Raw genomic sequence first — 115,343 nt, 5'->3', positions numbered from 1 at the left:
CAGGGTCAACCAGCGAGCCGCCGCCCGTGCCGCTTCGCGGGCTTCGGGTGATGGGGTCGAGCGCATCAGAAGTCCACCAACAGGCAATGTTCATAGGCCTGGGCCATGTAGCGTTTCACGGTGCGTTCGGACACTTGCAGGCGTTCGGCGATCTCGCGATAACCCAGGCCTTCAAGTTGGCTCCAGAGAAAAGCCCGCCGCACCAGGGGCGGCAGGCCATCGAGCAGTTCGTCCAGGGCTTGCAGGGTTTCCAGCAGCAGCCAGCGTTGCTCTGGCGACGGTGCGCAGGCTTCAGGCAGGCTCGCCAGAGCGTCGAGATACGCCTGTTCCAGATTGCGCCGGGTGTAGAAGTTGCTCAGCAGGCGTTTGCCAACGGTCAGCAGATAAGCCCGGGGTTCTTGCAGGTCAGCCAAGGTCTGGGAACTGGAAAGCACCCGCAGGAAGGTATCCTGGCGCAGGTCCGCCGCATCCCAGGCATTGCCCATGCGCCGCCGCAGCCAGCCTTCCAGCCAGCTACCGTGGTCACGGTACAACGCATGGAGGGAATGCTCCGTCGGCGTAACTGCATCACACATGTCCAGAAGCCTGCGCAAAGTCTTAAATGAGACTGATTCTAATTAATGTTCGCGCGTTAATCCAAGCTCTTTGTACAAAGTGTGTCTAAACACGGGGATGGAATTGATAGAGGGCCCTGTGGGAGCGAGCTTGCTCGCGATGGCGGTGCGTCAGAAACATCGATGCTGACTGATACTCCGCTATCGCGAGCAAGCTTTGCTCCCACAGAGCTGATGGTGTACGACTGCGAGAGTCAGGCCGCCTCGCGAGCAACCTCGCTCCCACAGGCAGGTCTTTAGCGAGCAGTGCTATCAGTGGCTGGCGTGCAAGGTCTTCGGCACCTCAGGCATGGCCGATGAGTGATGGTTGATGATCTTCCACTGGCCATCGAGGCGCTCATAGAGGAAGGTGTAGCGCGCCTGGACCTCGCGCTTGGAACCGTCGGCCTGTGTGAGCGTGAAGGTATAGACACCACTGTCCATCGCCGCATCGGGGCCCAGATGGCGGATCTCCCGATAGTTGATTTGCCCCACCGGTTTGCCGGCCAGGAAATGCTCGAAATAATCCTGGATCTGCGCCGGTGTGTTGCGCACCTTGTTGGAAACAGTCGGTTGCAAAATCGCATCCGGGGCATAGAGGCCGGTCACGGCGGTGGCGCTACCGGTTTGCAGCGCGGCGTTCCAGCGGTCGAACAGTGCCGCGATCTCGCGGTCATTCACATTCTTGGGCTGCTCGGCCACTGTGCGATACACATAAGGCGTAGCCTCAAGCGCCTGGACAAGCGGCGCGGCCAGCAGGAATAAAGCAGCGATGGCGCAGGTTTTCATTTTCATCAACGTGGTCCTTTGGGTTTCAATGGGTCCACTTTGCCGGCCTTCCCTGCCTTCGCCATCGGCCAACCGGTGCCAATCGCCTATGCCGTTCGGCAGATAGGCTCGGTGCCGGTGACACGTTCTAATGACGCCATCGCGAACCGGACCGGTCCTCTTCCACGCTGGAGTTCCCCATGCAAAGCCCACCCCATGACCCCGGCAGTGCCCTGGCCATCCGCAGCCAATATCGCCAGTCGCAAAGTCGTGCCGCACGCCTGGGCCTGCTGCTGGGCACCGGCCATGAACTGACGCAGTTGCCCCTGTCGGCCATGCGCCAGCGTGCGCTGCAACGGGCGTGCGCGTTCATGGCCATGGACCATGGCCTGCTACTGGAGTGGGCGCCGGACCAGCCGTTGCGCACCCTCGCCAGCCACGGCAGCGCGGAACGACTCGAGCTGCTCGCCAACCTGGCCCAGCCACAAATGCCCGGCCCACAATGGCTGGAATCGCCCGGCAGCGCCCTGCCCCAGGTCTTGCGGGTACCGTTGCGTGCCTCCGACGGCGTAGAGTTCGGGGCGTTGTTGCTGGGCAACAGCGTGGCCCTCGGCGCGCCGGACAACGAAGACATCGAATCACTGCAATTGCTCGCGACGCTGTTGGCGGCACACCTGGAGAACAGCCGTCTGCTCGAAGCGCTCCAGGCCCGCGAACGGACCATGTCCGAGTTGGTCCACCGCTTGTTCAGCGCCCAGGAAGACGAACGCAAGCGCGTGGCCTACGACCTGCACGACGGCCTGGCGCAGAATCTCGCCGGTTTGCATCAGCGCTTGCAGGGCTTCGCCGGTCGCTGCCCGTCGCTACCGCCTGCACTGGCGAACGAGCTGCAAAGCATCCTCGACCTGGCCCAAGGCTGCGTCGGCGAAGGCCGGCAACTGATCAGCGGCCTGCGCCCCCACGTACTGGATGATTTCGGCCTGTACAAAGCCGTCGACAAGGAGGCCGATCGCCTGCGCGACGCCGGCCTGACGGTGAACTGGGCCGAACACAGCACCGCGCGCCTGCCGGGCAACACGGAGATCGCCCTGTTTCGCATTGCCCAGGAAGGCATCAACAACATTCTCAAGCACGCCCAGGCCAGCCATGTGCAGTTGGGGTTGGCGGTGGACGATGGCCACGCTTGCCTGCGAGTGGAGGACGATGGCCGTGGATTTGCCCTGGAACAGCCCATCGAGACCAACGGCAGCTGCCATCTGGGGCTGGCCGCCATGCAGGAGCGCGCGCACTTGCTGGACGGTCACCTGAGCTGTTGCAGCCAGCCCGGTGGCGGCACCCGACTGCTGGCCAGCGTGCCGCTACCGGCCCACGGAGGACAACCATGAACCGACCTTTGCGCCTGCTGCTGGCCGATGACCACGAAGTCACCCGCACCGGGTTTATCAGCATGCTCGCCGGCAACCCGGGATTCGAGGTCGTTGGCCAGGCCCGCGACGGCCAGGAAGCCCTCGACCTGTGCGAGCGGCTACAGCCGGACATCGCGATTCTCGACATCCGCATGCCCGTCCTCAACGGTTTGGGCGCGGCGCGGATCCTGCAGCAGCGCCAGCCCGGAATCAAAGTCGTGATCTTCACCATGGATGACAGCCCCGACCACCTCGAAGCCGCCATCGGTGCGGGCGCGGCCGGCTATCTGCTCAAGGACGCCAGCCGCGATGAAGTGCTCGACGCCCTCAAACGGGTCGCCCAGGGCGAAGAGGCGTTGAACAGTTCGGTCAGCGCGCGCCTGCTGCGCCGCATGACCGAACGCGGTGCGAATGGTGCCACTCAAGTCCAGGCCCTGACCGCCCGGGAACGCCAGGTCCTGGGGCTGGTGGCCGGCGGTTTCAGCAACCGTGAAATCGGCGAGAAGCTGGGCATCGCACCCGGCACGGCCAAGGCCCACGTAGAGCGTGTCATCGGCAAACTGGGCGCCGCCGACCGGACCCAGGCCGCCGTGCGCGGCGTTGCCCTGGGCCTGGTGGCGCAACCTGCCGGGCAATGGCCATGAGGTTTCTCGCCGCCCGCCGCTGGGCCGACCTGCCCTTGCGCGGCAAGGCCCTGGTGGTGATCTCCCTGCCCCTGGTGGTCCTGCTGCTGTCGCTGGTGCTGATCTATATCACCGAACGCCAGACCGCCCGGGCCGAAGAGGATGTGCGTCGGGTGCTGCTGGTCCAGGGTGATATCCAGACAGTCCATACCCTGCTGGCCGAGGCAGCGGCCAGCGTGCGCGGCTACCTGCTGACCCGCCGCGAAGATTTCCTGCCCAGCTACGAGCAGGCTACGCCACTGATCCACGCCGCGTTGCAGCGCCTGGACCACAACATTCGCGACGCCAGGATGCGCGAACACCTAAAGACCATCACTCCGCTGATCGCCGACAAACTCGACGGTTTGCTTGCGCTGCGCAATGGCAAGCGCGACGACCCCGAGGCCATCACCGCGATCCTGATCGAAAACAAACAGGTGCTGGACGTATTGCGCGAGCAGATCAGCGCCATGCGCATACGCGAGGACGCCCTGCTCGCCGACCGCAGCGCCGCCGCCTCGGCCACGCGCATGCGCCTGTTGTTCGCCACCTTGCTGGCGGCGGTGTGCGGGCTGCTGGGGGCGATTGTCGCGGTGCTGTTCCTGTCCAAGGGCATTGTCGCCCGGGTCCAGCAGGTGCAAGGCAACGCCCAGCGCCTGGCATTGGGCCAACCCTTGTTGCCACAACCGCCGGAGCAGGACGAAATCGGCCAACTCGGCACGCGCCTGGTGGAGGCCGGGCAGTTGCTCGCCGAACGCGAGCGGGCCCTGCGCGATAACGAGGAGCGCTTGCGGCTGATCATCGATGGCGTGAAGGACTACGGGATCTTCGCCCTGGATGCCCAAGGCTACGTCACCACCTGGAACGCTGGCGCGGAACGGATCAAGGGCTACACCGAGCAGGAAATCCTCGGCCGGCATTTTTCCCTGTTCTACCTGGCCGAAGAGTGCCCGGCGCACCCGGAGATGGCCCTGCGCGAAGCCACCCGCGACGGTCATTACATGGAAGAAGGCTGGCGTTGCCGCAAGGACGGCAGCCGCTTCTGGGCCAGCGTGGTCATCACTGCGCAATACGATGGCACCGGCGCCCTGCGCGGTTTCTCCAAGATCACCCGCGACATCACCGACCGACGCGCTGCCGAGATCGCCCTGCGCACCGCCCGGGAAGAAGCCGAAAGCGCCAGCCGAGCCAAGAGCGAGTTTCTCTCGCGCATGAGCCACGAACTGCGCACGCCACTGAACGCCATCCTCGGTTTCGCTCAATTGCTGGACATGGACTCCACCGCCGGCCAACGCCCTCAGGTCAGCCACATCCTGCGGGCCGGCCAGCACTTGCTGGCGTTGATCAACGAAGTGCTGGACATTGCCCGGATCGAGGCCGGGCGCCTGCCGCTGAACATCGAACCGATCGCCCTGTCGACGGTGCTGCACGAAGCCCTGACCTTGGTTTCACCGATGGCCGCCGACGCCGGGATCCACTTGGCCGAGCTGCCAGCGCTGCCTGACGACAGCGGCGTGCTCGCGGACCGCCAGCGCCTGGTGCAAGTGCTGCTCAACCTGCTGTCCAACGCCATCAAGTACAACCGGCCCGGCGGTGAGGTGCGCATCGAAGTCAGCGTCCAGGCCCATCAGGTAAGCATCGCCGTCAACGACACCGGCCATGGCATTGCCCCGGAACAGCTGGACCAACTGTTCAAGCCTTTCGAACGCCTGGGCGCCGATCCCCAGGTCGAAGGCACTGGCCTGGGGTTGTCATTGAGCAAGAGCCTGCTGGAAATGATGCAGGGCAACCTGCAGGTCCACAGCGAACCCGGACACGGCTGCTGTTTCACCCTGCAACTGCCCGGCACCCAGGTGGTTGGCGCGCATTTGCCACCCATAGCCGCCCTGGCGGTGACGCGTTCGCCTGTGGACTATCACGGCAAAGTCCTGTGCATCGAAGACAACCTGTCGAGCCTGGCGCTGATCGAAACCCTGATGCAACGCCGGCCTGGCATCCAGTTATTGTCGAGCATGCAAGGCCAGATGGGCCTGGACCTCGCTCGCCAGCACACCCCGCAACTGATCCTGCTGGACGTCAGCCTGCCGGACCTCGAAGGCCTGGAAGTCTTGCGGCGCCTGCGCCAATCCCCGGCCACTGCCGCCACGCCCGTGCTGATGATCACCGCCGATGCCAGCGACCTGACCCACCGCGCCCTGCGTGACGCCGGCGCCACGGCGATCCTGACCAAACCTATTCATATCCAGGCCTTCCTGGGCCACCTCGAGCACTATCTACCGGAGCCCGCATGAATCGCGACTTGCGCATTCTGATCGTCGACGATCAGCGCCCCAACCTGGACCTGATGGAACAACTGCTGGCCCGCGAAGGATTGCACAACGTGTTGAGCAGCACCGAACCGTTGCGCACGCTCGATCTGTTCAACAGCTTCGAGCCGGACCTGGTCATCCTCGACCTGCACATGCCGGCGTTCGACGGCTTTGCCGTGCTCGAACAACTCAACCGGCGGATCCCGGCCAATGACTACCTGCCGATCCTGGTGCTGACTGCCGACGCGACCCGAGACACGCGCCTGCGGGCCCTGGCCCTCGGCGCCCGGGATTTCATCAGCAAACCCCTGGACGCGCTGGAAACCATGCTGCGCATCTGGAACCTGCTGGAAACCCGTGCGCTCTATAAGGCGTTGCGCGAGTTGATTCCGTCCCAGCAGATCGAACTGTTGCGCCAGCGCCGTCCCGCCGCCGGCCCGTCTTGACCTGGCGGCCGTTCCATCAAGGCATTCGATGCATGAAAGTCACTGAACGAACATCGGCAACCGGCCTGCAGGCACACATTCGCGGCGAGCGCCTGGCGACGTCCGACGGCGTATCGGCCAAGGAGATCCTGGTCGAGATCTTTGTCCGTGAGCGCAGCGAAGCACACATCGTCGTGCCGGCGGTGGCCGAACCGTTGCTCGTCTGGGTGTTGTCCGGGGAAGCCATCGTCGAGGAGCGCGTTGCCAACGAGGCGTGGGAAACGAATACCGTGGTCACTGGAGATTTTTTCCTGACCACATCCCCGGTTCCTTATGAGATGCGCTGGCAAGTGACCAGCCGCGAGCCATTTGTGGTCATGCATCTGTACCTGGGGTTGGCGTTATTGGAGCGCGCCATTGCCGAAACCGGTGGCAGCCGCGCGATCCAGCTGCGGGAAGTCTCTGGCGGGCGGGATGAAGCACTTTCAGCCTTGCTTGAACAGATTCGGGCGGAATTGACCCGGCGCGGTGAAACCAGTGCCTTGCTGATCCAGGGCGTGGCGCAATGTGTGGCGGTGCACCTGGCGCGGCATTACCGGGATGCCAATGCCGACGACATGTCCGGACGTAACGCCCTGCCCGCTTTCAAGCTCAAGCGGGTGATCCAGTTGATGGAACAACACCTGGCCGCCCCCTTCAGCCTCGGTGACCTGGCCCAGGCCATCGGCATGAGCGAATACCACTTCAGCCGCTTGTTCAAGCGCGCCACCGGGCGTTCACCTTCGCAGTACTTCATCCAGCTGAGAATGGCCCGGGCCCGGCAACTGCTGCTGGAAACCGAGCGCAGCATCATCGATATCGGCCTGGAGGTTGGCTATGGCAGCGCCAGCCATTTCTCCCAGATCTTCCGCCGTGAAGTGGGCGTGGCGCCGAGTCATTACCGCAAGTAAAACCTTTCGGCTGGCTGATCGTGGCTGATCGTTCCCACGCTCTGCGTGGGAATGCATCCCGTGACGCTCTGCGTCACATCCAGAAGCGGAACGCGGAGCGTCCCTGGCGGCATTCCCACGCAGAGCGTGGGAACGATCGACACTGACTACTGCAGGCATGTTCTCATTTGATCCGGTAGTGAAAAGTATTGCGCACTGCCGGCACCGTCACTGCCTTGCCATCGATGATTCGCGGCTGATAACGAAACGTCTGGGCAGCGGCCAGGGACGGTCGGATGAACAATGGGTGGCAACCGTCGAGCACCTTGGGGTTATCGATCCGCCCGTCCGGCGTCACGCTGTATTCCACGGTGCAATCGCCTTCCAGGCCCTTGTCCAGGGCGCGTTGCGGATAGTCCGGGGCTTGCTTGCTCAGCGGTTGGTAGCTGCGGCTGTCGGCGACGGCCTGGCGCGCCTGCTCGGCTTGGCGTTGTTCGGCGAGTGCTTGTGCCTGCCGGACCTGCCGCTGTTGTTCGGCGGCCTGCTGCTCGGCGTCTTGCCTGCGTCGTTCGCTTTCCTGGCGCTCACGCTGCTGTTGGGCCTGTTGCTCGCGCTTTTGCTCCTCGACCCGTTTGCGGGCCAGGGCCGCCTGTTCCAGTTTCTGCGCCTGGACACGCGGGTCGACAACCGGCTGGGTGGGCGCGGGACGCGGCGCTTCTACCGGCGCCGAGGTCGGCTCGACCGATGGCGGTGCAACAGGCGCGACAGGAACCGGGACAAGGGCTTCGGGCGCTGGCGGCAGCATCACCAGTTGCGTGTGCAACACCCTGGGCGTCTCGGCAGCTGGCTTCTCCACGCTCCACCCCAGCACCAACAACGCCACCACACCCGCGTGCAGGGCCAGGGCGAGCCCCGCCGCCAGGCTGTTTTTCCAAAAGCGACGGCCCAGCGCAGGTACGCTCAAGGAGGGACTGTCCATGATCATCGCCGTCATTGCGGCGCCTCGGTCACCAGCCCCAGGTTGCTCACGCCGCCCTGTTGCAACGCGGCCATGGCTGCAACGACCCGACCGTAATCGGCATGCGCGTCGGCACGGATGTACACCTGGGTATCGCTGCGCTCGGCGACGACCTGCGCCACCTTGGCGCGCATCTGCTCCAGGTCCACGGCGCTGTCGGTCTGGTGGTGGGTGTCCAGCTCACCGCCCAGGTTCCAGTAGTAACCGCCCTCGGCCTTGACCGACAGGGTGAGGATTTGCTGGCGACGGTCGTTGGCCAGTGCTTCGCTGGCGACCTTGGGCAGTTCGATCTTCACCCCCTGGGTCAGCATCGGTGCGGTGACCATGAAAATCACCAGCAGCACCAACATCACGTCGATGTACGGCACCACGTTCATTTCGGCCTTGGGACCGTGCTTGCGTTGTGGCTTGACGAGCATCTGCCCTCTCCTTTCAAGCGGCCGAGGCCAGGTTCACCGGGGCACCGTGCAGCTTGCGGTGCAGACGCGCCTGCAGCTCGTTGCCAAAGGCGTAGTACCGGGTCAGCAGGGTCTGGCCGCGAGCGGCAAAACGGTTATAGGCAATGACCGCCGGGATTGCCGCGAACAGGCCGATGGCCGTGGCGATCAACGCTTCGGCAATGCCCGGCGCCACAGTGGAAAGGCTGGCCTGTTGCACTTGGGACAGGCCGATAAAGGCATTCATGATCCCCCAGACGGTGCCGAACAAACCGATGTAGGGGCTGACCGAACCGACGGTGGCGAGAAACTGCAGGCCTTTTTCCAGCTGTATTTCCTGTTCGCTGATCGCCACTTGCAGCGCGCGCTCGACACCTTCAAGCACCACTTGCGGCGTGCTTGAAGGTTGGTTGAGCTGAGTGAAGGCCAGCACACCCGCCTGGAAAATCGGCGTGACACCACCGTCGTCTTCGCGGACCTGTGCGTGTTCCCGATACAGGGGTAGCAGATCCTGGGTGCCGCGAAAGCGCTGCATGAAACCGTTGAGCTGGCGTTCGTTGCGTTGCAATACGGCGCTGCGCTGGATGATCAAATACCAGCTCAATAGCGAGGCCAGCAGCAACGTGAGCATGACCGCCTTGACCAGCAGACTCGCGTCACTGATCAGGCCCCAGATCGTCATGTGTTCCAGAGTGGCTTGCATGGTTGAAACTCCTGTCTGGCGGTTATTCGATGAAATGTTCGTGACCGGTTGATGACAGCGTCGCTCAAGGCAGGCGCAGCGCTTTCGCCACGTCGGCCCAGGGCACGAACTTGAAGTTCTGGGTCTGCTCGGGCATGCGCTTGCGGCCGTCCTGGACCACCAGCATGCCCTGGCTCCAAGGCCCGCCGAGGTTCACCGAGGTCACCTCCAGGCCATCGGTTTGCGACGCGCCATCGATGCCCGCGGCCGCGTTCAGACCGACCCGGAAGGCGCCGCGCACGGCATAGGGAGGCTCGGCATCGAGCACCAGGTAACTGTCGTTGCCCTGGCTGGAGATCACCAGGTAGTCGTGGCCGCTGGCCTGGTACAAGGCCATGCCCTCGACGTCAGCGTGCAACGACGGGCCAACCTTGATCACACTGTTCAAGGTCGCCGGTTGGTCGGCCCGGGCATCCACTGCCCAGACGCCGACGTCCTCTTCACCGAGAAACAAGCGTTGGCGCTGCTCGTCGGCGACACAACCTTCAGGCTGGCTGTCGACGCTGAACTGGCGCACCAACTGGCCTTCCACCACGCCGTCCGGCGCGCTCAGGCGGTACTGCACGAAGCGCCCGTCCTTGCCGTTGGCGAAGGCATACAGTTCGCCTTCAGCAGGCTGGAACAGGCAGATGCCGTAGATTTCCTTCAATGACGTCGCAATCTCACCGGCTTCGCGCAACTCGCCGCTGGTGCGGTCGATGCTGAACAGGCTCAAGCTGTTGCGATCTCGGTTGCTGGCCACGGCCAGATCGACGGTTTGCGTGCCCAGCTTGAAGTTCGCCCGCACATCGACGTTATTCAGGCGCCCGACCGCCAGTTCCTGCAGCAACTTGCCTTGCAGGTCATAGGCCAGCAGGCCTTGCTTCTTGTTGGTGCCCAGCACCCGGCTCAGCCCGGGCGTCGTCGGATGCACCCAGATCGCCGGGTCATCGGCGGCGTCGCCCTGGCGGGCCACCGGTTCGCTCTGGACGATGGCAGCCACAGTGGGCAGTACCGGCGGCAAAGGCGCTGGCGTGGGTTTCCAGCTGATTTCGCCTTGGTACAGGTGTCCGTTGTCATCGTCGCGCAGCAGCACTTCAATGCCATTTTTCGTCAGCCGCGCCGCGAGATTTTCCGGTTCCTTCAGGCCCGCCAACGGCAGATTGGCTTTGGCGCTCCAACTCTCGTCCTGTTGCTGGTACACATGCAGTTGCGCCGCTTCCGGGTCCAGCCCAAACAGGCCGCCCGGCAGCACGGCCATGGCCCCGGCGCTTTGCTGGAGGTCGCCAAACGGCGCACGCATCGCCACGGGTACCCGCACGGTCTCGGCCTCTGAGGATGCCGGATAGGCCCACCAACCCACCCGCTCCTCGTTGACGAACAATTGATTGGCGCTGTCCTGCACCTGGCAGGTCTTGGCGTCCGGCGGCAATGGCAAGCCGCGCACCCGTTGCGCGCTGTCGCTCAGGCGCTCGCCATTGCCTACCAACCATTGCTCGCCCTTGCCCTCCTCGCCGACCAGGAACACAAACAGGTTGCTCGCCTCGTCGCGATACAGGCACAGGCCGTTGACCGGGAAATCCCGCGTGGGCAGGTACAACGGCACGCCCCACTGACGGTTTTGTGGGTCGAGGCTGACCACCAGGGCTTGCTGACGCGTGCTGTCGAGGCTGGCGACCAACGCGTTCGCGCCTTGGGCACGGCTATCGAGACCTTCAAAGGTGCCCTCCAGGCGTGTCAGTTCGCGACCTTGGGCATCGAGCAAGAACAAACCTTCGCGGGCACTGGCCAGTCGCTCGGTCGTCGAAGTGCCAGGCAGGAATGCCAGGGCGTTGATCGACAGTTGCTCGGCTTGAGACCAGGGTTGCAGCTTTAGCTTGGGCGCTGGGTCAGCCGCCAGGGTGGCGGCTGATGCCAGGCTGATCGCCATCGCCAACAGGTAGCGCTTGGGTAAGAAAAACATCGTGTTCAACGGGAAAATCCTTGTCGTTCAGTCAGGCTCAAACGGGCTTGTTGCTCACTTCTATGGCCAGGGAACTCATCTGTGGGAGCAAAGTCCCCTTGCCAAAAGTGATCAGGCACGCGATTCAGAAATGGGTAAAGGTCAGCCCCAGCTTGTAGGTCGGGCCGTACTCTTCGTACTGGCCGTTGTAGGAGCGGTGGCCGGTGTAGACGAAATACGGCTCGTCGGTGAGGTTCTGGGCTTCCAGGCTCACTTGCAGGTTTTTGGTCAGCGAATAACGCGCGCTGAAGTCGACGAAGGTCTGGGCGTCGACGTGCAGGTCATGGTCGCGGTCGCTGATGGACGCCAGCTCGAACAGGTACGCGGACTTGTAGTTGGCCGACAGACGTAGGCTCAGCTTGTCGTTTTCCCAACCCAACATCAGGTTGCCGACCGTGTCCGACTGGTTCGGCAAGTCGATGCTGCGCTTGCGCTGGGTACCACTGGCTTGGTCGAAGCCTTCGATCTCGGCGTCCGAACGACTGAAGGTGGTGTTGGCGCCGAGCAGCAGGCCGTTCCAAGGTGCCGGCAGCCAGTCGAATTTTTGTGAATAGGCCAATTCCAGGCCATACAGCTTGGCGCTGTCGCCGTTGGCGTAGCTGTGGGCTTCTGAAAAATCGGTCCAGGCACCGGTGCCGGCCAGATCGGTGTTGTAGACGAAGTTCTTGATGTCCTTGTAGAACACGAAGGCCGAGACCGTGCCGGCGTGGCCCATGAAGTGCTCGATGCCCAGGTCCAGGTTGCTCGATTCCAGCGGCTTGAGCTCCGGGTTGCCGAACGTCGCCTCGTCATCGTCGATGACAAAACCAGGCGCCAATTGCCCGAAGGTCGGACGCACCACGGATTTGGTCCAGGCCGCACGCACCTGGGTGTTCTTGTCCAGCTGATAGCGCGCGTGCAGGCCCGGCAACCAGTGGTGATACTTGCGGCGGGTCTCAGTGTCGGTGAATACGCCGTCGGTGGCGCCGGTGCCCTTGGCTTCGAACTCGGTGCCTTCGTAGCGCATGCCGGCGATGAAGCGCCAGTCATCGATATCGACGGTGTTCATCAGGTATCCGGCGTTGATGTCCTCGCTCATCTTGAAGTCGTTGACTCGCGACTCCTGCTCGTCAAAAAACTCATCGCGATTCAGACCGCCGAGCAACTGCTTGATCGCGTCGGCGCTGATGCCCGGGCCGAAGCGGCCGAGGCGATAGTCCACGTTGCCTTTCTGGAACTGCCCAAGGTTCAACTGCTCGTCGGTAAACCCCAAGTCGTCGAAATCCTTGTAGACCCAGGCATTGAGGTCGTTGTCCTTGTTACGTCGGCTGACTTTGCCACCGAACTTGACCTGGGACGCATAGCCACGCAGGTCATAGTCCCGGGCCAGGTCCAGGCGCAGGTTTTTCTCGGTGTCGGTGGTCTTCTGTTCTTCCCAATCCACCTTGTCGAGGCTGAAGTTGGCCGGATCGTAGAACCCCGAGCCGATGATCGGCCGCGGTTTGTCGCTGTCGTAGAAGCCGCCGTTGAAACCGTCGATGCCTTCGAAAGTGGCGCCGGCGATGTGGCCGGGGCTGTCTTCGCTGGATTGGCTATAACCGCCCTGGCCACTCAGGGTCCAGAGCCCGAACATGCGTTCGCCACCGAGCACGTAGGATTGGATTTCCTGGGTTTCTTCACGTTGCTTGAGTTTGCGCTTGCCCTCGGCATCCCCCAGTTCACCGGCGGCTTGCGGGTCTTCGAAGGCAATGCTGGCGGCGTTGCGGGTTTCACTGTCCTTGTAGCGGCTGTACAGCGTGCGCAGGTAATAGCTGCTGAAGTCATCGGGCTTGTAGTCGAAGTTCAACCCGCCACCGGCACGCTCGCGACGGATGTCGTAGTCGCGCTGTTCGAACTCTTCGAGGCGCGAGCCTTGCTCGAAATCCCAGGCGCCGCCGGTTTCGACATTGTCCGAACCGAAGTCACGCTTCTGCCAGCTCAGCGCCGCAGCCACGCCGAAATTGTCGATGCCGTCGCCGAGGCTGAAACGATCACTGATGGCGCCGGAGAATTTCGGGCTGGTCTGGCTGGTGTTCTTGTCATAGCTGGCTTCGCTGCTGCCGGTGTAGAACAGGCCCTTGTGGTCGAAGGCCGAGAGGCTTTTGACGTCCACCGTACCGCCCAGGGAATTGGCGTCCATGTCCGGCGTCAGGGTCTTGATCACCGACAACGATTGCACCAGCTCCGAAGGCAGCACATCCAGGGCAACGGCCCGGCGTTCGCTCTCCGGGGCTGGCACCAGCGTACCGTTGATGGTCACGCTGTTGAGGTCCGGTCCCAGGCCGCGCACGCTGACAAACCGGCCTTCGCCCTGGTCGCGCTCGACGCTGACACCGGGCAGGCGCTGCACCGCTTCGGCGACGTTTTCATCCGGCAACTGCGCCACGCCGTCTGCATGCACCACGCTCTTGATGCTGTCGGCGCTGCGCTGTTCCTTGAGGGCCTGATCGATACTGGCCGCCTGGCCGACCACTTCAACGTGTTCAGTGGCCGCCTGCTCGGCGGCGCTCAGTCGCTCACTGGCAATGGCCATCGCCAATGCGGTGAACGTGAAACCGACGAGCCCGGCAGTGCTTGTGCGGTGATACATGGTGGTCCTCCCCAGGAATCCGGAAATCCGCCAGGCAATGGCCCGGCAACTGGGAGGGCACGCTAGGGGTGGGGAATGACGGTTCTGTGACAGGGTTTGGCTGCAGGGGCTGCAATCGGCTGATTTAGGGGAGCTGGAGAACCGGAATGAGCTGAAATGACCTATTTTACAGGTTCAGGGAATCTGAAGGGCGAAGGAATTTGGCGAAACGTCGCACCGCTGTGGGAGCAAAGCTTGCTCGCGATGCAGGCGCCTCGATTCCCTGAAAAACCGCGTCGTCTTCATCGCGAGCAAGCTTTGCTCCCACAAAATTCCCTCGCCACAATGAGATAGGTGGCGATGTCATGCATGAAAAGTTCAAACTAAGGATGAGCTGATTCGACCTCCCCCACCCCATCCCCCGCCGTCACCGCACTGTCACATCCATCTGCTGTGCTGGGTCGCATTCCGCTTCTGGCAAAGGATTCCGGCCATGTTCTCCGTGCTGCGCCCGCACCGCCTCAAACTCGCCCTGCTCCTGCTGGCGGCCAACCTCGGGTTGATCCTGCACTTGGCCAGCGGCGAACTCAAACCCGTCGCCGAATGGGTCTGGCTGGACATCCTCGGCGAAGGTGGCTCGGCGCTGCTGGCGCTGGTCTGGCTGGGGTTGGTGCTGAAAAGCCGCCCGGCCGGACGGGTCACCAACTACCTGATCCTGGGCCTGGGCTGCATCTTCTTTTCCTGGTGGATCGACAGCCTTGATGAATTCATCCGCCTGCCCGACAGCATCACCTGGGACCACTGGCTCGAATCCGGGCCGATGCCGGTGGGCATGATCCTGCTGACCCTCGGCATCTATCACTGGCACCGGGAGCAACTGGCGATCAACGGGCAGATGGAAAAACGTGAGCGGCTGTTCCGCGAGCATCGCCTGTTCGACAAACTCACGCCGTTGGGCGGCGCCGACTTTCTCAAGCACGAACTGTCCGCCAGCCTGGAAGACAGTCGACGCCGCCAGCAACCCTTGTCGTTGCTGGCCCTGGACCTGGACAACTTCACGGCCATCAACCAGCGTTTCGGCCACGGCGAAGGCGATGCGGTGCTCCAGGCCGTCAGCCAGTTGCTGGTATTGAACCTGCGACGCCAGGATCTGCTCTGCCGCCTGGCCGGCGATCGCTTCGTGGTGCTGCTGCCCGACACCGGCGAGAGCCAGGCCCGGCGCCTGGCCCTGGAACTGGAAATTGCGGTGCGCAGCCTGGCCCACAAGACCCGGCAACACAGCGAACGGTTGCAATTGGTCGCCAGCACGGCGGTGGTCATGGCGTTCGACGAATCCCCCGAGGCCTTGCTCAAACGCCTGAACCTGGCGCTGGCCCAGTCCCGGACCACATTGGCGAAAAGCGCATGACGCTCAAGACGTGCTGGTACGAAACCGACAGCCGCTTCATTCCGGGGCACTATCAGCCCGCCGCGCTGATCGACCTGGCGCTGTCGCGGGACATCGACAGCCATCGCCTGCTGCGCGGCACCGGGTTGTTTCACGACGATATCCTCGCCGGGCAGAGCCGTATCAGCCCGCAGCAGTTCCTCGGCCTGATCGACAATAGCCGGCGCCTGCTGGATGCCAGCGACAGTAGTTTCCTGTTTGGCCAGCGGCTGTTGCCGGGCCACTACGGGCCTGCGAGCCACGCCTTGCGCCACGCGCAGAATCTGCATCAGGCCCTGCAGACCCTGATCGACCAACAGGCGCTTCTCAGCCCGCTGGCCGCCCCGAGGCTGCTGTTGGACGAGCACTATGCCTATGTCCATTGGCTGGACAGCTGCGGCGCCGATGAACAATGGCGCTTCGTACTGGAGGCGAGCATGACCTCGATGGTGGCGATGAGCGCCTGGCTCAGCGGCGAACGCCTGCCCTGGCAGTGCAGCTTTCGCCACAGCGAACCGCGCTACATCGAGCAATATTGGGTGCATCTGGGTGAGCACACCCAGTTCGACCGCCCCCTGGACCTGATGCGCCTGCCCCGCCACTGCCTCGCCAAGCCCTGGCCCAACGTTTCCGCCACCGCCGGCCAGGTGGCGCGGATCGAAGCCCGGGAACAGCTCGATCAACTGGGTTTCGCTTCAAGCTTCCTGGATTGTATCTACGACTACCTGCACACTCATGTGCAGCAGACGCCCAGCCTGGAGCAGACCGCCCAGGCCTTCGCCATGAGCCCGGCAACCCTCAAGCGCAAGTTGCACAAGCACCACACCGGGTTCCAGCAACAGGTGGACCGGGTGCACACCCATGTGGCGTTGTATTTGTATCAGGTCAAGGGCTTCAGCAACGAGGAAGTGGCGCAGTACTTGCGCTTCAACGATACGGCGAACTTTCGGCGCTCATTCAAGCGCTGGACCGGCAGCACGCCGAATCTGATCCGGCAATTGCTGATGTTGGGCTGAACTGTGGGAGCAAGCCTTGCTCCCACAGATAAATTCCCTGCGGGCTCAGTGCCCGCGGATGTAATGCTCCAACTGCCGGATCAAATCCGCCTGCTCGACAATCGCCTCTTTCACCAGGTCACCAATGGACAGCAGGCCGATCAACTGCCCGTTATCCAGCACTGGCAGGTGCCGCAAGTGGCTGTCGGTCATGACTTCCATGCAGCGGTCGATGCTCTGCTGGCTGTCGGCGGTGACCACTGGCGCGCTCATGATGGTGCGCACCGTCGTCCCCACCGATGAGCGCCCCTTGAGCACCATCTTGCGCGCGTAGTCCCGCTCGCTGAACACACCCACCACCTGGCCGTCCTCGATCACCGGCAGCGCGCCGACATTTTTTTCGGCCATGATCTGCAGCGCTTCGAGCACCGTCTGCTCCGGTGCGATGCTGTGGACCTGCTGGTTTTGCACGCTCTTGAGTCTTACCAGTTGGGCGGCGGTTTTCATTACTAATCCCCAGGTTGCGAATCAAACAATAATTCGAGCTAAACCATCCCCTCGCCACAAATGGGTAAGCTGGTCAGTCTTCGCCAATCTCCACCACATCGCCATTGAGCCGCACCGGCCATACCCGCAGGCTTTGCTCCGGGTACTCCAGGCAGTGGCCGTCTTCCAGGCGGAAATGCTGCTTGTACATCGGCGAGGCAATCACCAGGTCACCCTTTATGCTGCCCAACAAACCGCGGCCGATAACATTCGCACCCGACTTGGGGTCGCGATTGTCGATGGCGTACAGCGGCTTGTCCTGATGCTCGGGCAGGTACAGCAACGCCACTTGGCTGCCGTCGTGCCAGGCGACCACACCCGAGTTGGGCACCAGGTCCTCGCGGCTGCACAGGGCACGCCATTGCAAGGGTTCTTGAGCGACATCACGGACAGGAATACGAACGACGTTTGACTGGCTCATCAGAGCACCTCCTCGGTAACGGGAATCAGGTGGAGTTCGTGGGCGTGGACCGGCCGACGCTGGCCGCGCTCCCTGACGAAGTGAACATCCGGATCGCCGCGCCCGTCGTTGACGAAGGTGCGGAAACGCTTGAGTTTTTCCGGATCCTTGAGGGCATTGGCCCATTCGCATTCGTAGCGGTCGACCACCAGTTGCATCTGCGCTTCGAGCTCGGCGCCCAGGCCCAGGCTGTCGTGGATGATCACGTCCTTGAGGTAGTCCAGGCCGCCTTCCAGGCTTTCGCGCCAGACCGAGGTCCGTTGCAGCTTGTCGGCAGTACGGATGTAGAACATCAGGAAGCGGTCGATGTAGCGGATCAGCGTGGCGTCATCCAGGTCGGTTGCGAACAGCTCGGCGTGACGCGGGCGCATGCCGCCGTTGCCAGCCACGTAGAGGTTCCAGCCCTTCTCGGTGGCGATCACGCCGACGTCCTTGCTCTGGGCCTCGGCGCACTCGCGGGTGCAACCCGACACCGCGAACTTGAGCTTGTGCGGCGAGCGCAGGCCTTTGTAGCGATCCTCGATGGTCAGGGCCATCTGCACGCTGTCCTGCACGCCGTAGCGGCACCAGGTGCTGCCCACGCAGGATTTCACTGTGCGCGTGGATTTGCCGTAGGCATGCCCGGTTTCGAAACCGGCTTCGATCAGCTCGGCCCAGATGTCCGGCAACTGGTGCAACTGGGCGCCGAACAGGTCGATGCGCTGGCCGCCAGTGATCTTGGTGTAGAGGTCGTATTTCTTGGCGACCACGCCGATGGCGATCAGCTTGTCGGCGGTGATTTCCCCACCGGCGATACGCGGTACCACCGAGTAGGTGCCGTTTTTCTGCATGTTCGCCATGAACGTGTCGTTGGTGTCCTGCAACGGCACCAGGGACGGGTCCATGATCGGCTGGTTCCAGCACGACGCCAGGATCGAGCCCACCGCCGGCTTGCACAGGTCGCAGCCGGTGTGGCCACGACCGTGCTTGGCCAGCAGTTCGTCGAAACTGATGATGCCTTCCACCCGCACCAGCGCATACAACTCCTGGCGGGTGTAGGCGAAATGTTCGCACAGGCTCTTGTCGACGCTGACGCCGCGGGCAGTCAACTCATGCTCGAACACTTGCTTGACCAGGGCCGCGCAACCACCACACCCGGTACCGGCCTTGGTGTCACATTTGAGCTGGCCCAGATCAGTGCAGCCACCATCGATGGCCGAGCAGATCGAGCCCTTGGTGACATTGTGGCACGAGCAGATGGTGGCGGTTTCGGGCAGCGCCGCAGGGCCCAGGGTCGGGGCGCCTTCGGACGAGGGCAGGATCAGGCTGGCAGCGTCCTTGGGCAAGGCGATGCCGTTCTGCATGTATTGCAGCAAGGTGTCGTAGTAGCTGTTATCGCCCACCAGCACCGCGCCGATCACGCGCTTGCCGTCGGCGGCCACCACCAGTCGCCGGTAGCTGGCGCTGGTTTCGTCGATGAATTGGAAGCTGCGCGACCCCGGGGTGTTGCCATGGGCATCGCCGATGGAGCCAACGTCCACACCCAGCAACTTGAGCTTGGTCGACATGTCGGCCCCGGTGAAGGCTTCCGCGCTTTCGCCGCACAGCCGGGCCGCGACGTTGCGGGCCATCTGGTAGCCCGGGGCGACCAGGCCGAAAATGCTGCCGTTCCAGGCCGCGCATTCGCCGATGGCGTAGATGTCCGGGTCGCTGCTCTGGCAATGATCGTCGATCACCACGCCACCGCGCGGACCGATCTGCAGGTCGCTTTGGCGAGCCAGGGCATCCTGGGCACGGATGCCGGCGGAAAACACGATGAGGTCGGTTTCCAGAAAATCGTCGTCGCCGAAGTTCATCCGATAACGGTATTGCTCACCGACGCTGATGGACTGGGTGCCCTTGGACAGGTGCACGCCGACGCCCAGCTTCTCGATACGGGCCTTGAGGGCCAAGCCGCCCTGGGGATCCAATTGCACCGGCATCAGTCGGGGGGCGAATTCCACCACGTGGGCTTCCAGGCCCAGGGTCTTGAGGGCGTTGGCCGCTTCCAGGCCCAGCAGACCGCCACCGACCACCACGCCCCGACGGGCATTGCTGGCGGCGGCGCGGATCGCGTCCAAGTCCTCCAGGGTGCGATAGACCAGGCACGAATCGCCTTCGGCACCTTCAATCGGTGGCACGAACGGGTAGGAACCGGTGGCGAGCACCAGCTTGTCGTAGTGAAGGCGATCATGGGCGGTCACCACCTGATGCGCATCACGGTCGATTTCCAGTACCGGCACACCCAGGTGCAACGTGACGCCGGGGGTCTGGTACAACGACGCTTCGCCAAGGGCCAGGGACTCGGCATCGCGGCCCGAGAAGTACTCGGACAGGTGCACACGGTCGTAGGCACGCATCGGCTCTTCGCTGAACACATGCACACGGTAATGATTGAGGGCACCGCGCTCGATCAGTTGCTCGACGCAGTGATGGCCGACCATGCCATTGCCGATCACGATCAGCGTTTGCAGCTTGTTCAGAGAAGCAACGTTGGAATTCATAAAAAGCACCCGGCAAAAGCCCATCACGATTTTGAAAGCAAAAAAAAAGACGCCTGAAACCTTGCGGTTCCAGGCGTCTTTGCCTGTTCTGTGCGGTATCGGCCCGGCGACTGCGCCCTGACCTACCGTTGTCCCCCGGCCTGCTGGCACTCGATCTTCGTTGACCGACGGGGTTGCCCACTCGACTGTATTCGCGGTGGGCCTGGATAGCCTCTTGCAGCGAGCGTGCCAAACCTCGTCCAGCCCCTATTCACGGTCGCGCATGCACCGCTAATCCCCTGTGAGAGCGGGCCTGCCCGCAAAGACGCGGATTCAGTCACTGCAAGCCGAACGGCGCCCGCCACCGCTGCGCAAGCACCGCCAACTGCCTTGCGATGGTGCGATCACCCCGCCTGCGGCTTCATAAAAGTGCAGCCTGCCCTCAAGAGGAGCTTGCTCTCGATATCAGTCGGTCAGTTGGCAAAGAGGCTGAATATGCCGCCGTCATCGCGAGCAAGCTCGCTCCCACAGGGGTAAGTGGTGGTCGTGGGGTTGGGGGCGGTACAAATTTCCTGTGGGAGCGAGCTTGCTCGCGATAGCGGTAGTTCAGCTTGAAGGGGTGTCGACGGTCCTGTTCACCATCGCAACGATACTGACCAGCAGCTCTTCCTTCGCCTCGCCAGCGCTGATTTCCCCGGTGGCAGCGGCATTGGACAGTGCCTCCGCAGCCCCCAGCATCGCTCGCAAACCGGCCTGGGTGATGCCTTTCGTGCCGGCGAACGGTTCCAGCACGGCGCGGCACTTGTCGAGGAAAATCCCCTCGTATTCGCGCTTGATGCGTTCCAGCTCCGGCGTGCTGGTCAATGCCGCGATCACCCCGGGAATCTCCCGGCCTTGCAACAGCACGCATTCGACGTAGGAAGAAGCAATCACCGCCGCCCGGCTTTGCAGGGTCGCGTCGCTGGCGTCCAGGGCCGCGTCCATCAACGCGGTCTGGCGGGCGTCGAAATCCTGGTACAGCGCCGCCAGCAACCCGGACCGGGTGATGAAGTGGTCGTAGACGATGGGCTTGGTCACCCCCGCCTGATCTGCCAGCCGCGCCAGCGTCAGGGCGTCGCTGCCCTCCTCCCGCACCAGTCGCCAGGCGACATCCAGCAATTGTCGCTGCCGGTCATGCCGGGATAAACGACGACGAGGTGAAGACTGCGGATTTTCATCAGTGCTTGACATGCTAACTTTACCAACCGTAACTTACTAACCGTAACTTAACCCAGCATACCTGTCTTCCAGACTGCGTGACCAGAAGGAGTTTCGCCATGCATGCATTGATCGTTGTGGCTCACCACGACCCTCGTTCCCTCACCCACAGCCTGGCCGGAAAAATCGCCGAGGGCATCACCCGCGCCAACCCCGCCGATACGTTCGAGATCGCCGACCTGGCCGCCGAAGGCTTCGATCCGCGTTTCAGTTTCGCCGACCACGCCGTTCACCACCGCGAAGCCTTGCCGCCCGCGGATGTGCTGGCCGAACAAGCCAGGATCGATCGTGCCGATACGTTGGTGCTGGTCTATCCGATTTACTGGTGGTCCATGCCGGCGCTGCTCAAGGGCTGGATCGACCGGGTGTTTTCCAACGGCTGGGCATTCGATTTCAGCCTCGACAAGCCGTTTGTCCAACAACTGCAGCACTTGCGGGTGCACCTGGTGGCGGTCGGTGGCGCCGATGCCGACAGCTTCCAGCGCCACGGCTATGGCGAGGCGATGACCACGCAGATCGACCATGGCATTTTCGATTACTGCGGCGCCCGCGTGGTGAGTTCCCAACGTTTGCTCGAATCGGAAACCGCCGATCCGCACCAGCATTTGCAGGCCGCTAGCGTTATCGGCCAGCGGCTGTTCACGACGCTCGACGAGACCACACACGCCGCCACCGCCTGCGCTTGACCTCAGAGTGCCCGCCCCTGGGCAGCAGACAATGTCGCGTCACGAGCATAGATATCCGGGATGTACAACGGCTGGCCCTGGCTGTCCGCTTGTGCTGTCCAGTACCCCAGCAGGATCGGCACGGGCCGGGCCAACCGGAACTCATGGGTCGTCTCGCTGGCCAGCAGTGTATCGGTGCGTGCGCGTTCGGCCGGGCTTACCAGCAAGTCGCGCAAGTGCATCACTTGCTCGATCCGCACGCAGCCTGAACTGAAGGCTCGCGGACCTTTGCTGAACAGCGCCTGGCTCGGGGTGTCATGCAGGTACACCGAGAACGGATTGGGAAAGCGGATCGCCATTTTGCCCAACGGATTCTTCGGGCCTGGATCCTGGCGCAGCATGAGGTTGCCCGGGTGCTCCCAGTCGATATCCTCTGCCATCAACGGCAGGCCTTCACTGTCGAGGATCCGCAAGTTATGACGGGCGAGAAACTCCGGATCACGGCGGATCTCGGGCAGTTTGTCTTCGCGCATGATGGTGGGGGGGATGGTCCAGGTCGGGTTGAGCGTCAGTCGGGTGACGTGGGACTTGAGCAACGGTGTCTGCCGTTGCGCACGGCCCACCTGGGTGCGGGTTTGCCAGATTGGCTCGCCGCCTCGATAAACCGTCAACTGGGCCGCCGCCACGTTGACCAGGACGCTGTCGTTCTCCACGTCCTGGGCCAGCCAGCGCATGCGTTCCAGATTGATGCGCAACTGCTCGCGACGCATGGCCGGGCTGATGTTCAGCTCGGTCACGGTCCACGGCCCCACCACCCCATCGGCCTGCAGCGAATGCTGGAGCTGGAAGCTCTTCATCGCCTCCACCAGCGTGGGACTGTAGTGCTCGTCTGTCACCAACGGTGGTGTACTCAAGTAACCTTCGTTGAACAGTCGCTGGGCCAGGGCGGGTACGCGGGCGTCCTGCTTGTCCGGTTGCAGCAGCGGCCCGCCGGGCACGGGTTGCCAGTCGGATAAAGGCTGTTGCCGCAGCCGGGCATAAAGCCCGCGCAGGTTGCGATAAAGGTCAAGGTTCGGCCGGGCCTGTTCAAAGGCACTGGCGACGTTCTGCAGGCCTACCCCGGCGATGGCCAGAACCACGGCCTGGTGATCCTGTGGCGGCGGGTTGGCCTTCCATACCGGTTCCAGACGCTCTTGGGGCAAATAGCCGAAACGCAGGTCATGCAAGGCTTTCAGGTAGCGTTGGCTGATGGCGATGTCGACACAATGAGCACCCTGGTCTGCCCCCTGGGCCGGTAGGTTATAGCGGGTTGGATCCAGGCCGTCGTCGGCCAGTTGTTGCAACTGGACCTGCAACGCCCTCCGTCGTTCGTCGTCCGCCCAGGCTTCCTGGCCTGCGTTTTGCTGATAGAACGCCTGCAAGTCGAGCAACGCCTGAAAGTCGACACTTGCCGCTACTTTTGGACACGCGACCGCCAATTGCGCCAGTGTCGTCTGCACGAGAGCCGGATCGCTGTCTTCGGCTGTCGCGACCAATGGCGCAGTGAGCAATAAAAGGCTCAGGTAACATGCGGACTTTTTGAACAACTGCTTTACTCCACTCCATGGCCGTCTCGCTGACGGTAAATTTTGCGACAGGTACGACCCGCCATCATGCAAACAAACGAAATCGGACGGGATGCCGCGAACGAACACCACGCTGGAAACGCTTCGCCTGTACAGGGCTTTTTGCGCCGATTCTGTCTGGTCATGCTGGGCCTGGGCGTGATTTGCAGCCCGGCACTGGCCGAAAAGAAGACGAATTCGCAAACGCTCTACAACAGCCTCGCCCACGCAGCGCCGGAACTCAATCCCCTGGCGCTCAAAAGTGCCTTGAGCGCCATGCAATGCGCAGTCGCCAATGGCGCCAGCCAAGCCCGCCACCTGGCGGTCATCGACTACTCGCAACCCTCCACGGCCCGTCGCCTGTGGATCTTCGACCTGCGTCAGCAGAAGCTGGTATTGCGCGACCTGGTGGCCCACGGGCAAAAATCCGGGGAAAACTTCGCGACGCAATTCTCCAATCGCCTGGGCAGCTACCAATCCAGCCTGGGTCTGTTTCGCACCCAGGAAAGCTACCAGGGCACCCACGGCTATTCGCTGCGCATGGACGGCCTGGAGCCCGGTTTCAATGACCAGGCCCGTGATCGGGCAATCGTGATCCATGCCGCCGATTACGTGAACCCGTTGTGGAGCGTGCGCCAGGGACGCATCGGGCGCAGCCAGGGCTGCCCTGCCGTACGTCCCCAGGTAGCGCGCCAGGTGATCGACAAGCTCAAGGGCGGTCAATTCATGTTTTCCTGGTACCCGGACCCCAGTTGGCTCAAGCGTTCGGCGTACCTCAACTGCCAGCCGCAACAGGTTGCCAGCATTCTTGGCAGCAGTGGCAGTTAAGGTGGCAGGGATTGCGCCGGGGTAGCCTGCGGTTAAAATGCCGGCCTTTCAAATCCCTGGCGTTGCCTGAATGAATTGCGTAGCCCTTCAAACCCTTCACGCCCATTTGCTGACAGCCCTGGAGTCGGCGCCAGAAGAAACCCGGCGCCTGTTCCATGGCCGCGGTCGCTGCTGGCCGGGCCTGGAGCAAATCACTGTCGACTGGTTGCAAGGGTTGGTGCTGGTCTCGCTGTTCAAGGAGCCGGAACCCACGCACCTGGACGATTTGATCGCGACACTGCTGGCGCTCACTGCGTCGCCGGCCTGGCAACACAGCAAGGCCCATACGCTGGCGGTACAGCACCGCTACCTGCCGCAAAGCCTCACCCAATGGCTGGTGGGCGAGCCCATTGACGAATGGACCCTGACCGAAGGTGGCCTGCGTTACCGGATCGACCTGGGCAAGAAGCAGAACAACGGCCTGTTCCTCGACATGCGCTATGGCCGCGACTGGGTCCGGGCCAACGCCGAGGGCAAACGGGTACTGAACCTGTTCGCCTACACCTGTGGCTTCTCGGTGGCGGCAATCGCCGGCGGCGCCCGGCATGTGGTCAATCTGGACATGTCCCGTGCGGCCCTGAGCCGAGGTCGCGACAACCATCGACTGAACGGCCACGACCTGAGCCAGGTGAGTTTCCTCGGCCACGACTTGTTCAAGTCCTGGGGCAAGGTGATCAACAGTGGCCCGTACGACCTGGTGATCATCGATCCGCCGACCTTCCAGAAAGGCAGCTTCCTGCTGACCAAGGACTATCAACGGGTATTGCGCCGCCTGCCGGAACTGCTGACGGCCCACGGCACAGTCCTGGCCTGCAGCAACGACCCGGCCACCGGCGCGGATTTCCTCATCGACGGCGTTACCCAGCAAGCGCCGGGGCTGGTCTTCGAGAAACGCCTGGAAAATCCGCCGGAATTTCCCGACATCGATCTGGAGTGTGGCCTCAAGGCCCTGGTCTTCAAGACGACGCCTGGCCACTGACCTGCGACGCCACCAGGCCCACAGCACCTGTGTAGGAGCTGTGTAGGAGCTGTCGAGTGAAACGAGGCTGCGATCTTTCCCCAGACACCTGAGTCCCAAGCGAAAGATCAAAAGATCACAGCCTCCGGCAGCTCCTACAACGTTCCCGACGTCCACCAGGCGCTGACCAGCTCAGTCGTTATCCGACGCACCAGCGCCTCGACCTCCCGGCTCTTGAGCGAGCGATAGATCGCCATGGTACGTCGCAACTGATCTTCGGTGAGCGTCACCGGCTGGCCCGCAGTCCAATTCACATCCGCGACGGCCTCGAGTCCTGTGCGGCGCCAGACAGTACGGTCGCCCTGCGTGAAGGACTCCAGTGGGCTGGGCAGGTCGGCATCCGGTCGCGCCAGGTTATCCAGCAGCACCCGGGGCCAACGGGATGGATTCACTGGTTCACTGAACGCATCCACCAAATCGTCATCGACCGTTTCCCAGACCGCCAACCCTTCGGACCAGTCGCGAGACATCAACCCCAGGTAGGGACGCCAGGTCATTTCTCCGGTACGGGGGGATTGATCATTGTTGTTGAAAGTGTCCTGCGCGTCGCAGAGCCAGTCGATGAACGCCGCCCGCGTCATATGCGCCTGGCGCTGCTCGATGTTCGGATAACGCTCCGCCAGCATGTGGTTCCAAAAGGCGTAGTGCTCGATAAGGAAGCCTCCAAAAGGTACACCCTGCCGTTCGAGGCGAGCACGCTGGAGTGCTTCGAACATCGTGAAATGCAGTTCCAGCTCAGCAAGGTCTGGCTGTTGCCGGTCCAGACTGCGCGCTTGCAGCCGCACGCGCAGTTGCCCCAGTTGCTGATCGAAATCCGCGATCAAGTCCGGCAAGGGCGCATGAGCGTTCTGGTAGCCGATATAGTGCTGCAAAATAGCCGCCGCCCTCTGGCGATCGCCAAAGCTCAGCCCGAGAGACGAACGGGCATCGGCTTCCTGCATAGCGCCGGAGAACCAATCGATGAACCGTCGGTTTCCGGCGTTATCGCGGGCAACTTCCAAGGCCCGCTGAAGGCTGGGGGAGATATACAGCCAATCGTCGATGGTGTAGCGAAAAGCCTCGGGCACCATTGCGCGAAGGGCCTGGATTTGTGCGCTTGGCAACGGATTATCCTCCAGCCACAGCCCAACGGGATCTTCCCTCGGCCACTGGACCAGGGCAGGCAGCAGGTCATCCTGGATGTTGGCGATACGGTTTTCCCTGAGGTCGAGAATGAGCATGTCGGATGAAGGTCTCGATAACACCGTCAAAACCAGTGCCGGCACTCGATCAAGCCCGGTACTGGAAAGCTCCAGTTCCTGCAGGTTCACAAGCTCCGACAAATCCGGCAGGTCCCGGCAGTTGTTACCGCTCAGGCGCAGTTCCTCCAGGCCGACGGCCGTGCGCAGGAACGCACTGCCCTGCTGATCCAGGCGCAGACCACAGCGCGCCAGGTCCAATGTACGCAACCCGGGTAACGCGGTGATGGCCTGCAGCTCCTGGCGGGTGAAATGCAAGTTGTCAGCCCATACCAGCTCACGCAGGGAGATCAATCCGTCCAGGCGGTCGATAGCGGCGACCATGGCTGCACTGGCCCCCGCCTCCCCGCCGCTGCTGATTCCAGACAGGTGCAGCGTCCGTAAATGAAGCGCAGAACCGGCACCGAGCAGGGGCGCAAAGACATCCTCGTCCATCATGAGCGGATTGTTGCTCAGTGACAGCTCTATCAGCCCGGGCAGCTCGCCCGCGGCCATGGGCACCGCGGTGAGGTTGTTGCCTTGCAGGTGCAGCGTGTCCATGTTGGGGAACAGCCGCAGGAACGTCGAAGGGTCCTCGCTCAGGCCCATGTTCACCAGAAACAACTCTTCTATATGTTCAAAACTCGTGCTGATCGGCGGCAGACGACCGATGTTGTACCCCACCAGCCGCAATGCCAGCTCACTGCCCTCTTGACCTGGATCCGGTGCGCGTCGCCAGGCGCGGCGAATTTCCGCGGCTACGGCCCGGCGCAGCGAGAGCCGTGTCTCGGTGTCGAGGCTGTTCTCGGCCGGATGATGAGCGCCCTCATGGACCTCCCACTGACGCAGCTCATGATCCAGTGCGGTCCATTGGTTTTCCAGTTGGGCGACCAGGTTCTCCAGGCTCAGGCGCTGGCGACTGGCTTGTCTGGCCAGGGTCTCTTGAAGCCGCGCCAGTTCACTCCCGGCATAGCTTGGATAGAGTCGCTCAAGACGCGCTTCCAGGCTTCCACTCCAAACCTGCAAGGGAAGCCGTCCACGCCCGCTGAACGGATAACCCAAGCGCCCGTTCAGCCATTGCGGACGGGCGCCACGGGTGCCCAAGGGTTTTATCAGCAAATAGGGACGCAGGCCTGGCCGATCGTCAAGGGCTTGTGCGAGCAACCAGGTCCGCAGGGTGTCGCCCTGCCAGATGTTCAAGCCCAGCGCCCGGCGAGCGTCGTCCGGCAGCGCTCTGAGCAACGCCGCTTCCAGGTCCAGGGCATCGGCCAGTTCATGCCCCTCTTCGTCAAAGGAGCGGTACAGTTCGCCTTCCTGGCGGATGATTTTCAACGGCCCGGTTTCCCCCACCTCCAGCGGATTCGCAAGCTCGCGCAGAAACAGGCGCAGGCGCACCCGGCCTTGCAATTGGGGAGCGCTACCCACCAGCCCCATGATGATGCGATCCCGATCAACGCTGCTCTCACCGCGTTCCAGGGCACGCAAGGCACGGCTCAGGCGCAGCTCGCGCAGGGCTTCGGCGCATTGACTGCCCAAGCCTTCTCCCACCCGGCCCTCAGTCAGGCGCACGCGGTCCTGGCCGATGGCCTGGCTGGCAAGCTCGTTGGCCATGGATTGTGGCAAGCCCGGAAAAGCCCGGACCAGTGGGACGGCCAGGGGATCTAGCCCGATGGTACGGAGCATGGCGTCGATCACCCGCCGTGTATTGCGCTGCAGATGCCTGGCCCAGTGCCCGGCCAACAGCCGACTGCGCTCCACGGGCGGCAAGCCGAGACTGCCTTGGCCCAGCAGCGAGGTCTGTTCAGCCGTGCTCAGGCCAGCCAGGACACGCTCGGCCCACGCGTCGTGTTCCAGGTCCGCTTTGCGTAGATAGAGCGAGCGCGTGTCGGCCAGGTCACCAATGGGATGAAGGGCCACGCCGTCGTGGTAGCGCAACGTCAGGTCGCTTGGCCAACCCGGCAACTCCACAATCGTCTGGACGATGCGAAAGTGCCCGCTTTGCGGCGTTTCATTACGCAGCAACCGTTCAATGGTGTACCGCACCTGCTGCCAACACCTGACCTCGTCCAGGGTATTGGCGAGTATCGCCGGCATCGGCTGCCCCTCTACTTGCAAGTAGCGCAGATGCGCGTCGCTGATGCCGACCTGTCGCTGCATAACGAGGATCGTCCTGTCGTCCAGCTCGGCCGGCGTCTCGGCGAAGTTGCGCAACAGCTCCAGGCGGCCCCGTTGCAAGGGGTTGCGATGCGCCCATCGCCAGCCACGGGCACGACTCCACTCCAGGGGTGGGCGCACGCCTTTATGTCCCGCAGGCAGGCGCAGGTCCAAGGCATCGCCCGTGCCTTGGACTTGGAAGTAGCGGTCCTCGATTCGCACCCACGCCTCGTTTGGCGTGCGCCAGACACCCCAGGCGTCTTGCTCCGCTTCCACAGGTGGAAAGTGTCTCGCTTCAAAAGGCCTGACATCGCCATTCCACAGGCGCGTGGTGCCGTCACTCACGGGCATGGGTTCCACCGTCCCGCCGACGAACCCCAGGTAGGCACCTTGAGCAACGCCGAACAACACGTTGAAGATATGTTCGATGCCTTCCTGGGCGTGACCTTCGTTGAAGGCCTGGATACCTTCGAAGATTTCATACACCAGCCGCACGCCCCCGACCGCTGCCGCCGTCATGCCGAGGGGCGCGCAGAACGGGAAGAAGGTCGCCGCGAGCATGAGCGTGCGCTCGACAAGGCTTTCCCAATACGCGAAGCGAGCCTGCAGCGCCTGCCAGTCCTGGTCCCGGGTCGGGACCATCAGCGCCGCGGCGTTGGCCAAGGCATGGCCACGCCATTCGTGATAGCCGGCTGGCCAAGGTGGCTCACGCAAATCACTCAAGCCCCAGGCCACCTTGGGCATGGGTATCCGAATGCGGCTGCCGTCCTCGCCCCGTTCGCCTTCGCGCCACCCCGTGATACGGGCATGGATTTCCTGTAGCACATTTGGGTGAGTCTCCAGCCGCCACTCCACTTGATCATGCAGGGCCGTCCCCAGCCAGGCCTGCAAACGCAGCGGCAGGTAGCGCATCAGGCTTTCTCGATAGCTACGTCTACGTACCCGCTCGGTCAACTCCGCAGACATGGCCTGCAAACTGGTGAATTGCTTGAGCGGTGCCACCGCATCATGGGGCATGTGCAGGACGATCGGGCGCACACCTCTGGCGTCCCCTTGCACGCCCCAATACACCCGCGCACCGAACAGCGGCACGGACAGCAGATCCAGCGACTTGACCTCGCAGGCCAAAGGCGCAATGGACCGGGCTTGGAGTTGAATGCCGGCGTAGGCCAGCAGGCGCTCACCGGTTTCATCGAGGCGCCCGTCCAACTTTGCCTCGTAGGCGTCATGGGTGAGCAGGCTGCGTGCGTACGCCATGTAGGCGCTGGCAACGGCAGGCACCTCGGCGCCGATGCGCGGCAACCGCCGTTCAAGCACCGTGCGGTAGGCGCCACCGGCATCCATGCGCCGACACAGGCGGGCGAATTCAGCCGGGGTCGTGGGTAATAAGACGGTATCCGACGGCACGTTCCATGGGCGGAACTCTTGCGGTTTTCCCTGAATGAACAGCTGGCCCGTGTTGTCGAAATCGCTGCCGGTGACCGCCTCGGTGGGCGCGTAATTGCGCATGGCCGCTTCCACCACTGACAGCGAGGGCTCATAGCGGAAGGCGCCGCGCCTGACCCTTGCCCGGCGTATGGCATCGGCAGCACCGCCGGTGCCATTCACCGCTGGCCAGGCCTGTATTTCCGGCTGGGCTTGCAGCAAGTTGCGCGTGAAGGTCTCCGGCGCCGGCAGGTCGACAAGCAGTGCATTGAGCGCATCACTGTCACGCTGCAGTTGCTGGGCAAGGACCTTGAAACGCTCCTGGTCGGCCCGTGACGCGCGTTTCAGCCAGGTGGGCAACCTGGCCTGGATAAAATCGACATGGGTATCTTGAGTGGACATGATGGACCTCCTTCCTTGGGGTCGATTGAGCATTGGAGATGCTGAGGCACACTGAATTGATGTGCCTGCGATGCTCGCGAAAACAAGCGCTTTTTGAAACCGCCCAACCGTTGCAAGGGGTTGCGGTCCCAATCAGTCCCCCGCTCGCCCGTTTGCCTTGCTGCGCAGCAAATCGATGAACAGTCCCAACTCCCGGCTCACCGGTTCACCCTTGCGGCGCAGTAACCCGAACGGCGCCAGTTGCACATCGAGCGCCACCGGCAACGCCACCACCAGGCCCATCTTCAGGTAATCGCGCAAGGCGGTTTCCGAGAGCACCATGATCGCGTCGGTCAGTTGAATCAGTTGCTGCATGGAATACACCGAGCTGCACTCGATGATGTCCGCCGGCGTTGGCAGCGCCAGGCGTTGCAACGCCTGATCGAGGCCGATGCGCGCCGGGCTGGTTTCCGGTTGCAGGATCCACGGCCAGTCGCTGACCAGTTCGGCCAGCGCCAGTTTCTTGCGTCGCGCCAGGGGATGGCCGGCGTGGACCACTACCAGCAAACGTTCGTTGCCCAACTGTTCGAACTCGTAGTGCTCGCTGTCGGTGGCCGCGTTGCGTCGGGCGATGGCCAGGTCGATACGGCCCTGTTCCAACAACTGGATCACCTGGTCGCTGGTGTCGCCCATGATGCGGATCCGCAGTTGTGGGTTGAGGGCCTTGATGCGGGCGATGGAGTCCATCACCAGGTCCGGTGCGGCCCCCATGATGGTGCCGATCGACAGATAGCCGTAACCGCCCTGCTGACGCGCCAGCAGGTCTTCGGCGCAGCGGTCCAGGCCACTGAGCGCCAACTCGGCGAAGCGGATCAGTTCCTGGCCCAAGGCAGTCGGGCGCATGCCCCGGGGCAGGCGCTCGAACAGGTCGCAACCGAACATGTCCTCGATCTCGTGCAGCATCCGGGTCGCCGCCGGTTGCGACATGTTCAGGCTCTGGGAGGCGCGATGCAGGTTCTGGCTGGCACTCAGGGCCACCAGCATGTGCAGATGTTTATAGCGCAGGCGGTTGAACAGGCTGCGGGACAGCACGGGATGGGTCATCGAGGGCCTCTTTATCGATACCTTGAGGGTATCGCTTGTTAGCGAGATTCGATTTGTAACGCATCGTTAGCCGGCCGTACAGTCCAGCCCATAAGAACAAATACCTGCTAAAGGAACCCCGCGATGAAGACTCTTCCTGCGTCTGTGCTGGCCAAGATTTCCTGGCACCTGCTGCCCTTCCTGTTGCTGATGTACATCATGGCCTTTCTCGACCGCGCCAACGTCGGGTTCGCCAAGCAAGCCTTCCAGGCCGACACCGGTATCGGCGATGCAGCGTTCGCCTTTGGCGCCGGGGTGTTCTTTGCCGGCTACGCCTTGTTGGAGGTGCCGAGCAACCTGATCCTGCACCGCGTCGGTGCCCGGTTGTGGATGTGCCGGATCATGGTGACCTGGGGCCTGGTGTCGGCGGCCATGGTCTTTGCCCACAACGAAACGAGTTTCTACGTGCTGCGCTTCTTGCTGGGCGTGGCCGAAGCCGGGTTCTTTCCCGGTGTCATCCTCTACCTCACCTATTGGTTCCCCTCGGCGGCCCGGGGCAAGGCCATGGGCTTCTTCTACTTCGGCGCGCCGCTGGCGTTCATCTTCGGCAGCCCGCTGTCGGGCCTGTTGTTGGAGCTGGACGGTTTTGTCGGTGTCCACGGCTGGCAGTGGTTGTTCGCCGTTGAAGGCCTGATGGCTTCGGCTGTGGGCATCTGGGCCTATTGGTACCTGGACAACCGCCCCGCCGATGCTAAATGGTTGACGGTCGAAGAACGCCGGCAGGTCCAGGCGTTGCTCGATGCCGAGGACCAGCACAAACAATCCCACGGCCGCAGCCTGCTCAGCGTGCTGTGCCAGCCTTCTGTGTTGTACCTGTGCCTGATTTACCTGCTCATCCAGGCCAGCGTCTATGGCGTGGTGTTTTACCTGCCGACCCAGGTCGGCGGTCTGTTGGGCAGCAAGGTCGGGCTGATGGTGGGGCTGGTCACGGCAATTCCGTGGATCTGCGCCCTGTGCGCGGCCTACCTGATTCCCGGTTACAGCGACCGCACCGGCCAGCGCCGCCGTACCGCCGCGCTGACCCTGCTGATGGCGGCCGTCGGGATCGCCTGCTCGGTGAGTGTGTCCAGCCCATTGCTGGGAATCATCGCCCTGTGCTTCGCCGCTTCCGGCTTCATCGCCGTGCAGCCGGTGTTCTGGACCTTTCCGTCCAGCTACCTGGCCGGCAGCGCGGCAGCAGCGGGTATCGCGTTGATCAATTCCTTTGGCGCCCTCGGCGGCTTTATCGCCCCGGTGCTGAAGAATTGGGCCGAAGGCGCCTTCCACTCCCCCGCCGCGGGCCTCTACCTGCTCTCTGTTACCACCGTTATCGCCGCGTTGCTGGTGCTGGGTATCCACTCGCCCGGCCAACGTGCTTCGAAGACGCCCGCCACTGTTTAACTCAAGGAGCTGCATACATGGGTATTCCCACAATCAAACACGTTCGCGCCTTCGTGCTTCGAGGCGGCGGCGCCGATTATCACGATCAGGCCGATGGCCACTGGATCGACGATCACATCGCCACGCCCATGAGCAAGTACCCGGACTACCGCCAGAGCCGCCGCAGTTTCGGCATCAATGTGCTCGGTACCCTGGTGGTGGAAATCGAAGCCAGCGATGGCACCGTCGGGTTCGCCGTGACCACCGGTGGCGAGCCCGCGGCGTACATCGTTGAAAAGCACCTGGCACGATTCATCGAAGGCGCCCGGGTGACCGACATCGAGAAAATCTGGGACCAGATGTACCAGTCGACGCTCTACTACGGCCGCAAGGGCCTGGTGATCAACACGATTTCCGGCGTGGACCTGGCGCTCTGGGACTTGCTCGGCAAGATCCGCCAGGAGCCGGTGCATCAACTGCTCGGCGGCGCGGTGCGTGATGAATTGCAGTTCTATGCCACCGGCGCACGGCCGGACCTGGCGCAGAAAATGGGTTTCATCGGCGGCAAGATGCCTTTGCATCATGGCCCGGCCGAAGGCGAGGAAGGCCTGCGCAAGAATCTCGAAGCCCTGGCAACCATGCGCGAGCGGGTCGGCCCCGATTTCTGGCTGATGCTCGATTGCTGGATGAGCCTGGACCTCAACTACGCCACCCGGCTCGCGATCGGCGCCCACGAGCACGGTTTGAAGTGGATCGAAGAGGCGTTGCCGCCCGACGACTACTGGGGCTACGCCGCGCTGCGCAACAACGTGCCCAAGGGCATGCTGGTGACCACCGGTGAGCATGAGGCCACCCGTTGGGGCTTTCGCATGCTGCTGGAGATGGGTTGCTGCGACATCATCCAGCCGGACGTTGGCTGGTGTGGCGGCCTCACCGAACTGGTGAAGATCTCGGCCCTGGCCGACGCCCACAACGCGCTGGTGATTCCCCACGGCTCCTCGGTCTACAGCTATCACTTCGTCGCCACCCGGCATAACAGCCCATTCGCCGAATTCCTGATGATGGCGCCCAAGGCCGACGAAGTGGTGCCGATGTTCCATCCGCAACTGCTGGGCGAACCGGTGCCGGTGGAAGGCCGCATGCGCCTGTCGGTCCTTGACCAGCCTGGCTTCGGCGTGACGCTCAATCCGGATTGCCAGTTGCACCGACCTTATCACCGCGAAAGGAGCACGCCATGAACATGCCCCGCAACGCCTTCAAGGCCGCGCTCAGCTCAACACAAACCCAATACGGTATCTGGGCCGGTTTCGCCACCGGCTATGCCGCCGAGATCATCGCCGGCACCGGTTACGACTGGATGCTGATCGATGGCGAACACGCACCCAACACCGTACCCAGCGTACTCGGCCAGCTCCAGGCCGTGGCGCCCTATGCCACCGCGCCGGTGGTGCGGGCGGTGACTGGCGACGCCAACCTGATCAAGCAGTTGCTGGATGTCGGTGCCCAGACCCTGATGATTCCCATGGTCGAAACCGCCGAGCAGGCTCAGGCCCTGGTGCGTGCCATGCGTTATCCGCCCCATGGTATTCGTGGTGTGGGCGGCGGCCTGACCCGCGCCACTCGTTGGGACGGTGTGGCGAACTACCTCACCACCGCCCATGAAGAACTGTGCCTGATCGTCCAGGTGGAATCGCGCACGGGCGTGGAAAACGTCGAAGCGATCGCTGCCGTCGAGGGCGTGGACGCGGTGTTCATCGGCCCCGCCGACCTGTCCATCGGACTCGGCCATGCAGGCAACCCGGGACATCCCGAGGTACAGGAGCGCATCCGGCACGCGGTCGACGCCACCCTCGCAGCGGGCAAGGCCTGCGGCATCCTGGCGCCCAACGAAGCCGATGCGCGTCGCTATCAGGCTTGGGGCTGCCAGTTCATTGCGGTGGCCATCGACATCAGTCTGCTGCGCCAGAGCGCCCAGGCCACCCTCGCCCGCTATCGCGAACCTGCCACCGTCCAAGTGCCGTCGCGCACTTACTGAAGGAGCCTGTCATGTCATCCGTTCCTGTGTTCCAGAACTTCATCAACGGCCAGTTCACCCACAGCGAAGCGCACCTGGACGTGTACAACCCGGCCACCGGCGCATTGCTGTCCCGGGTCCCGGCCTCCACTTGCGCCGATGTCGATCAGGCCTTGGCTGGCGCCCGCGCTGCGCAGAAAGCCTGGTCGGCGAAACCGGCCATCGAGCGCGCCGGTTACCTGCGGCGCATCGCCAGCAAACTGCGGGAGAACGTTGCGCACCTGGCGCGCACCATCACCCTGGAACAAGGCAAGATCAGCGCCCTGGCCGAAGTGGAGGTGAACTTCACCGCCGACTACCTTGACTACATGGCCGAGTGGGCCCGGCGCATCGAAGGCGAAATCATCACCAGCGACCGGCCCGGGGAAAACATCTTCCTGTTCCGCAAGCCCTTGGGCGTGGTCGCGGGCATCCTGCCGTGGAACTTCCCGTTCTTTTTGATCGCCCGCAAGATGGCGCCGGCCCTGCTGACCGGCAACACCATCGTCATCAAGCCCAGCGAAGAAACCCCGAACAACTGCTTCGAATTCGCCCGGTTGGTGGCCGAAACCGACTTGCCTCCCGGCGTATTCAACGTGGTGTGTGGCGACGGCCAGGTGGGCGCGGCCCTGAGCGGCCACAAAGGCGTGGACATGATCAGCTTTACCGGCAGCGTTGATACCGGCTCGCGGATCATGACGGCGGCTGCGACGAACATTACCAAACTCAACCTGGAGCTGGGCGGCAAGGCCCCGGCCATTGTCTTGGCGGACGCTGACCTGGCGTTGGCGGTCAAGGCAATTCGCGACTCACGGATCATCAACACCGGTCAGGTCTGCAACTGTGCCGAGCGGGTCTACGTGGAGCGCAAGGTCGCCGATCAATTCATCGAACGCATCAGCGCGGCCATGTCCGCCACCCGTTACGGCGACCCGCTGGCCGAGCCCGATGTCGAGATGGGCCCCTTGATCAACCGCCAGGGCCTGGACAGCGTCGAGCGCAAAGTGCGGATCGCCCTGCAGCAAGGTGCCAGCCTGATCAGCGGAGGCCGCGTGGCAGACCGCCCCGACGGTTTCCACTTCGAACCCACCGTGCTCGCCGGTTGCAACGCCTCGATGGACATCATGCGCGAGGAAATCTTCGGTCCGGTACTGCCCATCCAGATCGTCGACGACCTGGACGAAGCGATCGCCCTGGCCAACGACTGCGACTATGGCCTGACCTCTTCGGTCTATACCCGGGACCTGGGACGCGCCATGCACGCCATTCGGGGCCTGGACTTTGGCGAGACCTACGTCAACCGCGAAAACTTCGAAGCCATGCAGGGGTTCCATGCCGGAGTGCGCAAGTCCGGGGTTGGCGGGGCCGATGGCAAGCATGGCTTGTATGAGTACACCCATACCCATGCGGTGTACTTGCAAAGCTGACCGGCGATTGCCCTTCAGGGGGAACTTCGCCCCCTGCGGGAGCCAGCGCCCTCGAGACTCAGACCACCAAGGTCAACCACGCCGATACCAGCAGCATCACCGCCATGACCCGATTGAACCGTCCCATCGCCACGGCGGAGCGGCAGAACCGTGCGGCGCCGCGGCCCAGGTAGGCCCAGGCGGTCATGCACGGGATCGAAATGGCGAAGAATGCCAGGGACAGCCAGAGAACCCGCACGGTGCGGTCGGCCTCCGCCCCCGCGAAGACGCTGACCACCGCCAACGCCATCATCCAGGTTTTCGGGTTCACCAACTGCAACCCGGCAGCCCCCGCCAAGCCCAGCCGCGGGCCTTCGACGGGACGGTCCGGGTCGATGGCCTGGGCCGGTGCGCTGAAAATCTGCCAGGCCATCCAACTCAACCAGGCGATGCCCGCCCATGAGAGCAGTGTCTGAATCGTGGCATGGCGCGCCAGCACGTCTCCCAACCCGGTGCCGACCAAAAGCACCAGCAAGGCCGCCGCCGCGCAGGCACCGAGGATGATCGGCACAGTGGTTGCCAGGCCGAAGCGCGAGCTATGGCTCAGCACCAGGATATTGGTCGGGCCCGGGGTGATGGAGGCGACAAACGCGAACAAGGCAAACGGCAGTAACTGGTCCATGGAGCAAGATCTCGGTGAATGATCGATGGCTTGATCATCCCCACGAAGCCGTGGTCAGTCTGGAACAATTGAGCAGCGCTTGCGGTAGTCCGCCGGGCTCAGGCGATAGGCGCGCTGGAACCAGCGGCCCAGGTGGCTTTGGTCGGCAAAACCGAGCATGGCCGCCACCGCCACGACGCTCTCGCCACCGGCCAGCAAGCGCCGGGCGCGGGCCAGGCGCAACTGGATCAGATAGGCATGGGGCGCCAGGCCGAAAGCCGCCTTGAACGCACGGGTCAGGCGGAAACGATCCACGCCGGTGACCTGCGCCAAGTCGTCCAGCCCGATGTCTTCGCTCAGGTGACTGTGCAGATAATCCCGGGCCTGCTGCGCCACCAATGGCAGCCGCGGATCCGGGTTGATCCGCGTCCGCCAGTGCAGGTGTTGGGTCAGGTTGGCCAACAGCGTATCGAGGGCCGTCTGGCGCACGATGCGGATCTCCTGCTCGTGCAGGCTCTGGAAGGCCATGGCCGTGGCACTCGCCAGCCGCGCATCGTCAGTCAGGGTCGCGGCAAACCCCAGTTGGGCGTTGTCCGGCGCCACGTCGAACAAGGAACGCAACTCGCGCTCCAGCCATTGAGGCTCCAGGTACAACGTGCGATAGGTAAACCCGTGGTCGTGAGGGGCGTTACCGTCATGCAGCTCGCCGGGCTCGAGCAGGAACACTTTGCCCGGCGTGCTGTTGTGCTGCTGGCGGCGGCAATGAAACTGCTGCACGCCCTGCTCGGTCACGCCCACCAGATAGGTGTCATGCCAGTGGGGATCATAGGCATGCCCCTCGAAATGCGCGCGCACGGTCTCGATACCGGACGTGGCGTCCTGCTTGAGATCGATCCAGTTGCGCGCTGTCATGCCCTATCCCGCTTGGTGAATGTGCTCTTGGCAGATTAACTGCTGATGAGGAGCGTGTCTGGAAGATTTGTGCACACCTTGTGGAGTTTGGGTCTGCTCGCGATGGCGTTCGGTATGTAGATGCATCTGTGACTGATCCACCGCTATCGCGAGCGAGCTCGCTCCCACAGGTTTAAGCCGCCTCAGGCATCCGGAGTGATCGCTGGCAACACCGTCTCCACCGCCAAACGAGCCAATTCAGCATCCTGCTCAGCCTTGACCCCAGACACCCCGATGGCACCAATGCACTGGCCGTCATGACGGATGGTCACCCCTCCTTCAAGCATGCCCTGCAGGTGCGGAGCGCTGAGAAACGCGTAACGACCACCATTGATCATGTCTTCGAAAACCTTGCTATCACGCCGCCCCATGGCGGCCGTGCGGGCTTTTTCGGTAGCGATGTAGGCCGACAACGGCGAGGCATCGTCCAGGCGCAGCAGCCCCAGGGGATGACCACCGTCGTCCACCACACAGACCGACACTGCCCATTGACGCTGGTGAGCCAGCTCCTTGGCCGCCACCAGCAATTGCGCAACGTCCTGCTCAGTGAGTACCGCTTTGGTCTTCATGAATCACTCCGTGTTGTACAACAGCAAGCCCGCGAGACAAAACCCACGGGCCGAGGATTATTCGCCGTAGATATCGAAGTCAAAGTACTTCTGGCGAATCCGGTCGTAAGTGCCGTTGGCGCGAATGGTCGCCAGCGCCTGATTGAAGCGGCTCGCCAGCGTATCGTTCTTGCGTACCGCAATGCCGATGCCCGTGCCGAAGTATTGTTCCTCGGTGAAATTGGGACCGACAAACTCGAAATCCTTGCCCTCTGGACGCTTGAGCAGGCTCTCGTCGATCACTACCGAACTGGCCATGGTCGCGTCCAGGCGCCCGCCCAGCAGGTCGAGGAATATTTCGTTTTGCGAACCATAGCGCACTACCTCGGCGCCCGCCGGGGCAAAGCGATCAGTGACATAGCGATCGAAGTTGGTCGCCCGCTGCACCCCGATCCGCTTTCCTTTGAGTTGTGCCGGAATATCGTTGATGCCACTGCCCTTGCGAAACACCAGGCGCGCCGGGATGCGGTAGTAGCGATCGGTGAAGTCCACCGACTTCAACCGCTCGGGGGTGATGGACATGGAGGAAATCACCGCGTCGACCTTCTTCACCTTGAGCGCTGGAATCAAACCGTCGAATTCCTGTTCCTGCCAGACACAACGGACCTTCATCTCGGCGCAAAGTGCCTGGCCGATGTCGTAGTCGAAACCGACGATGGCGTTGTCCGGGGTTTTCGAGGCAAAAGGCGGATAAGCCGCCTCAATGCCGATGCGCAACGATGACTCGGCGGCTTGCAGGCTCGTACCGAAAGCCAGCAGCGAGACGAGGCCCAGTTTCAAGGCGATGCGTTTAACGTTCATTCATTTGCTCCAGATGCGATGTTATTGATTTCGGACGCTCCACAGAAGTCGTCCGTTATGGCAGCAGCAATGTGAACAAGCCCGAGCGGTTACTCTGGTGGTCGCCTGCCCGGTGACAGCACAACGGTGATCCGGCCGACGGCCTCAGACCGCCGCCGTGACAATCAGCTCCAGCAAAATTTCCGGGTCGTCGAATGCCACCTGGGCCGTGGCCCGCGCTGGCGTCTGCGAGACATCGACCCACTCGCTCCACAGCGCGTTCATCGCGGCGAAATCCCGGCCCATGTCCTTCATCCAGATCTGCACACTGAGCAGCCTGTGCTTGTCGCTGCCAGACGCGGCCAGCAGCTCATCGATCCGCTGCAGCACCTGACGGGTCTGGCCCTGGATGTCCTGACTGCAATCGGTGGCCACGACGCCGCTGAGCCAGGCCACGCCGTTGTGCACGACACTGCGGCTCAGGCGTGGGTTGCTTTCGATGCGTTGAATACTCATGAAGGTTCCTCGACGGAAAGACGCTCGCCGGCCAATTGAGCGAGCGTGATGGGTTTGAGGGGCGAACGGATGCGGTAATAGCCCACCTCGGCTGGTGGCACGTGGCGGCGTTCGGCGATGATTTCAGTGACGCTCAGACCGCATTGGCGCCCCTGGCACGGGCCCATGCCGCAACGGCCGAAGGCCTTGGTCTGGTTGGGACCCAGGCAACCCAGGTCGACGTAACGGCGAATGTCGCCAGCACTGACCTCTTCGCAGCGGCACACCGTGACGTCATCAGCAGGGATGCGATTCTGGGACCGGGGGCGATACAGGGTGTCGAGCAGAGGCCGTGCGGCGCGGGCGCGGCGTAACAGCCGCTGCAGAGCGCGCGCGTGCGCCGGCTGGCCGGCGATTGCCAACGCGACCAGGCGCCCCTCCAATTGCGCCACCTGGGCCCCGCCGATGGCGCCACCGTCACCGGCGATAAAAATGCCCGGCACGCTGCTTTCACCCCATTGATTGCGGCGCGTAATCCAGCACAGTTGCTGTTCATTCCAGTCATGCTCCAGACGCAACGACCAACTGACCTGGGTGTTCGGCACCACGCCTTGATGCAACAGAATCAAATCGGCGCGAATGCGCTGCGAGCGGCCTTGACTGTCGAAGCTCAAGGCGCAGGCCCGATCCGTGCCGTCAACCTGCAGGTTGCAAGCACCGCGAAAATGCTGGACGCCGGCACGCTTGAGCTCCGTCAGCAGCCCCAGTCCTTTGAGCAGGTCGCGCCAGCCGCGCAGCGCACTGGGCACTTGCCGCCAGGCCCGCAGCAGATCGCTTCGATGGCTGGTATCCACCAGGGCTTCAAGCGCGATCCCGGCGCGCAGGTATTGCACCGCCAGCAAGTAGAGCAATGGACCACACCCGGCCAGCACCACTGGAGTGGCCGGCACCATGGCAGCGCTCTTGAGCAGGATCTGCCCGGCCCCGGCGGTCATGACGCCCGGCAAGGTCCAGCCGGGAATCGGCATCGGCCGTTCGAAGGCCCCCGTGGCAATCAACAGATGGCGCCCTTGCAAGACTTCGGCACGCCCCTCGAACAGGTAGTGCACCTGACGCTGCGGCGTCACCTGCCAGATGGCTGCGTTGGGCAGATAGCGGGCACCGCATTGCAAAAAGTCGGCGGCCAATTTCGCCCCGGCCACGTAGTCGTCACCCAACACGGCGCGTCGGCGCGCGTCAGCCTGGAGCACCTGGCGATAAATCTGCCCACCCGGGCTGGCCTGTTCATCCAGCACGACGACCGACAGGCCGTGGGCCCTGGCTTCGAGCGCAGCGCTCATTCCCGCCGGACCCGCGCCGATGATGATCAGGTCGATGACTGCATTACTCATCGCCGCCCTCCTGCCACGGTGCCAGGCAAGCGGCTCCGCGTTGGCGACGCACGCGCATGCCGGAGCGCACCGGCACCAGGCAAGCCTGGGCATTGGCTTGTCCGTCCACCTCGACCAGGCATTCGAAGCACGCGCCCATCATGCAATAAGGGGCACCGGGGCGACCGTTGATCGCGCTTTCGCGGGTGTGGCGAATGCCACAGGCCAACAGCGCCGCCGCCAGGGATACCTCGGCAGGTACCGTGAGCAGTCTGCCTTCGAATTCGATATGCACGGTGTGATCTTCCGAAGCCAGTGGCCGGAACAGACTGTCAGCCGACATGGCGCACCTCTGTTTGCAGGTTGAAACGGTGCAGCCCGAATGGCTTCACCGCCGGGTCATCGAATTCGCCGGCGATCCAGGGCGCCAGGCGCAAGGCGTGGGCGGCGGCCAGCGTCACGCCACTGTGGCAGCTGACAATCGACAGCCCCGGGCAGCCCTGGGGCATTTCGTAGATCGGAAAGCCATCGGCGCTCATCACCCGCAACGCCCCCCAGGCCCGCACCAGTCGTACCTGGCCCAACCGCGGAAAACACTGCACCGCGCGCCGGGCAATAGCCGCCATGACCTGGCTGCCGGTGCCGTCATCGAAGCCCGTCGACTCGTGGGAATCACCCAGTTGCAGCGTGCCCTCGTCGGTCTGGCGGACATACGTAGTGGGGTACTGCAGAAATGGCTCAAGCCGCTCGGTGACCAGAATCTGCCCACGGTTCGGCTGCACCGGCACGTCCAACCCTACCCTGGCCCCCAGCGTCCGATTGCCGAGGCCAGCGGCCAGGACCACCTGGCGGGCAGCCCAGCGCTGCTCTCCTGCCCGCAGTTCGAAGCCCTTGGTGCCCGTGTCGATAGCCTCGACGTGATGACCGTTGATGAGCTTGACCCCGCGAGCCTGGCAGGCGGCGTAGAGCGAGCGCAGCAGCTTGAGCGGGTTGACGTGGCCGTCCATGGGCGAAAAACAGCCGCCCACTACATCAGGCCCAATGCCGGGCAAGCGGGCGCGCAGTTGCGTGGCGTCCAGCAGTTCAAAGGGGTAGTCGCCAGCAAAGGCGTCACGCAGCCAACCCAGCCGATGACTTTCCTCGGCCATTTCCACGTCGCTCAGGCACAACTGGAAGCCACCCTGTTGGCGCAGGTGGACGTCGATGCCGGTATCGGCTTGCAACGCCGCAGCGAATCGAGGCCAGAGCGCCACCGATTCCCGCGTCCATTGCGCATAAGGGCTCATCCGGTAGCCCTTGCCCTGGACCCAAAGCAACCCAAAGTTGCCCCGGGCAGCGCGGATGGCGTCGTCGCCTTCGTCGAGCACGCTCACCTGGCGCCCGAGCAAGGCCAGCCCAAAGGCGATGGACATCCCCACCAGGCCACCTCCTACGACAATGACATCAGTTTTCTGCATGGCTTTCTTATCGCTGTTTTAGGCGCTTCTCATTCAATCAAGAGCCGGCCCATGGCTGGATTAAGTGGTTGCGCTCGATCCTAGGGCCATGACAACGCCTTGAAAAATGCTTTATTTTGGCAACCTCATGTCTTTTTGTTATGGATTGGATTGGCCTATGAACCTGCGTCAGTTGGAAGCCTTTCGCGCCGTGATCCTGGGCCAGACCGTGACCCGAGCCGCCGAAATGCTGCACATCTCGCAGCCGGCGGCGACCCGGCTGATCGCCAGCCTGGAAGAGGACATCGGCTTCAGCCTGTTCGACCGGGTCAAAGGGCGACTGCAACCCACTGCCGAGGCCATGACCCTGTATCAGGAAGTGCAGCGTTCGTTGTTGGGCGTGGAGCGCATTGCGCGTACCGCCCAGGACATCCGCACGCTCAAGCGCGGTTCACTGCACATTGCCTGCGCACCGGCCATGGGTTTGTCGTTCGTGCCCCGGGCAATTGCCGCGTTCATGGCCGAACACGATCAAGTGCAGATATCGCTGGTGGTGCATTCGTCCCGGGAAGTCGTGGACCTGGTGGTGGGCCAGCGCTGCGACCTGGGCCTGATCGTGCTGCCCAATACGTACCCCAGCCCTCGCGCGGAAAAATTGCTGGCCACGCGCATGCTCTGCGCCCTGCCCGCCGGCCATCGCTTGCAGAACCAGGCGACGATCCGCCCGGAAGACTTGCAGGGCGAACCGTTCATTTCCTACCCGCAGTCGATTGCCTCGCGCCAGCACATCGATGCGATCTTCGCCGCCCATGGTGTGGACCGCGAACTACGCCTGGAAACCCAACTCTCGCTGCCCATGTGCGCGTTTGTCGAACAGGGCCTGGGCGTGGCGCTGGTGGATGCCATCAGTGCCGTCGAGTACCGCGGCCAGGGCATCGTCTTCCGGGCCTTCGAACCGGCGATAGAAATGGATTTCAGCATGCTCCTGCCCATCCAAGGGCCGGTTTCCAGGCTGCACGCCAGCTTTCTGGAGCACATGCAGCGGTTCATCGAAGCACAGGTGCCGGCGGCCTATCGGTTCTGATGTGACCGCCAATCGCCCACCAATGGATCCACTGATCAGATAAATCGGCCATTTTTCCAGCAATACCGTTGACAAATAAATTAGTTAAGAGAGTTAATGGATCCACAGACAAGAACAACATCCGCCTGGAGATCCCTCATGTACCCCAAAAATGCCTGGTACGTTGCCTGCACCCCCGATGAAATCGCCGACAAACCCCTGGGTCGCCAGATCTGTGGTGAGAAGATGGTTTTTTACCGGGGGCATGAAGGCAAGGTCGCGGCGGTGGAAGACTTCTGCCCCCATCGCGGCGCCCCGCTCTCCTTGGGGCATGTCGAAAACGGCAACCTTGTGTGCGGCTATCACGGCTTGGTGATGGGCTGCGACGGCAAGACTGTCGAGATGCCGGGGCAACGGGTACGAGGCTTCCCCTGCAACAAGACCTTTGCGGTACAGGAACGGCATGGGTTCATCTGGGTCTGGCCCGGTGACCAGGCGCTGGCCGACCCGGCGCTGATCCATCATCTGGAATGGGCCGAAAGCGATGAATGGGCCTACGGTGGCGGCCTGTTCCATATCCAGTGCGACTATCGCCTGATGATCGACAACCTGATGGACCTGACCCACGAAACCTACGTCCACGCCTCGAGCATCGGCCAGAAGGAAATCGACGAGGCGCCGCCGGTGACCACGGTCGACGGCGATGAAGTGGTCACCGCCCGGCACATGGAAAACATCATGGCCCCGCCATTCTGGCGCATGGCCTTGCGCGGCAACAACCTGGCCGATGACGTGCCGGTGGATCGCTGGCAGATCTGCCGTTTCACCCCGCCCAGCCATGTGCTGATCGAAGTCGGCGTGGCCCATGCCGGCAACGGCGGTTATCACGCCGCGCCGCAATTCAAGGCGTCGAGCATCGTGGTGGATTTCATCACGCCCGAAACCGAGACGTCGATCTGGTACTTCTGGGGCATGGCCCGGCACTTCCAACCACAGGATGAAGCACTTACCGCGTCCATTCGCGAAGGCCAAGGCAAGATTTTCAGCGAAGACCTGGAAATGCTCGAACGCCAACAGCGAAACCTGCTGGACCATCCGCAACGCAACCTGCTCAAGCTCAACATCGACGCGGGCGGCGTACAGTCTCGCCGGGTACTGGAGCGCTGGATTGCACGGGAACGGGAAGCACAGGCCGGGTTGATCGCCAGCAGCCATCAACCACAGCTGGCGGAGCAACGGCCATGATCGAAGTCCACGTCGCGGCGCGACACAACGAAGCCCTCGATATCTGCAGCTACGAATTGACGCGTGTCGATGGTGAGCCGCTGCCGGCCTTCACCGCCGGCGCCCATATCGATGTGCACTTGCCCGGCGGGCTGATTCGCCAGTACTCGCTGTGCAACCACCCCGAGGAGCGGCATCGCTATCTCATCGGCGTGCTCAAGGACCCGACATCCCGCGGTGGTTCGCGCAGCCTGCATGAGCTGATCCAACCAGGTATGCGCTTGCACATCAGCGAGCCGCGCAACCTGTTCGCTCTCGCCCCGCAAGCCCGCCGCAGCCTGCTGTTTGCCGGCGGCATCGGCATTACGCCGATCCTGTGCATGGCCGAGCACCTGGCCCAGAGCGGTGCAGCGTTCGAGCTGCATTACTGCGCCCGCGCCCGCGACCGCGCGGCCTTTGTCGAGCGCCTGCGCCAGTCTCCTTATGCCGACCGGGTCTTCCTGCATTTCGATGAAGAACCTGAAACCCTGCTGGACGCCGCCAGGGTGCTGGCCGCGCCCGGTGACGACGTGCACCTCTACGTCTGCGGCCCCGGCGGATTCATGCAACACGTCCTCGACACCGCCAAGAACCAGGGCTGGCAGGAAGCCTGCCTGCACCGCGAATACTTCGCCGCCGCCCCTACCGACACCCGCGCCGATGGCAGCTTTTCGGTCAAACTGGCCCGCAGCGGCCAAGTGTTCGACGTGCCGACGGACCGCAGTGTGGTGCAGGTGTTGGAAAGCCACGGCATCGAGATTCCGATCTCGTGCGAACAAGGTGTCTGTGGCACCTGCCTGACGCGTGTACTGGAAGGTGTGCCGGAGCATCGGGACATGTTCCTGACCGAGGCTGAACAGGCCAGCAACGACCAGTTCACGCCATGTTGCTCAAGGTCCAAGACACCCGTCTTAGTACTGGACCTCTAACACCGGACACTGTGGGAGCGAGCTTGCTCGCGATGGCGTCGGTTCTGCAGCATTGATGGTGACTGACACACCGCTATCGCGAGCAAGCTCGCTCCCACAGGGGATTTGTGGTGAATGACAATCCAGCTGTTACCTGCAACCGGGCGGGTTACTCCGAGCGCAGGATCACCGTCATCCGCTCGTCAGCCAGCGTCGAGCCGAACACTTCGGCGTAGCGCAGGGTCGCGTTGGCATGCTCGCGCATGATTGCCTCGGCGCGGCCGCTCTGGCGGTTGATCAGGGCGTCGAACACCGAGTGGTGTTGCATATGGGCATAGTTGAAGCGGCGAAATTCGCCGGCCATGTTCTGGCGATCCACCGCCAGGGCGGTGACTGAGGCGAATGGCAAATGATCGTTGCGGGCCAGGGCATCGGCAATCGCCGGGTTGTGGCTGCCTTCGACGATCACTTGGTGAAAACGCATGTTGAGGTCGTGATAGACCTCCAGGTCGTCCTCGGTCACATAGCCCTTGGCGAACAGTTCATCGCCCTGCACCAGGCATTGCTCGAGTATCGCGCGGGCTTCTTCAGACAAGCCGTGCTCGGCTGTCTGCCGTGCCGCCAGGCCTTCCAGCACGCCACGCACCTCCACCGCCCCGGCGATCTGCTCGGCACTGACCGAACGCACCTGGAAACCTCGTCCGCCGAAGCGCACCAGCAACCCTTCCTGCTCCAAGGTTCGGAACGCCATGCGCACCGGCATGCGCGAAACGCCGAACAGCTCGGCCGTAGGTATTTCCATCAAGCGCTCGCCAGCGGCCAACTCGCCCGAGGCGATCATCTTGCGCAGCGCAACCAGCACCGTTTGGCCGGGCTTACTCATCCAGGCGATTCCACAGAAAAGAAGCCGTCATAGTAGAAGGCTTGGCGCAGCGTGTCACGGCAAGGCAGTGGCAGCCAGGCTGGCCGCCACAGCGGGTTGTTCAAATCCCTGCCAACTCGCGCAATTGCGCCAGGGTCTGCTCGTCCAAGCTAATCCCATGCTCATTGGATTTGCTGCGTTCGCGATGGCGACGGTCTCCCGGTAAGCGCCGCAACCCAACGCCATGCATCTGCCTGACCAACTCCTGGCTGCGCTCGGCGAAGTTTTGCCCGGCGGTCTTGCTCGGGTCGATCACGATCAACAACTGTCCGGTCCACGGGGTCTTGGCGCCCGGGTGGTCGTGCCAGTCGAATTCGAAGGAAAAATTGCCGCCAGTCAGGGCTGCCGCCAGCAATTCGACCATCATCGACAGCGCCGAGCCCTTGTGCCCACCAAAAGGCAGGAGCGCGCCACCTTCGAGAATCGCCTTGGGGTCGCGGGTCGGCTGGCCAAGGCTGTCCACGCCCATTCCTGGCGGCAACAACTCGCCCTTGCGTGCAGCAATCTGTACGTCGCCGTGGGCAATGGCGCTGGTGGCGAGGTCGAAAACAATCGGCTCACCGTCAGCCCGTGGTGCGGCGAAGGCAATGGGATTGGTGCCGAACAATGGGCGGTCCGCGCCATGGGGCACCACACACGTCATGCTGTTGACCACACTCAACGCCACCAGGCCTTCATAGGCGAACGGCTCGACATCCGGCCAGAGGGCGGCAAAGTGATGGGAGTTGCGAATGGCCAGGATGGCAATGCCGGCGCTGCGGGCCTTCGCCACCAGCAATGGACGCGCTGCGGCCAGTGCGGGCTGGGCAAACCCGTTGCCGGCGTCCACGGCGACAAACCCTGACGCGACGTCCTCGACCACTGGCACGGCCTTGCCGTTGACCCAACCGCTGTCGAGTGTCGAGACATAACCGGGAATGCGAAATACCCCATGGCTGTGGGCACCGTCGCGCTCGGCCCCGGCGCAGTTTTCAGCCAGGCACCGAGCGACTTCGGTCGACGTGCCATGACGCAGGAAAATTTTCTCCAGCAAGCTCACCAGAGCATCGAAAGACAAGGTGCAAGAAGCGGCATGATCGGATGGCGCAGACATCTGAAGCTCCAGAATGATTGTTGGAGGTAGCAACAGCGTAAAGGGACCCGCCGGGTGATTAAACACCGTTTCAGGCGCGCACTGTCAATCCTTGTCCGCGGCATTTGCCCGGCTGGCAGGTCGAAAACCAGCATGCGGTAACTATGTACCACCTTTGCTCATTCATCGTTGCCTAGTCTGGCGGCTTCCTCCATGTTCGCGCCGCTCTGAGGCGCCCTGATCGAGAAGCAACGATGCTCACTGAAACCACGCCACTTTTATTTCCCGAGGTATTGCCCCCCCATCGCCTGGACGAATTGACCGCCACCCACGGTCTGACGCAGGCAGACCTCGACTGGTTGCAGCACATCGCCCTGCCCGACCACACCCAGCGCGCAGCGCAGACACCCCCGATGTTCGCCGAAACCATTCTGTTGCAAGCCGATGAAAAATCGCCCATTGCACTGGCCGGCTGCTTTGTCCTTAGCACCTCGTCGAACAGCGCCGAAACCAGCACCCACCCGGTGTTTCTCTACACGCCAAGAGGTGGCATAAAAAAGTTCGACAACCTGGTCTCCCTCGAAGAACAGATTGACCACATGCGCCGGGACACCGCGCAACGCGACGACCTGTTCCGCCTCTTGTCGATTTCCCAGCGCAGCGAACTGAACAGCACCACTGACATCAGGCTGACCCGGCAACTCATCGAAGAGGATGTTTTCAAGACCCAGCTCGAATCCATCGAGTACGCCCAGAGCCTCAACGCCCTGGCCATGGTGAATGAACTGATCAAGTTGCCCTCCTTGAGATCAATGCTTGACCAGATCTTGAACGAGGCGCTGCCGGACCTGGATCATCGACAGATCCGCGTGGCCTTCGGCAAGGGGGCTCGCCCGGGAAATCCAAGGGCCATCCAGGTGACCGAAAGCATCCCACTGAGCGATGCCATCCTGGGCTATTTCCATCATCAGGGCTGGCCTGTCGGGCATGACATCGATCTGACTCATCCGGGGACACTTGCATCGTCCTACAGCCCGCAGCAATGGGAAAACATCATAAAGGACGTTGCCAGGAAACTGATTCCGACGCTCATCGGCTGCCTCGATGCCTTTTGGGAGAACACGACGACTCACTTCTATATGTCTCGACGCAAACTGCTTTCCCAAGTCATCCACGATGGACTCTGGGCAACCATCCTGGTCGAGCGGGAAAAAAGACAACTGACGGAGGAACAAAGTCGTGAGCTGCTCCGGCTGTTCAGACCTTCCCGTCGAGACGAGACACTGCTGTTCATCGAAACGATTCGCCTCTGGGAATATGAGCCGCACTTCGTAGAACTTGCAGGCTCCATGATGATCAGCGCCAAAGGCAACTATCTCTACACGCCCATGCATGGTCTTCAGAAAATAGACAACCATCTCGGTTTCAAGGCTGCGCTGTTCGGTAACCCCGCAAGCACCGCACAAAAGGAAGCGCTCTATAGCCTGCTGAGCCTGGAAGAGCGCAACCGTTTCCTGCGGTTTGACGAGCCACAGCTTTCGGGCAAGCCACTGGATTTGCCAGTGGCCGAATCCCTGGCGAATACCATCATCGAAAAACAGAAGAATAATCTTCATTACGCACTGGAAATGTCTCGCCAGGGCGATGTCGATATCCACCCGCTCATCGACAAGGCGTTGGATATACGCACCTTCATCAACAAAAGCCTGTTGGACCAGCCTACTGCCGGACACTGGGGCACTCATCCCGCTTTTCATGGAAGTCTGCGCCCGTCCAACTTCATGGCTGATCAGATGCAAAGAAAGGTCAAGAGTTACACCGATGTCGAAGCGGCTTTCGATAACCTCTTTACCCGGTTGCCGACCTCCCACAACGTTTCGCTGCGCAATGGGCTCAAGCAATTACTGGCTGAACTGACCAATGTTTTTTCCTTGGGGATACGTGCCGAGGCCGAACTCAGGGAACTTAACGCGAGCCTGCCGTCGATTGCGAATGACCTGATCAGAGCGGTTTTTGCCTACGATTCAGAATACCCGGACCGCGCACAACGGATAGGCGTCAGGGGCTTTCGGCCGGATGTCTATTCATTGACGCTGGCTTGTAGCGAAGATGGTCGAACGGTTTATCTACCCCTTGCCAACTGCTTTTTATTAACTGAACGCGGAGGCCTCGACACCCCCTATTCGGGCATGGCAATCCTCTGGACGCCCGCCGATGGCTTGCAGGCGTTTTCGTCTGTTGAAGTTGCCACCCAGCAATTGAATCGACACCTGCTCGACTCCCGGAAACGCTTTGGTTTGCTCGCTAATCTCACGCCGGCACAACGCCAACCTCATGGGCATTATCAACTCCAGGCGTATGAGCTGATCGAGGACAACGTGCTGGTGAATCGGATGAATTCGTTCATCAAACACTTTGAGGCCGAGCATGCTTATCTGAGCACCTTGAAGGCCGGGAGCTGGCAACTGACCGGCAAGGCACTGTCGAGAAGCCTTCAGGCATTGCTGAACAAAGGCGCGCCCACCAACCTCAAGCGCGCCTCACACATTGCCCAGGCCAACAAGCAGCAACAGCAACTCCCCGCCTGGCTCGGTACAGCGGCACTTGACGATCAACGCCTGCACGTCGAGTTGCTTGAGCAATATAAAAACAGCGTGGTCGATGGCAAGGACTATCTGGACGGTATCGAGCCGCTGCGCACCTATGTGCGTAATAAACTGAAAGCGCTGCTGAGCGCACGCTTCGCCGCAAACAACCTTGACCCCGACACCATCCAGATCACACCGAACCTTGCCATCGTCGGGCCGGCCAGTTCGCTAACCGACTTCGCCATGCATCACATCGAAGTGACCCGGGAAGGATTCAAGGTTTCTTCAACGTCCACGCAGAAACTGCCGGACGGCCTGAACGAGATCACCGTCCGGCAGATGCTGTCTTCGTTGGATATCTCCACCGACTTTAAAAATCAGGTGGCGCAGAAACTGTCCGGCACCACTGCGCAGGCCCGGCAAAGGAAAGCGGCCTTCCGCCAACAAATGCCCTGGCAGTTGCTGCAATACGCTCACGCACGCTATCTGCAACAACACCTTTCCCCCCTGGCCTTTGATTTGATCCGTCAGGTGGTGGACATGCCCGATGCCGTCGCTCGCAAAGCCGTTGACGGTGCCAACGCGTTTATTCGCCCGCTGGAGTTGATCAAGACCGACGGTGCCGTGCCGGTCAAAGTGCAGGGGCTCTACTTGATCGGTTCGAGCGTCGATGCGACAAGTCCTCAAGTCCTGTATTCGCCCTACCATGAGGGGGATCACTTCACCGAATTCAAGGATGAAAAGAGCGTCATTGCCGCATTCAATACGCCAGGGATACTTCAGGACCTGCTGATTCGCCGGCTTCCCGAGCACCAGCAGTCCACATTCAGGCACCTGTTCGCCGCCACGCTCGGGCAGCGATCGGAAATCACCCTGGCCTCGAACCCTATCCAGACCAACCTGCTCGACACATTGTTCGACGACAACGCAGCATTGTTATCGGACATGCTGACCGCGCAAACCAATGAAAATCGACAGTTTGACTGGGGAACGGTCCTGCACCTGCTCAGCTCCGGCATCAAGTTGGTCGGGGGACAGTTGTCGGGCAAACTGACTTTTATCGAAACGCTTTGGGAAAGCTACCAGGACTTCAAGGCTTCAGCCGAAGCCTTGCAGCAACATGACTGGAGAACAGGCCTGCACGACTTTATCGCTGGCGCCGCGGAGATGGTGTCGCTGGGCCTGATGAATCGCGAAGACACATTCGGCCTGCTCGATCCCGTTGAACCTCTCTCCCAAGGCGCTACGTTGGCCAATCGCTGGAAGGACATCGCTTCCACCGCCCAGATCCGAACCGACTTGAGCGTTTTCGAGGCCATGGGCATCAGCCTGTCGGGCCTGCAACTGGACCTGATCGACGGAACCTACAAGGCACTGGAAAACGGCAAGCTGTACATCCCCCTCGCCGGCAAAGTCTTCCAAGTAGCGAAAGCCGGCCAAACCTGGCGAATCGTGCATGAGCACGCAGAGGGGCCGTTATTGAGAAAGTCGCCTGACGGCCGGACATGGGCACTCGATCCACAACGCCAGACCATACGCTTCGGTAAAGCCGGCTCGAAGATGGCCGTCACCTACAGCGACTTCAAGGCCAAGGGTTCACTGAATATCGAAGCAAAGGGCATGGCTGAGATACGCAGGAAATATCCGTATCGTGCAAATGCAATTATGCAGGCACTGGAGACCGCGAGGTTCTATTCATTCAACGCCCTTCACAACTTTGATCAATTCAAGCGACAACCACTTGTGGGCTCTCGGCTGGATAATTTCCTGAGATTGTTTTTTGGGGTCAACAGCGTCGATGCGCGTCTTATCGGCAAGATAGAGGCGGCGATCTCGCCTATATGCCGGGCGTTGGCCGATCCATCCTGGGCGCTCCAGAATGCCGACCGCATCGTGATCGGCAACCTCAAGCACCTGGAAGATCGAGCAACCGCCTTCGTACTCGAGCCGGCAGCCGTCGGAAGAATCTATATCACGCAGTTTTTTTTCGACATGGGCTTGGACTGGTACAAGGCCGTCGTACCCGAGTTCTTCAATGTCGATGCACATGCCCAGGGAGCGACCTTCATTCACGAAATTTCCCATCAGTTGTTCAATACGTTCGACATCATCTACCTGGACGCCGCACTGCCATTTCTCGATTTGATTTCAACAGTGACTTACGCCGGAAAGTTGCAATACGACAAGCAAAAGGACCTGCAACTCAACGGGCTTTCATTGACCACGCCAAAGTCAAAACTGTTCACGCAATGGGACAGCACGGATAACACCTACAAGAAGCTGGAGCTGTTGCCTGGATACCGGCAAACCACCCGGGAAATCCTGAAGATAACCGGCGCCAGAACCATGGATAACGCTCGTGATGATTTTCTCGATCCGATTTTGCCGGACAAGCGCATCGACGTCATACTTCGCAACGCCGACTCGCTCACGCTCTTGATTTGTGAATTGGGACGCCAACTCGACTCCACTCCATCACGGCAAATTGCCGTGCCGTGAAGGGTTTGAGTGGTTGATCTTTTTTTCACGCAATGTATGCGACGGTAGGCCACGACGAATGTTTGAGAAAAAAAGGCTCATTGATGCGTAAACGCCATGACGGCTGTTCTCGGCAGCTCATGCCGAAGGTTAGAATGCGGCAAACCAGGAAGAGTCAATGACCGAACATCCCCTCTCGGAAGCCGAATACGACGCCATTACCGATGCCGCTGCCCATTGGTGCATGCGTTTGCATGCCGTCGATTGCACCGATGCCGAACGGCAGGCGTTCAAGCAATGGCACGATGCCGATCCCCTGCATGCTTTCGAATACGAAGCCATGCTGGAGATCTGGGCTGTTGCCGATCATCTGCCGCGCGTCGAGTCGGCGCCAGCCGCCCCAGCACGCCGCAGCCGGTCGCGCTGGAGTCGGTTGGCGGTCGCCGCTGCGGTGTTCGTAGTCGGCATGCCGCTGGCCGCTTACACCGGTTGGAACCTGGGCTGGGTTGCCAATTCCTACCAGCGCTTCGAAGCCGGCGCAAGCGTACGCCATGTCACCCTGGGTGACGGCAGCCAGGTCGAACTCAACCTGGGCAGTGAGCTGGTATTTGCCAACTACAAAAACGAACGCAGGGTGACGCTGAAAAAGGGTGAGGCGTTTTTTGACGTCAGCCACGACAAACAGCACCCGTTTGTCGTTCGGGCCGGCCAAGGCCAGGTGCGCGTGACCGGTACTCGCTTCAACGTATGGATGTACCAGGACCAGGTCCGGATCACGCTACTGGAGGGCTCGGTGAGGGTGACCAGCAACCAGGCGAACCCCCGTGACGGCCTGCCGCTTTCCCCGGGCATGCAGGCAAGCTACAAGGCCGGCGACCAGCAACCGCAAGTTCGTGAGACAGACGCCAACGACAGTTCGCTGGCGTGGCGCAACGGCAAGCTGGTGTTGGATAACCTCGCCCTGAGCGATGCACTGCCGCTGATCAACCGCTACCTCGACCGGCCCGTCATGCTGGCCGACAACAGCACCGGTGGCTTGCGTATCGGTGGTGTCTACAACATCAGCGAAGTGCAGAACCTGGTGCCTTCGCTGCCCAAAGTCCTGCCGGTCTATCTGACCCGGAACAAGGACGGCAACCCGGTCCTCAACTCCATCGGGCAACGACCGGCCACGAACTGAAAGCTTTTCTCTGTGGGAGCAAAGCTTGCTCGCGATAGCGGTGAGTCAGTCTGCCTTGATGTTGAACATGCCTCCGTCATCGCGAGCAAGCTTTGCTCCCACAGTTTGGATCGGTGCCAGCCTGCGATTTCCCGGCCAACACAAATCCCCTGTGGGAGCAAAGCTTGCTCGCGATAGCAGAGGGACAGCTTGCCACGATGTTGAATCTGCCGCCGTCATCGCGAGCAGGCTCGCTCCCACAATTTGGATCAGTGCCAGCCTGCGATTGCCCGGCCAACACAAATCCCCTGTGGGAGCAAAGCTTGCTCGCGATAGCGGTGGGTCAGTCTGCTTTGATGTTGAACATGCCTCCGTCATCGCGAGCAAGCTTTGCTCCCACAATTTGGATCGGTGCCAGCCTGCGATTTCCCGGCCAACAAAAATCCCCTGTGGGAGCAAAGCTTGCTCGCGATAGCGGTGGGTCAGTCTGCCTTGATGTTGAACATGCCTCCGTCATCGCGAGCAAGCTTTGCTCCCACAATTTGGATCGGTGCCAGCCTGCGATTTCCCGGCCAACAAAAATCCCCTGTGGGAGCAAAGCTTGCTCGCGATAGCAGAGGGACAGCTTGCCTCGATGTTGAATCTGCCGCCGTCATCGCAAGCAAGCTTTGCTCCCACAGTTTGGATCGGTGCCAGCCTGCGATTTCCCGGCCAACACAAATCCCCTGTGGGAGCAAAGCTTGCTCGCGATAGCGGTGGGTCAGTCTGCCTTGATGTTGAACATGCCGCCGTCATCGCGAGCAAGCTTTGCTCCCACAATTTTGATCGGTGCCAGCCTGCGATTTCCCGGCCAACACAAATCCCCTGTGGGAGCAAAGCTTGCTCGCGATAGCGGTGGGTCAGTCTGCTTTGATGTTGAACATGCCTCCGTCATCGCGAGCAAGCTTTGCTCCCACAATTTGGATCGGTGCCAGCCTGCGATTTCCCGGCCAACAAAAATCCCCTGTGGGAGCAAAGCTTGCTCGCGATAGCGGTGGGTCAGTCTGCCTTGATGTTGAACATGCCTCCGTCATCGCGAGCAAGCTTTGCTCCCACAGTTTGGATCGGTGCCAGCCTGCGATTTCCCGGCCAACACAAATCCCCTGTGGGAGCAAAGCTTGCTCGCGATAGCGGTGGGTCAGTCTGCTTTGATGTTGAACATGCCTCCGTCATCGCGAGCAAGCTTTGCTCCCACAATTTGGATCGGTGCCAGCCTGCGATTTCCCGGCCAACAAAAATCCCCTGTGGGAGCAAAGCTTGCTCGCGATAGCGGTGGGTCAGTCTGCCTTGATGTTGAACATGCCTCCGTCATCGCGAGCAAGCTTTGCTCCCACAGTTTGGATCGGTGCCAGCCTGCGATTTCCCGGCCAACACAAATCCCCTGTGGGAGCAAAGCTTGCTCGCGATAGCGGTGGGTCAGTCTGCTTTGATGTTGAACATGCCTCCGTCATCGCGAGCAAGCTTTGCTCCCACAATTTGGATCGGTGCCAGCCTGCGATTTCCCGGCCAACAAAAATCCCCTGTGGGAGCAAAGCTTGCTCGCGATAGCGGTGGGTCAGTCTGCCTTGATGTTGAACATGCCTCCGTCATCGCGAGCAAGCTTTGCTCCCACAGTTTGGATCGGTGCCAGCCTGCGATTTCCCAGCCAACACAAATCCCCTGTGGGAGCAAAGCTTGCTCGCGAAGGCGGTGGATCAGTCTACATCCAGTTTGAATGTGACCGCACACAAGCGGCTATTGCGTCGCCACCCTGCCCGTCTCATCACGCTCGCGGATAATCAGCGCCTGATAGTGCGGATCGGCCTTGATCTGCTGTTCAGTGAATGGCAGCACACTCCACTGCTTCTGCGAAAAGGCCTGGGTCTGGTCCGTCGAATACGGCGATGCCGGGTCGCTGGAGAGGGAGAATGCCAACAATCCCAGGGCCTGCGGACCTTTGCCGTCAAACGTCACCACTTGCAGATAGCTGGTCCCGCTGACCACTTCCCGCTTGCCGTTCGCCCCGGGCACACTCTGGATCGCGTTGTAGATGCCCAGCTCCCCGGGACCGCCGTGAATCGGTGTCTGGCGGCTGCCGCTGCTGGCCACCTGGACGTCTTGCCATTGGCTGTTCTTCGACAACCCGGCGACCTTCACCGCCTCCACCGAAGCCAGCATGGCATCGCGCACGGCCTTGAGTACTGCCGGCCGCTCGACCGCCAGGCCACGCGGGGTGTGTTGCGGATCTTTGGGATCGAAGGCGACGCGCCATGAATCAGGTACCGCCTGCAACCGGTCCATGATGTGCTGGAAATGCACGAACCCCAGGCCGCTATTCAGGCCGGCCTTGCGATCCCAGGCCTCGAGGCTGGCACAAGCCTCGACCAATGCCGAAGCATCGGCCCCCAGGTCACCGGCGCACACGCCGAGCAGGTCCGGCATCACCTGGTCAGCCAGATAAACCTGGTCGTCCATGACCATGCGCTGCAAATCCTCCACCTTCACCGGCCCGTTCTTGGCCAACTGGCCCATCCGGTCCAGTGCAAAACGCGCCCGCAGTCCCAGCGGCTGACCTTGCTGGCTGATCAACGGGGAGTAACCGGACAGCGGCTGCGCAGGGTTGACCATCCAGGCCGAATCGTTGGAGTTCTGCACATAATCACGGCGCAGCAACTGCGGAAGCCTGTCGGCGGCATAGATGCCTTTTTGCACGGCTTTGGAATCGATGCCCCAGGCACACTCGCTGCGAGAGCCATCCAGCACGATCAGTCTCAACCCGGCCCGGGGATCGCTGCACCGGGCCAGTTTGTCGGCGTCGACGTTCGGCACCACCGACACGTTCATGTAAAGGCTTTGCCCCTGGTCGTCCACCGCCAGGGTATTGACCCAGGGAATGCCCTGAATCTTATGGACGGCGTCCTGCAGATCCTTGAGCGTGACCGCCTTGTTCATGGCGTACCACTGGGCCAGCACGCGATCGTTTTCCAGGTTCGCGTCCCGCAGGCTGTAGGCGAACCGGTTATCCCAGTCCAGCCGGCCAGGCCATTGCACGATCGGGCCGAACTGTGAGCCATAGACCACTCGGGAGACCGTCTGCACCTGGCCGTCAGGTTGCTTGACGTCTACCACGACCGTTTGCTGGCTCATCGGCACAGACTTGCCGTCGAGCAGATAGCGGGTCGGGTCCTTCGGATCGAGTTGCAGGCGGTACAGGGTGAAGTGTTTCGAGCTGTCGACGGTGTGGGTCCAGGCCAGGTGCTGGCTGAAACCGATGTTGATCATCGGCAGACCTGGCAGCGCCGCGCCCATGACGTCCAGCTTGCCGGGAATGGTCAGGTGCATCTGGTAGAAACGCATGCCGCCTACCCACGGAAAATGCGGGTTCGCCAGCAACATCCCACGACCATTGAACGAGCGCTCGCTGCCGATGGCCAACGCATTGCTGCCGCGCTCCAGGGCAAAACGCTGCTGCCGGGTTGCGGCGGCCGCGAAACCGGTGACCGGGGTGCCCGCGAGTGCGGTCGCCTGGGGCGGTTGCGCGCCGGCCAGGGCCTCGGCGAACTGGCCAACGCCCCCTTCCACCAACAGCCGGCGGGTCAACTTGACCAGGTCCAGCGCCGTGATCGGCCGTACCCATTCGCTGGCACATTGTTCGGGCAGGCCTTTGGCCTTGCGTTCGACCAGCGCACGGTTGTAACCCGCCACGTAGCCTTCGACCAGTTGTTGCACCTGGGGCGTCTGGGCCTGCCAGAAACCGGAAACCGCTTGTGGCGTGTTGAGCCAACTGAAGAACAGATCGCTGACGCGGTTCTCCCGCTGCTCGACCGTGACCTGCTCCGGCCCGAAATAGCGCGAGCGCTGGGCGTTGACCGTGACGATCTCATTGGCCAGCAGGCACAGGTTGTCCTGGGCGTAGGCGTAGCCGATGCCATAACCCAGCCCACGTTCATCCTGCGCCCGGATATGCGGTACGCCAAAACGGGTGCGACGGATCTCGGCACTGGCCTGCTGCCCATCGTCCTGCGCATTGACCACGGGGCTGAGCCCGAGGGCGATCCCCAGAAAAGCGCCTGCGAGGCCAACCCTCGATAACTGCCCGGACATTCTCACGTTCACTCCTGATGAAAACTTCAGAAACCAGGACGGCTACCGGTGCGACAGAAGACAAACACTCGGCCCGCCTGGGAAATCACATGCCGCGTGCTGAACCGGAATGTGCCTACCTTGAAAACGAACCGGATGAAAAAAAATTAATGGCTGGCGGCCTTTTGAAAGCGAGGGTTTGACGCAGCAAGGGCATTTTTTTCACATCATGGCCCTCATGATTGTGCGTCCTCGTTCGTCCTATTACAGGAGAGTATCCGTGACCTTTTCTGATCAGGCTGGTAAGGAGTTTTTGCATGCGTAACGCGCAACTGCCCATGGAGGGCAAGCCAAGGGCGACCGGCGTCTCGCTGAACGCCCCCCACCGTGTATTCGACAGGCCGGCGGAACGAGGCGGCAATGACCACATCAGGCGCTTGCTCAAGAGCTTCGGGCTCAGGACCAGCCTGATTCGTCTCAAAGTCATCGACGCGCTGCTCAAGGCCGCCCACGAAAACCGCAGCCTGGGCGTGCGCGGGGTGCACAGCCAGTTGTTGGGGCTGGACATTCCATTGTCCTTTCTCAGCGTGCGCGAGGTTTTGAAGCGCCTGTGCAGCGAGGGCGTCGTCACCCTCAATCCGGATAAAAGCTACTGCCTGCACCCCAGTGCGATGGCCGTGCTCCAGGCCGAGGATTGAAGCCGTCGCTCAGGACTTGACCTTGCGCCGCATCACGCCGTTGATCACCACCACGATGACCGCCACGGCAATGGCGATGTATTGAAACAGCTGCTCGCTGATCATGCCCTTGCCCTGCATCCACGACAGTCCAAGCATGATTGCCAGGACGACGAGGACGATCAGAATCGAGTATTTCAAACGTTGCGAATGAGTCATTTGCCAGCTTCCTGAAGTGATTCCCCTCTGCATCGCATTTGCATCTCGGCACTGCTTCACCTTTTTCGTTGCGCGATGCAAGCAGGACTCTATGGTACAGCCCTCGCGCATTTTCGCGCGACTGTAGTCGTAGGCATTGATGACCTGCTTTCATCGGGCACCGGATTATTAAGCAGCCGCCGTAAATACCTTCTGAAGGATTCATCCTACAAAAAAAGTTCCGTTTTCCCTCGCTCATACAGGGGAAGTCGCCTTACGACCGTGGACGTCACCAACGTAATCTCGAAAAAGAAGTGATTTCTTCTTTCCGAAAGCCAGCGTTGGAAACCCATGCAAAATCAGCCGATCATTTTTTCGTCCACTCGCCTGGCAGGCTTCTGCCTGGCAATCGCCGTTTTTGAACTCCTTACCTATATGGCCAGCGACCTGGTCATGCCCGCCATGCTCATGGTGACCCGGGATCTGGATGCATCCGCCGATCAAATTCCCTACGCATTCAACTTGTACCTGTTGGGCGGCATCCTGTTGCCATGGCTGATCGGCCCACTGTCGGATCGCCATGGACGGCGCCCATTCATGCTGGTCGGGTGCGCCGGATTCGTGCTGGCTTGCGCGGCGATCACCCAGGTCACCAGCATGCAAGGTTTCAATGGGCTGCGCTTGATCCAGGGGATGGGGTTGGGTTTTGTGATCGCGGTCAGCTATCCGGCCATTCAAGAGGTCTTTTGCGAGTCTACTGCGGTGAAAGTCATGGCGTTGTTGGGCAACCTGGCCCTTCTCTCGCCCCTTTTGGGACCGTTGGCTGGGGGGATGCTGCTGCAATGGCTGTCCTGGCGTGAGCTGTTCATGTTGCTGACCGGCCTCGGGATGTTGAGCTGGCTAGCCTTGTGGTGGTTCATGCCGAGAAATAGCGACGCGACTCGACTCCCCGATAACACTCCGACTACCCAACCACTCGACATGCGTTCGCTGGTCCGGCGATACGGCGCGCTACTGGGCCATGTGGGGTTCATGTCGGCCAGCGTCGCGCTAGGGTTGATGAGCCTGCCGCTGATTGCCTGGATCGGCCTGTCTCCGCTGCTGTTGATCCAGGGCCAGGGCCTTTCTCCATTGCTCTACGGTATCTGGCAGATTCCGGTTTTCTCGGCAGTCATCCTCGGCAATCTGATGCTCAACGCCCTGGTGGAGCGAGTCGGCGTGCGTCGGGTGGTCGGCTACAGCCTGCTGCCCTTCTGTACCGGCCTGATCGCTTTGGTCGTTGCCAGTCAATTCGATCTATCGCTTGCCGTACTGGTCAGTGCCCTGTCGCTGTACGCGATCGGGCTCGGCATGGGCAACGCCGCGCTTTACCGACTGGCGCTGTTCACCAGCGACGACAGTAAAGGGCTGGTCTCGGCCATGGTCGGAATGATTTCGATCGCGGTGATGAGCGCGGCGAGCTCGCTGCTGGCGCTGCTGGGCGCCGGGGCGAGCCTGGAATCCTTCGCGTTGATGGTCGGCATCGCCGGCCTCGGTTGCTTGATTGCATTGCGCCTGTTTTCGGCACAACCCGCCGCTCACGTCTGAATTTGCCTGCCCTGAGGACTACCTGATGACTCACTTTCCCCATGCCGATGCGCTGTGCGCATTGCCCCAGCCCTATGGCTACGATTCGGTGCCGCCGGGACTGTTCGATAAAGCCATGGCTGAAATCAGCCGGTTTCATTGTCAGCACACGCCCGGTTATGAACCTTGGCTCAACGCCAACGGGTTATGCGTCAATGACTTGGAGCATCTGACTGACTGGGCGCGACTGCCGCCCATCTACGCCAGCTATTTCAAGCAAAGATTGCTGCTCAGCCCTACCGCTGAAAACGCACTCGAACTCACCTCCTCCGGCACCAGCGGCCAGAAAAGTCGTATGCGCTATGACGAGCGCAGCATGATGGCGGCCCAAGGCATGGTGGCGAAAATCTTTGAACACTACGGCTGGTCCACGCCTGATTCGCCCTGCAATTATCTTCTCTTCAGCCACGAGCCCGAAGCGGCCAACCAACTCGGCACGGCATACACCGATCAATTCCTGTGTCGCTTCGCGCCGGCCAATCGCGTTGCCTACGCCTTGCGTCGCACCGGAAAAGGTCATGAATTCGATGTGTTCGGCGTGATCAGCGCCCTGCAATCCTTCGCCGAAGAAGGCCTGCCGGTGCGGATCTTCGGTTTTCCGGCATTGTTATGGCACGTACTTGAACGCATGCAGCAAACCGCTGTACAGGACCTGAAGCTTGCCCAAGGATCACTCGTCTTCCTGGGGGGCGGTTGGAAGAAGCAGGCTGCCCAGGAAATCCCTCGCCATCAGGTCTACGCACGCATCACCCGGCAGTTGGGCATCGAGGCCCATCGGTGCCGCGACGGCTACGGCGCGGTCGAGCACGCGGTGCCTTACATCGAATGTGAACAGCATCGGTTCCACGTACCGGTCTACTCGAAAATCTTCGTGCGCCACCCCAAGGACTTCAGTGTCCAGCCGCTGGGCGAGCCAGGGTTGCTGTCGTTCGTCTCGCCCTACATCTCATCCAGTCCGGCGCACGCCGTGGTGATGAGCGACCTGGCGACGCTGCATCCGGCCGATTGCGAGTGCGGCCTGCCAACCGAGTGGTTCGAATTGCACGGGCGCGCCGGCACCAGTGCCAGCCGAAGCTGCGCCATGGCCGCCGCCGAATTGATCAAGGAAAACTGATATGTATCTCATCAACGGTCAACTGAGCGCCGAATTGACGCTCGATGCAGCACTTGAACGCCTGCAGGCGCAACTGCCCGCCCTCCTGGACTGCCCGCCCCGCATCGAAGAGGTGCTCGATTGCGCAGACGCGTTCGTACAAATGCTGCAGATGTCCGACCAAAACCCAATGCTCGACGAGGAACAGCGTCAGGCGCTGATTGCCTTCTGTGGCCGCACCCACCTGGGCCTCAAGCTTGAGCGGGAACTGGGTTCGGCCCCACGCTCGTTGCGGCGGATCGATTACGGCGATGGCCCGTTCGAAAGTTGGCAGCCCCTGGGGCTTGTGGTGCATGTGACGCCGGGCAACTCACCCTTGTTGGGATTCTGCGCGGCGCTTGAAGGCCTGTTGGCGGGTAACGTGAACTGGCTGCGCCCCAGTACTCGTGACGGCGACCTCACGGCGCGGCTGCTGGCTGCGTTCCTGGGGTGCGACTCAAGTGGCCGGTTGCGCGACTACTTGGCTGTATTGCCCGTGCCCTCCCACGAAACCGGTCGCCTTTTCGCGCTGGCACAGGGCATCAGCGCCTGGGGCGGCGAAACAGCCCTGACAGCGTTACGCGAACAGGTTCCAAGTGGCTGTCGCTGGATTGATTGGGGACATCGCATCAGCTTCGCCTATATCACGCCTCTTGCGGCAAGCGCGCAGGCGCTGGACAACCTGGTGGACGAAATCTGCCGCCTCGATCAGCAGGCATGCTCCAGCCCGCAATGGCTGCTGGTGGACAACGACGAGCCTGCCCGGATACAAGCATTGGGCGACGCTCTGGCCGCTGCTTTCGAACGGCGCGCCGGACACTGGCCCGCCCTGGAAACCACCGCGGCCGAAGCATGTGAAATCACCACCCGAACGGCACTGGCCCGCCTGGATTACAGTTTCGCAGGTCAAACCGGTCAGGTCTGGGCAGGTAACGGCTGGCGCATCCTCTGGGAACATCACCGCGAACTCCAACCTTCACCACTGTTTCGCACGCTGTTGCTACGGCCAGTGCCTGAAGGAATGCTCGCTGAAACTTTACTGCCATGGCGCAATGTGCTGCAGAGCTGTGCCCTCATCTGCGAACCGGAACGAGTACCCGCACTGGCGCGCCGCCTGATAACCGCCGGCGTAACTCGCGTGACCTCCACCGCGCAGATCCAGCAGGGCTATGACGGTGAGCCCCACGATGGCGTCTATGCGTTACAACGATTGAGTCGCCGGGTATCGGTCGGCCTCGAAGCGGAAGTTGCCAGTCACCGCGTGACGCTGGATGCTTCCCCTGGCGCGTTATCGCTTTGCCCCTCGACGCCGATCCTGGACAAGACCGCGTTCATGGCCTTGCCTGCGGCCCCTCAAGCGCAACTGTTCTTCCGCTCCGGCGGCAGCAGCGGCGCCCCCGTGCTGTCCCCCTACAGTTACCGGGATTTCGAACACCACATGCGCGCCGCCGCCGACGGACTGCGCGCGGCGGGCCTGGACCCTGCGCAGGATCGGGTCATCAATCTTTTTTATGGCGGCAGCCTGTACGGCGGATTCCTCAGTTTCACGAAAATCCTGGAACAGATGAAGGTCGTGCATTACCCCATGAGCGCACCATCGGATGACACCTTCGACGAGATTGCGAAGCTGATTGTCGCTCAGCGAATCAACACGATGGTCGGCATGCCGAGTACCTTGCATCGCCTGTTCTCCAGCCAGCAGCCGGTGCTGCAAGCGTACGGCGGCGTCCGCAAAGTCATGCTGGGTGGCGAGCACCTTGGGCAAGACAGCCACAGGTTATTGCAGCAGTGTGGCGTCGCACGCATTTGCTCAGCCATCTACGGCACCGTCGACGCAGGCCCCCTCGGTCATGCCTGCATCGCCAGCGACAATGGCGTGTTCCACCTCATGGACGGCATTCAGTCCTTGGAAATCGTCCATCTTGAACAGGATAAGCCGGTCGCTCCCGGGGAAACCGGACGCATGCTGTTCACCTCTCGCATACGCCAGGCGCGCCCCCTCCTGCGATATGAAGTCGGCGATCTGGGACGCTGGTTACCCGGCCCCTGCGCTTGTGGCCTGGAGTCGCCGAGATTCGAGTTACGCGAGCGCCACGGTCGCCTGGTACGCATCGCCACGGAGCTCATCAACACCCAGGAACTGGCCGAACGGGCGCAAGCAGCCATTCAAATCGTGCTCGACCATGGGAGTGGCGGCTGTGAACGCTTGCTGATTCGCACCGATGGCGACGCCGAAACGGTTCGACGCCAAGTGCTGGAGCTAGCACCGCTGCGCCTATCCGTCGATGCCACGCTGCTGGTCCTGGAAGTCCATTGCTGTCCGGTGGAGCACTTCGAACGTAATAAACACAGCGGCAAAGTCCCGCTGGTGATTGACCGTCGAATCCTGGCCAGTTGATCTCGCCCATTTTCGATAAGCAAACCTTCAAGCCTTGAGAAAATCCTGATGAGCGCTTCATTAGCCTATGAGCAATGGTTCAACCATATCCGCACGCACTCAGCGTTCTATAACACTCAGCTATGCCACTTGCCCGTCCAGGGATGCGACTTCGGACAATGGCCGATTGTCGATGTAAATGAATACTGGAAAGGCAGCCATGACCTGGATACCTGGCGAGTACTGACCGATAAAGTCAGGGATGCGCTGGTTTTCAAAACCGGCGGCACGACCAGCCAAGGCAAAATGTCGGTGTACACCCACGCTGAATGGCAGATGATGCTCGACTGCTTCGGTCGCAGCCTGTCAGCCCAGCTGGTTGCAGGGGATCGAATCGCCAATCTGTTTTTTTCCGGAGACCTGTACGCCAGTTTCCTGTTTATTCACGGCGCCCTTTGCAGCTTGAATGTACCTATCACCGAGTTTCCCTTCACCGGGTCGGTAAAACTTGATCCCTTGGCCGAGGCCATCGCCGACCACCGCATCAATGTGCTGGTCGGCGTGCCTGCCCACTTGTTGGCATTCGCCAGCCATGTCAATGGACAGGGGCGAACGCTGCCACAGATCACCACCGTCCTGTTTGGCGGCGAGAACCTGTTCGAAAGCCAGATGCCGACCTTGAAGCGGGCATTTCCGCGGGCACGCTTTGCGTCGATCGGATACGCCAGCGTGGATGCCGGCCTGGTAGGCGCCAGCACAGCCGATTGCGACTTGGGCGAGCATCGCGTGTTCGACGAACAGACACGGGTGGAGATTATCGACGACCTGAGCGGTGAGGTCATCGATGCCTGCGGTCAAACCGGAAACCTGGTGGTGACCAATTTCACCCGGACCCTGATGCCCATCGTCAGGTACCCGGTAGGAGACCGGGCCAGTTGGTGCGAACCTGTCGGTACGCCACAGCGCAAGTTCGCCCTCCAAGGGCGCAGCGCACAAAGCCGTCGAGTACGGGTTGGCGTGTTGTCGCTATTCCCTGAAGAAATCAGCGGCATCGTCCGGCGCGTGGGCGGCAATCTTCAATGGCAGTTGATTATCGAGCACGTCCAGGATAATGATCACCTGCTACTCAAGTGGCTGCCCGATGCACAGGCTGACGCTGACCAAACACACTCGCGAGCGCTGAAGGACGCCTTGATCGAGCAATATCCAGGAATCGATAAACTCGACCTGAGTGTCCAGGCTTGTGCTGCGCAGGACCTGGAACGTCATCCCCGCTCCGGCAAGCATCTGTCGATCATTGATCGTCGGGTCTACGGTGCGCTGCCAGCAAGGAGCATCGGATGAGCCACTTGGTCATCAGGCCGTTCAGGCCGTCGGACAGTGCCGACACCTGCGAGCTGTTCCGCCGAGTCTATGGCGATCACTACGTCTCGCCGGACGTCTACATGCCGCAGATGATCTGCCAACATAATCTGCAGGGGCGGTGGCACTCGTTGGTCGCCATGATCGACGACCGCGTGGTCGGTCATGCTGCGCTGTGCCGCCAACAGTTGGCGACCCAAGATGCCGAGCTGGCGCTGGTGGCGGTGGATCCCGACTCGCAGGGCGGACAGATTGCCACGCGGCTGGGACAGCAACTCCTGGACCGTTGTCAGGCGCTCGGGCTTGCCAGGCTGTCGATCAAACAGGTTACGAGCCATCCCTACAGCCAACGACTGTCCCAACGGCTTGGTTTTCATGATGTCGGCCTGCTGCCCGACTTCGTACCCTCGCCGTTCGCCACGGACCAGGCCGAAACCATCGTGATCGGCTGTCAGGCCATCGGTGGGGACTTTCGACCGCTGCCGCCTGTCCAGTGGCCCGCACCCTGCCAATGGCTAATGACTCCACTGGCTTCGCAGTTCGGGACCCTCCACGACGACACGCCACCGGGGATTCAACCGTTACGGATAAATCATTTGCCCGGACGAGTCGACATCTTTGCCGAACGCATGGATGTCGGCCTCGTCGGGCAGCTGCGACAGCTGCCAGCCCATTGGCCGCTTTCAATCCGACTCGGACTCGGTCGGCACTTTTGCACTGACTACCACCTGCTGCGCACCGCTGGTTTCTTCTTCACAGGAATAATGCCCAGCGACACTGCGCAAGGTTGGCAGGCGTTGTTCCACCGTGTGTCACAGCCGCGCAAGCTCAATCTGGAGTCCGCCTTCATGCAACGTCTCCACGATGAATGGCAGGTTCACGCCCAAGCCTCGAAAGACACGCAAGCCAGCTCGGCCGCCTGACGCGACGTCCCCCCGCTTCGCTCAAGCTATCGGCATGGACGCCGATACAACTTGGTACGCCCATCCCAACTGTTTCTGAACGTCGCCCTCGCGCAAGGAACACACCAACATGCCATCACTGCGCACCATTCAGGCCCGCTACACGCTGTTCCTGGTTCTGTTCATCCTGGTGTTATCTATCCTGACCGTTGTCGGCATCAGCTACTTGGTCGCACCGAAATTGCGTCACACCGAGGAGCAAGTGGCGCTGAACCGCATTGCCGAGGTCGCCGAGCAGATCCAGGGCGAACTGAACAAAGTCCAGGCCCAGCAACGCAGCATCACCCAGACCATCCCGCTGCTCGACAGCGATGCCATCGACAAAGTGTTGCCGGGGCTGGTGGATCAGTATGGCGAGCTGAAAGTCTTCGGCGGCGGGATCTGGCCGTTGCCCAACCAGCGGGCCGAGGGGCGCAACAAATTCAGCACGTTCTGGCACCGCGACGCGTCCGGCAAGCTGGCGGTCAATACCTTCTGGAACAGTGACGCCGCGCCCAACTATTACGAACAACCCTGGCACAAAGGCGGCATGGCCACCCCTCCTGGCAAATGTGCCTGGGCCGCGGCCTATAAAGATGACGCCAGCGCCGAACCACGCACCAACTGCGCCATGGCCATCCAGAAAAACGGCGTGCCTTACGGTGTTTCCACCATTGACGTGACCCTGGGCTTCTTCAATGACCTGGTAGCGCGCAAGGAAGCCGACCTGGGCGCCGAGATGCTGATCGTCGAGGGCGACGGCAAAATCATCAGCAACAGTTCGCGCATCAGTGGGCCGATCGTACTGAAGAACATCAGCGAACTGGCGACCACCTCGCCATTCGCCACCCAGGTCAAGGCGGGCCTGGCCAAGCGCGACCAGCCCCTGCAACGGGTCGAGTTCGACAACAAGGGCGAGGCCAGCACGTTCTTCATGCGCCCTATCGAAGGTTCGCCGTGGTTCCTGGCGACCGCCTTGCCAACCCGCCTGATCACGGCCCAGCGCGACGATGTACTGAACACGCTTAGCCTGCTGCAGATCCCGATGGTGATCCTGCTGGTGTTGATACAGCTTTACGCTATCCGTCAGTTGACCCACCGCATGAAGGTCCTCAAAGGCAACATCGACGCCTTGTCCACTGGCGATGCCGACCTGACCCGACGCATCACCATCCGGGCCGAGGACGAGCTGGGAGCGATCGGCCATTCGGTCAACCGCTTCATCGCTTACCTGCAAAGCATGATCGGCGAAGTCACCCAGGCCACGGGCGCCATGGCGTCGAGCCTGGGCGATCTGCAGCGGACCTCGGCCCACACCAGCGAAATCCTGATGCGCCACGCCTCGGAAACCGACCAGACCGTGACTGCCATTACCCAGATGAGCTCCACGGCTGAAAGCGTCGCGCAAAACGCGGCCGAGACCGCGGCGTTCACCCAACGCGCCAATGAGCATGCCGATCGCTCCCGCGTGGTGGTTGGTGAGGCGTCCAACAGTGTGGTGGCTCTGATCGATGAAGTGGCCAGCGCCACCCGCAAGGTCGAAAGCATGCAACAGGATGCCCAGCGCATCACCGAGATCCTCGGCGTCATCGGCGCCATCGCCGGGCAGACCAATCTGCTGGCCCTCAACGCGGCCATTGAAGCCGCCCGGGCCGGTGAGCAAGGCCGTGGTTTTGCCGTGGTGGCCGACGAAGTACGCGCCCTCGCTGCCCGCACCCAGGCCAGCACATCGGAAATCAACGAAATGCTGGCCCGCCTGACCCAAGGCGTGAGTTCGTCGGTCGCAGCCATGGAAAATACCCAGGCCAGTTGCCAGTCAGCCGCCGATGCCACCTCTCGAGTCAACTCGGGCCTGGACGAAATGGCCGGCTCCGTCAGTCAGATCAACAGCCTGAGCACCCAGATCGCCACCGCCGCCGAGCAACAGAGCGCGGTGACCGAGGAGATCAATCGCAGCATGGTGCAAATCCGTCACATGGTGGAGGAGTTGGTGGAGGGCGGCCTGGCCAGCGAGGCCAATACCCGGCAACTGCTGGAGGCCAACACGCGTGTGAATGCGATCATGGGGCGGTTCAAGGTGCGCTGAGGCGTCTCCATTCTCCTGTGGGAGCGGGCTTGCTCGCGATGGCGGTCTGACAGCCGGCCTGGCTCCCCCGGTCGTACACCCATCAGACCTGTTTGAGCAGGACCTGTGGGAGCAAAGCTTGCTCGCGATGGCGGTGGGTCAGCCTCCATGGGTGTCGAATGGGCTGATGCCTTCGCGAGCAAGCTCGCGCCCACAGGACTTTATTCACCCTTGCAACCTGACAATTCTGTAATCCCCGCCTCAGCCCCCCGTCAGCTCGCGCTCGCTACTCTGTTATCCTCCCTCCAAACCGTTCGATACGAGACCACCGCCATGGCCCATCCCCTGCACCTGCTCGCCTTGAGCGCCCTGTTCATGACCACCCTGGCCCAGGCGGCCGAATCGGTCACCATTGATGTACACCGCGATGCCAATTGCGGCTGTTGCAAAAAGTGGATCTCGCATCTGCAAGCAAACGGCTTCAAGGTCAACGACCATGTCGAGGCCGACATGAGTTCGGTCAAGCAACGCCTGGGCGTGGCGCCGAACCTGCGTTCCTGTCACACCGCCGAGATCAACGGCAAATTCGTCGAAGGCCATGTCCCGGCCGACCAGGTGCTGGCGCTGAGCAAGCGCGATGACCTGCTCGGTGTCGCCGCGCCGGGCATGCCCATGGGCTCGCCCGGCATGGAAATGGACGGCATGAGCGATGCCTACCAGGTCATCGGCTTGAAGAAAGACGGGACCCAAACCGTAGTGGCGGATTACCCGGCGCACTGATGGGCGAAGCCTATATCGGCTTGTTCCTGGCGGCTTTCGGCGCGGCGACCCTGTTACCGTTGCAATCGGAGGCCGTGTTGGTTGGCTTGTTGCTCAGCGAGCGCCATCTGGTCTGGCTGTTGCTGGCGGTTGCCACGCTCGGCAATGTCCTCGGCTCGCTGGTGAACTGGTGGCTGGGCTCGCGGCTGGAGCACTTCAAGGATCGGCGCTGGTTTCCTGTCAGCCCGGCCCACCTGGACAAGGCTCGCGTGCATTACCAACGCTTCGGTCACTGGTCGCTGCTGCTCAGCTGGCTGCCGATCATCGGTGATCCGTTGACCCTGGTGGCCGGGGTGATGGGCGAACCGTGGCGGCGTTTCCTGTTGCTCGTAAGCCTTGCCAAGGGTTTGCGCTATGGCGTTCTCGCCCTGGCGACCCTGGGCTGGATGGACTGAACGTTCTGGCTGTTGGGTTGCCTGTGGTTAATGTCGCCATAATCGGGCCGCGCCAGGATCGGCGGCGGCCACAAGGAGATTAACCATGCCCCGCACCACCGCGCGCTGGTTGCCCAGCCTGTTCCTCACCGCCGCCCTGCCCCTGTTCGCCCAGGCCGCCAACCCGCCCGAAGGCCCGGCCTACGGAGCGCAGTTGGAGGGTTTCGAATACCCCTACACCCTCAAGCACTTCGCCTTCCAGTCCCAGGGCCAGTCGTTGCAGATGGGTTATATGGATGTGCCAGCCCAAGGCAAGGTCAATGGCCGCACGGTGGTGCTGATGCACGGCAAGAATTTCTGCGCCGCCACCTGGGGCGATTCGATCAAGGTGCTCAGCGAAGCCGGATACCGGGTCATCGCGGCGGATCAGGTCGGCTTCTGCACATCGAGCAAACCCGAGCATTACCAGTACAGCTTCCAGCAACTGGCGAGCAACACCCAGGCCTTGCTCAAGGCCCTCGGCGTACAGAAAGCCGTCCTCCTCGGCCATTCCACCGGCGGAATGCTCGCCACCCGCTACGCCTTGCAGTTTGCCGACGAGGTCGAACGCCTGGCCATGGTCAACCCCATCGGCCTGGAAGACTGGAAAGCCTTGGGCGTACCCTATCGCACCGTGGACCAATGGTACGCGCGGGAGCTGAAAGTCAACGCCGAGGGTATCCGCAACTATGAGCGCACGACCTATTACGCAGGCCGCTGGAAACCCGAGTTCGAGCGCTGGGTAGACATGCTCGCCGGCTTGAACAAGGGCCCCGGTCATACGCAAGTGGCGTGGAACTCGGCGCTGATCTACGACATGATCTTCACCCAGCCGGTCTATTACGAGTTCAAGGACCTGACGGTACCCACCCTGCTGCTGATCGGCACCTCGGACACCACCGCCATCGGCAGCGACATCGCGCCGCCGGCGGTCAAGGCCACGCTGGGTCATTACGAGGTATTGGGCAAGCAGGCCGCCCGGCTGATTCCCCGCTCGACCCTGGTGGAGTTCCCCAATCTGGGGCATGCCCCGCAGATGGAAGAGCCGGATCGGTTCCACAAGGCCCTGTTGAGCTGGCTGGACAAACCCATTCCCTGACGAGGTGTTCCATGGCGGTGCAAATAGCAGTCATAGACGATTGGCAAGATGTGGCACGTGGCGTGGTGGACTGGTCGGTGCTGGACAGCGTCGGCCAGGTGACGTTTCTCCATGACTATCCCGCTGACCGCGACACCCTCGCCGAGCGCTTGCAGCGCTTCGAGGTGATCTGCGTGATGCGTGAACGCACGTTGTTCGACGAAGGCCTACTGCGTCGCCTGCCCAATCTCAAGCTGTTGCTCACTGGCGGCATGCGCAATGCCGCCCTGGACCTGAAGGCTGCCGCCGAGCTGGGCATCCAGGTGTGCGGCACCGACAGCTACAAGCATGCCACGCCCGAACTGACCTGGGCACTGATCATGGCCCTGACCCGCAACCTGGTGCAGGAAGCCAACGCCCTGCGCGCCGGCCTGTGGCAGCAAGGCTTGGGCGGCGACCTGCACGGCAAGACGCTGGCGATCCTCGGCCTGGGCAGCATCGGTACGCGGGTGGCGCAGTTCGGCCAGGTGTTTGGCATGCGGGTCATCGCCTGGAGCCAGAACCTCAGCGCCGAGCGCGCCGCCGAAGTGGGCGTGACCTACGTGAGCAAACAGGCATTGTTCGAGCAGGCCGACATTCTGTCGATTCACCTGGTACTCGGCGAACGCACCCGCGGCCTGGTGGATGCCCAGGCCCTGGACTGGATGAAACCCGAGGCACTGCTGGTCAACACCTCCCGCGGGCCGATCGTCGATGAAACCGCCCTGATCGACGCGCTGCAACACAAGCGCCTGGCCGGCGCCGCCCTGGACGTATTCGCCCAGGAACCTTTGCCCGCCACCCATCCGTTCCGAACCCTGGATAACGTACTGGCCACACCACATGTGGGCTACGTCAGCCGGCAGAATTACCAGCGGTTCTATTCGCTGATGATCGAAGACCTGCTGGCCTGGGCGGCGGGCCAGCCGATTCGGTTGCTGACGCCAGCAGCCTGAACCTAAAGCATCAACACATCTTCCCTTGTGGGAGCGAGCTTGCTCGCGATAGCGGCGGATCAGTTGCAAGGTTTGTGACTGGCACACCGCTACCGCGAGCAAGCTCGCTCCCACAGGAGACATTGTGTTTTATTGGCCATCAAAACGCCTCCACCCCACCCGCCCTCCAATGGTGCATCACGCCATTCCATCGCGCACGCCGATGAAACAACGCCGTTCCCTTACACCCTTTTGATTTCAGAGAACTGCACTTCGTCGGTGCGTATCCCCCTTTGTCATGTAAGAGATTGCCGACAAAAACCGTGATTGTCGGACAATGCGACGAACCGAGCCGCACCGCTCTACGTTCTGACCTAGACTGCCTAACCGGGGGGAAAACCAACCGGTCATCCAGACGAAAAAAAGTCGAAACTTTTCGCAACGGCGACAGGTCAGGTTAGAGGTAGGGCAACCGCGACTGGTGCAGTCCTTGCACTAGTCATTGCAACAGCTCCTTCAGCTGATTCGCTTCGCCGCATTGGGTAGCCGTTCGGTTTCCTTGCGTTGCGCTTGTGCGCCTGGCCGCAGGATTTGGCCAATGAAACAACAGCTCTGGCGCTTGCCGGAAACAGATCGAGAAAATGGGAGATATTTATGATCAGTGCTGCCTTGGAACCACAACAAGTCCGTTCTCAACTACCGCCCGCGGCCGAATCGCCAACGGCACCGGTGCTGGCCACCGGCGGCAAGGCACTGCTCCCCGTCGTTCGACAGAATCCCAACCGCAAGAAAGTATTGTTCGTCACCTCGGAAATCGCCGACCTGGTAAAGACCGGCGGCCTGGGCGATGTCTCCTCCGCACTGCCTCGGGCCATGGCCGGGCTGCATGATGTCCGGGTGCTGATCCCCGGTTATCCGCAAGTGATGAACAGCGGCAATCCGATCCACATCATCGGCGAACTGGGCGGCCACGCAGCGCTGCCGCCCTGCAAGATCGGGCGCATGGACATGGCCGACGGCCTGGTGATCTACGTCCTGATCTGCCCGGAACTCTTTGCCCGCGAAGGCTCCCCCTACGGTGCCAACAACGGTCGCGACTGGCCCGACAACCACATTCGCTTCGCCCGCCTGGGCCTGGCCGCGGCCGACATCGCCGCCAACCTTGCGCAGATCCACTGGTGCCCGGACCTGGTCCATGCCCACGACTGGCCAGCCGGGTTGGCACCGGCCTATATGCACTGGCGCGGGCAACGCACCCCGACCCTGTTTACCATTCACAACCTGGCGTACCAAGGCGTCGTCAGCCTGGCCTCCTGCCCGGAGCTGGGCATCCCCGAACACGCCCTGCAACAGGAAGGCATGGAGTTCTACGGCAAACTGTCGTTTCTCAAAGCCGGGATGGCTTACTCCAGCCATATCACCACCGTCAGTGCCACCTACGCCCAGGAGATCACCACCCCGGCGTTTGGTTGCGGGCTCGACGGTTTCCTCGCGGCCAAGACCCAGCAAGGCTTGCTAAGCGGCATCCCCAACGGCATCGATGAAAGCTGGGATGCAGCCACCGACACGCACCTGTTCCGTCAGTTCGCCATGGGCGACTGGGAAGGCAAGGCGGTCAACGCGTCCCATGTGCGTGAGCTGTTTGGTCTCGACGACTCCACTGGCCCGCTGTTCGCCGTGGTTTCGCGCCTGGTCTACCAGAAAGGCCTGGACCTGACTGAAGCGGTCGCCGAGTTCATCGTCGAGTCTGGCGGCCAGATCGCCATCATCGGCCGTGGCGAACCGGAGGAAGAACAGGCCATGCGTGAACTGGCACTGCGCTTCCCCGGACGCATCGGTGTGCGTATCGGCTTCAACGAAACCGACGCGCGGCGGATGTTCGCCGGCAGCGACTTCCTGCTGATGCCGTCGCGCTACGAGCCCTGCGGCTTGAGCCAGATGTACGCCCAGCGCTTCGGCTCGCTGCCGGTGGCGCGCAATACCGGAGGGTTGGCGGACACCATCGAAGATGGCATCACCGGCTTCCTGTTCGATGAGTCCACCGTGGAAAGCTACAAACAGGCCTTGAGCCGGGCCTTCAAGGTCTTCGAGTTCCCCGACCTGCTCAACGCCATGCGCTGCCGGGCCATGTCGGCGCCGTTCAACTGGTGCAAGGCCGTGGAACCCTATGCCGAACTCTACGAACAGCTGGTGGCTAAGTCACTGGGAAAATCGGCCAGACAATGAGGTAACAATGACGTCAAGGACGCCTGAGACATGGACCCACGGGGCGGTCATGCTGGATGACGAGCACACCCGCTTCGCCCTCTGGGCCCCGGATGCATTTTTTGTCAGTGTCGAGCTCGACACTGGAGATTCAATACCGCTACTGCCCCAAGCCGACGGCTGGTTCATGATCCAGACCCGTTGCCCCGCCGGCACCCGCTACCGTTACAACATCGATGGCGAGCTGGAGGTGCCGGACCCGGCCTCTCGCGCCCAGGCCGGCGACATCGACCGCCACAGCGTGGTGGTCGACCCGCATGCCTACCCATGGCGACACACCCAATGGTCCGGTCGCCCCTGGCACGAAGCCGTAATCTACGAGTTGCACGTGGGTGCCCTGGGTGGTTTCGACGGCGTCGAACTACATCTGGCACACCTGGCCGGATTGGGTATCACCGCCATCGAGCTGATGCCATTGGCGCAGTTTCCCGGTGATCGCAACTGGGGCTACGATGGCGTCCTGCCCTACGCCCCCCAGGCTTCCTACGGGACGCCCGAACAGCTCAAGCATCTGATCGACAGTGCCCACGGTCATGGGCTCTGCGTCATCCTCGATGTGGTCTACAACCACTTCGGCCCCGATGGCAACTACCTGCACCGCTATGCCAAGGGCTTCTTCCGTGAAGACAAGCACACGCCCTGGGGCGCGGCGATTGATTTCCGGCGCCGCGAAGTGCGGGACTTCTTCATCGACAATGCGCTCATGTGGCTGCTGGAGTACCGTTTCGACGGCCTGCGCCTGGACGCGGTACACGCCATTGAGGACCCGGACTTTCTCCAGGAACTGGCGACCAGGGTGCGCGAGCAGGTGGACCCGATCCGGCATGTCTGGCTGACCGTGGAAAACGAACACAACCAGGCCCACCTGCTGGAGCACGGCTACGACGCCCAGTGGAACGACGACGGGCACAATGCCTTGCACGTGCTGCTGACCGGTGAGACCGACGCCTACTACGCCGACTATGCCGAGCAGCCGACCGAACAACTGGCCCGTTGCCTGAGCCAGGGTTTCGTCTTCCAGGGCCATCTCAATCGCCATGGCGAAGCCCGGGGCGAGCCCAGCGGCCATCTGCCGCCGAGCGCGTTCGTGCTGTTCCTGCAGAACCATGACCAGATCGGCAACCGTGCCCTGGGCGAACGCCTGCATCAGCTCGCCGCGCACCAGGCCCTGCAAGCAGCGACAGTCTTGTTGCTGTTATCACCGATGATCCCGCTGCTGTTCATGGGCGATGAGGTGGCGGCCGAACAACCGTTCCTGTTCTTTACCAGCCACCACGGCGAGCTGGCAGAGCTGGTGCGCGAAGGCCGACGCAACGAGTTCAAGGCCTTCAGTGCCTTTGCCGATCCGCAGAAGCGCGAACGAATTCCCGACCCCAACGCCGCCAGCACCTTCGAGGCTTCACGCCCAAGCCTGGAATCGCAAGGTCCGGAGCAGCAGGCCAACGAGGCGCTGTATCGGCAACTGCTGAAAATCCGCCGTGAAGAGATCGTCCCGCGCCTGCCCGGTGCCCAGGCCCTGGGCACCGATGTGCTGGGCCATGGCGCCATCAGCGCACGCTGGCGGTTGGGCGATGGCAGCGTGTTGCGCATCGATTTCAACCTCGGCGCTCAGCCCGTCGAACACAACGCCCCGGAAGAGGCACGCATTCTTTTCGAACATCCGCAGCAGGTCATGGGTCTGTTGCAACAGGGCGTCCTTGCGCCCTACAGCGCGCTGGTCAGTCTGACGCAGGCGACAACCTTGCCCAACATCACTGGAGAGCGCCTATGAGCGACGCGCAACTGGAAATCCTCGCCAGCCGAGCGGGACTGGCGGTGGATTGGATCGATGCCAATGGCCGGGCCCAGAAAGTCTCGCCGGCCGTCTTGCGTTCGGTCCTCACCGGCCTGGGCCATCCAGCCGGCAGCGCCCAGGAAATCGACGCCAGCCTGCTGCAGTTGCAGGAAGCTCAACAGAACCATCAATTGCCACCGCTGATCACCGCCGACGTCGGGGTCAGCCTGGACTTGAGCCGCTACTTCGAGGCCGGGACACCCTGCGAAATCAAACTCGAAGATGGCGCGACACTGAACCTGAACCTCGATGCCGATGCCAAGCTGCCAGGGATGGTCCCGGTGGGTTATCAGCACATCAGCATCCAGGACCAGCATTTCACCCTGGCCGTCGCGCCGGCCCGTTGCTACAGCGTGGCCGATGCGGTGGACGACCCTACGCCACGGGCCTGGGGCCTGAGCGCGCAACTGTATGCCCTGCGCCGCCCCGGTGACGGTGGCTTCGGTGACACCCAGGCTTTGGAGGAGCTGGCGCGGGTGGCCGGCGAGCGCGGCGCCGAGGCCGTTGCCATCAGCCCGATGCACGCGATGTTCAGCAGCGACACCGGGCGCTACAGCCCCTACTCACCGTCGAGCCGACTGTTTTTCAACAGCCTGTACGCCGCGCCGGGCACCATCCTCGGTGAACGCGCGCTGCGCACCGCCATCGACGCCACCGGCCTGACCAATCAACTGCGCACCCTGGAGGAGCAACCGCTGATCGACTGGCCGGTCGCTGCCCAGGCCAAGCAGAAGATCCTGCGGGCCCTGTACGACGGCTTCAGCCTGGGTGAGCATCCGCTGCATGAAGACTTCAGCAGCTTCCGCCACACCAGCGGCGAAGCCCTGGAAAATCATTGCCGCTTCGAGGCCTTGCAGGCCGAACGCGCCGCCCGGGGTGAAAGCCTCGACTGGCGCCACTGGCCGGAAGAATGGCGCGACCCGCGCAGCCCCGCCCTGGCCCATTTCGCCGAGGAAAATGCCGATGAGATCGGCTTCTACGCTTTTTGCCAATGGTTGATCGCCCGCTGCCTGGAGCGCGCCCAGAGCGCAGCCAGATCCAGCGGCATGGGCATCGGTCTGATCGCCGACCTGGCGGTGGGTGCCGATGGCGGTGGCAGCCAGGCCTGGAGCCGGCAGGACGAACTGCTCGCCTCGCTGACCGTGGGCGCCCCGCCGGACATTCTCAACCGCTCCGGCCAAGGCTGGGGGATCTCGGCATTTTCCCCGGAAGGCCTGGTGCGCAACGGCTTTCGCGCCTTCATTGAAATGCTGCGGGCCAACTTCGCCCACGCCGGTGGCTTGCGCATCGACCATGTCATGGGCTTGCAACGGCTCTGGGTGATCCCTAACGACGCCCCACCTTGCGATGGCGCCTACCTGTATTACCCGGTAGACGACCTGCTGCGCCTATTGGCGCTCGAATCCCATCGGCACCAGGCCATCGTGCTCGGCGAAGACCTCGGTACCGTGCCCGACGGCCTGCGGGACAAACTCATTGCCCGCTCGATCCTGGGCATGCGCGTGCTGTTGTTCGAACAGGACAACACCCACTTCAAGCCCATTCTCGACTGGCCGGACAATGCCCTGGCCACCACCAGCACCCATGACTTGCCGACGCTCAATGGCTGGTGGCACGGTCACGACATCGACTGGAACGCCCGGCTGGACCTGATCGATTCCCATACCGAAATGGACTGGCGCAAACACCGCGAGCGCGAACGCGAAGGCCTGCGCCACGTGCTGAACCAGGACCCGCAGAACTTTCGCGAAGAACACCGCGAGACCGACCAGGTGCTCGACGCCAGCGTGCGCTTTCTCGGTCACACCCGCGCACCGCTGGTGTTGTTGCCGCTCGAAGACGCCCTGGGCATCGAGGAACAGGCCAACCTGCCGGGCACCATCGACACCCACCCAAATTGGCGCCGCCGCCTGGCCGGGCAAAGCCAGGCGTTGCTGGATCACCCGGACGCTGCCCGGCGTCTGGAAATACTCGCCTGTGCGAGACTTCAGGCGAACGAGCGTGACCGATGAAACAGACGTTGATCCAACCCCTGCGGGCAACATTGCGCCTGCAGTTTCATAAAGGCTTCACCCTGGACGATGCCATCCCCCAGGTGCCGTACTTCGCCTCGCTGGGCATCAGCCATATTTATGCCTCGCCGCTGCTCAAGGCCCGGGCCGGGTCCATGCACGGCTACGATGTCGTCGACCCCACCCTGGTCAACCCCGAACTGGGCGGCGAAGTCGCGCTCAAGCGCCTGGTCGCGACCTTGCGCGAGCATCGGATGGGCTTGATCCTCGACATCGTGTCCAATCACATGGCCGTCGGCGGCAATGACAACCCCTGGTGGCTGGACTTGCTGGAATGGGGGCGCCTGAGCCCCTACGGTGAGTTCTTCGACATCCAGTGGCACTCCCCCGACCCACTGATGGAAGGCCAATTGCTGCTGCCGTTCCTCGGCAGCGACTACGGCGTGGCGTTGCAGGAAGGCACCTTGCAACTGCACTTCGATGCCAGCCAAGGCAGCTTCTACGTCGAGCACTACGAACACCGCTTCCCGATTTGCCCGATGCACTACGGCGAACTGCTCAAACCCACCGAAACCTTGCCTGCCGAGCAAACCGAATCGCTCAAGACCCTGGCCGAGCGCTTTACCACGCTGAATTACCAGACCGATGCCCATACCCTCGCCCGCCCGCTGCAGAAAGAGTTGCAGGACCTGGCAGCACAAGCGGACATCCTCACCGCCATCCAGAACAACCTGGCTGGCTACGACTCTACCCAACCCGAAGGCTTCGAACGCCTGCATCAATTACTCGAGCGCCAGAGTTACCGCCTCGCCAGCTGGCGCACGGCGGCGGACGACATCAACTGGCGGCGCTTTTTCGATGTCAACGAACTGGGTGGGCTGCGGGTCGAGCGTCCGGCGGTCTTCGAGGCGACCCATGCCAAGATTTTCCAATTGATCGGCGAAGGCCTGGTGGACGGTTTGCGGATCGATCACATCGACGGCCTTGCCGACCCTCGCGGTTACTGCCGCAAATTGCGCAGACGCGTCGATTCACTGTCGCCGACCCGACACCTGCCGATTTTCGTCGAGAAGATCCTTGGTGATGGCGAGACCTTGCGGCGGGACTGGAACATCGACGGCAGCACCGGTTACGAATTCATGAACCAGGTCTCGCTGCTCCAGCATGACCCGGCCGGTGCCGCCCCCCTCGCCGAATTCTGGAGCCGGCACAGCGAGCGGCCAGCGCACTTCATCGAAGAAGCCCGCCTGGCCCGCCAGCAGATTCTCAACGGATCCCTGGCCGGAGACTTCGAAAGCGTCGCCCAGGCCCTGCTGCAAGTGGCCCGGGACGACGTGATGACCCGCGACCTGACCCTGGGCGCGATTCGGCGAGCCTTGCAGGAACTGATCGTGCATTTCCCGGTGTATCGCACCTACATCACGCCCCTGGGGCGCTCGGCCGAAGACGAGGTGTTTTTCAACCAGGCCCTGGAAGGCGCCCGGCAAACCCTCAGCGAAGCCGACTGGCCGGTGCTCGACTGCCTGGCCGGCTGGCTCGGTGGGATGCCCTGGCGGCAACGTCCGCGCGGCAACCAGCGTAAACGCCTGCGCCATGCCTGCGTGCGCTTCCAGCAACTGACCTCGCCGGCCGCCGCCAAAGCGGTGGAGGACACCGCGCTCTATCGCTCGGCGGTGCTGTTGTCACGCAATGACGTGGGCTATGACACCGAGCGCTTCAGCGCCCCGCCTCAGGTGTTCCACCACGCCTGCCTCGAGCGGCTCGAGCATTTTCCCGACAACCTGATCACCACCGCCACCCACGACCACAAGCGCGGCGAAGACACCCGCGCCAGGCTGGCGGTGCTCAGCGAACGCGCCGATTGGTACACCGCCTGCGTGGAGCAATGGCGCATCCTCTCGCCTTCGCTGCACAGTGACCCGGCGGCGCCCTCGGCCGGTGATGAACTGATTCTGTACCAGGCACTGCTCGGCAGTTGGCCGCTGGATCTCGACCTCCAGGACCACAAGGCCCTGGCCGAATACAACGAGCGCCTGTGGCAATGGCAACGCAAGGCCCTGCGCGAAGCCAAGCTGCAAAGCAGCTGGGCGGCGGTCAACGACGCCTATGAGCAAGCCACCCAGATGTTCCTCGAACGGCTACTGCTGGGAGATGAGGGGTTGCCCTTGCGCAGCGCCATCGCCGAGGCGGTCCAGGCCATCGCCCCGGCGGGCGCCCTCAACAGTCTGGCGCAAACTTTGCTGCGCATGACCGTACCCGGCGTACCGGACCTGTACCAAGGCAACGAGTTCTGGGATTTCAGCCTGGTGGATCCGGATAACCGTCGTCCGGTGGATTTCCAGGCACGCCGCGAGGCGTTAGGGGCCGACAGCACGCCAGCCGCGTTGATACGCGATTGGCGTGACGGCCGAGTCAAACAGGCATTGATCGCCAGGACACTGGCCGTGCGAGCCGAGTATCCGCAGCTATGGCGCCAGGGACGCTACCAGCCGCTGGAAGTGCTCGGCGAGCAAGCCGAAAGAGTATTGGCCTTCATGCGCGAAGACTCGCAACAACGGGCGATCATTGTTGTACCTGTCCATGCGGCGCCGTTGCTGGAAAACAGTGCCGTGCCGCTGGTGGCTGCGTCGGATTGGGGCGATACCCGTGTGTCGTTACCGTTCGCCGCCAAGGATGAAAAACTGAAGGGACTTTTTTCAAGCGCAACAGTCACACCCCAAGGGGAGCTGCTGATCAGCACCGCGCTGGGGAATTTCCCGGTCAATGTCTTTATCCAACCTTGAGTTGAATCAGGAGCACTGCGATGAGTACCGACGATAAACGCATTCGCGAATTCGCCTATCAGATCTGGGAGTCCGAGGGTAAGCCCGCCGGGCAGGAGAACCGCCACTGGGAGATGGCGCGCAAACTGGCCGAAGCCGAAGCGCTGGCGCCCAGCAAGCCACCCAAGGCGGCGAGCAAATCAGCGGCCAGCAAAACCGATGGCGCCAAGCCCGCTGCCGCCAAGAGCACCACGGCCAAGACAGCGGCAAAAACCACCACGCCCAAGGCCAAGCCTGCGGCCAAAGCGGCTGCGACCACCGCAGACAAGAAGCCGCGGGCCACACGCAAGCCGCCGGCGGTTTGATTCATCCTATCGGTCTCCTCGTCAGGTGGGAGCAACGCCTGCTCGCGAAACAGGTGCCTCGATTTCGGCAGGCGCGCATCGCTTCCTCGCGGGCAAGCCTTGCTCCCACAGAGAAGCAACTTTGTCCCACATAGCGGGGCGGTGCGACGTTTCGCTAAATCCCCTCGCCACAAGTGAAGGGTGGAGCCACCCACCCCAAGTGAACCGCATCGCTGAATCTGTCTGTCTTTTGCAGGAGCAACTATGACCCGTCCAAAAAAAAACACGCCGCCGCCCGTGATCGAGGCTTCGCGGATTCGTGAAGGGCTGCCTTTTCCACTGGGTGCAACCTGGGATGGCCTCGGGGTCAATTTCGCGCTGTTTTCAGCCAATGCCACCAAGGTCGAACTGTGCATCTTCGATGATGCCGGCGAAGTCGAACTCGAACGCATCGAGCTGCCGGAGTACACCGACGAGATTTACCACGGCTATCTGCCGGATGCCCACCCGGGCTTGATCTATGGCTACCGGGTCTACGGTGCATACGACCCGGCGAACGGCCACCGTTTCAACCCGAACAAGCTGCTGATCGACCCGTATGCCAAGCAACTGGTCGGCCAGTTGAAGTGGTCCGAAGCCCTCTTTGGCTACACCATTGGCCATCCCGATGGCGACCTCAGTTTCGATGAGCGCGACAGCGCCCCGTTCGTCCCCAAGTGCAAGGTCATCGATCCTGCGCACACCTGGGGTCACGACCATCGCGTCAGCGTCCCCTGGGACAAGACCATCCTGTATGAGACCCATGTGCGCGGCCTCACCATGCGTCACCCTTCGGTGCCCGAGAACCTGCGCGGTACGTTCGCCGGGCTGATGGTCGACGATGTGCTGGAGCATATCCGCAAGCTGGGTGTCTCGTCGGTGGAACTGCTGCCCATCCATGCCTTCGTCAATGACCAGCACTTGCTGCACAAAGGCATGACCAACTACTGGGGTTACAACAGCATCGCCTTCTTTGCCCCGGACCCACGCTACCTGGCCAGCGGCAAGATCGCCGAGTTCAAGGAGATGGTCGCCCACCTGCATGAGGCCAACCTGGAAGTCATCCTCGACGTGGTCTACAACCACACCGCCGAAGGCAACGAACAGGGCCCCACCCTGTCCATGCGCGGCATCGATAACGCCTCGTACTACCGGCTGATGCCCGACGACAAACGCTATTACATCAACGATTCCGGCACCGGTAATACCCTGGACCTGAGCCATCCTTGCGTGCTGCAAATGGTCACCGACTCCCTGCGCTATTGGGCCACGGAGATGCACGTCGACGGCTTCCGCTTCGACCTGGCGACCATTCTGGGCCGTTACCATGACGGCTTCGACGAGCGCCACAGCTTCCTCGTGGCCTGTCGCCAGGACCCGGTGCTGCGCCAGGTAAAAATGATCGCCGAGCCCTGGGACTGCGGCCCCGGGGGCTACCAGGTGGGACGCTTCCCGCCGGGCTGGGTCGAGTGGAACGACAAATTCCGCGACACGGTGCGGGCCTTCTGGAAGGGCGACGACGGCCAGCTTGCCGATTTCGCCAGCCGAATGACGGCCTCGGGCGAGATGTTCAACCAGCGTGGCCGGCGTCCGTACGCCTCGGTGAACTTCGTCACCGCCCATGACGGTTTCACCTTGCATGACCTGGTGTCGTACAACGACAAGCACAACGAGGCCAACGACGAGAACAACCAGGACGGCAGCAATAACAACCTGTCCTGGAACCATGGCGTCGAAGGGCCGACGGACGATCCAGAGATCAACGCGCTGCGTCATCGGCAGATGCGCAACTTCTTCGCCACCCTGCTGCTGGCCCAAGGCACGCCGATGATCGTCGCTGGCGACGAATTCGCCCGTACCCAGCACGGCAATAACAACGCCTATTGCCAGGACAGCGAGATCGGTTGGGTCAATTGGGACCTGAGCGAGGATGGCGCGGCGCTGCTCAAGTTCGTCAAGCGCCTGATCAAGTTGCGCCTGACCTATCCGATCCTGCGGCGCGGGCGGTTCCTGGTGGGTAACTACAACGAGGACATTGGCGTCAAGGACGTCACCTGGCTGGCCCCGGACGGCAGCGAAATGACCATTGAGCAATGGCAGGACAGCCATGGTCGCTGCCTCGGCATGCTGATGGACGGCCGCGCACAGGAGACCGGCATTCGACGCAAGGCCGGCGATGCGACGCTGCTGCTGGTGGTCAACGCCCACCATGACATCGTCAACTTCCGCTTGCCGGAAGTCCCCGAGGGCAGCTTCTGGACCTGCATGGTCGACACCAACCAGCCGACCGTTCGTGGACAAGAGCGCTTCGATTTCGATTCCGAATATTCCGTCACCGGGCGCTCGCTGCTGCTGTTCGAGCTGCAACGCGAAGAAGAGGAATGAAGTACCGTTTGTAAACAGCCAGAGAGACCGCAAGGACGCGGTTTTTTCGATGTACACAGCCCAGTTTGAAGAAAAAAATGCAGTTCAGACACACATCTCGCAAGACGAATCGACCGACATGGTCAATACTTCACATGCGGTAGTCTCCAGGATTCGGAGCGCTGTGAATCGCAGCCATACCCACGCGGGCGTCATCGGACAGTAGGCCCGGTAGATGGCTGGAAGGTTGAACACACACAAGGACGTCTCTCATGAAGCCCGCCTCTCGCTTGCCCGGCCGACAGCATCCGCAAATCTGGAACAGTGCTGCGCAACTGGCCGATATCCCGATCATCAGTACCCAGACGCTCATTCCAGCCGGCGCCCGCGCCGTCGTCCTCTCCCCGCATCCGGGCGATGAGATCGGCGCCTGTGGCGGATTGCTGCAGTTGCTGAACAACCTGGATCAACCCATGTTGCTGATCTCGGTCTCCGATGGAGCCTTGGTCCACCCCGGTTCACCGTTGTGGACCGATGAGCGCCTGCGTACACACCGCCCTCACCCGCAGGAAAGCGTGGACGCCCTGCATCGCCTGGGCATAGCCGCCCATGGCCTGCAATGGGTGCGCGGCGGCTTCCCGGAAAAGGCCCTGGCCGAACACGAGGCCGAGCTCACCGACTTTATTGCGCGTCACCTGCGCCCCGGTGACGTGGTGTTCAGCACCTGGCGCCAGGATGGCGACAGCGACCACGAGACCGTCGGGCGCGCCGGTGCCCTGGCTGCCGACAGGATCGGGGTGGCGTTCAACGAACTGCCGGTATGGGCCTGGCACTGGCCGGTCCGCGAGCAAAATAAAATCCCCTGGCACCGGGCCCGCAAACTGCGCCTGGATGTCTGGACTACCGCCCGCAAGCGTCACGCCATGCATGCTTACGTCAGCCAACTCAACGGCGAGCCGGCGAGCGGCATCGCCCCGCTGGTGCCCAGGGTCATCCTGGATCGGATGGGCATGCCGTATGAGATTGTCTTCATCTGAACACGTGCCTGTGATGGCGGTGGTTCAGATACACCGCTTTCGCGAGCAAGCTCGCTCCCACAGGAGATGTTGCATACCCCCGCAAATCCAATGTGGGAGCGAGCTTGCTCGCGAAAGCGATCGGCAAGGACATGAAAAATCCGGAACTGCCGACACCCCGGGTCAGTCGCATGAACAGGTACGTCTGATTCAGGAGCGAACGTGACTCAAGATCCCGATTGGCGGCCCGTCGAACCAATGCCATCGGAACTGCCTGCGGCGGTTCATCGGCTGCGGATCCTGACGGTCAATACCCATAAGGGTTTCACCGCCCTCAACCGTCGCTTCATCCTGCCCGAATTGCGCGAAGCGGTGCGCAGTACCGGTGCCGACCTGGTGTTCCTGCAAGAGGTTCTCGGCGAACATGACCGCCACGCGTCACGCTACGACAACTGGCCCCGGACCTCCCAGTACGAATTCCTCGCCGACAGCATGTGGAGCGACTTCGCCTACGGCCGCAATGCGGTCTACCCCGATGGCCACCATGGCAACGCCTTGCTCTCCAAATACCCGATCCGCCAGTTCCGCAATCTTGATGTGTCCATCACCGGCCCGGAGCGGCGCGGGTTATTGCACTGTGTGCTGGATGTGCCCGGGCACGCCGCTGTCCATGCGATCTGCGTGCACCTGAGCCTTTTGGAAAGCCATCGCCAATTACAGCTCAAACTGCTCTGCCAACTGCTCGATTCGCTGCCCGAGGATGCCCCGGTGATCATCGCCGGCGACTTCAACGATTGGCAACTACGTGGCAACCTCGCCCTCGCCCGTCGTGGTTATCTGCATGAAGCCTTCGAGCTCCACCACGGTCGCCCCGCCAGGACCTATCCGGCCCGCTTCCCACTGTTGCGCCTGGACCGTATTTACCTGCGCAACGCCAGCAGCCACGCCCCGCAAATCCTGGGCAACAAACCCTGGACGCACCTGAGCGACCACCTGCCGCTTTCGGTGGAAGTGCATTTGTAGGGTGGGTCTTTTCTGTTCGTTCTGCGCACGGACCTGTAAGTTCTGACAGTAGCGACGCTGGCTTTTCATTGCTAGGGTGCCATCCCATACAGCGAGCGTTGCCAGGCCCTGTGTGCCATCTGTCGTGCAACCGATGCTGAAACCGGCATTTGCGAAATGCCGATGCAGAGGGATAGCACATGATTCGGCACGATAAAGGATTCAATCGGCTGTTCAACGCCGTGTGGATATCAACCCCCTTCCTGTTACCCGTCCCGGCCGCCATGGCCGCTTGCACGCTGACGCCAACCGCAGGCGATGACGCTTATGTCTGCGACAGCGGCACCAGCCCCGGGCTGACGGACCTTTCGGGTAACAACAGCTTGACAATGCCCGCCAACGGCAGTGGTCTCATTAGCGGCGACGTCACATTCGGTACCGGCGTCGACCGCATCGTGATCAATGCCAACGGCGTGATTGACGGTGATGTCGAGCAAGGCTCGGCAGCCGACGATTTCGTCATGAATGGCGGCCGGATCTTGTCCCTGGCCCAGGGGGACGGCCTCGATACGTTCCTGATGAGCGGCGGGACCATCGTCGACGCGTTCGAAGATGGCGACATTGCGAAGATGACCGGCGGCACTATCGGCCGGGTCGACATGAAACTCGATGACAACGTCTTCGATATGTCCGGTGGAAATATCATCGGCAACCTGGTGACCGGTTTCGGCCAGGACACCATCATCCTCTCCGCAGGCCGCATCGGCGGCAATGTCAGTGTCAGCGGCGGCAATGACAGCATCACCGTCAGCGGTGGTGAGATTCTCGGCGAGGTCCGGGCCAGCGCGGGCGATGACCAGTTTCAGTGGAGCGGCGGACTCATTCATTCGGCCGTCCTGATGGGCGACGGTAGCGACACCGCGTTATTGAGCAACCTCGATGAAAGCCTGCTCGCCACTACACCCAGCGTGGACGGTGGGTTGGGCCAGGACGCGTTGACGTTCAGTGGCAGCACCTCCAGCACCGGCGCTCGCTACCTCAATTGGGAAACAGTCAACCTCACCCAAGGCTCGCGACTGGACCTTGACGACACCCTGACCTTGGGTGACAGCGCCACCGCCACCGGGACGCTCAACATAGACTCCGGCAGCACGCTAACGTCGACCCAAGGCGTCATTGCCCCTTTTACTGCCGGTCAGTTGACGACGCTCAACAACGCTGGCGTGGTGGACCTCGCACAGGGCAACACCCGCACCAACGATACCCTCACCGTCCAGGGCAACTACGTCGGCAACAACGGCCAGTTGCACCTGCAAACGGTACTTGGCGCCGACAACTCCCCCAGTGACAAGCTGGTGGTCAATGGCGGGACACTCACAGGCAGTACCGCCATTACGGTCACGAACCAGGGCGGCACGGGCGCACAGACGGCCCAGGATGGCATCGAAGTGGTCCAGGCCCAAGGCGGCGCGGTCAGTGATAGCGGCGCCTTTTCGTTGGCACAATCGGTCTCGGCCGGGGCATTCGATTACCGCTTGTTCAAGGGCGGCGTAACCGGCAATGAAAACAACTGGTACCTGCGTTCCACTGTGGTCGCCGGACCGATAGCGGCGCCCAGCCCGACGTTGCCCGTGCTGCCGGCTGCAATACCCGGCGCGGCGCCCATCCCTCTGTACCGGCCGGAAGTGCCGACCTGGTCGGTATTGCCCCCGGCGGCGGCACAACTGACCCTGATAGCCCTGGGCACGTTCCATGACCGCCAGGGCGACCAGCGCCTGCTCACGGAAAACGGCGCGTTCGGCGCAGGTTGGGGCAGGGTCTATGGCAAGGACCTGGAACAAACCTGGGCCGGCACGGTGACGCCGCGGTTCGACGGGTCGATCAAGGGTTTCCAGGTGGGCAATGACCTGTACAGCTCGCCGCTGTCCAGTGGACAGACCCAACGCATCGGTTTCTTCGTCGGCCATACCGAATTGAACGGCGACGTCGATGGTTTCAACCTGGGTTTCAAAGGCCGACGCGCCGGCAAGATAGAACTCGACGGCGACAGCTACGGGCTCTACTGGACGCTCACCGATCCCTCTGGCGGCTACGTCGACGCCGTGGTGATGGGCACGCGACTGGACGGCGACAACCGCTCCGAACGCGGGCTGAAAATTGACAATCGCGGGCACGCCCTGACCCTGTCGGCGGAAGCCGGTTACCCCTTCGCGGTGGTCACCGACTGGGTCCTGGAACCCCAGGTGCAGATCATCCACCAGAAGGTCTCCCTGGACACGCAAGACGACGGGGTCTCAAAGGTAGAGTTCGACTCCGACAGTGCCTGGACCGGTCGCCTCGGCGCTCGCCTAAAGGGCCGCTACCAGGTCAGCGGCATGCCCGTGGAGCCATACCTGCGCGCCAACCTCTGGCACACGTTTTCCGGTACCGATACGGTGACGTTCGACGACACTGAACGGGTCAAGACCCAACAACGCGCGTCCACTGGCGACCTGGGCGTAGGCGTCATCGTGAGCCTGGCGCCCACGGTCAGCGTGTACGCCGGCGCGGACTACGGCGCCAACCTCGACAGCAGCCAGCAACGCAGTGTGGCGGGCAATCTCGGTGTACGGATCAGTTGGTAGCCAGCCTCTGCGACGATGATTTGACGCCCAAACGCAGACCTTAATAAGCATTTTAAATCAGCGTGTTATTGCCTCTGATTTCATCCTGCCATTCATCGTTCATTTTCTTGACGCGGCGCCATCGGTCTTCTTGACTACACCGTACTACCCCCGGAAATACAGTCAGGGGCAGGCCTCTGGAACCCGCCAAGACGGGCCGCCAGAGGCTTGCCTCAATCCATTCGGTCGCCCCTCATTCGGGGTAGGAGAGACGCCAAAAAGCGAGAAATGCATGCGATTGCAAGGCAGACCCCCATGAAAACTTCCCTCCGTCCGCAAGAGATCTCCATCACCTTCCACACCCTTTCTACTTCGTTGTTGCTGCTTTCCTCCATGGAGGTACAGGCCTGGCCTGACGAAGAAACAACACAGCCCTGGTATGGTCGAGCCCAGTCCAGCAACCGCAATACCGCAACCATCGGCAGCGACCCCGCCTCCGACAAGAGCTCTGCCCTGTTCACATTGCGAAACGACAGCGGTCATACCCAGCGCATGGGCCTGATCAGCGGGCAAAACCAGATCATTTCAACGGGCAGTGGCCTGCTGGTGACGCCCGCGATGGCCGAACCGGGCAAAGACGCCCTGAACCTGAAAGGCTCGAGTCTCGGCGCCTATTGGAGCCTGACCAGCCCCGCAGGCTGGCACGTGGACCTGAGCGCCAGCGGCGGCCGGGTCAATGGCTACAGCCGCACCGAACAAGGCCAGCGCCAGGCCACCGAAGGCAATGCGGTGACGCTGTCCGTCGAAGGGGGCTTTGCGATTGGCATCGGGACCCACTGGGTCGTCGAACCCCAGGCCCAACTGATCAACCAACGCATCACCCTCGACACACCGAATGCCGAGAGCGGCACCGGCAATGAACTGAACAGCTGGAGCGGCCGCGTCGGTGCGCGACTCAAAGGCAATTACCGAGTCAACAGCCTCGGCATGGAGCCCTATGTGCGAACCAACTTGTGGCACACCGTCCAGGGCGCCGATACCTTGTCCCTGGATAAGGTCGACAAGATCAGCAGCAGCCGAAAGTCCTCCACCGTCGAAGTCGGCCTGGGCCTGGTGGCACGGGTCACGCCGACGGTAAGCCTGTATGTCAGCGCCGACTACAGCAGTGACGTCGACGACAACGACCTCAACGGCATCATTACCAGCATGGGGGTGCGGATGCGCTGGTAATGCCAATTCTGTAATCGATAGCCCCGCGTGCAGGAACTGTGTAGGAGCCGTGTAGGAGCGGTCGAGTGCAGCGAGGCTGCGATCTTTCCCCAAACGCTTGAGCCTCAAGCGAAAGATCAAAAGATCGCAGCCTTCGGCAGCTCCTACATCAACACGGCGCAAGCAATCTGCCGCCACTTAAAAAACACCTCCATTAAGGCGTATAACGCTAAAAGCGATTCATACCTGCAAGCCGTCTGCCCCTGGCTCATTTCATTGATGGAGTAACGACATGACCACCGACCCCTTCCTCGCCAACCTTTTTCCCGACGCCGCCGACATCCCGGAGGCCTATCGCCTCGAAGGCCGGATCGAACAGCGCGAATACCTGGTCGACGGCGTCCTGGAAACCTGGCAAGGGCCGCTGGCCGTCGTCCGCAGCCCCGTTTACGTGACGGGTGAACTGGGCGATGAGCAAGTGATTCTCGGCAGCACGCCGCTGCTGGATGCCGAGACCGCCCTCACCGCCCTGGACGCTGCCGTGCGGGCTTACGATCGCGGCCAGGGCCAGTGGCCAACGATGCGCGTCGCCGAGCGCATCCGCCATGTGGAAACCTTCCTGGCGCGCATGCGCGAGCAACGTGAGGCCGTGGTCAAGTTGCTGATGTGGGAAATCGGCAAGAACCTCAAGGACTCCCAGAAGGAATTCGACCGCACCTGCGACTACATCGTCGACACCATCAACGCCCTCAAGGAGCTGGACCGGCGCTCCAGCCGTTTCGAGCTGGAACAGGACACCCTCGGACAGATCCGGCGCGTGCCCCTGGGCGTGGCCTTGTGCATGGGCCCCTACAACTACCCGCTGAACGAAACCTTCACCACGCTGATCCCGGCCTTGATCATGGGCAACACCGTGGTGTTCAAGCCGGCCAAGCTCGGCGTCCTGCTGGTACGGCCATTGCTCGAAGCCTTCCGCGACAGCTTCCCGGCAGGCGTGATCAACGTAATCTACGGCAGCGGCCGGGAAACTGTCAGCGCGCTGATGGCCAGCGGCAAGATCGACATCTTCGCCTTTATCGGCACCAACAAGGCGGCCAGTGACCTGAAGAAGCTTCACCCGCGGCCACACCGCTTGCGTGCCGCCCTGGGACTGGATGCAAAGAACCCTGGCCTGGTGCTGCCAGACGTCGACCTGGACAACGCAGTCAACGAGGCACTGACCGGCTCGCTGTCATTCAACGGCCAGCGCTGCACGGCGCTGAAAATCCTGTTTGTCCATGAGGATGTGGCGCCGGCGTTCATCGAGAAGTTCAACGCCAGGCTCGCCACCCTGAAACCCGGCATGCCCTGGGAGGACGGCGTGGCGCTGACGCCGTTGCCCGAAGCGAGCAAAGTCGATTACTTGCATTCGCTGGTCGCCGATGCGCTGGCCAAGGGTGCAGAAGTGAAGAACGCCCACGGCGGCGAATCGCGAAGCTCGTTTTTCTACCCGGCGGTGCTGTATCCGGTGAACACAGCGATGCGGGTCTACCATGAGGAACAGTTCGGCCCGGTCGTACCCATCGTGCCGTACCGCGACCTCAATACCGTAATCGACTACGTGCTGGAGTCCGACTTCGGCCAGCAGCTCAGCATTTTCGGCACCAACCCGGCACAAGTCGGCAAGCTGGTGGACACCTTCGCCAACCAGGTCGGACGCATCAACATCAACGCCCAGTGCCAACGGGGCCCGGACACGTTCCCGTTCAATGGCCGGAAGAATTCGGCCGAGGGCACCTTGTCGGTCCACGATGCGCTGCGCACCTTTTCCATCCGCACGCTGGTGGCAACCAAGTTCCAGGACAACAACAAGGCGTTGATCAGCGACATTATCCGTGAGCGGGATTCCAACTTCCTGACCACTGACTACATCTTCTGATCCACGCCCGAACGGTGGGCTACGACAGGGCTGGGCGCCGCGACTTGATGCCCCAGCCCTGTTGCATGCCGGCAGCCGCCAGCAGGATCGCCGCCACGCCCAACCATTGCAGCGGCTCCAGGCGATGGCCGAAGGCGAACCAGTCGACGAAGATCGCTGCGATGGGATAGATGAACGACAGCGCACCGGTCAATGCAGTCGGCAAACGTTGTATGGCGCTGTACAGCAACACGTACATCACGCCGGTGTGCACCACGCCCAGGATCAACAGACTGACCCAGGCCTGGGGGTGTTGCGGCAATGCCGAGAAGTTCGCCCAGGGCGCCAGCAGCAACACGCCGGTGCTGACCTGGATCAGCGCGATCAGATGAGGTGGCGTGCCGGTCAGGCGCTTGATGATCAACGCCGCGATGGCGTACAGCAATGCGGCCCCCAGCGCCAAGGCAATGCCCAGCAGATAGTCGCCGCCACCCTGCCCTTGCTCACCATGGGCACTGACGATGGCCAGCATCCCGAGAAACGACACCGCCAGCCAGAACAGTTTCTGCGCGGTGATTTTTTCCCCCAGGAACAACGCCGCCAACCCCACCAACATGAACGGCTGGACGTTGTACACCGCCGTGCCGATGGCGATCGAGGCACGGGAATAGGAGGCAAACAGCAATACCCAGTTGCCGACGATCGCTACACCGCTGAGGACCGCCAGCAGGAACGTGGTACGGGTGAGGATGCCGGGGCGCAAAAAGCCGAAACCGGCGCAGATCAGCAGCAAGGTCACGGCGCCGAACACGCAGCGCCAGAACACCACATCCAGCACCGGCAGGCCGGAAACCAGCACGAACCAACCAATGGTTCCGGAGATCAGCATGGCGGCAGTCATTTCCAGCGAACCGCGGCGTAAGGTCTTGTCCATCTTCAGGCTCCTTCAGCAAGTGGGCACAGTATGCCGAGCCGACGGGGGGCTTCTCCATGGTTTGAAAAAGGCTAAACTGCGATTTGACCTTTTTTATCAAGGCAACTTCACACATTCGCCTAATGGAGTTGAAATGACTGACGATATTGACCAGATCCTCATCAGTGCCCTGATGGAAGATTCCCGACGTTCCCTCAAGGCCTTGGCAAACCTCAGTGGCCTGTCCTCCCCCAGTGTCGCCGAGCGCCTTCGCCGGCTCGAAGAACGTGGCGTGCTCAGGGGCTACACCGTTGAGGTGGACCCCAAGTGCTTCGGCTATCAACTCCAGGCCATCGTGCGTATCCGCCCGCTGCCGGGGCAGTTGCAGGAAGTGGAGCGGCAGATCCAGGCCATCGCCGAATTCACCGAATGCGACAAGGTAACCGGCGACGACTGCTTCATCGCCCGCCTGCACGTGCGCTCGATGGAACAGCTGGATACCTTGCTGGACAAACTCAATGTCCACGCCGAGACCAATACGGCCATCGTCAAGAAAACACCCGTCAAGCGACGGTTGCCGCCGATGGCGTAAGAACGCTCCCACAGGGTTACGCTTGCAACGGATAGACACACCAAGCCTTATCCTTTACGAACACGGCGATGGTCAGCGAAAAAGGGCTTATCCGTGGCAATACGATCCGAGGCCTTGGGCCCATTGGCCGCCTGGCCGTCCTGGCCATCGACGTACCAGTAACAGTGCTGCACCGCACGCGTGATGCCCACATACGCCAGGCGCAGGATTTCGTCCTTTTGCGCCGAGTCGTAAGGTTCGGCGTCACCGTCCTGGCCTAGCCCGGCCATTCGATAGACCTGGTTCTTGTAGGGTGAACTGCTCAGGTGCTGGCAGTCGCCCAGCAGGAACACCGCATCGGCCTGGAGCCCCTTGGCACTGTGGTAAGTCATTTGCCTGAGCCGTCGCGCGTCGTACGGCAAGCTAGAATCAACATTAACTGTTGGCTGAATATACTTTTCTATCAATAGCTTATCGCTACTTTTTCGATACAACATCAAGATCGAATCGCCGTTGCGATAATGCTCATCCAGTCGCCGCGCCAACCCTTCGTCGTCGCGATCCAACACATTCACCGGGCTCAACGAGCGAGACACGCCACTGGCCTTGGCCTTCTTGCCTGGGATAGCCGCAGCGGCGCGAACAATATGCTCGGCCGCATCGATGATGTGTTGGTGGCTGCGGTAGTTGTCAGTGAGCATGACCCGGGTCGTCGTCGGCGACGGGAATTGCTTGTTGAATGCCATGAAATAGCTCGGCGAGCTGCCGCGCCAGCCATAGATTGATTGCCAATCGTCCCCTACACACAACAATGAAGAGCGTTGGGCGCCGCGCCCCACGTGCATCGCGGGACCACGGCTGCGTATTTCCCGAAGACTGGCGCGCAGCCAGGAGACGATCTGCGGCGACACGTCCTGGAACTCGTCGACCATCAGGTGCGAAAGCGGCCTGAGCAACGCATCCCCCAGCAACTTGAAATTTTCCGGCGAATGTTCGCTGAACAGCGCAAACATGCGGTTGTAGGTCATGACCGGCGGCGATTGGTCGAGCAGATGGTCTTCGAATGCCCGCCAGTAGCGACTCAGCGCTTCGAAGAAATACCGATCGGGATCATCCTGGGCAAAGGACATCCGCCCCACGGCATCCGGGACGTCGAGGCCCAGGTTCTCGATAAAGCCTGCCGCCGCAACAAAGCAGTCCAGCAATGGCGCTGAACCCAGCTCGCCCTTGACCTTGTAGTCGAACCCAGGCCCGGCGCTGGCATCGCCGGCCATTGACGCTAATACACGTTTTGACGCCTCATAACTTTCCAGCCAGATCAGTGGCTTACGGCAAAAAGCTTGAAACAAGGTGCGCTTTACCGCCCATTCCGCGCGGATGCTCAACTTGGCGCCCGGACGATTGAGCCGGGCATCTTCCCGTGGATCGAACCCCAGTATCACCCAGGCATCCAGGGAAGGCGCGTAGCCATGACAGTGGAACGTCGAACCATTGATTTCGAACGTTTGTCGCTTCGGCTCGATACCCTTGATCGGCCAGGCACCGGCGCGGAACCACAGGTCTTCGACGGCATCGCACAACTCTTCGTCGCGCTGGGCTGCCAGTTCGGTCACGGCGACGCGCTTTTGCACATCCGGGTGATCGCGTTCCAGCTCCTTGAGTTGCAGCGCGTGGCGGGACAACGGCAGGATCAGCTCACGGAAACGCGCGTCACGCTGGTAAAGGTTGTAATAACAGGCGTTGAGTTGCTGGCGCTGGGCGTCGTTGATGCGCAAATCAAAGGGATTGCCCTGGGCATCATCGTCACCCGCTTCGGCGCGATGACTCAGGGTCTCGAACGCCTGGAGTCGTTCGAACCCGGGCAGGCTGCGAACCATGGGCAAGATGCGCGAATGGAATGTCCGCACCAGGTCACGGGCTTCCTTGAGGCTGACGGTTCGCCCCCACAGGGCAAACACTTCGATCAGTTTCTGGATGAAATCCTTGCGCGATTCCCGGGTAAACGTCACCACGGTCATCGAGTCCAGTTCGAAACCCAGGTAATGGGACAACAGCACAATGCGCAGTACCAGGGTGGTGGATTTGCCCGCCCCGGCCCCGGCGACCACCGAGGTCGAGGGCGTGTCGCTGAAAATCATCTTCCATTGCGCGGCGCTCGGTTGTGCATGCGCCGGCAGCAATCGGGTGACATCTGTCTTGATGCGTTTCTTCAGCTCGGCGGTCAGCGGCAGGCGCCAGTCATCGAACAGCAGATCATCGACCTGCGGTGCCGGATGCTCCGTGCTGCGCGAATCACGGATCAACAGGACCTGACGACCCTCCTCAAGCCCTTCGGCCCGGCCTTCCTTGTAGCCATAGTCAAAACCAGCGGTATGACCGCTGCGGAAACCGTCGGCCTGGCCATGCAACCAGGAAGCGCGATGTTGGGCTCGCAGGCGTGTCAGGCCATGGCCGAAGAACCGGGCTGCCAGGCGCTTGAACAGCGGCATCTGGGCCAGGGATAAAAGCTCGGGGGGAAGATCGGGAGTGTGTTGCGCCACGCTGATGACTCCGGGTGTTCATGAACCATGACGGCTATGGTGTCTGTATTTGCCGCCGGGTTCCACCCAAAAGCTTTTAAGTCATGGGTTTAGGCGATGAAGTGAAAGTTGGCTCGCGATTTTATATCTAAATACACGATAACTTTGACGCGTTTTTTACGCTTTTTATCGATGTGTTCCTTAGCGAAAATAGCCCCATCAACCATCGCTTTCGCTGCTCAGCGAAAAGGACACGAACATGCTCGAACTCAGGCCCTTCGCCACCTTGGGCGCCGCCAACCACGGTTGGCTGGATGCCCACCATCATTTTTCGTTCGCCGAATATTACGACCCACGGCGCATGAACTGGGGCAACTTGCGGGTCTGGAACGATGATGTTATCGCCCCTGGCAGCGGTTTTCCCCAACACCCGCACCGGGACATGGAAATCATCACCTATGTGCGCGAAGGCGCGATCAGCCACCAGGACAATCTGGGTAACAAGGGCCGCACGGAGGCCGGTGATGTACAGGTCATGAGCGCGGGCACCGGGATTGCCCATAGCGAGTACAACCTGGAATCGACGGCCACCCGCATTTTCCAGATCTGGATCATCCCCAACGAAGAAGGCCTGGCACCGTCATGGGGCGCCAAGCCGTTTCCCAAGGACTCGCGCGAAGGCTTCGTGACCTTGGCCAGTGGCAAGGCCGGCGATGACCAAAGCCTGCGCATTCGCGCCGACGCACGACTGGTAGCGGCCAATCTCAAGGCGGGTGAAAGTGCGGAGTATCGGCTGGACGCCGCACGTCGAGCTTATCTTGTGCCGGCAACTGGATTGATAGAAATCAATGGTTTGCGCGTACAAGCTCGAGACGGTGTTGCGATTGAAGATGAGCGGATATTGCGGGTGACCGCCATTGAAGACAGCGAAATCGTGCTCGTCGACCTCGCTTGATTGGTCTTGTGGTGAGAGGAATTTGTGTGGGAGCAAAGCTTGCTCGCGAAACGGGCCTCGCGTTAAAGACCGCATCGCCTGGATCGCGGGCAAGCCTTGCTCCCACATAGTTGGGACAAGGCTTGCCGACGGTGTCACTTGCTGGTGATAGCCCCATCCACCAACGTTTGCGCCTCAGCCACCAATTGCTTGAGGTGCGCGTCGCCAATGAAGCTTTCGGCGTAGATCTTGTAGATATCCTCGGTCCCGGACGGGCGTGCCGCAAACCAGCCGTTTTCAGTCATGACCTTCAGGCCGCCAATGGCCTGATCATTGCCCGGCGCGTGACTGAGGATGTGCTGGATCTTCTCCCCGGCCAATTCGGTAGACGTCACCTGATCGGGCGACAGCTTGCTCAATAGCGCCTTCTGTTGCGGGCTGGCCTTGGCATCGACGCGTACCGAGAACGGTTCGCCCAGCTCGTCAGTCAACGCGCGGTAGGCCTGGCTCGGGTCGCGACCGGTGCGCGCCGTCATTTCAGCTGCCAACAGCGCCGGGATCAGGCCGTCCTTGTCGGTACTCCAGACGCCGCCGTCCTTGCGCAGGAACGAAGCACCGGCACTTTCTTCACCGCCAAAGCCCAGGGAACCATCGAACAGGCCGTCGGCAAACCACTTGAAGCCCACCGGCACTTCATAGAGGCGGCGACCCAGGCGCTTGGCCACGCGATCGATCAGGCCGCTGCTGACCACGGTCTTGCCCACCGCAGCATCGGCGCGCCATTGCGGGCGATTCTGGAACAGGTAGTCGATGGAGACCGCCAGGTAGTTGTTCGGCGCCAACAGGCCGCCAGACGGCGTCACGATGCCATGACGGTCATGGTCCGGGTCGCAGGCAAAGGCCACGTCGAAGCGGTCCTTCAGACCAATCAACCCTTGCATCGCATGGCTGGAAGACGGGTCCATGCGGATCTGCCCGTCCCAGTCGACGGTCATGAAACGGAAGGTGGAATCCACGTGAGTGTTCACCACTTCCAGGTCCAGGCGGTAATGCTCGGCAATGGCCGGCCAGTAGCGCACGCCTGCGCCACCCAACGGATCGACGCCCAAATGCAGCCCGGCGGTGCGGATGGCATCGAAATCGATGACATTGATCAGGTCCGCCACGTAGGTGTTGACGTAGTCGTGACGGTGGGTGGTGTCGGCCTTCAGGGCTTGCTCGTAGCTGACGCGCTTGACGCCGGCGAGCTGGTCGGCCAGCAGTTCGTTGGCCTTGGCTTCGATCCATTTGGTGATGTGGGTATCGGCCGGGCCACCGTTGGTAGGGTTGTACTTGTAGCCGCCGCTTTGCGGTGGGTTGTGGGACGGCGTGATGACGATGCCGTCCGCCAGGCCCGAGGTGCGGCCACGGTTGTAGCAGAGAATGGCGTGGGAAACCGCTGGTGTCGGGGTGTATTCATCGCCCTCGGCGATCATGACGGTTACACCGTTGGCCGCGAATACTTCCAGCGCACTGGCACCCGCCGGGGTCGATAGCGCGTGAGTGTCGATGCCGACGAACAGTGGCCCGTTGATGCCCTGGGCTTCGCGGTACAGGCAGATCGCCTGGCTGATGGCCAACACGTGCCACTCGTTGAAGCCCAGGTCGAAGGAGCTGCCACGGTGCCCGGAGGTGCCAAAAGCCACGCGCTGGGTTGCAACCGAGGCATCGGGTCGGCCGGTGTAGTAGGCCGTCACCAGTCGCGGGATATCGATCAACAACTCTGCCGGTGCCGGCTTGCCCGCAAATGGACTGACTGTCATGCAAAACCTCTGAGTGGAGTGGCTCGGTAAATGGAGTGCAGTTTACTGACAGTTCGACCATGGCGCGATGGGTTCGATCCATTGCCGCCGATTACGCTTGTTCGAGCCTCAAGGCGTCGGCCAGCGCGCAGAGCGCAGCGTCCATGTCCTGCGGCCCGTTCAGGGCGTGGGTCAGGCGCATATGTTGTGCATACAGGCCCTGGAGGCTGAACAACTCCCCCGGCGCGATGACGATTCGCTGGGCAAGCAGCCGATGGAAAACCCGTCGCAAGTCGACCCGTCGCGTCGACTGCATCCAGATCGTCGCACCACCTTGAGGTTCTGCCCATTGCAGGCTATCCCCTAGCCGCTCGCGCAGCAATTGCGTAGTCGAAACCGCGCTTTCACGCAGCAGGCGCCGCAACACCAGCAAGTGCTGGTCAATCCGACCGTTGCTGTACAGCCGGGCGATGGCTTTCTGGCGGATCGGCGACAAGCGAAACGCTCGCAACAGGAAATGTCGCTGCAGGTGCAGGGTCAACTGGCGCGACAACACGTAGCCATACGGCGCCTCTGGCCCGATGGTTTTCTCGAACGTCGAATAGACGATCAGCCGGTCCGGGTCGAGCAAGTCTCGAAAAGGCGTCATCCTTGCCTCGAACGCCAGGTCTGTATGGCTGTCGTTCTCCAGCACCCAAGTCCCGTGCCGCTCCAGCAAATGCGCGATGGTACGACGGTTCTCTTCAGGAACCAGTGTCCCCCTCGGCATATTCAAGACCGACGACAGCACCACCAGGCGTACCGTTTCGTTCACCAGCAGCTGTTCCAGTTGCTCGACATTGAGTTCCCCCCCGGCCAGCAGTGGCAGCTCGATGACGTTGACCTCCGCCGCCTGCAGCAGGCGCAACACCGCCCAATCGCAGGGCGATTCGATCAGCACGGTGGCCCCCCTGAGTGCCAGCACCGCGATAAGAATTTCCAGGACGCCCCGCAGGTCGGCGCCAATGTAGACATCATCGGCATTCCAGCAACGGGCCGGCGAAGACGTGTAGCGGGCAGCCAGCGCAGTGCGAAGCTCCAGCTCGCCCCAGGGTTGCGAGGGTGTCTGCGAGGAGCGCGGGTACTGGCGCAGCAGTTCGCGCTCGAGCAGCAACAGCGGGCTGTCCAACGGCTGCATCGACGCCGGTTCATCCGCGCTGAGCACCTGCATACCTGGTCGTCGGGCATTGACGTACAGGGTCTCGAGTAAATCGTCACCGCCGTCCAGGGTGGCCATGCTGGGCACGGGCAGCGCGTAGTAACCGGACTTGGCGATCGAATAGACCCGCCCTTCCTTTTCCAGCAGCGAATACGCGTACTGAATGGTCGATATCGACACGTTCAGACGCTCGGCCAGTTGCCGCAGCGACGGCAGGCGAACCCGCGCATCAACCTCCAGCTCGTTGATCAGCGTGGTCAGGTAGCGATAAACCGCCTGATAGGCGAAGTCTGTCTCCCGGCAATTTTTCATCGGCTCAGGCCAGGACAGCGGGTCGCAGTCAGCTCAGTCGCAACGCCGGGTACAAGGACTGGGGACGAGGTAGATGAGTCCGTCAAACCTCGTTCCTCAATGCCTTGCCGAGCGTTCGTGCAACCCATCGGCAGCCGATCCGCCTTCTGCAGCGTCAACGCCGTCATTGGCCTGCTGCGGATCGGCGCCCGGGGCGCTTTCCGCTTGTTCCGGCAGTGAAACACTCGCCCGGTACAGCTTGCCAAGGATGTCGATGGGCAAGCCGCTGACATCGACCATCCACTGCGCTACCTGATCGGCGACGGTCGCGCCCTGCATGGCCTTGTGCAGGTCCGGCATCGCCACCAGCATGCCGGGGTGGCAGCAACGCAGGAAATGCTCCAGGCCCGTGCCCTGCCCCACGAAGGGCGCGAACAGCATGCACACCAGTTGCGTTTCACTGAGCCCCAGGATCTTTTGTGCTTCAAGGGCGGCGTAGGCACGACGCTCGGGAATCGACGACGGCGAGCCGAACAGCGCCCGAGCCTGTTCGCAGATGTGTTCCGGCAATTGCTTGCGGTGCATGATCATGATCGCCCGCTGCGCGTAGTCGCCGTAGCCGGTTTCATAGCTGCGTCCGTGCAGGTAGCAGGCCTGCAGGCCGTGCAGATGGGCCGACAGCAGCGGGCTGATGTATTCGTTTTCAGGCGCCGATGGCACAAGCCCCTCGGTCTGCACCCGCAGGAACTCGTTGAAGAGCGGCCAGTTGGTTCCCTCCGAACGATCGACGATCAGGTCGTCGATGCCGACGTGGCCCACTCGCCGGCAGGCCTCGAAGTGACCCTCGGGCTTCCAGGCATCGAGGCGCTCCGGCCCATAGAAATGCCGGTAGACATCACCGCCCAGGGCGTCGAGGTGGGCAAAAAGGTTGTCGAAACCGCAGGCGTGCTCGGTCAGCAGGCCGATCTTGCGAGTCGCGCGGCGCAGGCCCGATATGAATTGTTTTTGCTGGCGCGGTGTATCGCTGCTGACCAACGAATCCACGCCCGACTCCCAGCGGGCCATGTGCCGATAGAACTCGGCCATCGCCAGGTAGCCGTCGTCCCCAATCTCCAAGGGGCTGTCGACCGCGCGAAGGTGCCCCAGGACCAGCAGGTCCATGCGATTGGCTTCGTGCCCCGCCATCGACAGGGGCTGCCGGTGATTGAACGGCAACACCTCGCGGTTATCGGCCATCAGCAATTCGACCCGGGGATCATCGTAGACAAACAGCGCGCTGTAGCAGCGGTGGATGTTTTCCAGCGTCGCCTGGGTAGTTTCGCTCAGGCGTGGCGTGGCGACGCGCAAGGTGAAGGTCACCGGATGTCGCCCCGCGATGCTCAACTGTGCGGCCCGCAAGGCGGTCAGCACATAAAAACTTTCCCTGCTCCCATTCTGGACCGTCAACACTCGGTAATCGCCAATCCGCTCGATGCCTCCGGCGGCGACAATTAAACGCTGGATCAAAAGCTGCAACGCGGTACGTTCTGCCCGGGAATAAAAACCTGACAGTCGTTGCAGTATCTGTTGATACACGTGAGTCATTGCCTGCTCATGAATTGCACTCATAGCCATTTACCTGGAAATTCAACTATCGGCGTCGCACCCGCACCAACGTGACTGCGCGACGTGTTGATCTAGATGGTTGTTCTAGCACTCAAAGAGTATTAGCAATACGCTCGAGCATTGCTTGTCGTAATTATTTGATACATATACCGAGAGTAGGCTCACGCCCCTTCACACTCCCGCCTAAAGCCCCGAAAACACGGGACCCAAGCGACCGGACGGCACGTCCTAGGAGAATTCCGACAACGTCCCACAGACAATGAGCACAAGAAACAAAGAACTTGCCGAACTTTAATTGGCAGTCTACCCCGCCCTGTCTTCTCCAGGGTCGATAGATATATCTGCAGCTGTTAATGCTCGTTACCCCTTGAATGCATCTTGAAGGATGAAGACCTTCGAAAAAGTTATACCGCACCACGACTTCTTCCTTGATATGGAAATCAGCGTTCAATTATCAAGACTTAAACAATGATTAGAAGATACAGATTGAGGGCAAAAACCAGTTCAGATGTTGGCCGACAGACCGTTTCAGTCTTGAGCGAACCGGGACAGGCCATTCAAGGCGCGAGATGGTGAGGTGCGAACGCAGCACCGCCAGGCAGGAGGTGCCGTAAGAAAGGATGGGGTGTCAGGGCGAAGGCAGCGCAAGAGCCCGGGGCGATGACTCTTGCGCAAGACAGGGTTCAGGCCGGGTCGACGACCTGAAGGGCAACACGTTCACGGCAAGGGCATTCGCCCATGTAACGGTGAGCCTCGACGAACTCGGAGAATGGGAAGACCCGAGTCTTGAGTGGCAACAGCACGCGGTCGGCGGTCAGTTGATTGATATCGCGCAGTGCTCGTTGCAAGGCCACCTGGTCCTGGAGAATGCCCAGTTCCGGCTTGCCAGTGAAATTGCCGATGCAGTGCACAAAGAACTGAATGTTCTTCTGGAACGCCGCGCAGGCTGGAAACGGCGTCTGGTTGCCACCCTGCAAGCCATACAGCACCAGGCTGCCACGCGGTGCCAACACGTCACCCAGCAGCGACATCTGGGGCCCGCCGAGGCCGTCGAAGACCACATCGACGCCACGGTTGTCGGTGAGCTTGTTGATTTGCATCAGCAAGTCCTGCTCTTCGGTGACGATGACCTTCTCGGCGCCCAGCGACAACAGGTACTCACGCTCGTCAGCCGTCTTGGTGGCCGCGATCACCCGCACACCCAGGGCCTTGCCCAGTTGTACGAAGGAAGGGCCGGCGCAATGACTGGCATCGGTGACCAGGGCGAATTGCCCCGGCTTGACCCGCGCCAGGTCCATGTAGGCGAAATATGCGATCAGCAGCGGCGTGTAATGCACGGCGGCTTCGATCGGGCTGAGCACGTCGGGATAACGGGTCAGCGCGGTGCGTGGCAGCACGATGACCTCACCGTACACCGGATAATCGTTCGGGCTCTCGGCCGGGAAACTGGCGACCTTGTCGCCCACGGCCAAGTCATCGACGCCGTCGCCGACGGCCGTTACCACGCCGGCCATTTCATGGCCCAGGCCCGAAGGCAGACGTGCCTGGGACGACGCCAGGTTCTGGCGCCACAAGGTGTCGTACCAACTGATGCCGATCGCTTCGACACGGACCTGCACTTCTCCTGGCGCAGGAAGAGCCGCCGCATGCTCTTCGCATTTGAGCACCTCGGCACCACCAAACTTGTGAAAACGGATCGTGCGGGACATCGCAAACCTCGTCAAAGTAACCTCTAATGCCATGAACTCTATCCGGGCTTTGTACCCAAGACCATCAGTGGCTATTAATAGTCGACATGCCTGTCATTGATTCCGCAGTAAGAAAAACCAACCAATCCTGTAGGACTTAACCTAAGAAAACTCAATTAGCCGGTGCAGAGTACCAGCCTTTCCCCGTAAGATTCATGCCGGCCATTGTTCCCATATGGCCGCTCACGTCAAGCTTACCGAATCTGCCAGGACCCCAGATGAATCGTAATGACCTGCGGCGTGTCGATCTGAACCTGTTGATCGTGTTCGAAACATTGATGCATGAACGCAGTGTGACTCGCGCGGCCGAGAAACTGTTCCTAGGCCAACCGGCCATCAGCGCCGCGCTGTCGCGCCTGCGCAGCCTGTTCGATGACCCGTTGTTCGTACGTACCGGCCGCAGCATGGAGCCTTCGGCCCGGGCGGTCGAGATCTTCGCCCTGCTCTCCCCGGCCCTGGATTCGATTTCCACGGCGGTCAGCCGTGCAGCGGAATTCGACCCGGCCACCAGCACCTCGGTGTTTCGCATCGGCCTGTCGGACGACGCCGAATTCGCCCTGCTGCCGATGCTGCTCAAGCGCCTGCGCGCCGAAGCGCCCGGCATCGTGCTGGTGGTGCGCCGGGTCAACTACATTCTGATGCCCGGTTTGCTGGCATCCGGTGAAATCTCCATTGGCGTCAGCTACACCGAGGACTTGCCGGCCAACGCCAAGCGCAAGGTCTTGCGGCGTAGCATGCCCAAAGTACTACGGGCTGACACCGCCCCAGGACGACTGACCCTGGACGAATTCTGCGCTCGCCCCCATGCCCTGGTGTCTTTCGCGGGTGACTTGAGCGGCTTCATCGATGAAGAGCTGGCGAAACTCGACCGCAAGCGCCATGTGGTGCTGGCCGTGCCGCAATTCAACGGCCTGAGCACGCTATTATCGGGCACCGACATCATCGCCATCGTGCCCGACTACACGGCCGACGCGCTGACCGCCGCCGGCGGCGTACGCGCCGAAGACCCGCCCATACCGGTGCGCAGTTTCGAGCTGCACATGGCCTGGCGCGGTTCCCAGGACAACGACCCTGGGGAGCGGTGGTTGCGGTCGCGGATTCAGATGTTTTTTGGCGACCCTGAGAGTCTTTAGGCGTTGTCGGGCAGGCTGTTTAGCTGAGCATTTCTGGCTTTCATAGGCCTTGGAGATCCATTCACTTCCAGAGGATTGCTACATTGGGGGCATACTTTAGATGGTTTGAAAAGGTTGCCCCCAGTCTAACGAGGCATCGTGTTCCACAAATCGTGGCCGGATATTTTCGACGACCACATTTTCCGACCGGACCGGACGATACTCATGGAGCGTTGAATCGCCTCAGCGACTGACTGCAACGCTCCGCTCACTGTGTGTATCACACCGCCGACAGGCACTAGCCAGCCTTGATACTATTCAAGAGGCGAGGCATCGACGAACCCCCTCCCATCACCCCATCGGCTCGCAAACGATGCGTCCGATGCGCAGGAAGGTTTCATGGGCGTTGAGTTCGTAGACGCTCAACATGGCATGGTCCTTCGCCGCCAGATACCGCCAGCGCCCCTCTTCGAGCATGAACTCCTTAAATGCTTCGCCGTCCTCGCTCAGGTAGATGCGCTGTGCGTCGTTGGCTCTGGTGAACAGGCTCAGGCGCTCCAGGTGGAAGACGCTGTCGACGCGCAATTCCTGCGTCTGGAGTTTCCAGTCGTAACCCTTGTCCGAAGTTAGATACTGGTCCCAGCAGACGCACATCAACTTGCCGCTCATGCGGGTGATCAGCGGATTGTCGAAGTCGTCCTTGTCGCTGTCCCAGGTGCAGGTGCGCCCACTCTTGCCAGGCAGGTAGTAATTGACGAACGACTTGGCGTCGTTTTTCTTCCTGTCCCGGACGTACGAGTAGCTATAGCTGCAGAACAGCAGGAGGCAAGGCAAGCCCGGCAGCGAGCGCATGCTCTTCGCCTCCACCCCGTCGGGCAGGTTCGGCGTGCCATCCCAGCGGGTCCAGGGGCCATCGAGGCGCTCGGCACAGTAGATCAGCGGCTTGTAGTAGGTGGACGTCCTAGTGGAGTCGAAGATGATGCCCTTCTCGACATACGAGTATTCGGCTCGCTCGGTGAAGCGCCAGAGCCATTGGCCGCTGAAGTGCACGACGTCCTCGGTCGCCGAATAGCCATAGCTGTCGGGCAACTCCGGCGCCTGGCTGCGCTGCCAGGTCAAGCCATCATGGGAGAAGTGGAAACTGTCGCCGTAAGCCGCGATAAGGATCCACACCCCGTCGACGACGGACAACGTTTTGCCGTGTAGCTTCTCTTCCTGCGGATCCGGCCGCACGACCTGCCAGCGCAGACCGTCTTCGCTGCGATGGAACACGCCATCGTCGTCGACCAGCAGCCAGACCTTACCGTTGGTCTTGATCTGGCGGATGTTTTCCGGATCACAGGGTGGATTGTCGACGTTTTGCCATTCGATGCTGAAGCGGTGCGCGCGCCCCTCGATCTCGACCACGACGGCCGACTTCTCCAGCCGCTCCTGCTGCCGGGCCAGTTCGCGGGCGGCACGCTCCTGCGCCTCGATCTCCACAACAGATCTGTCGAATTCACCAGCCTTGAACAGGTCGATCTGGCGATCCGCAGCGGAACACGCTTCAGAGAAGGCGCTCAGGGTACTGTCGACCTGCCTTTCGTAACGGCAGAACTGTTCATGCCAGTCGTCGTTCGAGGCAGAGTTGTCCAGGTCGAAGTCGCTGTAGCTCAGTTCGCTGTCGAAGTTGATCGGCGGCAGATTCATGCGTCTAATCATGCCGTTGGCCGAATTCAGGGCTCCGCTGTGTTCTGAAATCAGCTCGCTGGCCTTCTTGCGCATGGTGTTGAGGCTCGACAGCGCCAGGCCGCGGCCTACCGAGCAGGCAGACGCTGTGACCGCCGAACTGACCTTGGCCAAGAAGCCGTCGTCGAACGATTCCATGTAGAACGAATGGTCCGATGCCTTGCTACTGACCGCAATCAGGTCGAAGCTCAGGGTTGTCGCGGCCCAACTGGCGGTGTGCAGCTTCTTGCCGATATCCTCGTAGGTCTGCTCGAAGCTCAGGACGCGGTAACGAACGATGTTTTTCCAGCCACGGGTCTGTGCGGCCAGTTTCGTGGCGGCGTCGAGCAACGGCTTTTCCTCGGTCTCCCGGAGCAGCGTCTGCAGGTGTGGGAAGTTATCGCGAAACTGCGCCGGCTTGAGGGTCGCGAGAATCCGCGCCACGTACAGGTTCTCGATTTTCCGGCCGCACAGGGTCAGCAGGAAAAAGGCATCCAGCAGCCAGGTGTAGGTGCGGTCATCCTCGTTGAGCAGCGTCTGCATGATTGGCAGGTAGTCCTGCAGCTTGCGCGGACTGTCGGCGATCTGGCCGATCTGCCCGACGATGTCCGGACAACCGGCCTTTTCCGCCAGGTGTTCGAGGAACTCCACGCCTGCTTTGTTCAGCGTTGCGGAACCCTCGATGGCCAGGGCGAACAGGCGCAGGTAGGTGCGCCGGGGTTCTTCGTCGGGTGTAGTGTCGAAGAAGCTGTGCACCTTGATCTCCGGCAACTCCGAGGTCAGCGACAGCGGCTCGCCCTCTTGGTGCTCCTGCTCCTCGTCCTCCTCGATTACGTTGAGCCCGTTGACGTCCTTGTAGATATCGATGGCCAATGCGCTGCCGCCGATCACCTCGCCGATCAGGTCACGGATGCCATAGGTGGTCGACAGCCCGGAGAACTCCTCGCCGAACAACTTCGAGATAATTTTCTCGCGGTCTTCGTCGCTGCGGCAGATCTCTTCGTCATCAATGAGGCTGACGATGCGCTCGTACTGATCGGACAAGAAATACAGCGCATTGAAACCGATGCCCGAGATGTTCTTCTGGATAAAGTGCGAATCCACCACATGCTCGTCGAAGCCCAGCGCTATCATTTCGCGGAAGCGATCGATGCCGGCAAGCTCGATTCCCTCGATCAGCTCCATAATGAAGTCCAGCAGGCGGACATCTTCGTCGCAGTCGATCCCCAGCTTGTCGAGGGTGACGACCAGATGGTTGACGTCCCGTGAGGTCAGCACCACATTGTGGTGGCTGCGTATGAAGTCATAGGTGAGGTGCAGCACCAGCAGGTTGCGCGGGATCGACTTGAAGCGACGCTTGTTGGCTTCGATGTGCAGCGACCAGTTGGTGAAACTGGCGTGGTTCTCGACCTGCACCAGGCGACTGTTGATCTTGTCGACCGCCTGCGAGAGGAATTCCCGGGTCTCGATGATGTATTCGTTCATCGTCCCCAGGTTGTTGCGGATCACCGCGATGCTCTGGGCATTGATCAGGTTTTGCTGCTGCAATTGCTTGAGGTAGTGCCAGGCGAATTTCTGCATCTGCAGCATGTCGACCTGGTTGTGCAACTGGTCCTGGCTAGTCTTGCCGCTGACCTTGTTGCCCAGGCGCTTGAAAAAACCCGCCCCGGTCTGCCTGGCCAAGCGTTCCTGGCTGGACGCCAGGACCCGCGAGGCGTCGAGGGCCAACTGCTGGGTCAGGGCGGCATTGCCCTTGTGCTGGTTCACCAGGGCTTCGATCGCTCGAGCGTCTGCGTCTTCGAGAGGCTGTTCGAAGATCTCTTGCGGTACCTCAACAGTGGTATCGGTCATTTCATTGGCCTTAAAGGTTTTCAATCTGGTGTTTCAGTCGTTTGCTTTGCCCTGCCAGGGTCCGGGCCTGCCCGGCGAAGTGGCGCTCGGACAGGTACAGGCCCTTGTGAAAGTCGGCATAGAACTGCTGGGAAACCTTCAGAAACTCTAGCGTTTGATGCATGCCCATGGCGCTGCCCACCACCTGCTCGGTGCTGGCGAGAGTGAGCTGGAACTCTTTCTCGATGTGGTTATCCAGAGCGATGTTCATCGCGAGGGTGGTGATCAGGCCGCCAATCAGACTACCCACCAGCGCCCCGGGCGGGCCGCCGATGGCCCCCACAGTGGCACCGACCGACGCGCCGACCACGCCTGCGCCGGTATGGAACAGGTTCTTGCCGGTGCGGGTTTCCATTTCCTGCGCGCTCATCTTGCCGGCCGAGAACAGCACCAGGCACTGCACCAGGTCGACCGCACACACCGCCGCACCGGCGACGCCGCCGTTGGCCAGGCTGCGCTGGAACAGAGTGCCCGTGAACAGACCGGGCATCGAACGCGCGGCGATACTCACGCTGGCGTTGGCTACACCGGCCTTGAGGGCACTGTCGCCAGCGGCTATAACCGTGTTCTCAAGAATGCGAAGGGTGGCTTGTTCTGCCGTGATCTGGCCGTCCTTGAACTGCTTGATGTACTGGAAGGTGTTAATGCTGCCGGCGATCACCGTGGTGATGACCGCCGCCGAGCCAGCGGCGCGCAGGCTTTGCTGCACCGTCGCCTTGTTCAGGTAGCCGGTTTGCAGGTTGTCGTGTAGCTCCTGGCCGGTCTTGCTCGCGGTGCCCAGGTGCTCGGCCTCGCGCTTGCTCAAGGAAGTGGATTGCACGCCATCGACGTTCAGTTGCCCGCTGGTGTTGTCCCGGACCTTTTCCGCGGCCCGGGACACCTCCGGCCGGGTCTGCTGGTTCCTCAGGACGTCGCGCCCAGCCGAAAGACGCACACCTTCGATCTGGTCCGAGGGGCCGAGGAATAGGTCGCTATGTTCGTAGGCGTGCACGCCGTCCTTGGTGGAACGAAACGCCTTCTGCGTCGCTTCGGCATTCTTGAAGTACTTAAGCTGCGCGCCCACCAACTGGTCGTCACCGCGCATGACCACAATGTCGTGGGTCATGTCGTTGCGGCCCAGCGGCGTGTTGGAGAAGTTGTCGGTGAAGGCGCTCACGTCCTTGTCCTTCAGGATCGCGTCGAGATTGAATGACTCGGCGTGCCAAGTCTCCGCCGCGAAGCCGCCCTTGATCGCGGCGTTTTGCGCGGTGGACGAGACCTTGGCGAGGATGCCGTTGGCCTGGCCGATTTCCGCAAGCATGCGCCCGGCCTTGTCCGCGGCTTGCACGGTCCAGATCGGGCACAGGCTGACGGACTGTTCAAGCGCGCGTTGGCGTTCTTTATCCATGGGTATTCCTCAGGCTGTTTTCCTGGATAGCGGTGTCCGCTGAAAGAGGTTGCCGGCCGTCGAGGCCAGGCATCCGGTAAAGCGTGTGCATGCTGTGCAAGCGCTGGACGATCTCGTCGACCCAGGCCTGTGGCGCGTGGACACGAATGTTGTCGTTGAGGCCAAAGATCCACCACAGGGTGTCGCGATCCTGGGGCACCCAGGCGCGCAGGCGCTTCCACGCCTGTCCGGGAATGACCTCCAGGGACTGTTGCGCACTGAGCGGGGTTTCTTCGAGCAGCACGGCGATCTGCGCGCTGACATCGGCGATCAGTTCCACTTGAGTCTCGGCTTGGCGGTGGCTGAAGATTCCGGTGGCGATGTAGTCGTCGACATCGAACTGGCCATGCAACGGCGACGGGGCGTCGACCACCGCGACCTGCTGCATGCGGTGCAGGGCGAACTGGCGCACGTCGTCGTAACCATCTACCGAGGCCAGCAGGTAACTGATGGAGTGCCGCGAAACCAAGCCCGCCGGGTACAGGCGAAACAGCTTGAGTTCGCACTTGCTGCGGCTGCGGTAGGCCACGTCGAGCGGTCGACGCTCGAGCAAGGCCTGGGACACCTGGGTCCAGGTCCTCGGAGCGATGGCGGCCGGGATCAGAGTCTTGCCATTAGGCACCGCACGCACCCGTCGCGACCAGTCGGCCAGGCCGTTGTGGCCAAGGTTACCGAGGAAGTTGCGGGCCCGGCGGAACTGCGGGCCGAGCTGGTCCAGCACGGTCTGCGGTAGCAAGGTGTTCAGGTAGCTTTCCGACAGGTACAGGGCAAGCGCCGTCGAGGCGTCCATGTCCTGCAGCTCCAACGGCGCGTTCTTGGTGAAGCTCCAGCGGAACGGCACCTCGCTGTCGTTGCACTGCAGCGAGAACGGAATGGACAGCCGGTTAAGATCGCGCTGGATCGAGCGCAGCGTCACCGAAAAGCCCTTGTCACACAGCTTTTCCAGCAAGGTCGTGGTGGCGATACGCTGCGGTTCGGTAGGGATAAGGCGCAACAAGGCAAACAGCCTGAGCAGTGTGTCTTTAGCCTGGGACATCAAGACTTCCTTGTACTCTTAGCGACCGCTACAGCAGTCGGGTATTGCAGTGGATCCAATTCAGCGGTATGGCATTCTGCCACAACTGCGCGATGGTACCACCCCGAAATCATCCTCCAGTCCATTACGGCAGACACGTCAGGAGTCTGCCCGCTGGCGTTGCTCGCGCTTGAGCTCGGTGTATTCGGTGTAGCGCTCGTAGCCCTTTTTAAGCGGTACGCACAGTCCAATGAAAGCGAACAGGTTTTTCATGATGAGGATCTCGGTGGCGTTTGACCCCATCTTCCAGTGTCGGGCGACAAACCGTGTCGCCGGGGGTGGCCAGGCAACGGCGGTAGGCGATCATGTACAACAACACCGAGAGCCTGGCAGGACCAAATGTAAAAATTATGATGGCACAATGCCTCGTAAAGCGGCAATATCCACACGTTCCCAACGGATTTTAAGGAGCGGTTCCGATGACATGGCCAGTCACGCTGAAACTCGACAGCGCAGCCTACCCGCTCAGCGTGGTGCAACGCGCCGCTTATTCCCTGGCCGACACTGTCGCGATCCAGGTCGGTATTGAAACCAATCAGATAAGCCTCACGGCCCATCCCGCTGAAGCAAGGCTAACGCTTTCCCCGGAGCAGGCTCACTCGCTGATCCTCCAGCATCTGAACGACTTCGCCCTACGCGACCATATCAACCGCGAAACAGCAGGGTTGCGCGAAGTCCTGGCCCGAGCCGCGCTCGCTGGATGTAGGGTTTCGAAGTGACACTGATAGCGACAGACGCCAAGCGCTACCGCTTGCTGCCTTTTCGATTCATGCGCATGAACACGGGACATGACCGTGACATCCTACTCACCTCCGATACCGGTGAGTACATGCACGTGAACGACGCGCAATTACGAGCCCTCAGTTACTTCGACGTTCAAGCAAGTACGCCTTTTTACAAGGACCTGCTGGCCCGCCACTTCATCTACGAACCAGGCCGCCACGACCCGTTCCCGGAAATGGCCGCGCAGTATCGCAGCCGCAAGGACTTCCTCTTCCAGGGCCCAGCACTGCACTTGTTCGTAGTGACATTGCGCTGCAACCACACCTGCCAGTACTGCCAGGTGTCGCGTGCCCCTCTGGGAGGATCCGGCCACGACCTGTCGGAAGCGGATGCACAGGCGGCGGTCGATCGCCTGTTCGAATCGAACGCTCCCGCCCTGACTGTGGAGTTTCAGGGTGGCGAGCCGCTTCTGGCCTTCGAGCGCGTCCGCCAGATTGTCGAATGGATCGTTGAACGAAACGTGGTCGAACAACGGGATATCCAGTTCGTCATCACCACCACGCTGCACCACCTGACGGAGGAAATACTCGACTTCGCAGAACAAAATCGCATCCAGTTTTCGACCTCGCTCGATGGGCCGGCGCCCTTGCACAATGCCAACCGCCCTACCCCGTCACGAGACTCCTACGAACGCACTGTAAAAGGCATCCAGTGGGTCCGTGAACGCCTTGGCCATGATGCAGTTTCCGCGCTGACCACGCTGACTTCAAGAAGCCTCGAACAACCTGAAGCGATCATCGATGAGTATGTAAGCCAGGGCTTTTCCAGCATCTCGCTTCGGCCTCTGAGCCCTTATGGGTTTGCCACCAAGATTGCCCATCGACTTGATTACCCTATCGAGCGATACCTGGCCTTCTACAAGAAGGCACTGACCTATTTGCTGCATATCAACCAACAGGACGTATTCCTCTCAGAGAGTTATACGAGCCTGTTGCTGAAGAATATCCTGACACCCTTCTCCTCCGGCTATGTAGACCTGCGCTCCCCCGCTGGCGCAGGCACTGCGGCGCTGGTCTACAACTATGACGGTTACGTCTATCCCTCGGACGAAGCCCGAATGTTGCTGGAGATGGGTGAAGACGGCTTGAGGCTCGGCACCGTGCAGCAACCCTTGTCTGAATTGCTCGCATCGCCCGTTATGAATGCGTTGCTCGCCAGTGGTGTAGCAGAGGCGCTGCCGGGCTGCTCCGATTGCGCACTTGTCCCGTACTGCGGTGCTGACCCCATCGAACACTACGCCCGTCAAGCTGACCCGATCGGACACCGAGTGTTCAGCAGCTTCTGCAAGAAGAACATGGGGCTGCTGAAGCATCTTTTCGGCCTGCTTTGCGATGGCGACGACAACGTACAGAGAGTGCTGCTGTCTTGGTTGAACAGGCGCTCTTACAACGATGTTCGATTTCCGGGTTACAGGGGCTGATGGCGATGCTGCGCAAAGATACCCGCTTCGAAATCCATCACCTGAATGAGCCGAAACTGCTCAAAGTCATCACTTTGGATGAATTCATCGAACAAGGCCTGGCTGTTTGTGCCGGAAGCGTTGAATTCGGTGACCTGCTGCTTTGGCTGCCAAACGAAGAACGGCTACGGAGCCCGCATCTGCTCTCATTACCAGTGGGTGGATTCCTGATCCCGGAGCCATTGATCGGCGACTTCGACTGCGCGCGGCCATACCTGCACACCCCCAAAGATGCGGATGTCGTGCAGCCCGGCGATGTCATTGCCATCACACCAGGCAACGCGTTGGTGCGAGTGCTCTATCGACGAGGCTCAGACAGCAACCTGCTGTTCATGACCGATCGTTGCAACAGCCTCTGCCTGATGTGCTCGCAGCCGCCCAAAGATATCGATGACCGCTGGCACATCGAGGAGAACCTACGGCTGATCGACCTGATGGACGCGGGCGAAGAAAATCTGGGAATCAGCGGTGGAGAACCCACGCTTTATCGCGACGGCCTGCTGGAAATCCTGGCCAAGTGCAAAGCCGTTTTGCCACAGAAATCCATTCATGTACTCAGCAACGGGCGTCTGTTCCAAGACCCGAGCTGGATCGCAGCGCTCTCTGCAATCGGCCACCCTCAGTTGAGCTGGGGCATCCCCCTGTATGCCGACAATGCCGAAGACCATGACCATGTGGTGCAGGCTCCAGGCGCGTTCAGCGAAACCCTGCAAGGTCTTTACAACCTGGCGCGCGCCAACCAGATCATCGAGATACGCGTGGTACTCAATCGCCTGACCACGCCACGCTTGCCCGAGCTCGCCCACTACGTGTTCAGGAACCTGCCCTTCGTGCGGCATGTTGCGCTGATGGGTATCGAAAGCACCGGCCTGGCCAGGAAAAACTACGAAGAACTGTGGATTGACCCGCTGGACTATCAGGAGTCGTTGAGCCAGGCCGTGTATTTCCTGTTCAACCGCGGAGTGCCGGTTTCGATCTACAACTTGCCCCTGTGCCTGATCCCGGCCCACCTCTCGCGTTTCGCCCGCCAGAGCATCTCGGACTGGAAGAATCTGTTCATCGATACCTGCCAACAATGCGCTGCCGTCAAACATTGCTCTGGCTTCTTCAAATCCCACACCGACCGCTGGCAGAGCCGCGGCGTACAACTACTATCGACCGAGGCCTTTAGCGCCTATGCAAGGAGTGCACAGTGAAATTGCTCGACCGCTGGAAAGTCCTGATCAGTGGGATCAGCCTGCTGCCAATAGCAGGTACCACCCTGGCACAGGCGGGCCATCTGCCACTCGCCGATGCGAACTGGCAACCCAACGACAAGCTACAGCCCCCGGTATTTGCCGATACGCTCAATGCGCCAAACACCGTCAACATCTATGCGGCGCATCGCTCGCACAGTTCTCACCGGTCCCACAGCTCGCACAGTTCTCACTACAGCGGCTCGGGTGGCTATAGCGCACCTCGCTACTACAGCCCACCCGCTACTAGTACCCGAGGCTACAGCGCGCCGAGTGCTTCGAGCAGCCCTCCAAGCAGCAACAGCCTTTATCAGTCGTCTGGCACTATCAGCGGGACAAGCACTTCTAAGAGCCGCGCGACCAATGAGCAGAAAAGCAACCTGGTCACCCGTGTGCAGACCGCGCTGATGGTGCGCCAGTATTATCAAGGCTCCATTGATGGGGTGATGGGCAAAGCAACACGCGGTGCGTTGATGGCCTTTCAGATGGACAGTGGGCGGACCGTGAATGGCCGGATGGATACACCATCGCTGAATGCGTTGGGGATCAAGATTCCATAAGTCGCTTCAGGTTAAAGCTGCGCTTACTGACGAGCAATACGTACGGATACAGAGATGGCAAGGATTGATCTGAAAGTCCCCTTCTCAGAAAAAGATGAAGCGAAATCACTCGGTGCCAGATGGGACCCGAGCCTGAAGACTTGGTACATCCCCGAGGGTGTCGACATCAGCCCCTTGGCTCAATGGCTGCCCGTAACAGAGTACGCAGACCTGGAGCACGGGCCTGAATTTAGCGTCAGAGCACCGTATTACTACGTCATAGAGTCGGTGTCCGACTGCTGGGGCTGCTCCAATTTGACCCGCGTGTTCTCGTTCAAGCTACCCGAGCAACACGAAGAATTCGATTACTACGAGGGTGAGGACGAAGATTTCGCGCTCACAAGCAACCTCGGCAATGGAAGTGCCATGGGTATCGCGGAACGGTCTCCAACGTCGACAGCCTCTCCCCCTTGGTCACGAAGCAGATCCATCACTTCACCAACAAGTTCAAGCAGGCCTACAGCAAAACGACAGGCAGCTGTTACCTGATGAATCACTGCGAAAACTGCGGAGCAAAACTCGGCGATTTCTTCATGCACAGCGAACCTGGTGGAGCTTTCTTCCCGACCTCACCACAAGAAGCTAAGCGGATGACCCTCATCAGAATCAACGAGCGGTTCGACGCCAACTGCAGCGTCGGCTTTGCATCCGAAGACTTTTTCGACTGGATGCAGGTTCGCGAGCCCCCCTAATTACCCCAACCCCGAACTGCACGAAGCCCTCACGCGCCTCAGGCTCACCTGCTCTATTGTAAAACTTGCGATTCCTCGTTCAACGCTGGCCAGCTGGGTCGGTATTTGCGGTGTGTAATTGCTGCCATTGGTCGATGCCCTACGCGAAGTGATGCTTGAGCACAACGTTGTGCACGTCGATGAAACGCCGGTGCAAATGCTCGCGTCAGGCGAGAGAAACCCATCGAGCTGCTATCAATTGCCACGAACTCGCCTGCGATCAAACCCACCACGCGGCAAAACTGGACGAAGGCGCGGTACGTCGCAATAAAGGCGGGTTTGTTGCTCTTGCGAAAATCGGCAATGGTCTTGAAGTTGGGTTTGAGCCGGTTGATCAGCCAAATCACTTCGATGTTGCTCTGGCACTCGGCTTCGAGCCGCCGCGAAGAGCGGGTCCATTAGAAAAATAGCCGTAAAGGAAAAGTTTTAGCTGATCGGCCGAATCATAAGAGGGGCGCCCGGTGCTTTTGGGTGGCGCTTTATCAAAGCCCAACAGCGCGAGATTCAGCTTGCCGAAGTATAGATTGATGACACGAACGAGGTGGTCCTCGGGAATCAACTATTCCAG

At 61.5% G+C, this 115,343-nt stretch carries 87 protein-coding genes and 2 pseudogenes (2 of these 89 cut by a window edge); 52 read left to right on the top strand and 37 right to left on the bottom strand.

The annotated features are described in order from the left end of the window. The 3 genes from AB4O09_RS15475 to AB4O09_RS15465 all read right to left on the bottom strand — a co-directional run. Nucleotides 1–66, bottom strand: the 5' portion of a protein-coding gene (locus tag AB4O09_RS15475; protein WP_038857530.1) for a FecR domain-containing protein. 879 nt of this gene lie to the left of the window's left edge; the window shows 66 of its 945 coding nt (coding positions 1–66); the start codon lies at nt 64–66; the stop codon falls past the left edge of the window. Next, the gene (locus tag AB4O09_RS15470) at nt 66–575 is read right to left on the bottom strand and encodes a sigma-70 family RNA polymerase sigma factor (RefSeq protein WP_003202042.1); all 510 of its coding nucleotides are present in this window, start codon (nt 573–575) and stop codon (nt 66–68) included. The genes AB4O09_RS15475 and AB4O09_RS15470 overlap by 1 nt, the downstream gene beginning before the upstream one ends. 291 nt (nt 576–866) lie before the next feature. After that, nucleotides 867–1,388 (bottom strand): SgcJ/EcaC family oxidoreductase, encoded by a 522-nt coding sequence (locus AB4O09_RS15465; protein ID WP_013693409.1) that lies wholly within the window; start codon nt 1,386–1,388, stop codon nt 867–869. A gap of 173 nt (nt 1,389–1,561) precedes the next feature. Between AB4O09_RS15465 and AB4O09_RS15460 the strand changes: the two genes are divergently transcribed. Genes AB4O09_RS15460 through AB4O09_RS15440 form a run of 5 tightly spaced genes read left to right on the top strand, consistent with a single transcriptional unit; the run spans nt 1,562 to nt 7,113 of the window. Beyond that, nucleotides 1,562–2,746: a sensor histidine kinase gene (locus AB4O09_RS15460; RefSeq protein WP_013693410.1), complete on the top strand. Its 1,185-nt coding sequence runs from the start codon at nt 1,562–1,564 to the stop codon at nt 2,744–2,746. Then, nucleotides 2,743–3,411: a response regulator gene (locus AB4O09_RS15455; protein ID WP_460107167.1), complete on the top strand. Its 669-nt coding sequence runs from the start codon at nt 2,743–2,745 to the stop codon at nt 3,409–3,411. The genes AB4O09_RS15460 and AB4O09_RS15455 overlap by 4 nt, the downstream gene beginning before the upstream one ends. Beyond that, nucleotides 3,408–5,720 (top strand): ATP-binding protein, encoded by a 2,313-nt coding sequence (locus AB4O09_RS15450; RefSeq protein WP_003202050.1) that lies wholly within the window; start codon nt 3,408–3,410, stop codon nt 5,718–5,720. Before AB4O09_RS15455 ends, AB4O09_RS15450 begins: the two co-directional genes overlap by 4 nt. Further along, the gene (locus AB4O09_RS15445) at nt 5,717–6,184 is read left to right on the top strand and encodes a response regulator (RefSeq protein WP_123351070.1); all 468 of its coding nucleotides are present in this window, start codon (nt 5,717–5,719) and stop codon (nt 6,182–6,184) included. Before AB4O09_RS15450 ends, AB4O09_RS15445 begins: the two co-directional genes overlap by 4 nt. A gap of 32 nt (nt 6,185–6,216) precedes the next feature. Next, nucleotides 6,217–7,113, top strand: coding sequence for a helix-turn-helix domain-containing protein (locus AB4O09_RS15440; RefSeq protein WP_043042170.1), 897 nt, complete (start codon nt 6,217–6,219; stop codon nt 7,111–7,113). A 163-nt stretch (nt 7,114–7,276) separates the two neighbouring features. Here AB4O09_RS15440 and AB4O09_RS15435 read toward each other — a convergent pair whose 3' ends face one another. From AB4O09_RS15435 to AB4O09_RS15415, 5 genes are all read right to left on the bottom strand, one after another. Then, nucleotides 7,277–8,086: an energy transducer TonB gene (locus AB4O09_RS15435; RefSeq protein ID WP_460107163.1), complete on the bottom strand. Its 810-nt coding sequence runs from the start codon at nt 8,084–8,086 to the stop codon at nt 7,277–7,279. Next, complete coding sequence (gene tolR / locus AB4O09_RS15430) at nt 8,083–8,529, bottom strand: protein TolR (protein WP_003202060.1); 447 nt, start codon at nt 8,527–8,529, stop codon at nt 8,083–8,085. Before tolR ends, AB4O09_RS15435 begins: the two co-directional genes overlap by 4 nt. Nucleotides 8,530–8,542: 13 nt before the next feature. Continuing rightward, nucleotides 8,543–9,250: a protein TolQ gene (gene tolQ / locus AB4O09_RS15425; protein ID WP_003202062.1), complete on the bottom strand. Its 708-nt coding sequence runs from the start codon at nt 9,248–9,250 to the stop codon at nt 8,543–8,545. Between the two features lie 64 nt (nt 9,251–9,314). Further along, complete coding sequence (locus tag AB4O09_RS15420) at nt 9,315–11,231, bottom strand: phytase (protein WP_460108418.1); 1,917 nt, start codon at nt 11,229–11,231, stop codon at nt 9,315–9,317. A 124-nt stretch (nt 11,232–11,355) separates the two neighbouring features. Continuing rightward, on the bottom strand, nt 11,356–13,878 hold the full coding sequence (locus AB4O09_RS15415; protein ID WP_003202065.1) for a TonB-dependent receptor: 2,523 nt from the start codon (nt 13,876–13,878) through the stop codon (nt 11,356–11,358). Between the two features lie 472 nt (nt 13,879–14,350). Here AB4O09_RS15415 and AB4O09_RS15410 point away from each other — a divergent pair, with 472 nt between their 5' ends. After that, nucleotides 14,351–15,265, top strand: coding sequence for a GGDEF domain-containing protein (locus AB4O09_RS15410; RefSeq protein ID WP_003202067.1), 915 nt, complete (start codon nt 14,351–14,353; stop codon nt 15,263–15,265). Next, the gene (locus tag AB4O09_RS15405) at nt 15,262–16,299 is read left to right on the top strand and encodes an AraC family transcriptional regulator (RefSeq protein ID WP_013693416.1); all 1,038 of its coding nucleotides are present in this window, start codon (nt 15,262–15,264) and stop codon (nt 16,297–16,299) included. The genes AB4O09_RS15410 and AB4O09_RS15405 overlap by 4 nt, the downstream gene beginning before the upstream one ends. Nucleotides 16,300–16,344: 45 nt before the next feature. On the opposite strand, the gene AB4O09_RS15400 is transcribed toward AB4O09_RS15405, so the two are convergent. From AB4O09_RS15400 to AB4O09_RS15385, 4 genes are all read right to left on the bottom strand, one after another. Then, nucleotides 16,345–16,785 carry a CBS domain-containing protein gene (locus AB4O09_RS15400; protein WP_003202071.1) on the bottom strand — a complete coding sequence of 147 codons (441 nt, stop codon included), beginning with the start codon at nt 16,783–16,785 and terminating at the stop codon, nt 16,345–16,347. Nucleotides 16,786–16,858: 73 nt separating this feature from the next. Then, nucleotides 16,859–17,245, bottom strand: coding sequence for a nitrite reductase small subunit NirD (nirD, locus tag AB4O09_RS15395; protein WP_003202074.1), 387 nt, complete (start codon nt 17,243–17,245; stop codon nt 16,859–16,861). Next, nucleotides 17,245–19,806 carry a nitrite reductase large subunit NirB gene (gene nirB / locus AB4O09_RS15390; RefSeq protein WP_013693417.1) on the bottom strand — a complete coding sequence of 854 codons (2,562 nt, stop codon included), beginning with the start codon at nt 19,804–19,806 and terminating at the stop codon, nt 17,245–17,247. The genes nirD and nirB overlap by 1 nt, the downstream gene beginning before the upstream one ends. A gap of 585 nt (nt 19,807–20,391) precedes the next feature. Continuing rightward, nucleotides 20,392–21,015 (bottom strand): TetR/AcrR family transcriptional regulator, encoded by a 624-nt coding sequence (locus AB4O09_RS15385; protein ID WP_003202078.1) that lies wholly within the window; start codon nt 21,013–21,015, stop codon nt 20,392–20,394. Nucleotides 21,016–21,101: 86 nt separating this feature from the next. Between AB4O09_RS15385 and AB4O09_RS15380 the strand changes: the two genes are divergently transcribed. Continuing rightward, nucleotides 21,102–21,728 (top strand): NAD(P)H-dependent oxidoreductase, encoded by a 627-nt coding sequence (locus AB4O09_RS15380; RefSeq protein WP_003202080.1) that lies wholly within the window; start codon nt 21,102–21,104, stop codon nt 21,726–21,728. A 2-nt stretch (nt 21,729–21,730) separates the two neighbouring features. Here AB4O09_RS15380 and AB4O09_RS15375 read toward each other — a convergent pair whose 3' ends face one another. After that, a complete protein-coding gene (locus AB4O09_RS15375) occupies nt 21,731–23,293 on the bottom strand; it encodes a L,D-transpeptidase family protein (protein ID WP_003202082.1) in 1,563 nt (520 codons plus the stop codon). Nucleotides 23,294–23,455: 162 nt separating this feature from the next. Here AB4O09_RS15375 and AB4O09_RS15370 point away from each other — a divergent pair, with 162 nt between their 5' ends. Together AB4O09_RS15370 and AB4O09_RS15365 are read left to right on the top strand one after the other, a co-directional pair. Further along, a complete protein-coding gene (locus tag AB4O09_RS15370) occupies nt 23,456–24,139 on the top strand; it encodes a murein L,D-transpeptidase catalytic domain family protein (protein ID WP_003202085.1) in 684 nt (227 codons plus the stop codon). A gap of 70 nt (nt 24,140–24,209) precedes the next feature. Continuing rightward, entirely contained in the window at nt 24,210–25,157 is a 948-nt protein-coding gene (locus AB4O09_RS15365; RefSeq protein ID WP_003202087.1) for a class I SAM-dependent methyltransferase, read from the top strand. Between the two features lie 134 nt (nt 25,158–25,291). Here the strand turns inward: AB4O09_RS15365 and AB4O09_RS15360 are convergent, their stop codons facing one another. Both AB4O09_RS15360 and AB4O09_RS15355 read right to left on the bottom strand, forming a co-directional pair. Then, the gene (locus tag AB4O09_RS15360; RefSeq protein WP_460107161.1) at nt 25,292–30,394 is read right to left on the bottom strand and encodes a dermonecrotic toxin domain-containing protein; all 5,103 of its coding nucleotides are present in this window, start codon (nt 30,392–30,394) and stop codon (nt 25,292–25,294) included. A gap of 132 nt (nt 30,395–30,526) precedes the next feature. After that, nucleotides 30,527–31,477, bottom strand: a complete 951-nt coding sequence (locus AB4O09_RS15355; RefSeq protein WP_003202090.1) for a LysR family transcriptional regulator — start codon at nt 31,475–31,477, stop codon at nt 30,527–30,529. A gap of 123 nt (nt 31,478–31,600) precedes the next feature. Here AB4O09_RS15355 and AB4O09_RS15350 point away from each other — a divergent pair, with 123 nt between their 5' ends. From AB4O09_RS15350 to aldA, 4 genes are read left to right on the top strand one after another with little or no spacing between them, the layout of a single operon-like run. Beyond that, complete coding sequence (locus AB4O09_RS15350) at nt 31,601–32,896, top strand: MFS transporter (RefSeq protein ID WP_013693421.1); 1,296 nt, start codon at nt 31,601–31,603, stop codon at nt 32,894–32,896. Nucleotides 32,897–32,913: 17 nt separating this feature from the next. Continuing rightward, complete coding sequence (rhmD, locus tag AB4O09_RS15345) at nt 32,914–34,113, top strand: L-rhamnonate dehydratase (protein ID WP_038859396.1); 1,200 nt, start codon at nt 32,914–32,916, stop codon at nt 34,111–34,113. Beyond that, the gene (locus AB4O09_RS15340; protein WP_003202095.1) at nt 34,110–34,910 is read left to right on the top strand and encodes an aldolase/citrate lyase family protein; all 801 of its coding nucleotides are present in this window, start codon (nt 34,110–34,112) and stop codon (nt 34,908–34,910) included. The genes rhmD and AB4O09_RS15340 overlap by 4 nt, the downstream gene beginning before the upstream one ends. Before the next feature lie 11 nt (nt 34,911–34,921). Further along, nucleotides 34,922–36,355 carry an aldehyde dehydrogenase gene (gene aldA / locus AB4O09_RS15335; RefSeq protein ID WP_013693422.1) on the top strand — a complete coding sequence of 478 codons (1,434 nt, stop codon included), beginning with the start codon at nt 34,922–34,924 and terminating at the stop codon, nt 36,353–36,355. 58 nt (nt 36,356–36,413) lie between these two features. Here the strand turns inward: aldA and AB4O09_RS15330 are convergent, their stop codons facing one another. From AB4O09_RS15330 to AB4O09_RS15295, 8 genes are all read right to left on the bottom strand, one after another. Further along, nucleotides 36,414–37,016 carry a LysE family translocator gene (locus tag AB4O09_RS15330; protein WP_003202101.1) on the bottom strand — a complete coding sequence of 201 codons (603 nt, stop codon included), beginning with the start codon at nt 37,014–37,016 and terminating at the stop codon, nt 36,414–36,416. A 54-nt stretch (nt 37,017–37,070) separates the two neighbouring features. Continuing rightward, nucleotides 37,071–37,907, bottom strand: coding sequence for an AraC family transcriptional regulator (locus AB4O09_RS15325; protein WP_003202102.1), 837 nt, complete (start codon nt 37,905–37,907; stop codon nt 37,071–37,073). 182 nt (nt 37,908–38,089) lie between these two features. Continuing rightward, on the bottom strand, nt 38,090–38,515 hold the full coding sequence (locus AB4O09_RS15320; protein WP_003202104.1) for a GlcG/HbpS family heme-binding protein: 426 nt from the start codon (nt 38,513–38,515) through the stop codon (nt 38,090–38,092). A 57-nt stretch (nt 38,516–38,572) separates the two neighbouring features. Further along, a complete protein-coding gene (locus AB4O09_RS15315; protein WP_003202106.1) occupies nt 38,573–39,355 on the bottom strand; it encodes an ABC transporter substrate-binding protein in 783 nt (260 codons plus the stop codon). 144 nt (nt 39,356–39,499) lie between these two features. Continuing rightward, nucleotides 39,500–39,850 (bottom strand): RidA family protein, encoded by a 351-nt coding sequence (locus AB4O09_RS15310; protein WP_003202108.1) that lies wholly within the window; start codon nt 39,848–39,850, stop codon nt 39,500–39,502. After that, nucleotides 39,847–41,220: an FAD/NAD(P)-dependent oxidoreductase gene (locus AB4O09_RS15305; RefSeq protein ID WP_027913107.1), complete on the bottom strand. Its 1,374-nt coding sequence runs from the start codon at nt 41,218–41,220 to the stop codon at nt 39,847–39,849. The genes AB4O09_RS15310 and AB4O09_RS15305 overlap by 4 nt, the downstream gene beginning before the upstream one ends. Further along, complete coding sequence (locus AB4O09_RS15300; protein WP_003202113.1) at nt 41,213–41,542, bottom strand: (2Fe-2S)-binding protein; 330 nt, start codon at nt 41,540–41,542, stop codon at nt 41,213–41,215. Before AB4O09_RS15300 ends, AB4O09_RS15305 begins: the two co-directional genes overlap by 8 nt. Continuing rightward, on the bottom strand, nt 41,532–42,656 hold the full coding sequence (locus tag AB4O09_RS15295; protein ID WP_013693424.1) for an NAD(P)/FAD-dependent oxidoreductase: 1,125 nt from the start codon (nt 42,654–42,656) through the stop codon (nt 41,532–41,534). Before AB4O09_RS15295 ends, AB4O09_RS15300 begins: the two co-directional genes overlap by 11 nt. Nucleotides 42,657–42,813: 157 nt before the next feature. Here AB4O09_RS15295 and AB4O09_RS15290 point away from each other — a divergent pair, with 157 nt between their 5' ends. The 3 genes from AB4O09_RS15290 to AB4O09_RS15280 all read left to right on the top strand — a co-directional run bounded on the left by AB4O09_RS15290 (nt 42,814) and on the right by AB4O09_RS15280 (nt 45,890). Next, on the top strand, nt 42,814–43,719 hold the full coding sequence (locus AB4O09_RS15290) for a LysR substrate-binding domain-containing protein (RefSeq protein WP_003202118.1): 906 nt from the start codon (nt 42,814–42,816) through the stop codon (nt 43,717–43,719). A gap of 138 nt (nt 43,720–43,857) precedes the next feature. Next, a complete protein-coding gene (locus tag AB4O09_RS15285) occupies nt 43,858–44,943 on the top strand; it encodes an aromatic ring-hydroxylating oxygenase subunit alpha (protein ID WP_003202120.1) in 1,086 nt (361 codons plus the stop codon). Beyond that, entirely contained in the window at nt 44,940–45,890 is a 951-nt protein-coding gene (locus tag AB4O09_RS15280) for a PDR/VanB family oxidoreductase (protein ID WP_013693425.1), read from the top strand. Before AB4O09_RS15285 ends, AB4O09_RS15280 begins: the two co-directional genes overlap by 4 nt. 148 nt (nt 45,891–46,038) lie before the next feature. On the opposite strand, the gene AB4O09_RS15275 is transcribed toward AB4O09_RS15280, so the two are convergent. Then, the gene (locus tag AB4O09_RS15275; protein ID WP_003202123.1) at nt 46,039–46,752 is read right to left on the bottom strand and encodes a GntR family transcriptional regulator; all 714 of its coding nucleotides are present in this window, start codon (nt 46,750–46,752) and stop codon (nt 46,039–46,041) included. Nucleotides 46,753–46,852: 100 nt separating this feature from the next. Continuing rightward, nucleotides 46,853–47,884 carry an Ldh family oxidoreductase gene (locus AB4O09_RS15270; protein ID WP_003202125.1) on the bottom strand — a complete coding sequence of 344 codons (1,032 nt, stop codon included), beginning with the start codon at nt 47,882–47,884 and terminating at the stop codon, nt 46,853–46,855. A 233-nt stretch (nt 47,885–48,117) separates the two neighbouring features. Here AB4O09_RS15270 and AB4O09_RS15265 point away from each other — a divergent pair, with 233 nt between their 5' ends. Together AB4O09_RS15265 and AB4O09_RS15260 are read left to right on the top strand one after the other, a co-directional pair. After that, nucleotides 48,118–52,950: a dermonecrotic toxin domain-containing protein gene (locus AB4O09_RS15265; RefSeq protein WP_003202127.1), complete on the top strand. Its 4,833-nt coding sequence runs from the start codon at nt 48,118–48,120 to the stop codon at nt 52,948–52,950. Nucleotides 52,951–53,107: 157 nt separating this feature from the next. Continuing rightward, nucleotides 53,108–54,109, top strand: coding sequence for a FecR family protein (locus AB4O09_RS15260; RefSeq protein ID WP_003202128.1), 1,002 nt, complete (start codon nt 53,108–53,110; stop codon nt 54,107–54,109). Between the two features lie 1,752 nt (nt 54,110–55,861). On the opposite strand, the gene pvdQ is transcribed toward AB4O09_RS15260, so the two are convergent. Beyond that, complete coding sequence (pvdQ, locus tag AB4O09_RS15255; protein WP_460108398.1) at nt 55,862–58,210, bottom strand: bifunctional acylase PvdQ; 2,349 nt, start codon at nt 58,208–58,210, stop codon at nt 55,862–55,864. Nucleotides 58,211–58,227: 17 nt separating this feature from the next. On the opposite strand from pvdQ, the gene AB4O09_RS15250 reads away from it, so the two are divergent. Together AB4O09_RS15250 and AB4O09_RS15245 are read left to right on the top strand one after the other, a co-directional pair. Continuing rightward, nucleotides 58,228–58,392 carry a hypothetical protein gene (locus AB4O09_RS15250; protein ID WP_155252611.1) on the top strand — a complete coding sequence of 55 codons (165 nt, stop codon included), beginning with the start codon at nt 58,228–58,230 and terminating at the stop codon, nt 58,390–58,392. A gap of 114 nt (nt 58,393–58,506) precedes the next feature. Then, nucleotides 58,507–58,887, top strand: coding sequence for a hypothetical protein (locus tag AB4O09_RS15245; RefSeq protein WP_003202132.1), 381 nt, complete (start codon nt 58,507–58,509; stop codon nt 58,885–58,887). 9 nt (nt 58,888–58,896) lie between these two features. On the opposite strand, the gene AB4O09_RS15240 is transcribed toward AB4O09_RS15245, so the two are convergent. Next, the gene (locus tag AB4O09_RS15240) at nt 58,897–59,085 is read right to left on the bottom strand and encodes a hypothetical protein (RefSeq protein ID WP_003202135.1); all 189 of its coding nucleotides are present in this window, start codon (nt 59,083–59,085) and stop codon (nt 58,897–58,899) included. Between the two features lie 330 nt (nt 59,086–59,415). Here AB4O09_RS15240 and AB4O09_RS15235 point away from each other — a divergent pair, with 330 nt between their 5' ends. From AB4O09_RS15235 to AB4O09_RS15135, 21 genes are all read left to right on the top strand, one after another. Beyond that, nucleotides 59,416–60,651, top strand: coding sequence for an MFS transporter (locus AB4O09_RS15235; RefSeq protein ID WP_003202136.1), 1,236 nt, complete (start codon nt 59,416–59,418; stop codon nt 60,649–60,651). Between the two features lie 25 nt (nt 60,652–60,676). After that, on the top strand, nt 60,677–61,804 hold the full coding sequence (locus tag AB4O09_RS15230) for a LuxE/PaaK family acyltransferase (RefSeq protein ID WP_003202138.1): 1,128 nt from the start codon (nt 60,677–60,679) through the stop codon (nt 61,802–61,804). Nucleotide 61,805: 1 nt separating this feature from the next. Continuing rightward, nucleotides 61,806–64,220: an acyl-CoA reductase gene (locus AB4O09_RS15225; RefSeq protein WP_038859247.1), complete on the top strand. Its 2,415-nt coding sequence runs from the start codon at nt 61,806–61,808 to the stop codon at nt 64,218–64,220. 48 nt (nt 64,221–64,268) lie between these two features. After that, nucleotides 64,269–65,543 carry a phenylacetate--CoA ligase family protein gene (locus tag AB4O09_RS15220; RefSeq protein WP_027911535.1) on the top strand — a complete coding sequence of 425 codons (1,275 nt, stop codon included), beginning with the start codon at nt 64,269–64,271 and terminating at the stop codon, nt 65,541–65,543. Further along, nucleotides 65,540–66,484 (top strand): GNAT family N-acetyltransferase, encoded by a 945-nt coding sequence (locus tag AB4O09_RS15215; RefSeq protein ID WP_027911536.1) that lies wholly within the window; start codon nt 65,540–65,542, stop codon nt 66,482–66,484. Before AB4O09_RS15220 ends, AB4O09_RS15215 begins: the two co-directional genes overlap by 4 nt. A 109-nt stretch (nt 66,485–66,593) precedes the next feature. Further along, nucleotides 66,594–68,588, top strand: coding sequence for a methyl-accepting chemotaxis protein (locus tag AB4O09_RS15210; RefSeq protein ID WP_013693434.1), 1,995 nt, complete (start codon nt 66,594–66,596; stop codon nt 68,586–68,588). 312 nt (nt 68,589–68,900) lie between these two features. Beyond that, nucleotides 68,901–69,347, top strand: coding sequence for a DUF411 domain-containing protein (locus tag AB4O09_RS15205; protein WP_013693435.1), 447 nt, complete (start codon nt 68,901–68,903; stop codon nt 69,345–69,347). Next, nucleotides 69,347–69,781, top strand: coding sequence for a YqaA family protein (locus AB4O09_RS15200; RefSeq protein ID WP_003202147.1), 435 nt, complete (start codon nt 69,347–69,349; stop codon nt 69,779–69,781). The genes AB4O09_RS15205 and AB4O09_RS15200 overlap by 1 nt, the downstream gene beginning before the upstream one ends. 85 nt (nt 69,782–69,866) lie before the next feature. Continuing rightward, entirely contained in the window at nt 69,867–70,898 is a 1,032-nt protein-coding gene (locus AB4O09_RS15195; protein ID WP_027911539.1) for an alpha/beta fold hydrolase, read from the top strand. 11 nt (nt 70,899–70,909) lie between these two features. Then, complete coding sequence (locus AB4O09_RS15190; protein ID WP_013693437.1) at nt 70,910–71,872, top strand: D-2-hydroxyacid dehydrogenase family protein; 963 nt, start codon at nt 70,910–70,912, stop codon at nt 71,870–71,872. Between the two features lie 633 nt (nt 71,873–72,505). Then, nucleotides 72,506–74,077 carry a glycogen synthase GlgA gene (gene glgA / locus AB4O09_RS15185; RefSeq protein WP_003202154.1) on the top strand — a complete coding sequence of 524 codons (1,572 nt, stop codon included), beginning with the start codon at nt 72,506–72,508 and terminating at the stop codon, nt 74,075–74,077. A gap of 7 nt (nt 74,078–74,084) precedes the next feature. Then, on the top strand, nt 74,085–75,887 hold the full coding sequence (treZ, locus tag AB4O09_RS15180) for a malto-oligosyltrehalose trehalohydrolase (RefSeq protein ID WP_027911540.1): 1,803 nt from the start codon (nt 74,085–74,087) through the stop codon (nt 75,885–75,887). After that, a complete protein-coding gene (gene malQ / locus AB4O09_RS15175) occupies nt 75,884–77,962 on the top strand; it encodes a 4-alpha-glucanotransferase (RefSeq protein ID WP_003202157.1) in 2,079 nt (692 codons plus the stop codon). Before treZ ends, malQ begins: the two co-directional genes overlap by 4 nt. Further along, nucleotides 77,959–80,745, top strand: coding sequence for a malto-oligosyltrehalose synthase (locus tag AB4O09_RS15170; protein WP_003202159.1), 2,787 nt, complete (start codon nt 77,959–77,961; stop codon nt 80,743–80,745). Before malQ ends, AB4O09_RS15170 begins: the two co-directional genes overlap by 4 nt. A gap of 20 nt (nt 80,746–80,765) precedes the next feature. Further along, entirely contained in the window at nt 80,766–81,089 is a 324-nt protein-coding gene (locus AB4O09_RS15165) for a DUF2934 domain-containing protein (RefSeq protein WP_013693441.1), read from the top strand. A 243-nt stretch (nt 81,090–81,332) separates the two neighbouring features. Continuing rightward, nucleotides 81,333–83,492, top strand: coding sequence for a glycogen debranching protein GlgX (gene glgX, locus AB4O09_RS15160; RefSeq protein WP_003202162.1), 2,160 nt, complete (start codon nt 81,333–81,335; stop codon nt 83,490–83,492). Nucleotides 83,493–83,743: 251 nt separating this feature from the next. Then, the gene (locus tag AB4O09_RS15155; RefSeq protein ID WP_003202164.1) at nt 83,744–84,508 is read left to right on the top strand and encodes a PIG-L deacetylase family protein; all 765 of its coding nucleotides are present in this window, start codon (nt 83,744–83,746) and stop codon (nt 84,506–84,508) included. 237 nt (nt 84,509–84,745) lie between these two features. Beyond that, the gene (locus tag AB4O09_RS15150) at nt 84,746–85,510 is read left to right on the top strand and encodes an endonuclease/exonuclease/phosphatase family protein (RefSeq protein ID WP_043042918.1); all 765 of its coding nucleotides are present in this window, start codon (nt 84,746–84,748) and stop codon (nt 85,508–85,510) included. A 179-nt stretch (nt 85,511–85,689) separates the two neighbouring features. Continuing rightward, the gene (locus AB4O09_RS15145) at nt 85,690–88,113 is read left to right on the top strand and encodes an autotransporter family protein (RefSeq protein ID WP_003202167.1); all 2,424 of its coding nucleotides are present in this window, start codon (nt 85,690–85,692) and stop codon (nt 88,111–88,113) included. A 294-nt stretch (nt 88,114–88,407) separates the two neighbouring features. Beyond that, nucleotides 88,408–89,322 carry an autotransporter domain-containing protein gene (locus tag AB4O09_RS15140; protein ID WP_460108394.1) on the top strand — a complete coding sequence of 305 codons (915 nt, stop codon included), beginning with the start codon at nt 88,408–88,410 and terminating at the stop codon, nt 89,320–89,322. Between the two features lie 271 nt (nt 89,323–89,593). Then, nucleotides 89,594–91,219 (top strand): NADP-dependent glyceraldehyde-3-phosphate dehydrogenase, encoded by a 1,626-nt coding sequence (locus AB4O09_RS15135; RefSeq protein ID WP_003202172.1) that lies wholly within the window; start codon nt 89,594–89,596, stop codon nt 91,217–91,219. Nucleotides 91,220–91,238: 19 nt separating this feature from the next. On the opposite strand, the gene AB4O09_RS15130 is transcribed toward AB4O09_RS15135, so the two are convergent. Continuing rightward, nucleotides 91,239–92,132: a DMT family transporter gene (locus AB4O09_RS15130; RefSeq protein WP_003202174.1), complete on the bottom strand. Its 894-nt coding sequence runs from the start codon at nt 92,130–92,132 to the stop codon at nt 91,239–91,241. A 133-nt stretch (nt 92,133–92,265) separates the two neighbouring features. Here AB4O09_RS15130 and AB4O09_RS15125 point away from each other — a divergent pair, with 133 nt between their 5' ends. After that, nucleotides 92,266–92,703 carry an Lrp/AsnC family transcriptional regulator gene (locus AB4O09_RS15125; protein WP_003202176.1) on the top strand — a complete coding sequence of 146 codons (438 nt, stop codon included), beginning with the start codon at nt 92,266–92,268 and terminating at the stop codon, nt 92,701–92,703. 47 nt (nt 92,704–92,750) lie between these two features. Here the strand turns inward: AB4O09_RS15125 and AB4O09_RS15120 are convergent, their stop codons facing one another. Continuing rightward, entirely contained in the window at nt 92,751–95,222 is a 2,472-nt protein-coding gene (locus AB4O09_RS15120; protein WP_003202178.1) for a UvrD-helicase domain-containing protein, read from the bottom strand. Between the two features lie 238 nt (nt 95,223–95,460). Between AB4O09_RS15120 and AB4O09_RS15115 the strand changes: the two genes are divergently transcribed. Beyond that, on the top strand, nt 95,461–96,156 hold the full coding sequence (locus tag AB4O09_RS15115; protein WP_003202180.1) for a pirin family protein: 696 nt from the start codon (nt 95,461–95,463) through the stop codon (nt 96,154–96,156). A 134-nt stretch (nt 96,157–96,290) separates the two neighbouring features. Here AB4O09_RS15115 and pgm read toward each other — a convergent pair whose 3' ends face one another. The 4 genes from pgm to AB4O09_RS15095 all read right to left on the bottom strand — a co-directional run bounded on the left by pgm (nt 96,291) and on the right by AB4O09_RS15095 (nt 102,719). Further along, nucleotides 96,291–97,937: a phosphoglucomutase (alpha-D-glucose-1,6-bisphosphate-dependent) gene (gene pgm, locus AB4O09_RS15110; protein ID WP_013693444.1), complete on the bottom strand. Its 1,647-nt coding sequence runs from the start codon at nt 97,935–97,937 to the stop codon at nt 96,291–96,293. 91 nt (nt 97,938–98,028) lie between these two features. Further along, the gene (locus tag AB4O09_RS15105; protein ID WP_013693445.1) at nt 98,029–99,426 is read right to left on the bottom strand and encodes an aminotransferase-like domain-containing protein; all 1,398 of its coding nucleotides are present in this window, start codon (nt 99,424–99,426) and stop codon (nt 98,029–98,031) included. Nucleotides 99,427–99,522: 96 nt separating this feature from the next. Continuing rightward, on the bottom strand, nt 99,523–101,013 hold the full coding sequence (locus tag AB4O09_RS15100; protein ID WP_028236828.1) for a hypothetical protein: 1,491 nt from the start codon (nt 101,011–101,013) through the stop codon (nt 99,523–99,525). Nucleotides 101,014–101,693: 680 nt separating this feature from the next. Then, on the bottom strand, nt 101,694–102,719 hold the full coding sequence (locus tag AB4O09_RS15095) for a zinc-dependent alcohol dehydrogenase family protein (RefSeq protein WP_003202189.1): 1,026 nt from the start codon (nt 102,717–102,719) through the stop codon (nt 101,694–101,696). Nucleotides 102,720–102,976: 257 nt separating this feature from the next. Between AB4O09_RS15095 and AB4O09_RS15090 the strand changes: the two genes are divergently transcribed. Next, nucleotides 102,977–103,891 carry a LysR family transcriptional regulator gene (locus AB4O09_RS15090; protein ID WP_027911545.1) on the top strand — a complete coding sequence of 305 codons (915 nt, stop codon included), beginning with the start codon at nt 102,977–102,979 and terminating at the stop codon, nt 103,889–103,891. Nucleotides 103,892–104,221: 330 nt separating this feature from the next. Here AB4O09_RS15090 and AB4O09_RS15085 read toward each other — a convergent pair whose 3' ends face one another. Genes AB4O09_RS15085 through AB4O09_RS15075 form a run of 3 tightly spaced genes read right to left on the bottom strand, consistent with a single transcriptional unit; the run spans nt 104,222 to nt 109,929 of the window. Next, entirely contained in the window at nt 104,222–107,428 is a 3,207-nt protein-coding gene (locus AB4O09_RS15085; protein WP_053162765.1) for a beta propeller repeat protein, read from the bottom strand. A gap of 10 nt (nt 107,429–107,438) precedes the next feature. Further along, complete coding sequence (locus AB4O09_RS15080) at nt 107,439–108,854, bottom strand: hypothetical protein (protein WP_053162767.1); 1,416 nt, start codon at nt 108,852–108,854, stop codon at nt 107,439–107,441. Further along, nucleotides 108,847–109,929, bottom strand: a complete 1,083-nt coding sequence (locus AB4O09_RS15075; protein WP_053162770.1) for a helix-turn-helix transcriptional regulator — start codon at nt 109,927–109,929, stop codon at nt 108,847–108,849. The genes AB4O09_RS15080 and AB4O09_RS15075 overlap by 8 nt, the downstream gene beginning before the upstream one ends. Before the next feature lie 458 nt (nt 109,930–110,387). Between AB4O09_RS15075 and hxsD the strand changes: the two genes are divergently transcribed. From hxsD to AB4O09_RS15040, 7 genes and pseudogenes are all read left to right on the top strand, one after another. Further along, a complete protein-coding gene (gene hxsD, locus AB4O09_RS15070; protein WP_053162772.1) occupies nt 110,388–110,687 on the top strand; it encodes a His-Xaa-Ser system protein HxsD in 300 nt (99 codons plus the stop codon). Continuing rightward, the gene (gene hxsB / locus AB4O09_RS15065; protein WP_053162774.1) at nt 110,684–112,171 is read left to right on the top strand and encodes a His-Xaa-Ser system radical SAM maturase HxsB; all 1,488 of its coding nucleotides are present in this window, start codon (nt 110,684–110,686) and stop codon (nt 112,169–112,171) included. The genes hxsD and hxsB overlap by 4 nt, the downstream gene beginning before the upstream one ends. After that, nucleotides 112,171–113,406, top strand: coding sequence for a His-Xaa-Ser system radical SAM maturase HxsC (hxsC, locus tag AB4O09_RS15060; RefSeq protein ID WP_053162777.1), 1,236 nt, complete (start codon nt 112,171–112,173; stop codon nt 113,404–113,406). The genes hxsB and hxsC overlap by 1 nt, the downstream gene beginning before the upstream one ends. After that, a complete protein-coding gene (gene hxsA / locus AB4O09_RS15055) occupies nt 113,403–114,005 on the top strand; it encodes a His-Xaa-Ser repeat protein HxsA (protein WP_053162778.1) in 603 nt (200 codons plus the stop codon). The genes hxsC and hxsA overlap by 4 nt, the downstream gene beginning before the upstream one ends. Before the next feature lie 54 nt (nt 114,006–114,059). Further along, nucleotides 114,060–114,533, top strand: a complete 474-nt coding sequence (locus tag AB4O09_RS15050) for a DUF5710 domain-containing protein (RefSeq protein WP_253279491.1) — start codon at nt 114,060–114,062, stop codon at nt 114,531–114,533. Then, entirely contained in the window at nt 114,455–114,736 is a 282-nt protein-coding gene (locus AB4O09_RS15045; RefSeq protein WP_053162779.1) for a hypothetical protein, read from the top strand. The genes AB4O09_RS15050 and AB4O09_RS15045 overlap by 79 nt, the downstream gene beginning before the upstream one ends. Before the next feature lie 64 nt (nt 114,737–114,800). Then, nucleotides 114,801–114,971, top strand: a pseudogene (locus tag AB4O09_RS15040) (IS66 family transposase); the annotation flags it as partial. Here AB4O09_RS15040 and AB4O09_RS15035 read toward each other — a convergent pair. After that, nucleotides 114,964–115,343: pseudogene (locus AB4O09_RS15035) on the bottom strand (transposase) (its annotated part continues 54 nt past the right edge of the window); the annotation flags it as partial. The pseudogenes AB4O09_RS15040 and AB4O09_RS15035 sit on opposite strands and share 8 nt — an antisense overlap.

It is taken from the genome of Pseudomonas sp. H1_F01 (assembly GCF_054681425.1).
This window is presented reverse-complemented; position numbering and strand designations above follow the sequence as displayed.

Bases quoted from the DNA above. Each gene is read 5' to 3' on its own strand.
- AB4O09_RS15305 (WP_027913107.1), bottom strand. From the start codon at position 41,220: ATGAGTAATGCAGTCATCGACCTGATCATCATCGGCGCGGGTCCGGCG.
- AB4O09_RS15265 (WP_003202127.1), top strand. From the start codon at position 48,118: ATGCTCACTGAAACCACGCCACTTTTATTTCCCGAGGTATTGCCCCCC.
- AB4O09_RS15405 (WP_013693416.1), top strand. From the start codon at position 15,262: ATGACGCTCAAGACGTGCTGGTACGAAACCGACAGCCGCTTCATTCCG.
- AB4O09_RS15380 (WP_003202080.1), top strand. From the start codon at position 21,102: ATGCATGCATTGATCGTTGTGGCTCACCACGACCCTCGTTCCCTCACC.
- AB4O09_RS15470 (WP_003202042.1), bottom strand. From the start codon at position 575: ATGTGTGATGCAGTTACGCCGACGGAGCATTCCCTCCATGCGTTGTAC.
- nirB (WP_013693417.1), bottom strand. From the start codon at position 19,806: ATGAATTCCAACGTTGCTTCTCTGAACAAGCTGCAAACGCTGATCGTG.
- AB4O09_RS15270 (WP_003202125.1), bottom strand. From the start codon at position 47,884: ATGTCTGCGCCATCCGATCATGCCGCTTCTTGCACCTTGTCTTTCGAT.
- AB4O09_RS15435 (WP_460107163.1), bottom strand. From the start codon at position 8,086: ATGACGGCGATGATCATGGACAGTCCCTCCTTGAGCGTACCTGCGCTG.
- hxsD (WP_053162772.1), top strand. From the start codon at position 110,388: ATGACATGGCCAGTCACGCTGAAACTCGACAGCGCAGCCTACCCGCTC.
- AB4O09_RS15165 (WP_013693441.1), top strand. From the start codon at position 80,766: ATGAGTACCGACGATAAACGCATTCGCGAATTCGCCTATCAGATCTGG.
- AB4O09_RS15450 (WP_003202050.1), top strand. From the start codon at position 3,408: ATGAGGTTTCTCGCCGCCCGCCGCTGGGCCGACCTGCCCTTGCGCGGC.
- AB4O09_RS15455 (WP_460107167.1), top strand. From the start codon at position 2,743: ATGAACCGACCTTTGCGCCTGCTGCTGGCCGATGACCACGAAGTCACC.
- AB4O09_RS15075 (WP_053162770.1), bottom strand. From the start codon at position 109,929: ATGTCCCAGGCTAAAGACACACTGCTCAGGCTGTTTGCCTTGTTGCGC.
- AB4O09_RS15440 (WP_043042170.1), top strand. From the start codon at position 6,217: ATGAAAGTCACTGAACGAACATCGGCAACCGGCCTGCAGGCACACATT.
- AB4O09_RS15140 (WP_460108394.1), top strand. From the start codon at position 88,408: ATGAAAACTTCCCTCCGTCCGCAAGAGATCTCCATCACCTTCCACACC.
- AB4O09_RS15080 (WP_053162767.1), bottom strand. From the start codon at position 108,854: ATGGATAAAGAACGCCAACGCGCGCTTGAACAGTCCGTCAGCCTGTGC.
- AB4O09_RS15415 (WP_003202065.1), bottom strand. From the start codon at position 13,878: ATGTATCACCGCACAAGCACTGCCGGGCTCGTCGGTTTCACGTTCACC.
- glgX (WP_003202162.1), top strand. From the start codon at position 81,333: ATGACCCGTCCAAAAAAAAACACGCCGCCGCCCGTGATCGAGGCTTCG.
- AB4O09_RS15200 (WP_003202147.1), top strand. From the start codon at position 69,347: ATGGGCGAAGCCTATATCGGCTTGTTCCTGGCGGCTTTCGGCGCGGCG.
- pgm (WP_013693444.1), bottom strand. From the start codon at position 97,937: ATGACAGTCAGTCCATTTGCGGGCAAGCCGGCACCGGCAGAGTTGTTG.
- tolR (WP_003202060.1), bottom strand. From the start codon at position 8,529: ATGCTCGTCAAGCCACAACGCAAGCACGGTCCCAAGGCCGAAATGAAC.
- rhmD (WP_038859396.1), top strand. From the start codon at position 32,914: ATGGGTATTCCCACAATCAAACACGTTCGCGCCTTCGTGCTTCGAGGC.
- AB4O09_RS15340 (WP_003202095.1), top strand. From the start codon at position 34,110: ATGAACATGCCCCGCAACGCCTTCAAGGCCGCGCTCAGCTCAACACAA.
- AB4O09_RS15295 (WP_013693424.1), bottom strand. From the start codon at position 42,656: ATGCAGAAAACTGATGTCATTGTCGTAGGAGGTGGCCTGGTGGGGATG.
- AB4O09_RS15280 (WP_013693425.1), top strand. From the start codon at position 44,940: ATGATCGAAGTCCACGTCGCGGCGCGACACAACGAAGCCCTCGATATC.
- AB4O09_RS15220 (WP_027911535.1), top strand. From the start codon at position 64,269: ATGAGCGCTTCATTAGCCTATGAGCAATGGTTCAACCATATCCGCACG.
- AB4O09_RS15090 (WP_027911545.1), top strand. From the start codon at position 102,977: ATGAATCGTAATGACCTGCGGCGTGTCGATCTGAACCTGTTGATCGTG.
- AB4O09_RS15100 (WP_028236828.1), bottom strand. From the start codon at position 101,013: ATGAGTGCAATTCATGAGCAGGCAATGACTCACGTGTATCAACAGATA.
- AB4O09_RS15150 (WP_043042918.1), top strand. From the start codon at position 84,746: ATGCCATCGGAACTGCCTGCGGCGGTTCATCGGCTGCGGATCCTGACG.
- AB4O09_RS15210 (WP_013693434.1), top strand. From the start codon at position 66,594: ATGCCATCACTGCGCACCATTCAGGCCCGCTACACGCTGTTCCTGGTT.
- aldA (WP_013693422.1), top strand. From the start codon at position 34,922: ATGTCATCCGTTCCTGTGTTCCAGAACTTCATCAACGGCCAGTTCACC.
- malQ (WP_003202157.1), top strand. From the start codon at position 75,884: ATGAGCGACGCGCAACTGGAAATCCTCGCCAGCCGAGCGGGACTGGCG.
- tolQ (WP_003202062.1), bottom strand. From the start codon at position 9,250: ATGCAAGCCACTCTGGAACACATGACGATCTGGGGCCTGATCAGTGAC.
- AB4O09_RS15085 (WP_053162765.1), bottom strand. From the start codon at position 107,428: ATGACCGATACCACTGTTGAGGTACCGCAAGAGATCTTCGAACAGCCT.
- AB4O09_RS15050 (WP_253279491.1), top strand. From the start codon at position 114,060: ATGGCAAGGATTGATCTGAAAGTCCCCTTCTCAGAAAAAGATGAAGCG.
- AB4O09_RS15235 (WP_003202136.1), top strand. From the start codon at position 59,416: ATGCAAAATCAGCCGATCATTTTTTCGTCCACTCGCCTGGCAGGCTTC.
- AB4O09_RS15350 (WP_013693421.1), top strand. From the start codon at position 31,601: ATGAAGACTCTTCCTGCGTCTGTGCTGGCCAAGATTTCCTGGCACCTG.
- AB4O09_RS15240 (WP_003202135.1), bottom strand. From the start codon at position 59,085: ATGACTCATTCGCAACGTTTGAAATACTCGATTCTGATCGTCCTCGTC.
- AB4O09_RS15370 (WP_003202085.1), top strand. From the start codon at position 23,456: ATGCTGGGCCTGGGCGTGATTTGCAGCCCGGCACTGGCCGAAAAGAAG.
- AB4O09_RS15320 (WP_003202104.1), bottom strand. From the start codon at position 38,515: ATGAAGACCAAAGCGGTACTCACTGAGCAGGACGTTGCGCAATTGCTG.
- pvdQ (WP_460108398.1), bottom strand. From the start codon at position 58,210: ATGTCCGGGCAGTTATCGAGGGTTGGCCTCGCAGGCGCTTTTCTGGGG.
- AB4O09_RS15230 (WP_003202138.1), top strand. From the start codon at position 60,677: ATGACTCACTTTCCCCATGCCGATGCGCTGTGCGCATTGCCCCAGCCC.
- AB4O09_RS15095 (WP_003202189.1), bottom strand. From the start codon at position 102,719: ATGTCCCGCACGATCCGTTTTCACAAGTTTGGTGGTGCCGAGGTGCTC.
- AB4O09_RS15315 (WP_003202106.1), bottom strand. From the start codon at position 39,355: ATGAACGTTAAACGCATCGCCTTGAAACTGGGCCTCGTCTCGCTGCTG.
- AB4O09_RS15465 (WP_013693409.1), bottom strand. From the start codon at position 1,388: ATGAAAATGAAAACCTGCGCCATCGCTGCTTTATTCCTGCTGGCCGCG.
- AB4O09_RS15445 (WP_123351070.1), top strand. From the start codon at position 5,717: ATGAATCGCGACTTGCGCATTCTGATCGTCGACGATCAGCGCCCCAAC.
- AB4O09_RS15385 (WP_003202078.1), bottom strand. From the start codon at position 21,015: ATGTCAAGCACTGATGAAAATCCGCAGTCTTCACCTCGTCGTCGTTTA.
- AB4O09_RS15135 (WP_003202172.1), top strand. From the start codon at position 89,594: ATGACCACCGACCCCTTCCTCGCCAACCTTTTTCCCGACGCCGCCGAC.
- AB4O09_RS15215 (WP_027911536.1), top strand. From the start codon at position 65,540: ATGAGCCACTTGGTCATCAGGCCGTTCAGGCCGTCGGACAGTGCCGAC.
- AB4O09_RS15355 (WP_003202090.1), bottom strand. From the start codon at position 31,477: ATGACCCATCCCGTGCTGTCCCGCAGCCTGTTCAACCGCCTGCGCTAT.
- AB4O09_RS15155 (WP_003202164.1), top strand. From the start codon at position 83,744: ATGAAGCCCGCCTCTCGCTTGCCCGGCCGACAGCATCCGCAAATCTGG.
- AB4O09_RS15330 (WP_003202101.1), bottom strand. From the start codon at position 37,016: ATGGACCAGTTACTGCCGTTTGCCTTGTTCGCGTTTGTCGCCTCCATC.
- AB4O09_RS15275 (WP_003202123.1), bottom strand. From the start codon at position 46,752: ATGAGTAAGCCCGGCCAAACGGTGCTGGTTGCGCTGCGCAAGATGATC.
- AB4O09_RS15225 (WP_038859247.1), top strand. From the start codon at position 61,806: ATGTATCTCATCAACGGTCAACTGAGCGCCGAATTGACGCTCGATGCA.
- AB4O09_RS15290 (WP_003202118.1), top strand. From the start codon at position 42,814: ATGAACCTGCGTCAGTTGGAAGCCTTTCGCGCCGTGATCCTGGGCCAG.
- AB4O09_RS15250 (WP_155252611.1), top strand. From the start codon at position 58,228: ATGAAAACTTCAGAAACCAGGACGGCTACCGGTGCGACAGAAGACAAA.
- treZ (WP_027911540.1), top strand. From the start codon at position 74,085: ATGACGTCAAGGACGCCTGAGACATGGACCCACGGGGCGGTCATGCTG.
- AB4O09_RS15420 (WP_460108418.1), bottom strand. From the start codon at position 11,231: ATGTTTTTCTTACCCAAGCGCTACCTGTTGGCGATGGCGATCAGCCTG.
- AB4O09_RS15460 (WP_013693410.1), top strand. From the start codon at position 1,562: ATGCAAAGCCCACCCCATGACCCCGGCAGTGCCCTGGCCATCCGCAGC.
- AB4O09_RS15400 (WP_003202071.1), bottom strand. From the start codon at position 16,785: ATGAAAACCGCCGCCCAACTGGTAAGACTCAAGAGCGTGCAAAACCAG.
- AB4O09_RS15310 (WP_003202108.1), bottom strand. From the start codon at position 39,850: ATGAGTATTCAACGCATCGAAAGCAACCCACGCCTGAGCCGCAGTGTC.
- AB4O09_RS15285 (WP_003202120.1), top strand. From the start codon at position 43,858: ATGTACCCCAAAAATGCCTGGTACGTTGCCTGCACCCCCGATGAAATC.
- AB4O09_RS15125 (WP_003202176.1), top strand. From the start codon at position 92,266: ATGACTGACGATATTGACCAGATCCTCATCAGTGCCCTGATGGAAGAT.
- AB4O09_RS15130 (WP_003202174.1), bottom strand. From the start codon at position 92,132: ATGGACAAGACCTTACGCCGCGGTTCGCTGGAAATGACTGCCGCCATG.
- AB4O09_RS15190 (WP_013693437.1), top strand. From the start codon at position 70,910: ATGGCGGTGCAAATAGCAGTCATAGACGATTGGCAAGATGTGGCACGT.
- AB4O09_RS15145 (WP_003202167.1), top strand. From the start codon at position 85,690: ATGATTCGGCACGATAAAGGATTCAATCGGCTGTTCAACGCCGTGTGG.
- AB4O09_RS15410 (WP_003202067.1), top strand. From the start codon at position 14,351: ATGTTCTCCGTGCTGCGCCCGCACCGCCTCAAACTCGCCCTGCTCCTG.
- AB4O09_RS15170 (WP_003202159.1), top strand. From the start codon at position 77,959: ATGAAACAGACGTTGATCCAACCCCTGCGGGCAACATTGCGCCTGCAG.
- AB4O09_RS15195 (WP_027911539.1), top strand. From the start codon at position 69,867: ATGCCCCGCACCACCGCGCGCTGGTTGCCCAGCCTGTTCCTCACCGCC.
- AB4O09_RS15300 (WP_003202113.1), bottom strand. From the start codon at position 41,542: ATGTCGGCTGACAGTCTGTTCCGGCCACTGGCTTCGGAAGATCACACC.
- glgA (WP_003202154.1), top strand. From the start codon at position 72,506: ATGATCAGTGCTGCCTTGGAACCACAACAAGTCCGTTCTCAACTACCG.
- nirD (WP_003202074.1), bottom strand. From the start codon at position 17,245: ATGAGCCAGTCAAACGTCGTTCGTATTCCTGTCCGTGATGTCGCTCAA.
- AB4O09_RS15105 (WP_013693445.1), bottom strand. From the start codon at position 99,426: ATGAAAAATTGCCGGGAGACAGACTTCGCCTATCAGGCGGTTTATCGC.
- AB4O09_RS15325 (WP_003202102.1), bottom strand. From the start codon at position 37,907: ATGACAGCGCGCAACTGGATCGATCTCAAGCAGGACGCCACGTCCGGT.
- AB4O09_RS15365 (WP_003202087.1), top strand. From the start codon at position 24,210: ATGAATTGCGTAGCCCTTCAAACCCTTCACGCCCATTTGCTGACAGCC.
- AB4O09_RS15245 (WP_003202132.1), top strand. From the start codon at position 58,507: ATGCGTAACGCGCAACTGCCCATGGAGGGCAAGCCAAGGGCGACCGGC.
- AB4O09_RS15205 (WP_013693435.1), top strand. From the start codon at position 68,901: ATGGCCCATCCCCTGCACCTGCTCGCCTTGAGCGCCCTGTTCATGACC.
- hxsC (WP_053162777.1), top strand. From the start codon at position 112,171: ATGGCGATGCTGCGCAAAGATACCCGCTTCGAAATCCATCACCTGAAT.
- AB4O09_RS15360 (WP_460107161.1), bottom strand. From the start codon at position 30,394: ATGTCCACTCAAGATACCCATGTCGATTTTATCCAGGCCAGGTTGCCC.
- AB4O09_RS15115 (WP_003202180.1), top strand. From the start codon at position 95,461: ATGCTCGAACTCAGGCCCTTCGCCACCTTGGGCGCCGCCAACCACGGT.
- AB4O09_RS15260 (WP_003202128.1), top strand. From the start codon at position 53,108: ATGACCGAACATCCCCTCTCGGAAGCCGAATACGACGCCATTACCGAT.